The organism is Haloferax sulfurifontis ATCC BAA-897 (genome assembly GCF_000337835.1).
Lineage (GTDB): Archaea > Halobacteriota > Halobacteria > Halobacteriales > Haloferacaceae > Haloferax > Haloferax denitrificans.
Genome location: NZ_AOLM01000018.1, coordinates 1 through 109,356, shown reverse-complemented (window position 1 = coordinate 109,356; position 109,356 = coordinate 1). Strand labels below are relative to the sequence as shown.

Genomic DNA, 109,356 nt, shown 5'->3' with positions numbered 1-109,356 from the left:
GACCTCGCCGTCTTCGACCGGCGAATTGAGGTCGAGTCGGACGAGTACGCACTGCTCCGGGTCGAGGTCGTCGAGGGTCTTGAACATCGGGTGGAAGAACGTGGAGGGATTACTTAGTGGTGGGTAGCTCGCGCTGAAATCGCGGGCGATTCGCGGCGGCGGTGTCTACTGGTGAGTGACGAAGTGGGCGACGTCGAGCATCCGGTTGGAGAAGCCGAACTCGTTGTCGTACCACGTCAGAATCTTGTAGAGGCCGCCGTCGTTGACCTGGTTGGTCGTGTTGAGGTCGACGGTGCTGGAGAACGGCAGGCCGAGGATGTCACGCGAGGTGACCTCGTCGTCCGTGTAGCCGAGGACGCCCGCGAGCGGGCCGGAGTCGGCCGCGGCGCGGAAGGCGTCGTTGATCTCCTCGACGTCGGGCTTGTCTTCGAGGCGGACGACGAGCTCGGTGAGCGAGCCGTTCGGCACGGGGACGCGAATCGCCATGCCGTCGAGCTTGCCGTCGAGCTGGGGCAGAATCTCGGTGGCCGCCTGCGCCGCGCCGGTCGTCGTCGGGACGATGTTCTCGGCGGCGGCGCGCCCGCGGCGCTGTTTCGCGTGGGGGCTGTCGATGAGGTTCTGACTGCCCGTGTAGGCGTGGACGGTCGTCAGGAGACCGTTCTCGATGCCGAACTCCTCGTCGAGCACCTTCGCGACCGGCGTGACGGAGTTGGTCGTACAGGAGGCGTTCGAGACGACGTCCTCGCCGTCGTACTCGTCGTGGTTGACGCCGTAGACGATCTGCTTGACCGGCTCGTCGCCCTTCGGCGGCGCGGAGATGACGACCTTGTCCGCGCCCGCTTCGAGGTGTGCGGAGGCGTCTTCCTTCGTGCGGAAGATGCCCGTACATTCGAGCGCCACGTCCACGTCGAGTTCGCCCCACGGAAGCTCCGCGGGGGACTGAACGTTGTAGAGGCTCACCGAGGTGCCGCCGATGGACAGCGAGTCGCCGTCGCGCTCGACGCCGTCGAGTCGGCCCATGACGGAGTCGTACTTCGCGAGGTACGCCATGTCGTCGAAGTCCATGACGTCGTTGATGGCGACCAGTTCGACCTTCGGGTTGTCGAGGACGGCACGGAAGATGTTCCGGCCGATGCGGCCGAAGCCGTTGAGTGCCACCCGCACCACGTCCGATTCATCCACGTTCTCGCCCGCGCTGAGGTAGGATTTTTCACTCATGTTCGAGTAGTATCCGTATGGATATCCCGGGCGCAGGAGTATATCTGTTTCGGTAAATCCGGCTGAATCGAACGTTACCTTTCATTCACAATCATAATACCGACAGAAACGAACATAATCGGTCAGACACGGGCGGAGATTGACACGCCACTCGTGGGTCGGACGGTCGGGTCGTAGACGGGCGCTCGCGGCCGAATTCTGGCGATTCGTTGGCAGGAGACTGTCACAGGCAGAAACGTTTTATCCTCCGATTTCATAGCGGCCCTCATGGTCAGAGACGACCGCGACGACCCGTTCGACAACATCTTCGACGAAATCGAACGGATGATGAACGACATGACCGGAGGCGACGCCGGATTCGCCTCCGAGACCCACATCGACGTGTACGATGAGGGCTCTACACTCCGACTCGTCGCGGACCTCCCGGGCGTCGATAAAGACGCCATCGACCTCAAGTGCGACGGTGAGACGCTGACTATCAGCGCCGCCGGTGACCGCCGCGAGTACGACGAACGCATCCGCCTCCCGGCCCGCGTCGACGAGCACTCCGCGTCGGCCACCTTCAACAACGGCGTCCTGCAGGTCACGTTCGACCGCGCCGAGGACTCCGCCGCAATCGACGTCGAGTAGCGACTCGACCTCGCCGCGGCCCGCTCAGGACTTCTTTGCGACCCGCTCTATGAGCGCCGCCAGTCGGTCGAAAAAGCCGGCGTCGTACTTCGCGTCGTCGTCGATGGTCGGCCGGGCGTTCGTCTCGGAGACGACGACCCGTCCGTCGGACTCGAGCAGGTCGACCCCGAGATAGCGGATGCCCAACTCGTCGGCGACCGCCTCGGCGAGGTCGCGGTGTCGCTTCGGGAGGGTCACCCCGACCGCCTCCGCGCCGCGGTGGACGTTGTGCTTCCAGCGCCCGCCGTCGCGCGCGCCGTCGGACAGGCGGCGCTCGACCGCGCCGACGACCTCGCCGTCGAGCACCATCGCCCGGTAGTCCCGCGCGTCCGGGAGCCACTCCTGAATCAGAAACGACTTGTCGCCGGTCGCTCGGAAGTCGTGGACGAGGCTCAGCACGTCCGCGTGCCCCGAAAGCGAGTCCGGGTCGTGGGCCTTGGCGATGCCGACGCCGCGTGTCGTTGAGTTCGGCTTGACGACGACGGGGTAATCGAGACCCGCGGATTCAACGGCGTCGAGCAGGTCGGACTCGTCGGCCGGGTTCGAGACGCAGACGCTCCGCGGGACCGGCAGGCCGGCGCGTTCGAGCGCCGCGATGACGCCCGCCTTGTTCCGCGAGGTGAGCACGTCCTCGCGCGTGTTCACCCACGGGATGTCGTGTCTGGCGGTGACGACGCCGCCCTCCATCGGGCGGGACGGGTAGACGAAGCCGACGTCGAACGACTCGGCCGGCGGCGTCGAGAGGTCGAGCGCGAACCCCTCGGCGGGGAGGTGTCCCACGTCGATGCCGCGGTCGCCGAGCGGGCCGCGCATTCGCTCGAACGTCTCGCTGGAGGTGGTGACCGCCAACCGAAGCATACGCTACGAGGTGAGGTCCCGGGGGAAAAATGGTGGGTTCGAGGCGAGGCGCGTTCCGAGCACGCGCCGACGCGCCGACGCGAACTTACGCGACGAGCAGTTCTTCGCCGCGGTCGACGACGATGCGGCACGGCGGCGACATCTTGTTGTACGCGCGGCGGAAGGCGTCCTTCGCGGTCTCCGCGTCCTCGACGTCGCAGTAGATGGTGAACACCGTCTCGCCCTTGGGGATGCGAGCGGCGGTGCCGACGACCTTCCCGAACGACTGGCGCATCCCGTCGGAGACACGGTCGGCACCCGCGCCGGTCGCCTGCTTGTTCTCGCGGATGACGTGGTGCGGGAACTTGCGCAGGATCATCTTGTACTGCTTTTCGCCGGCGTGCTTGAGCATGAGGCGGTTGGCAGACAGACGCGCGGATTCGAGCGAACCGTGGCGAATCTGCACTTCCTCTTCGACCTTCAGGCTGATCTGGACGGGGTAGTCCTCGGGGTCGGCCTGCAGGTCGCCCATGTTGTGCTGTGCGATCTTCGAACCGGGGATACCCGTGATGTACTCGCGTCGGGTGTACGCCGGGTTCGTAATCTCCCGGTACATAGAGGCGGGCTTGTCTGACATGGTTACTTGTGAAACCGAAGGGTCAGGCGGGCTAAAAACGCTTCGAAGCTTCATTCGCCCGCCGCGGTCGTGTCAGGCGCTGGCACGCCGGTTCGTCGCGGCGGGCCGACCGTCCCGGCCGGGAGACAGTCTTATGCGCCGCCGCCGCCACGATTCGGACCATGTTGCTCGTCTGCGACTGTATGCCTGCGGACGGCCCCACGTACTTCACCGACGCGCTCGCCGACCTCGCGCTCGACGGCCGCGAGGGGACCGTTCACTCGCTTCCCGACGACGGCCTCCCGACGCTCTCGGACGTCGACGCCGTCGTCCTCACCGGGAGCACCGCGGGCGTCTACGAGACCGACGAGCGGCCGTGGCTCGACGACGCGCGCCTGCTCGCCCGCGACCTCGTCGCCCGCGAACTGCCCACGCTGGGCGTCTGCTTCGGCCACCAGCTCGTCAACGACGCCCTCGGCGGCACCGTCGAAGCCGGCGACCAGCGCCGCGGCATCGCCGACGTGGACCTCGGCGACGACCCCCTGTTCGAGGGCGTCTCCGAGCGCATCCCGATGGTCCACGGCGACTACGTCGTCGCCCCCGGCGACCGCATGGAGACCGTCGCCGCCGCGGACTACTACGACCACCTCGCGACCCGCCACGAGGACGCGCCCCTCTGGACGGTCCAGTACCACCCCGAGTTCACGGCCGCCCTCCTCGACCGCGTCGCCGACGACTTCGGCTGGCCCGGCGACGACGCCGACCGCGACTTCGGAGACGTGACGGCCGACCGAACCGTCGAGAACTTCGCCGCCGCCGCCGGGCTGGACTGATTAGGCGTCGTCGCCGTCGTCGCTGTCTCTGCTTTCTCCTTCGCCCCCGCTTTCACTCTCGTCCTCCTCGACCGGCGGTTCGCCCGTCTCGGGGTCGAGCGCGACGAACTCCAGCCCCTCGCGGTCGAGCATGTCGGCGGCTCGCTCCGTCACCGAGGGAGCGACGAGGACGCCGCGAATCGGCTCGTCGTCGCCGAATTCGCGGTGGAGCGCGTCCACGTACCGGCGGAGCTGACTCGCCGCCGAGGGACCGACGCGCCGGCGCTTCAACTCCACGACGACCGGGACGCCGTCGGCGTCCTCGCCGAAGATGTCGATAGCGCCCGCGTCGCTCTGCCGCTCGGTTTCGAGAGGCTCGAAGCCCGGTTCGAGGATTTCGGGATCCGCGAGGATGTGCTGACGCAGGTCCTCCTCGCTCCCGACGAGTTCGAGGTCGCTCCGGTCGTCGACGGCGTAGGCCGAACACTGCTCGACGCGCTCGAACCGCACGTCGAGTCGCTCGTCGGGGCTCGTGCGCGTGCTCCGGACCCGAAGCCGGCCGTCGCGGACGCTCGCGGAGTGAGTGCATCCCGGCGGTTGCCAGTTGACCGGCGTCCGCTTCTCGTCGGTGTGGACCAGAATCGAGCCGTCCGGCTTCAGGACGACGAGCCGGTCCCCGGGACCGAGTTCGCTCGTCGCGCGGCCGTCGTAATCGACCGTGCACCGACCGAATATCGTCACCATGTCGCCGCGCTCGAAGGCGGCTTCGAGGTGGACGAGGGCGTCTCGGTGCGTCGGCCGGTGGAGTGTGTTCACCGTCATCCGGGTGTCGTCCCGCGGTTCGTCGTCGTCGGGGATAAGCCCCGCGTCGCGGGCCGCCCGCGGTGCACGCCGCCGGCTCGGTTCGCTGGCAGGCTTATGTCATCTCCGTGCGTATACGTACCATGGCCCCTGACTTCGCCCAACACAACCGAATCGAGATGTCGGCCGAGGAGATAAACCGCCTGCTCCGCGAGGAGGGCGTCGGCGTTCTCTCGCTCGCGGACGACGGCGTCGCCTACGGGATTCCCCTCTCGTTCGGCTACGACGCCGACCGGGAGCGGCTCTACTTCGTCTTCCTCCGGCCCGGGGAGTCCTCGAAGAAGACCGAGTTCGCCGAGCGGACCGCCCGCGCGAGCTTCGCGGTCTGGAACGCCCCCTCGCGGGACGAGTGGGAGAGCGTCGTCGTCGACGGCGAACTCCGCCGGGTCGACGACGGCGACTGGGACCGCGTCCGCGACGTGCTCGGAGACAACGCGTGGTATCCGACCCTGTTCTCGGAGACGGAGCCGATGCAGGACATCCTCGGCTGGGAGCTTCGCATCGCGTCCCGGTCGGGGCTTCAACGCCGGCGCGCGTGAGCGCCGGGTCGCCGCGTGGCCCGTCGCGGCCACCAGTGCGGCCGACCCTCGCACGCCGGGGTCGACCCCCGCGCGCCGGTATCGTTATCGAAGCCGGGACCGTCTGAGCGTTCAGCCGATGCAACGGACGACGTTCGAGGAGGCCAGAAAGCTCGCGGCCGCGGTGCGGACGCCGAACCCGTCGCTCTCCGGCGTCGCCCGCGACGCGAGCGCGGAGGTTCTCGCCCTCGTCGACGCGCCGTTCCGAGACGTGGCCGACGCCCACGACCGCCTGTCGGCGCTCGAATCGCTCCTGTACGAGCGCGGCGACCGCCGCGCCGCGTTCCTGACTATCTACGCCCGCGTGACCGCCGAGGTCGACCGCGGCCTCGGCGGCGACGAGTTCGCCGACCCCGACTGGGTCGCCGACTACCTCGTCACCTTCGCGGACCACTACCGCCGGGCGTTCCGCGCCTTCGAGCGCGGCGACCACGACGACGTGCCCGACCCGTGGCGACTCTCCTTCGAGACGGCGCTCGCCGGGGAGTCGCTCGTCGTACAGGACGTGTTGCTCGGCGTCAACGCCCACGTGAACTACGACCTCGCGCTGGCGCTCCACGAGGTCGGCATCGACCCCGACCGCCCCGCGAAGTACGACGACCACCGCCGCATCAACCGGGTCCTCCGCCGCCTCGTCGACGAGGAACAGGACCTCATCGCCGAGCGGTACGCCGAGGGCGTCGCCGACATCGACGAGTCGTTGGGTCGGCTGGACGAGGCGCTGTCGTTTTTCACGCTCCGCGAGGGGCGGCGGAACGCGTGGCGCGGCGCGGTCGCCCTGACGGACGGCCGGTTCCGCCCGGTCCGGCGCGTCGTCTACTGGTACTTGCGGAGCCTCACGATGGGCGCGGGCCGCTTTATCCTCGCGCCGAGTTCGAACCCCGCGGTGCGCCGCAGACTGGCGCAACTCGAAGCCGGCGACGAGTCGAGTACTTAAACCTCCCCGGATAGCGCGGGGGGAGATACCTCCCGGTGTCCGTCGTCTATCGAAGTATGAACTCGCCTTCCGCAGTCGCCGCCCGAAGCGCATCGACGCTCGACCCGAACCGGACCCAGCAGGTCGCCGCGGAGCCGTCGGCGGTCCTCTCGGCGCTCAGCGACGGCGACAGCCGGCGAATCCTCGCCGCCTGCGATGGGGGCCCGCGGACCGCACAGGAGTGCGCCGAACTCTGTGACGTGCCGCTGTCGACGGTCTACCGGAAGCTCGACTCGCTCACCGAGGCGTCGCTCCTCGACGAGCGACTGCGGGTCCAGACGGCGACGCACCACCCGCGGGAGTTCGCGACCAACTTCGACACGCTCTCGTTTTCGTTCGACGACGCGGGCGTGTCGCTCGCGTTCCGGCAGGTCGCCACCGACGGCGGCGAAGACGGCTCGGAGGCCCGGTCGCGATGACCTCGATGAGCGCGTCGACGCGGTCGCCGTCGCCGCCCGCGACGCGGGGCGTCGAATCGACGCGACGGACGGAGCGAACCGAGACGGCGCTCGCCTCGCCGGAGGTGGACTGATGAGCGCGACACCGACGCCGGCGGACGACTACGAGTTCACCTGTCCGCAGTGCGGCGAGGGCTTCGCCGTCAACGGCGGGATGCGCGCGGCGGTCCTCGAACGCGGCTGTCCCATCTGCGGAAGCCCCGCCTCGACCGACGCCTTCGACCCATGTCCCGCGTGAGTCGCAGTTCCCCGTCGCGTCCGGCCGCGGCGCGCGGCCCGTCGCGCGCCCGGCGTTCGAGAAACAGTAGGCTACATATACGTGTGCCACGCGTACTACGAACCACATGAGCGACAGCGCGGACTACACGTTCGTCTGCCCGGAGTGTGCGGAGTCCATGCTGGTCAACGACTCCATGCGCGACGCCCTCCTCGAAAACGGCTGTGTCATCTGTAGCGCCGCGCTCACGACGGACGCCTTTTCGACCGCCTGAGCGCCCCCCTGTTCCCGACCCGCCCGCGACCCGCCAGCCGCCCGCGATTCGCCCGCGACCCGTCCCCGACCGAGTCCGCCGATTTCGCCCGACTGGACTCGCGCGGGCGTCGCCGAGAAGTAACAGTAATTACGTCGGCCGCGAGTCTGGTGGTACGAACCGATGTCTCTGGACCAACAGACCGAACTCTCGCCCGACGAGATACACGAGGTTCTCGCTCGTCACGAGACGGGCGTCCTCTCGCTCGCGAAGGCGGACGAACCATACGCGATTCCCATCTCCTACGGCTACGACGGCGAGAGCGGTCGGTTCTATCTCCGACTCGTCTCCACGCCCGAAAGCGAAAAGCGGCAGTTCCTCACGTCGTCGCCGCGGGCGCGACTCGTCGTCCACGAGTCGAACGACGGGAGCTATCGGAGCATCATCGCCGAGGGGACGCTCGAACGCGTCGACCCCGACGAGCTGACCGTCGAACGAATCGTCCAGTACGGCAAGGCAAAGCGCCCGCTGTTCGAAATCTGGGGCGAGACGAAGCGCGACCTCGACATCCAACTGTTCGAACTCGACCCCGAGACGCTCAGCGGCCGGGCCGTCGAACTGGACGACGCGGAGTCCGACCAGTAATGTCCGCGGTCGTCGCATCCGGGACGGCCCTCGTCGCGGCGGTCGCCCCGCCCTGCGACGAACCCCGACTCGCCCGCGCGTAACACGATGCCAGCCGGTATTCGCGCCACGGTCGAGTTCGCCTCGCCGTCGGTCTGCCCCGTCGCCTCGGTCGCCCACTCGACGGACTCCGTCGTCGATTCCGTCTCGACCAGCGTCGTCTCCACCCCCGGCGACGTCAGCGTCTCCGAGTTCGTCGTCGAGGCCGACGACCCGCCGGAGGCGGCCGCGCTCGAACCCATCTTCTCCTACGGTTCGAAGCACCTCTATCGCTACACGCACGATGGGAGCGTCGGCTGTCCCTGCGAGTGCCTCGGCGAGTTCGGCTGTCCGGTCGACCGCTACTTCGCCCAGCGCGGCAGTCTGACGCTCGTCTTCCACGCCGCCGACTACGAGCAGTTACAGACCGTCATCGGCGAGCTTCGCGACCGCTTCCCCGGGCTCGACATCAAGCGCCTCGTGCGCTCGCCGACCGGCGACGCCCCCGGCGACAGCGTCTTCGTCGACCGCGGGAAGCTCACCGCCCGCCAACTCGAAGTCCTCCAGACCGCCTACGACATGGGCTACTTCGAGCGCCCGCGCGGGGCCAACGCGACCGAGGTCGCGGCCGAACTCGACATCAACCAGTCGACGTTCTCGGAACACCTCGCCGCCGCCCTGACGAAACTGCTCGGCGACGTCCTCGAAGAGGGCTAGCGACCGCCGCGGGCTCCCCTCCCCACCGGGGTATATAAACGTCCCACGCTATCGGGGTTGTCAGTTGGTCCCCGTTCGCCGATTCTACAGAAGTATGAGTCAGGCTTCGCTCCCGTTCGATTTCCGCTCCGCAACCGCTTCCTCGGAACCCCGCGTCGTCGACGACCACGCCGAGGTCGACGCGCTGTTTTCCCTTCTCGAAGACGACGACTGCCGGTGCATCCTCGACGCGACCGACGGCGTCGCCCGCTCGGCGAGCGAGCTCTCGGAGGCGTGCGACCTCCCGCTTTCGACGACCTACCGCAAACTCGACCCGCTCGTGGACGCCGGCCTCCTCTCGAAGCGCCTCCGCATCTCCCGCTCCGGCACCCACACGGCCGAATACGAACGCACCGTCGACGACGTGACCGTCTCCGTCACCCCGTCGGGCGTCGAAGTCCGCGTCTCGCACCGCGACGTGGCGCAGTCGGCGTCGGTCACCGCCTGAGCGTCGCGCTCACCTTTTCTATTCGCCAGTTTCGCGCCGGTCGCACCGATTCGACCGCGATTTGCTGTGCCTACTTAAGATTCTACTCGTCGTACGGTTGTCGTGTATTCCAACCGCATTCCAGTCCTGATCGTCGCAGTTCTCGTGCTCCTCGCCGGCTGTGCCGGCGGCGCTGACGTCGCGCCGGCCGCCCAGACCGACGACACTGGCGAGTCGACCGGCGGCGGTGACAGCGCGGATACCGGCGAGTCGACCGACGGCGACGACTTCGAACTGAGCGACCCCGAGCGACTCCTCCGCGACGCCGGGAGCTTCACCGTCAGTTGGTCGTACACCGGCGTCGACGCGGACGGCGTCGAAACCGCGGTCACCCGCGAGTTCGCCGCCGACCTCGAAACCGAACGGTCGTACACCCGCACGACGTCGACGACCGACGGTCAGCCGGACGAGGGAGCCGTCGAGCAGTTCGTCACAGACGGCGTGACGTACGTCCGGGTCGGCGACGGCGACGAGGCCACCTACACCTCCTACGAGGGGTCGACGGAAGTCCTCGCCACCGCCATCGCGCTCTCGCAGGCCCGCGCGTACGGCGCTGACGACGACCTGACGTTCGCCGGCACCGAGACGTTCGACGGCGCGTCCGTCGAGCGCTACGAGCTGTCGGCCGCCAACGAGGCGCTGATTCTCGCCGGGTCGGCCGCGGCGCAGGGCGAGCCCGGAAGCCTGGAGGTCACGAGCTTCGAGTACGTCGTCCTCGTCGACGAAGACGGCCTCTCGCGCCACGAATCGTGGTCGTTCTCGGGGCGGATGGACGACGGGTCCGAGGTGAGCGGGTCGTGGGAGTACTCGCTCACGGGCGTCGGCTCGACGACCGTCGACGAACCCGCGTGGCTCGACGAAGCGCGGGCGTAGGCGGGGTTTCGGCTCTCACTCTCGGCCTTAAATTGGGGGTACCTCCCGTATTTGAACCTCACTCGCAAATCGGAGATCTGCTCGCTGGTTCGAAACTGCCCGAGCCCACGAACTCTGTGCGAGCGACAGCGAGCACGAATTCGTGAACCGAGGAAGAAATCGAACCTTGCGGCAACCGAGCGAAGCGAGGTTGACGGGGCGGTTCAGAATCCGGTCGGGTGGCATTTTCACTGCTCACGATTCGGTCGCTCCGCTCTCTCGGTAGTTCGCAGAAAAATGCCGCCTCCCGGATTTGAACCGGGGACAGCTCGATCTTCAGTCGAGTGCTCTCCCAGTCTGAGCTAAGGCGGCGCGATTCGACAGACGCACAGGAGCGAAAAAACCATTTCGAATTGCGACGCTACGACCCGCCGTACTCCGACTCCTCCCACCCCGTCACGTCGCTCGGGATGAGTTCGCCGTTGACGTGCCACTCGCGCGGGCGGAACGAGACGCCGAACAGCGTCGCGTAGAACCCCGCGACGAACGCGACGATGATGTTGCCGGGGATGCCGCCGATGCCGGCGCTCCCGACGAGCGTCGCACCGTCCGTGTACGCCGTCAACTGGATGACCCACGCGACGAGCATCACGACGAAAAGCGGCAGGTACACCCGCCGGAGCCGATGCGCCAGCGCCTCCTCGAAGGGTATCTTCATGTTCGGCGTGCGGTAGTCCTCGCCGAGTTTCTTCCGCCAGTCCTCGTCGAGGACGCCGCCGTCGGGATCGAGCGCGTACGCCCAGACGTTCTGCTGGAACATCCGAACCCGCGAGCGCCAGATGTCGTACGCGCGGAAGCGCCGCGCCTCGATACAGAGGAAGATGCTCAGCGTCACCACCCCGAGGAGGATGATGTAGTGCGGGTGCGTTTGTGCGGAAAACGACCACGTCAGAATCCCGGCCATCAGCGTAATCGCCCAGTTGCTGGTCCGGTCCAGCCGCTCCCGCCACGATTTCATCCGGTGTATCTCGCCCCGGTAGAGGTGTGCGAACGACGAACCCGGGCCCATCGTCTCGTCGAAGACGCCCGCGCCGATGTGGGAGTCGTCCATTCCCGCGGGAGGTTCAAGCTCCCCGTCGTCGGACATTGTTGTTCATTTGATGCACAACTACCGAGGGATAAGAGCCTTCTGGGTTGTGAGTTGGGGTGGCGACTGTCTGACGCGCGCCGTCCTGCGTCGGACAGCCTCGCGGCTCAGAGTGTGTAAAAAAACGCTCAGAAATCGATTCGTCTGGTACTGAATTCGGAAACCGAATTACAGGCGCGTGACGTTCGTCGCGCGCGGGCCCTTGGGGGCCTGCTCGATGTCGAACTCCACTTCCTGACCCTCTTCGAGGTCCGGACCGCCAACATCTTCCATGTGGAAGAACACGTCGTCGTCCGCGTCGTCAGTAGAGATGAAACCGTAGCCGCCAGTGTCGTTGAAGAAGTCGACCTTACCTTTCGCCATTGCAACCGTACAACGTGCCTGCGAACGGATAACCCTTCCGCATGGCGAGGGTATCGCTCGCCCGACTCGCGGTGCGCCGCCGAGCGCCGCCGCTCGCGGGCGTGAAAAACGGAAGAAAGTTCGTCAGTCTGTGAATGTACTGCGGTGAACGGAAACCTGCTTAGAGGCGGGTGACGTTCGTCGCGCGCGGGCCCTTGGGGGCCTGCTCGATGTCGAATTCGATCTCCTGACCCTCTTCGAGGTCCGGACCGCCAACATCTTCCATGTGGAAGAACACGTCGTCGTCCGCGTCGTCAGTAGAGATGAAACCGTAGCCGCCAGTGTCGTTGAAGAAGTCGACCTTACCTTTCGCCATTGCCTTTGAATCAAGCGACCTCACGCGGATAAGTCTTCTGAAGAACGCCTCTGGGTCCAGCGGTGCCGTGTGTTCGGTTCTCCGGGGTTGAAACGTCTGAATGCTGTCTTGTTCGATTGCGCCGCCCGGAATTCGATTGCCGCCGACCGAGGGTGACTCTCGGTCGCTCCGCTCCCTCGGTAGTTCGCAGAAAAATGCCGCCTCCCGGATTTGAACCTCGCTCGCAAATCTTCGATTTGCTCGCTGGTTCAGAATCCGGTCGGGTGGCAGTTACAGTACCTGCCACGCTCGCTTCGCTCGGTGGTCAGGTACAGAGAAATGCCGCCTCCCGGATTTGAACCGAAAGAAGACTCACTCCGTTCGACTTCTTGGGTTCAAATCAGTCCGGCGTCGTTTCTTCGATTCTTCGCCCCGCTCAGAATCTCAGAATATGCCGCCTCCCGGATTTGAACCGGGGACAGCTCGATCTTCAGTCGAGTGCTCTCCCAGTCTGAGCTAAGGCGGCTCGCACTCTTCCGAAGCCGGACCGAATCAAAAAGGCTTTCGAATCGCCCGTCGGCGTCCGGTCAGCGGTGCCGGCCGCCCGTCGGGCTCGCCCGCGCCCGCTCCGCCCGCGAACGAATCCCCTTGAGCATCTTCCGCTCCATGGCGAACTGGACCGGCTCGACGACCAATCGGTTCATCGCGCGCTCGCGGAGCGTCTCCGACCGCCCGCGGAACCTGACGACCAGCCGCGTCGCGCCGGGCGCAACCTCGTGCAACGCGAAGGTCCACGTCGCCGGGCTCTCTCCGGTCTCCCAGCCCGGCGCGCTCAACACGAGGCTCCGCTCGGGGTCCACGAAGGCGACCCGGAACGACGGCGCGCCCGACCCCGGCGGGCCGAGTCGTATCTCGTCGCCCACGTCGAGTCGCTGGTGTTGCGGGAGGATTCGGTCCGCGTTGTGAATCTGCAGGCCGAAGAGGTTCTCCAGTCGCTCGTAGCTGTAGAACCCGCCGCGACCCTGCCCCAACTGGACGAGCCACGGCCAGACCGCCCGCGCGGGGGCCGTAATCGTAATCGCCCGCGTCGAGGAGACGTCCGCCTCGGCGACGAAGTCGTCACCGGGGAGCCACCCCGTCGCCTCGTCGTCTGTCGTCCCCCAGCGCCTATGCCACGGTCGAACCGCGAGGAGGTACGTCCCGACGACGCCGATTCCCGCGAGACCGAGTGCCCGGATGAGTCGTCTCGTGCCCATTGCCTTCACCGTTCGTGCCCCCTTGGAGAGGGGGTGAGATAATCCTACCTCCGGGATTCCGAACCGCGGGCGACCACGACCCAGACGATTCCACCGAGGGCCGCCCCGACGAGGTTCGCCCCCGCGTCGGCGACGCCGAACGACCGATACGGGAGCGTCGCCTGCACGAGTTCGATACCCGCGCCGAACGCGCCGGCGGCGACGACGGCCGCCGCGACCTCCTCGCGCCCCCTCGCGCGAATCGCGGACGCGACGGCGAATCCGAGACCGGCGTACCCGACCGCGTGGACCCACTTGTCGAGGCCGACGAGTCCGAACGGACCCATCGGTGTGAGGCTTCCCGGCGGCGTCGGAACGACCGACACCACGAGGACGACGAACGCGTACCCGAGGGCGACGGCCGCCCGCCGCGGGTTCTCGCGGAGTCGAGCGATTGGGTTCACTACTCGGTGGAGGGTTCGTGGTGGGCTAAAAGGGTTCGCGTCCTCGTGGCTCCGACCGCGACCACATGAAATTAAATAGCAGGTTGTCGACACGTTTCGACAACCGTGTCGCTACTCCCCCGCTGGTTCACCTCCAAGAACTTCGCAGTACAGCTCATCATCCTCGCGTTGGTCTTCGACCCGCTCGGGTTCGTCGGCGGCTACCTCCTCGGTCCGTCGCTGGGTGTCGAACCGCTCGTCGGCGGCGCGTTCGGTCTCGTCGCCGCCAACGTCCCGATGTCGCTTTTGGTGATGCAACGAAGTGTGTGAGTGGAGTCGGGCGGATTCGAACCTCGGTCGCTCGTATCGCAGTCGGTGTTCGGGCGGATTCGAACCACTCCGTCAACCTCGCTCCGCTCGGTTGCCGTAAGGTTCTCCCGCCCTCGGTTCACTAATTCGCGTTCGCTGTCGCTCACACAGAATTAGTGGGCTCGGGCGGATTCGAACCACCGACCTCAGCCTTGTAAAGGCCGCGTCATAACCAACTAGACCACGAGCCCTGCACCTCAATCGAGCCGGTTCGCGCTCATAACGGTTTTCGTTTCGACCGGTCCCCGGAACCCTTAGACGCGCGGCGACCGTCACGTCCGGCAATGACCTCTCGCGCGCGAATCGCCCTGCTCGTCGTCGCCGTCGTCGTCGCCGTCGCGAGCGTCGCGTATCTCTCTAACCCGGCGGTCGTCCCCGGCTCGACCGACGACTACGAACGAACCACGCTTACCGTCGTCGACGACGAGACCGGCGAGACCCTGGCGACCGTCGACGCCCGCGTCGCCGACACCCGCGCCAAGCGCTTTACCGGCCTGAGCGACACCGAATCGCTCGCCGAAAACGAGGGGATGTGGTTCGTCCACGACTCGTCGGGCACCTACGCCTACGTGATGCGCGACATGGACTTCCCCCTCGACATCGTCTTCGTCGCCGAAAACGGCACCATCACGCGCATCCACCACGCCGAACTCGACCCCGAGGGGACGAGCGAATCCGACCTCACCCGCTACCGCGGAACCGGGAAGTACGTCCTCGAACTCCCCTACGGCTACACGAACGAGACCGGCATCGACGCGGGCGACCGGGTCGAAGCCGAGTAGAAGCGAAACGCCCGAAGGGCCGGCGACCGTTGACCCCACTATGACAGCACACGTCGCGGCGCTCTCCGAACTCGAAGGCTGGCGCGCCGAGGAGTTCGCGGCGCGGGTCCACTACCGCGGGGCGGACGACGCCTACAGCATCGAGTACTACGAACCGTCCGACTGCGTCCTCTACTGGAAGGTGAAAGGCGACGGCGAAGTCGCGGTCCCCGTCGGCCGCGACACGGTCCCCGACCCGCTCCGCGAGCGCGTCCGACAGGACCTCGTCGAGGCCGGAATCGACCCCGAGGTCGAAGACCGAGTCGTCTGAGCGCCGACGGCGCGACCGACTCGCACCCATCCGTCGGCGTTGCAGTACGTCACGAATTATGATACGTAGTTGGTAACAATCTCACAATATCTGTATTTGTGCCGACGTGTTGTAGTTGGATAAGTGCCATGTCGACACACATCACGAGGAGAGGGGCGCTTCGCGGACTGGGTCTCGCCGCGCTTCCGGCGCTCGCGCCGGGCGTGTTGCAACTGCGGACCGACGAGGTGGGGCTTTCGGGATGCGCGAGCGTCACCGAGTCGGGGCGGTACTACCTCGACGGAGACCTCGACTGTCTGGAGGTTCTCGCCGACGACGTCCGCGTCGACGGCCGGGGCTACGCCGTGAACGGCGAGACGACGATTTCGGGCAGTCGCGTCTCGATAACCGATATCGTGCTGACGAAGGGGGGCCGAATCACGGATGCGAGTCGGGTGACGATAGCGGACTCGCAAGTCGTCGGCCATCCGGGCGACCAGTACGACCCGGTCCCGCAGTTCGTCCTCGCGGACACAGCGCGCTGTGCGGTGACGAACACGAGCTTTTTCATCTTCGAATCGGAGAGCGTCGTTCTCAGACGCACCACGCGGACCCGGTTCGAGTCGTGTACGCTCGTCAGTCCGGTCGTGCTCACGCTCACGGACTCGCACCGAAACGAGTTCGTCGACTGTGAGTTCCTGACCGAGGACTTCCCGGTAAGACTCGTCAGAAGCAATCGGAACGTGTTCCAGCGGAACCTCGCCGACGGCGGTGGCCCCGGGTTCCAACTCCGCGACAGCCACCGGAATCGCTTCGTCGAAAACGAGGTCGATATCATCATCGCCGGGTTCGAACTCGTCGGAAGCGACCGAAACTCCCTCCACGAGAACGTCGTGACGACCGGTCTCTCGGCTCACGGCGTCACGCTGGAGGACTCCCACCGCAACCGACTCATCCGGAACGACCTCTGCGGCGTCAGCCAACAGCCGGTCGTCGAATCCGGGGGTTCGAGCAGGAACACGGTTCGGAACGCCTCCTGTTGAGCTACCGGCGGCCCGCTCCCCCACCCGAGCGCTTTACTGCGCGCGCCCCCTGAACCGTTGTCGTGTCCCCTGAAACCGACGACGACCCGTTCGAGGACCAGCGAGCGCGGGTCGACAACCCGATGCGGCGGCTGTTCGCCGAGTACGGGCGCGACAACACCTTCGAGTTCCTTGTGGGCGTCCTCGCGAGCGTCGCCGCCCGCGTGCTCGACCTCATGCCGCCGGTCGTCCTCGGCCTCGCCATCGACGCCATCATCCGGCAGGAGACGTCGTTCGCGGCCGGTTTCCCCGTCGTCCCCGAGGCGTGGATTGCCCCGTTCGTCCCCGCGACCCGAGACGGCCAGTTCTTCTTGGCGGTCGGCATCATCGTGTTCAGTTTCACCGCCGGCGCGCTGTTCCACTGGCTCCGCAACTGGGGCTGGAACGCCTTCGCCCAGCAGATTCAACACGACGTTCGGACCGACACCTACGACCGGATGCAACTGCTCAACATGGACTTCTTCGCCGACAAGCAGACCGGCGAGATGATGTCCATCCTCTCGAACGACGTGAACCGCCTCGAACGGTTCCTCAACGACGGGATGAACTCGTTTTTCCGCCTGTTCGTGATGGTCGTCGCCATCGCGGTGGTCCTCCTCTCGTACAACTGGCAACTCGCGCTCGTCGCGCTGTTGCCGGTGCCGCTCATCGCGCTGTTCACGTGGAAGTTCGTCGGCATCATCCAGCCGAAGTACGCCGACGTGCGCTCGTCGGTCGGCAAACTCAACTCCCGGCTGGAGAACAACCTCGGCGGCATTCAGGTCATCAAGACGTTCAACGCCGAACCCCACGAATCGGACCGCGTCGACGGCGTCTCGATGGACTACTTCGACGCCAACTGGGACGCCATCAACACCCGAATCAAGTTCTTCCCGGCGCTCCGCATCCTCGCGGGCATCGGCTTTTCGCTCACCTTCGTCGTCGGCGGCCTGTGGGTCATCAACGGACAGGGTCCCGGCCCCTTCACCGGCGACCTCGAAATCGGCGAGTTCGTCACGTTCATCCTGCTCACCCAGCAGTTCGTCTGGCCGCTGGCTCAGTTCGGGCAGATTATCAACATGTACCAGCGCGCCCGCGCGTCCAGCGCCCGCATCTTCGGCCTGATGGACGAGCCCGCGCGGCTGGCCGAACAGCCCGACGCGCCCGACCTCGCCGTCTCCGAGGGCCGCGTCGAGTACGACGACGTGACGTTCGGCTACGGCGACGGCGAGACCATCGTCGAGGACGTCTCCTTCGAGGTCGACGGCGGCGAGACGCTCGCGCTCGTCGGCCCCACGGGCGCGGGGAAATCGACGATTCTCAAGCTCCTGATGCGGATGTACGACCCCGACGAGGGGCGCGTCAGCGTCGACGGCCAGGACGTGCGCGGCGTGACCATCTCCAGCCTCCGCGAGTCAATCGCCTACGTCAGCCAAGAGACGTTCCTGTTCTACGGGACCGTCCGCGACAACATCACCTACGGGACGTTCGACGCCGACGACGAGGCGGTCGTCGCGGCCGCCAAGGCCGCCGAGGCCCACGAGTTCATCTCGAACCTCCCCGAGGGCTACGACACCAAGGTCGGCGAGCGCGGCGTGAAGCTCTCGGGCGGCCAGCGCCAGCGCGTCTCCATCGCCCGCGCCATCCTGAAAGACCCCGACATCCTCGTCCTCGACGAGGCGACCTCGGACGTGGACACCGAGACCGAGATGCTCATCCAGCGCTCGCTGGACGAACTCACGGCCGACCGGACGACGTTCAGCATCGCCCACCGCCTGTCGACCATCAAGGACGCAGAACAGATTCTCGTCCTCGAAGACGGCCGCATCGTCGAGCGCGGCACCCACGACGACCTCCTCGCGGAAGACGGCCTCTACGCCCACCTCTGGGGCGTGCAGGCCGGCGAAATCGACCAGCTCCCCGACGAGTTCGTCGAGCGCGCCGCCCGCCGGCAGGCCGAGGTCGACGCCGGCAACGACTGAGCGAAGCGCCCATCACTAAGGTCGGGGCCGTCCCTTCTGTCGCCATGCGACTCTCCGAGGCCACCTGGACCGAGGTCGCCGACCTCGACGCCGACCTCGCTCTCCTCCCGGTCGGAAGCACGGAACAGCACGGCCCGCACGCGCCGCTCGGAACCGACGCGCTCAACGCCGAATCGGTCGCCGAGGCCGGGGCCGAGGCGTTCGACGGCGAGGTCGTCGTCGGCCCGACCATCCCGGTCGGCGTCGCCGAGGAACACCGCGCGTTCGACGGCACGCTGTGGGTCTCCCCGGACACCTTCCGCGCGTACGTCCGCGAGACAATCGAATCGCTCGCCCACCACGGCTTCGACCGCGTCGTCGTCGTCAACGGCCACGGCGGCAACATCGACGCGCTGGCGGAACTCTGCCGGCGCGTCTCGCGGACGGGCGACGTTTACGCGGTCGCCTTCACGTGGTTCGACGCCGTCGGCGAGCACTCCTCGGACATGGGCCACGGCGGCCCGTTAGAAACCGCGCTCCTCCGCCACACGCACCCAGAACTGGTCCGCGAGGACCGAATCGACGAGGCCCGCGCGGGCGGTGCCGACCGCTGGGGCGAGTGGGTCTCGGGCGTCAACCTCGCCCACGACTCCGACGAGTTCACCGACAACGGCGTCGTCGGCGACCCCGCCGAGGGGGACGCCGACCGCGGCGCGGAACTGGAATCGCTCGCGGCCGACTCGCTCGCGTCGCTCCTCGACGCGGTCGAGAGTCGAGAACTCGACTGAACGGCCGCTGTCCGGCCCACCAGCCCACCGGCTCACCGATGGACTGGTCGGCCGGCGGGCGAGTTACTCCGCTTCTTCCTCGTCTTCGTCGTCGTCCGCGTCGGCGGCTTCCGCCGCCTCGGCCGCGTCGGTGAGCGCGCCGCGGAGTTGCGGCATCGTGTTGGTGAGGTCGCCGACGAGTTCGTAGGCCTCCTCCACCATCTCGATGAGTTCTTCCAGCTCTTCGATGGCCGCTTCGAGGTCCTCGGGGTCGTCGAACGCCTCGGCGCGCTGACCGATGACGTACCACTTCTTGGCCTGTCGGACGTGCTCGGCCGCGCCCTCGACGTTGAGCGAGGAGCGGAGGCCGTTGAGGACGCCGAGGACGTTGTCGGCCTCGGCCTCCCACACGTCGTCCGGGTCGGGGAGCGCCGACCGCGCCTCGCCGAGGTGCTCTTCGACGTCGGCGCGCATCTCCGCCGCCGCCTCTCCGAACAGGTCGTCGTCGCCGAGCGTGCTTTGACTCATGCTCACACGTTCGGCACGCGGGGGTTTAAAAACGACCCCGAAAGTGAAAGTGAAATCGAGCGACTCGGTCGCGGTCGCGGCCGATTTCCGACCTCACTCGACCGACACGAGTTTCATCAGCGGGTAGCCGTCTTCCATCTCCATTTCCGTCCGGACGCGGACGCCCTCGTAGTCGATTTCCATCTCGACTTCCATGAACCGCCCCGTGAGTTCGGTGTAGTCGGCGGTCGAGTCGGCGAGTTCGGTCTCCAGTGCGCCGTCGAGAATGTGCACCGAGACCGACTCGCAGTACGGTTGGTTCTCGATGGCCTCGGCCATGGCCCGTTCGAGGCTCCGGGCGCTGTCAGGGCTGACCGGCGTCCCGGCGAACTGGTGGTAGAGCGTCCCGAACTTGATGCCCGCCTCGAAGCAGGCCGTCTGCGGGTCTGTGACCATACCGGGAACTCCGCCGCCGCCGGGTAAAGTTCGCCGGTCGAGGTGGCGAGCGAGCGCGAATCGGTCCTTACTTAGCCTCCCTCGCCGGACGTAGAACCGAATGGACCAGCCGGTTTTGCTGACGGGGGCTGGCGGGCGCGTCGGCCAGGCGATACTAGGGCACATCGGCGACGCCTACGACTGGCGGCTTTTGGACCGCGAGCCACTCTCCGACGAGAAGATACCCGAATCGGTCGACCCCACGGAGGTGTACGTCGCCGACGTCACCGACGAGACCGCCGTGCGAAACGCCATGGACGGCGTCTACGCCGTCATCCACCTCGCGGGCGACCCGCGCCCCGAAGCGCCGTGGGACAGCGTCCTCCGGAACAACATCGACGGCACCCAACAGATGTTCGACGCCGCGGTCGACGCCGGCGTCGAGAAGTTCGCGTTCGCCTCCTCGAACCACGCCGTCGGGGCGTACGAGACCACGGACCGGACGCCCGACATGTACCGCCCGCACCACGAGTTCCGACTCGACGGGACGGAACTGCCGCGCCCGAGTAACCTCTACGGCGTGAGCAAGGCCGCCGGCGAGACGCTCGGTCGGTACTACCACGACCACCACGACATCTCGGTCGTGAACGTCCGCATCGGCAACCTCACTCAGCACCACCCGCCGAAGGAGTACGAGCGCGGACAGGCGATGTGGCTGTCGTACCGCGACTGCGCGCACCTCTTCGAGTGCTGTATCGAGGCCGACTACGACTACGAAATCGTCTACGGCATCTCCGACAACGACCGGAAGTACTACTCCATCGACCGCGCTCGGGCGGTGCTCGGCTACGACCCGCAGGACAACTCCGCCGAGTTCACCTTCGAGGGCGAACCGCTGGACGAGGCCTGACCGCGGCGTCGGAACCCCGGTTTCTCCTCACTCGAACAGGCCGCTCACGTCGTCTTCGCGCCGTCGCCGCCGGCGGACGTGCTCGCTCAATCGCTGAAACACCAGTCCTCGCTGGGCCTCGTTGCGCACGAAATCGAACACCATCGCCGTGAACTGCGTCTGTGCTCCCTCGGCGATTTCCCCGCGGGCGTATTCGACGGCGTCGGCGACGACCGACTCGTCGTAGCCGTCCAGTTCCTCCGCGAGCGTCTCGGCCGCGACGGCGACCGCGTCGAAATCGAGGTCGTCGTACGTGACGACTCGGCCATCGAGTCGGAGCGCCAGCGGGTCGGCGGCGGCGACTCCCGGGTCGGCTTCGAGGCGCGCGAGAAACGCCCGCACTTCGGCGAGGTCGACGCCGCGGTAGTCGTCGCCGAGGCCGTCGAGGTACTCCCGGGTGCTCCGGGCGAGGCCGACCGCGCCGGAGTCGTTGCCGTCGCGGGCGTGGTGGACCGCCGCGGTGAACTGGATGAGGCCGTGGAGGAACCGCTCGTCGTCAGTGTCGCGTTCGAGCGACAGCCACCGCGACTCCCACGCGCCGTGGGCCGCCCGGAACGCGCCCGCGTTGTAGATGGCGACGCCTGCGCGAAGCGAATCGTCCATGCGAACCGTTCGCCGTCCACGAGTAAAGATTCCGCGAAGGACGCGCTCTCGGGACGTAGGGCTGGCATACTTATCCCTCTCGGGAACATATGAGGTATGATAGCACATGAATGCCCTCGAAACCCTCGTCCGAGGTGTCGAACGATGACTCCGTCCCCGGTTTGTATCCGCTGTGGTGAGCAGTACCTGTTCACGCGGTCGTACAAAGGCAACTACTGTCGGGACTGCCACGGGTCGTGGGCCGCAAAGCCCCGCTCGGAGGAGACGCCTCGCCCCCGTCCACAGCGGTCGCGGACGACCTCGTCGGTCCGCCGCCGCGAGGACGACGAGCGGTCGCCCGGCCTCGAACCCCCCTACGACGAGGCGTAAGCGCGTTTTTCGCGGTCCGTGACTGCCGAGTGCGCTCGGCGTTCCGTGATTTCTCCGACCTCGCGATTCGCATTTGACGCCGGTAGGCTCCCGTTAGCGACGGTTAGGCGGTGGGTTTCCCCCCGTCGATTGACTCGGCCGGTGTCTCTATACGTCGTCCGGACGAGCGCTACCGAAATGTCGTCCGAGTCGATTACCGTTCATCTCGTCGGGGACTCCACGATGGCCGATAAGGAGGCGAACGAGCGCCCGGAAACCGGGTGGGGAATGCCCTTCGCCGACTGTTTCGACGACGCCGTCGCGGTGGCGAACCACGCCCGAAACGGCCGGAGCACCCGCACGTTTCTGGCGGAGGGTCGCTGGCGTCCCGTGGTCCGCCAGTTGACCGCGACCGACTACGTGTTCGTCCAGTTCGGCCACAACGACGAGGTGCCCTCGAAGGAACAGCACACGACCGAGGCGGCGTTCGTCGACAACCTCCGGACGTTCGTCGACGAGACGCGCGAACGCGGAGCGACGCCGGTGTTGCTCACGTCCATCGCGCGCCGCCACTTCGACGACGACGGCGTCCCGAAAGACACCCACCGCGAGTACGCCGACCTGACGAGAACCGTCGCACGCGACCGCGACGTTCCGTTCATCGACATGGACGAGCGAACGCGGGCGCTCCTGGCGGAACTCGGTCCCGCGGAGTCGACGGGCCTCTACAACCACCTCGAACCGGGCGAACACCCGAACTATCCGGAGGGTGTCGCCGACGACACGCACTTCAGCGAGCGCGGGGCGCGCCGCATGGCCGACGTGGTACTCGACGGGGTCGAAGAACTGGAGCTCGGGTTGGCCGCTCACGTCGAGTCCTGACGAGCGCTGAACCCGGTCGCGACGAAGTCGCTTGCCGTTCAGGTCTCCGTAGAGAATGTGAACCGACCCGAGAGAACAGAGGGCTCTCGAAGGTCGGGTCCAGAGAGAAACGTCCTGACGGAGATTTGAACTCACTCGCTCCCTTCGGTCGCTCCCTGTTCAAGTCTCCGAAACGGAGTTTCAACGAGGAGCGGACTCCTCGCTTCGCTCGTCGTGTAGTTCCTCGTAGAAACGTCCTGACGGAGATTTGAACTCCGGTCCCTGGCTCCGCAAGCCAGGAGGATAGTCCACTACCCTATCAGGACTGTCTTACTGCATTCTCCGGTACTCGACGGTTACTTAAGACGGTTACGATGTGAACTCTCAATGAACCGCGGGACCACGGCACGAGGCGGGCGTCGGTGTGCGTGTCGCACGCAAGGACTTTTTCGCCGGCGAGCTTAGTCCCGGACGTGAATCGACGCGCGCTCCTCCTCGGAACCGCCGGGCTGTGCGCCTCGCTCGCGGGGTGTTCGAGCGGCGGCGACGCGGCGGAGCAGTCACCGGCGGGCACCGGCACCGAGACCGGGACCGCGTCGCCGACGCCGGCGGAGACGCCCCGTCATCCGCGACTCGTCGGGCGGTCGTTCACGCCCGTCCGCGCCGACGCCTGCCCGGCCGAGGGGGCGCTCGCGTCCGAGACCGAAACCGGTGTCTCCGTCGTCGGGTGCGTCTCGGGGGCGACCGACTGCGCCGTCGCCCGACTCGCGCGGGCCGACTACGACGCGGAGTCGGACACGGCCACGGTCGTCGTCGAGACCGTCGGGCGAGCCGACGCGGAGAACTGCGCCGAATCGCCGGTCGCCCGCGGCTACGAGGCGACGCTCCGGTTCGAGAGCGGCCTCCCCGGTCGGGCGGTCGTCGTCCACGACGACGCGGACGGCCGCCGGGAGGTCGCTCGCATCGACGTGGACGCCTGACGGTCGGGTCCGAAGGTTCAAATCCGAGGCCGCGGCCACCCCCGCTATGTCGCTCGATTCGTGCCGTCGCTCGCGCGTTCCAATCCGGAGGAAAACAACGCTTAAGCGCCGCCCTTCCCTGTTCGACCATAGTATGAGTACGACGTTTGGTCTGCGGCGACGCGCGCGCTTCGTTCCGGGAGGTGACGCCTGATGGGCGTCATCCGGGAGGTCTATGACGACCTCGACACCGATGTCGAGTTCGAGGAGTTCGAGGCGGCGGTCAACGACAAGGTCGAACAGATGGGCGGCCTCGCCGACGAGGAGACGGCGGCGATGCTCATCGCCCACGAACTGCGCGACGAGGAGGTACACGGCATCGCCGACATCGAACCCGGGATGGAGGACGTGAAGTTCCTCGCCAAGGTCGTCAGCATCGGCGAGGTGCGGACGTTCGAGCGCGACGGCGAGGACGAAGACGGGCGGGTCGTCAACATCGAGGTCGCCGACGAGACCGGGCGCATCCGCGTCTCGCTGTGGGACGAGATGGCCGCCGGCGCGAAGGAGAACCTCGAAGTCGGCACCGTCCTCCGCATCGGCGGCCGCCCGAAAGACGGCTACAACGGCGTCGAAGTCAGCGCCAGCAAGGTCGAAGAGGACCTCGACGCCGAGGTCGACGTGCAGGTGCTCGACACCTACCGCGTCGAAGACCTCGCGCTCGGCCTCTCGGACGTGAACCTCGAAGGCAAGATTCTCGACACCGGAACCGTCCGAACGTTCGACCGCGACGACGGCACCGAGGGTCGCGTCTCGAACCTCTCGGTCGGCGACCCGACCGGCCGCGTCCGCGTCACGCTCTGGGACGAGCGGGCGGACCTCGCCGAGGAGCTCGAAACGGGCCAGTCGGTCGAGGTCGTCGACGGCTACGTCCGCGAGCGCGACGGCTCGCTCGAACTCCACGTCGGCTCCCGCGGCGCGGTCGAGGTCATCGACGAGGACATCGAGTACGTCCCCGAGACGACCGACATCGGCACGCTCGAACTCGGCCAGACGGTCGACATCGCCGGCGGCGTCATCGAGGCCGACGGCAAGCGCACCTTCGACCGCGACGACGGCTCTGAGGGGCAGGTGCGAAACATCCGCGTCAAGGACGGCACCGGCGACATCCGGGTCGCCCTCTGGGGCGAGAAGGCGGACGCCGACGTCGACCTCGCGGACTACGTCGTCATCACCGACGTGGAGATAAAAGAGGGCTGGCAGGAGGACCTCGAGGCCTCCGCCGGCTGGCGGTCGTCCGTCACCGTGATGGACGAGGCGCCCGAGGGCGCGGCCGGGACCGACGCCGGCGGGTCGGCCCCCAGCCCGCCGAGCGACCAGGGTCTCGGCGCGTTCTCCGGTGACGGGTCGTCCGAGTCGTCCGGGTCGTCCGACGGTGCGTCCGCCGCGAACGGCGGGTCCTCGTCGGACGCGTCCGCGGCCGAGGCCGCCGGCGAGTCGGTCGAGTTCACCGGGACGGTCGTGCAGGCCGGGACGCCGGTCATCCTCGACGACGGCACGCAGACCAAGACCGTCGACACCGACGCCGACCTCGGCCTCGGCGACGAGGTGACCGTCTCCGGGACGGAGACCGACGGCCGCATCAGCGCGGAGACGGTCGAAGTCCACACCGGCGCGCAGCGGTAGGGCGGGGAGACCACCGGTCGGCGGTCACCGGTCGGAGGTCGCTGGTCGCCCACCGCCCACCGCCGTCGGCGAGCCGTCGAATCTGACTCATTGTTCGTCCGGTTTCTCCGGGTTCTCACAGCGAAATCCCTCTCCTCGAGAGCGCTCCGTGCGATAAAATCCAGAAGGGGCCGCGACGGAAAGGATTATACGCCACACGGACCCGATATGTGGGTATGAGTGTCGAGCTACCGTTCGCCCCGGTAGACGCGATTATCCGGCAGAACGCAGGTGAGTTGCGAGTGAGCGCCGGCGCCGCCGAGGCGCTCGCCCGCCGGATTCAGGACCGCGGCGCGGAACTCGCGATAGACGCCGCCGACCGGGCGACGGCGGACGGTCGCAAGACGTTGATGGCCGAGGATTTCGGCGTTCAACAGGTCGTCGACCGCGACGAACTCTCCCTCCCTATCGCCCCCATCGACCGCATCGCTCGCCTCCGAATCGACGACCGCTACCGCGTCGCGATGGACGCTCGAATCGCCCTGGCCGATATCCTCGAAGACTACGCCGTCAACGTGGCGGGCGCCGCCGTCAAGCTCGCCCACCACGCCGACCGGCGGACGGTCCAATCCGAGGACATCGAGACCTACTTCTCCCTCTTCGAATAATGCAATTCGGCTACAGCGAAACGTGTCTCGACCACGACACCGGGCCGCGACACCCCGAGACGGCCGACCGACTGCGGGCCATCCGGCGCGGGCTGGCGAAGCGCCACGGCGTCGAGTACGTCGACGCCCCGCCCGCCGAGAAATCCACCGTCGCGGCCGTCCACGACGACAGCTACGTCGACGAGTTCCACGACTTCTGTTCCGACGGCGGCGGCAACTGGGACCCCGACACCGTCGCCGTGGAGGCGTCGTGGGACGCCGCGCTCACCGCCGCCGGCCTCGCGGAGTGGGCCGCCCGCGCCGCGCTCGACGGTGACGACGGCCGCGACACCCCGTTCTCGCTCGGCCGCCCGCCGGGCCATCACGCCGTCGAGGACGACGCCATGGGCTTTTGCTTCTTCAACAACGCCGCCGTCGCCGCGCAGGCGGTCATCGACGACGGCCTCGCCGAGCGCGTCGCCATCTTCGACTGGGACGTCCACCACGGCAACGGCACGCAGGATATCTTCTACGACCGCGGCGACGTGTTCTACACGTCCATCCACGAGGACGGCCTCTACCCCGGCACGGGCGAGGTCGAAGAGACCGGCGAGGGCGACGGCGAGGGGTCCACTCTCAACGTCCCGCTCCGCGCCGGCGCGGGCGACGCCGACTACGTCTACTCGTTCGACGAGGCCATCGCGCCCGCCGTCGAGCGGTTCGACCCCGACCTGTTCATCGTGAGCGCCGGCTTCGACGCCCACCGCCACGACCCCATCTCGCGGATGCGCGTCTCGACCGAGGGCTACGCGATGCTCACCGAGTGCGTGCAGGACCTCTGTGCGGCGACCGATGCCGCCATCGCGTTCGTCCTCGAAGGTGGCTACGGCCTCGACACGCTCTCCGAGGGCGTCGCGACCGTCCACGAGACGTTCGACGGCCGCATCGCGATGGAGCCCGACGAAGACCCCGACGAGAAGAACGTCGAGCTAGTCGACGACGTGCGCGCCGCTCACGGCCTCGGCGCGAAGTAGCGACCCAACTCGGGACCGAACGACTCGGCGAGCGCGGCCACGTCGTCGCCGACGAGAACGTCGTAGCCGTCTTCTTTGAGCGTCGATTCCACGTGTTTTCCGAGCGCCACGTCGAACAGCGCGTCGCTTTCGAGGAAGCCGGTCGCCGAGGTGAACTCCCGCTCGCGCTCGACCACGTAGCGGTCGCCGTCGAGAAACGGCCCGTAGTGGTCGTCGCCGCCCTCGTACGCGCCGTAGAACCCCTCGGCGTGCTGGCGGACGTGGACCGGCGGCCCCTCGTGGCGCTCGACTGTCGGGCGCTCGGCCACCGAGAGCTCCGCGAACAGGACGGCCTCGCCGTCGGCGTCGTCTTCGGTGTCGGCGAACGTCGCGCGTCGGAACACGTCGAAGCCGCGTCTGTCGAGGCCGTCGGCGACGCCGGTCAGCGACTTTCTGAGCTGGGGGTAGAGCTGGTCGTCCACGAGGTCCGGGCAGTCGAAGACGACGGCGACGGCCGTGGTGCCGCGGCGGTCGAGGTGGTCGCGAACGCCGTCGGCGTCGAGCGCCGGCGGGTCGGGCCGGAAGAACAGCGATTCCCGCGGGTCAGAAAGCAGGTCGCGGGCGTAGTGCTGGAGCCGCGCGACGTTCTCCGCCGAGCAGACCGCGGCGACGTTCCGCTCGGGGTCGGTCGGGTCGATGACGACGAGCGGGTCGGAGAAACGCCGCGTCCCGTGGTCCTCCGGGTCGAACTCGACCTGCGGGCTCCAATCGGCGGCCGCCCGGAGCAACGGTTCGAAGCCGCCGTGTTCGACCACGAGGAGTTCGGCGAGATAGCCCGAGAAGCCCTCGGTTCGGAGGTCGCTCCCGTAGGCACCGATGCCCTTCAGGAAGCGCTTGAAGACGCGCACGTCCGCCGCGAGGCCGTCGTCGAGGCGCTCGGTCAGGTAGGCGTTGTGGAACGGCGTCCGGTCGACCGCAGAGCGGATGTCCGAGGCGGACGGCACGTCGTAACAGGGGACGAGGTCCACGTCGAAGCCGCCGTAGTCGCCTTTCACGTAGGGGTGTTCGGCGTACTCCTCGTGGCCGTCGGGGAGGACGGAGTGGCCGACTTCGAGGCCGTACGCTTCGAGTTCCTCGCGGTCGAGGTCGGCCGGGAAGCGCACGAACAGGTCGATGTCGCGGTCGCCCGAGAGCCACGTGCCGCGGGCGGTACTGCCGACTTGGAGCGCGTCGGCGTCCACCGGCAGGTCCGCGAGGGCGTCGTGGACGCGGGATTCGAGCGCCGCCGCGGCGTCCGCGAGCGCCCGACGCTCCGCCTCGTCGGGGTCGATGCGCTCGCGGACCGCGGCGACGACCGCGTCGAGGTCCGAGTTCGTCATGCCCGCTGGTTCCCCGCGGGCGGGCGAAAGCGTGACGGTGCTCCTGCGACCGCGTCAGGCGGTGGCATCCGCCAGCCGTCGGTTAAAAACGAAAGCCCTATCAAGAAACATCGAATACGAGAGAGTGCAGACGAAAGCCGCCGTAGCTCAGTTGGTAGAGCACCTCGCTGTTAACGAGGTTGTCCCAGGTTCGAGTCCTGGCGGTGGCGCTTCTCCGTTTCTCACCCCGACGAGCGACTCGTCTCCGGTTCGTCGGCGACGGCTTCTGATAAGACATAAGAGGGACGACGGGAAAGAATCGACCGAGGGCCCCTAGCTCAGTCTGGTCAGAGCGCTCGGCTCATAACCGGGTGGTCATGGGTTCGAACCCCATGGGGCCCATAATACTTTTAGTCGGTTTGTTGCTGATGAAAAAGGCACTCTACGGACCCCTCACGCGCCTAAATTCGCCGTTTCCGCGAAATCTCAAAACGCCCAGAAATCCCAGTTCCATAAGCTCTGCTCACGGACCTGCCCGCGGTCGGGCGATAACTTTAGCCGGGGGTGTTCGGTAGATGTCGCGGGCTCGTCGAGAGACGGACCTGTGGCGGTACGTCGAGTACCGGTGTCGGAGCTGTCACGAGTGGTGCCTCGTCGATTACTCGGCGCGCGCGGCGAAGATGCGAGGTGCAAGTACTGCGCGCGCATCCCCTCCATCGAGGACGAGACGCGAACTGACGCGACTGCCGCTCTCACAGCGTTTATTTCGCTTCCCGTTCACGTCACGCGTCCAACTGCTCTGCGTTCGCCGTTGACGGCGACGTCGAGCCACACAGCGGGAAGTCGGCGATTGCGCTCGGACGAGATACCTGACGTTCGAGGGTTTCTTCCTCCGGAATTCTGGTAATTAGCCCCGTCTGAGAATTTTTACTATTATCCCGAGTAAATGAATATCAATCGTTAAGTACGATGGGTCCAATATTTTTCATGCATGTCACGCGATAGCCAGTCTGATAATAGTCGACTCAGTCGGCGCCAGTACGTCGCCGGCGCGGGAGCGCTCGCGACGATGGGGCTCGCCGGCTGTTCCGGCGGCGGCGGTTCCGATGACGGCGGCGACGGTGGTACTACTGAAGCGGGTGGCGACAGTACCACCGAAGACGGCGGCGACGGCGGTGACGGCGGTAGTAGCGCCCCGGTCGAGGTGCTCCACGGCTGGACCGGCGGCGACGGCGCCGCGGCGGCCGAAGCGCTCGAAGCGGCGTTCAACGAGGCCTATCCCGACGTCGGTCTCGACATGAACCCCATCGGCGGCGGCGGGAATCAGAACCTCGACGCGGTCATTGCGAACCGGCTCCAGAGCAACGACCCGCCGGGTTCGTTCGCCAACTGGCCGGGCCCGAACCTCCTCCGCTACGAGGGCGTCCTCGGAAGCGTCGACGACGTCTGGGAGGAGAACAACTTCGAAGAAGTGATGATCGACGAGGCGGTCGAACTCCACCAGCAGGGCGGTAGCTACCGGGCCGTCCCGCTGGGTTCCCACCGCCTGAACTGCCTGTTCTACAACGTCTCGGTCGTCGATGAGGCCGGCATCGACGTCGACTCGCTGAACAGCCCCTCGGCGCTCATCGACGCGTTCGAGACGGTGCAAAGCGAGACCGACGCGGTTCCGATGACCCACGCGATGTCCGGCACGTGGACGACGACACAGCTGTGGGGCGCCGTGATGCTCGGCGTGAACGGCTACCAGCCGTACATGGACTTCCTCAACGGTGAGGCCTCCGAGAGCGCGGTTCGCTCGGCCTTCGAGACGACCGCGGAGATGCTCGAAAACTACATCTCCGACGACGCGGCCTCGCTCAACCTCACCTCGTCGAACCAGAACATCATCAACGGCAACGCCGCCTTCATCCACCAGGGTAACTGGGCGGCCGGCGCGTTCCGGAACGCCGAGAACTTCGACTACGGCGAAGACTGGGGCTTCAAGACGTTCCCCGGCACGGAGGGGATGTACACGCTCCACATGGACTCGTTCCTCTACCCGGCCGACAACCCGACGCCGGAGGCGTCGAAGGCCTGGTCGGCGTTCGTCGGCAGTCCCGAGGCGCAGATCGCGTTTAACCAGTACAAGGGCTCGATTCCGACCCGGACCGACGTGAGCATGGAAGAGTTCGGACCGTACCTCCAGGAGACCGCCGAGGACTTCGCCAACGCGGAGTACCGTCCGCCGAACCTCCAGCACGGACTCGGTGTCTCCTCTTCGACGATGACGGCGCTCAACGAAGTCATCTCCTCGGAGTTCACCGGACCGTACAACGTCGACGCCGCGACGCAGGGGTTCCTGGACGCGGTCTCGAACTGAACCGTAAGAAATGTCAAATTTTTATCAACGAGTGCGCCGTGCGATCAACCTCAGTGCTAGCGACGACCAGCGGGTCGGCGACGGCGACGAAAGCGGGCGCGACGCGGTCCGTACCGACGGTGGCGTCGTAAGCGAGGACTCCCCGAATCCGGGGGCCGAATCGGGCGTCTTGGACCGCCTCGCCGCGGGGATAGACGATCGGCTCGGAAGCGACTTCCTCGAATCGTCGATCTTCTGGATTCCGCCGTTCCTGCTGATGGGGCTTTTCGTCTACGGCGCGGTCATCTGGAACTTCCTCATCTCGCTGACCGACTACCAGCGGTTCGCGAACGCGCCGGACTACTCGAACCTCGACTTCGAGATGTACACGCGGGCGCTCGCGGACTCGGGGTTCATCGACGCCGCGGTCAACACGTTCATCCTGCTCGTCGCGTTCACGGCAGGGACGCTCGCGGTCGGCCTCATACTGGCGATTCTTATCGACCGCGGAATCCGGTTCGAGAACTCGTTCCGGACGATCTATCTACTGCCGATGAGCCTCTCGTTCGTCGTGACGGCGCAGTTCTGGCTGTGGATTTACAACTTCAACAACGGGATTGCCAACCGCGTCATCGGCGTTTTCGGACTCGGCCCGATTAGCTGGCTCGGCGATCAGAACATCGTCCTCTGGGCGGTCATCTTCGCGTTGATGTGGCAGTTCTCCGGGTACGCGATGGTCGTGTACCTCGCCGGACTCCGCGCGATTCCGGACGAACACTACGAGGCGGCGAAAGTCGACGGCGCGTCGACGCTGAAGATGTACTGGCGGGTCATCATCCCGCAGTTGAAGGGCGCGACGATAAGCGCCGCCGTCGTGCTGATGGTGTTCGGCATGAAGGCGTTCGACTTCCTCTACTCGCTGGTCGGCGGCTACCGGCCGCCGAACGGAGCCGACATCTTGGCGACGAAGATGGTCCGCGAGGCGTATGCGAACCTCAACTGGGCGTACGGCGCGGCGATTGCAATCGTCCTCTTTGCGATGGCGCTCGGCGTCATCGGCCCGTACCTCGTCTACGAATACCGGAGGAACAACCTATGAAAGACGACACGCTTCGAACGGACGGCGGAACGGCGACGATCACGGACCGGCTACGCCGGAACGTCGAGCAGATGACGATAGAGGACGCCGGTCTGTACGTCGTCCTGCTGTTGGCGGCGGGGTTCTATCTCGTCCCGATCGAGTCCGGGTTGGTCACGTCGATCAAGACCGGGACCGCAATCGTCCAGACCGCGCCGTTCGCCCCGCCCGGACCGTCCGGGTTCACGCTGGCGAAGTGGCAGGCGGCGGTCGAGGCCCTCCTGCGAGGGATGGGCAACAGCATGCTGTACGCCGTGCCCGCGACGATTATCTCGGCGTTCGTCGGGAGCATCACGGCGTACGGGCTGACGATTCCCGACTGGAAGCAGTCGTACAAGGCGCTGGTGCTGGCGCTCATCATCGCGGGCATCTTCATCCCGTACCAGGCCGTGTTGGTGCCGCTGACGCAGTTCTGGTCGCAGTGGGCTCAGCTCACGGACCTGCTTTCGTTCGTCTGGGCGCTCGGTATCCCGGACGACTACGTCGGCATCGTCGAGCTCGTGGTGACGCACGTCGCCTACGGGATTCCGATTTGTACGCTCCTGTTCCGGACGTACTACAAGACGATGAGCGAAGAGATGATAGAGTCCGCGCGCCTCGACGGGGCGACGCTCCGTCGGGTGTACCGGCGCATCGTCTTCCCGCTTTCGGGGCCGATGTTCGCCGTGGTCCTCATCTACCAGTTCACCCAGATATGGAACGACCTCCTGTTCACGCTGGTGCTCGTCTCGACGGAGTCGAGTCCCGCGGCCCCCGTCGTGTTGATTCTCGCCGGGCTCGGCACCTCGATGGAGGGACAGGACTTCGCGCTCCGGATGGCCGGGGCGTTCTTCGCGGCGCTCCCGACGCTCGCGGTGTACATCTTCTTCGGCGACGAGTTCGCCGAGGGGGTGGCCGCGTGACGCGTCGTCACAGGGACGTGGCCGCCGTCGAGGCCGACTCGAACGGCGACCGCGGCCGCCGGAGGCGCTCGCCGCGGCGCGGAACCGACAGCTCACTAACGATACCTACTCAGAGATATGGCAACGCTTGAACTCGATTCGATAACGAAGACGTTCCAGGACGGCGACGACGAAATCGTCGCTGTCGACGACATCTCGATGTCGATCGACGACGGGGAGTTCCTCGTCGTCGTCGGCCCATCGGGCTGTGGGAAGTCGACGACGCTCCGGATGATCGCGGGCCTGGAGACGATTACGTCGGGCACGATTTCGCTCGGCGACCGCGTCATCAACGACGTCCCCTCTCAGGAACGGGACATCGCGATGGTGTTTCAGTCGTACGCGCTGTACCCGCACATGACCGTCCGCCAGAACATGTCGTTCGGCCTGGAGGAGTCGACGGACCTCCCGGACGACGAAATCAGCCGGATGGTCTCGGAGACGGCCGACCTCCTCGACATCCCGAGCCTGCTGGACCGGAAGCCGAGCGACCTCTCGGGCGGCCAGCAACAGCGCGTCGCGCTCGGCCGCGCCATCGTGCGCGACCCCGAGGTGTTCCTGATGGACGAGCCGCTTTCGAACCTCGACGCGAAGCTCCGCGCGCAGATGCGGACGGAGCTCCAGCGGCTCCAAGACGACCTCGGCGTCACGACCGTCTACGTCACCCACGACCAGACGGAGGCGATGACGATGGGCGACCGAATCGCCATCCTCGACGGCGGGGAGCTCCAGCAGATCGCGACGCCGCTCGAGTGTTACCACGAGCCCGCGAACCAGTTCGTCGCGAGCTTCCTCGGCGAGCCGTCGATGAACTTCTTCGACGTGACGCTCGAAGGCGACCGGCTGGTCGGTGACGCCTTCGAGTACCCGGTCGGCGCGGAGATACGCGACGACGTCGGCGACGCGACCGAGCTCGTCCTCGGAATCCGACCCGAGTCCGTCGAACTCGTCGAGACCGCGGGCGGCGACCACGACTTCGAGATGACGGTCGACGTCGTCGAACCGATGGGCGACGAGAACACGCTGTACCTGCAGTTCGACCCCGACGCGGACTCCGAGAGCGCGGCGACGCTGGTCGCGACCACGGACGGCCTCACCCCCGTCAGTTCGGGCGAGGCGGTGGTCGCGCGGATTCCCGAGGAGGCGATTCACCTCTTCGACCGCAACACGGGCGAGGCGCTCCACAACCGGTCGATGGAGGAAGCCGCACAGCAGATCGACCTCAGCTAACCGGACTGCGACTCCTTTTCCCGTCGTTCGACCGCGCGCCGCGTCTCACCAGTGGTGGGTTCGGTCGACGCCTTCGGCGACGAGCGCCGCGGCGGCGACGTGGGCGTACGCGCACCACCCGAGCGCCAGGAGGGCGGCGACGCTCCGCGAAATCGTCGCCGCGAGCGCGCTCCACGAGAGGACGACGAGGACGGCCGCGCCCACCCACGCGAGGAAGTACGTCGCCGAGACCGCCCCGCCAAGGGCGTCTCGTCGAAGCCCGGCGCGGAGTCCCTCGCGGACGCTCACGGCGGCCGCGACCGGCAAGAGATACGCGCAGACGACCGTGACGAGTAGCGCGACGGTCGCGAGCATCGCCGTCGTCACGCCGGTCAGTACGGCCGGAACCGTCCCGGTCGCGGTGACGTAGGCGACGGCGACGACGGTGACCGCGGCCGGCAGGAGGTAGACGGCGGCGACGCCGAGCAGTCGCCCGGCGAGCCTGAGCGTCTCGGCCGTCGCCAGTGAGGGGAAGCCGTCGCCGGCGAGCACGCCGCCGACGAGACCGAAGAAGGCGAAAAGCGGGACGACGCCGAGCGCCGCCGGCGCCAGAAACGTGAGGTCGGGCCAGAGCCGCGCCGCGAGGCGGAGGAGCGTCACGGCGACAAGGAGCGCGACGAGGCACGTCGCGGTGCCGTCCACTCGCGTGCGGTCCGCAAACGGATACCGGAGGGCGTCGGCGAACACCTTACGCTCCCCGCGTGCGGTCGGTGACGCCGCGCATCGGCGAGTCGTCGGCCGCGCTAGGCACTGGTCGGAACACGGCTATTCGCTGGACGGCACCGCGCAAAAGGGTGTTGGTCGAACGACCGAACCGTCGCGGACGCGGTGGAGCACACGGTGGTTCGCGGCCGGCTCAGACCCGAAAAATCGGGTCTCCGTTCGCACTGACCGAACCGCACGAAACGGCGACTGGCCGAGCGAAAAATAGCATAATAGATGTGATATATGGTGCGAACCGGACGCCCTCTTTCGGCCGAGCCGTTCGACCCCGTGCACCCAGTTCACACGCTTCATTCGCCGTTTTCGAAGCGATTGGCCAACTTCGACAAACGGGATTTTAGGCAACACGAAAAATTGTTCGTTCTCGGATAAGTATTAAGTGGTCCCAGCCCCAACTACCAGTCGAGATGAGCACACAGAAGTCAGTCCTCAAGGAAGCAGGCAGTGTCGGCGACAACCCGGTTCGACTCGACACCGAGAAGGCCGAACAGATAATCGAAGCGCTGAACACCGACCTCGCGGACGCGTACGTCCTCTACCACCAGCTCCACAAGCACCACTGGAACGTCGAGGGTGCCGAACACCTCCGCCTCCACGAGTTCCTTCAGGAGGCCTACGAGGAAGTCGAGGAGGCCGCGGACGAAGTCGCAGAGCGCCTCCAGTCCATCGGTGGCGTCCCCCACGCCAGCATGCCCGCGCTGAGCGAGGCCGCGACCGTCGAGCCCGAGGACGAGGACGTCTACGACATCCGCACGTCGCTGGAGAACGACCTCGAAATGTACGGCGACATCATCGAGAGCTACCGCGAGCACATCGAACTCGCCGCGGGTCTCGGCGACCACGCGACGGCCCACATGCTCCGCGAGCAACTCATCGAAATCGAAGAACACGCCCACGTCATCGACCACTACCTCGAAGACGACACGCTTGTTCAGTAAGCGTCGTCGCCGACGCGTCGGAGGACCCGGTCCCCGCTCCGACGACCGACCGTTTTCTCGCGGAACCCCGTTGGACGCGTAGCGACCGTACTCGCCGCGCTCGCGACCCGAGCACGCTCCTTCGAATGGGCCGGAACGGAACGGAACGGAACGGAACGGAACGGAACGGAACCGAGCGAGGTCTGGCGTTACCGAGTGACGTCGATAGTCACGTCGCTCGAAATCCAGCCGTCGCTGTTGCCCGACTCCATGAACACCGACTTCCCCGGTCCGCCCTTGCAGACGGATATCTCGGGGGAGTCGGGTCGGTCGGGCTCCGACGCGGATTCAGAGTTCGACTGCGTACCTGCGGCCATTGCGAGACTTTAGGGATACCTAAAACAAAAAGGGTACGGTTCTGACCCGGCGCATTCGTGACAATTAGTGATAGATAACACTTTCTGCGGTCCCGCTCGACTCGTTCACTCCGCGAGCGTGTCGGGCGACGACTGCGACCCCGTCTCGGTGCTCCCGTCCGCCTCGTCGTGGTCGGCCTCGTCGCGGAGCAGTGTCGCCGCGAGGCGTTCGGCGACTGTCCGGCTGACGTTTCCGACGAGTTGCATCGCCTCGTCCTCGTGGTCGTCGAGGCCGAGCACGTCCCGGCAGAACCGCGAGAGGGTCCGGTAGGTGTCGTAGAGGTCCGCGGCCGCGTCGCGGCCCTCCGCCGTGAGCGTCGCGCCCTCGTACGGCTCGTACTCCACGAGCCCCTTGGCGTCGAGGTTCTGGAGGCGCTCTGTCGCCGCGGGCGGCGAGCGGTCGAGCGCGTCGGCGACGTAGCCCGGCGAAATCGGCGTCTCCTCGTCGCCCTCCCGCTCGGCGATGTACAGCGTGAGGAGGTACTGCGGCGCGCCGATCATACGCGGCGGACGAGGTGGTCGCGGACGGCCCGCTGACAGTCCGCACAGACGCCGTCAACGCGGGTCGCGGCCGCCAAGACCGGGTAGTCGGTCGCGCGGTCCTCGTAGAGATACGCCGCGAGCAGTCGGTGGTCGACTTCGACCGCCGCGGTGTGGTGGGTCGCCCCGCCGAGACGCCGCTGTCGCTCGCGGACCAGTCGGTCGCACGCCTCGCGGCGGTCGGCGAGCGCCTCGTGACGCCGCCGGAGGGCGTCGAACCCCAGTCCCGAAAGCGGCGTCTCGTCCGCCCGCACCAGCCAGTCTTCGCACTCGTCGAGCACGGCGAGCGCCGCCCGGAGCGACCGCTCCTCGCCGTCGAGCGCCCGACGCATCCCGTCGAGGCCGCGTTTCCGGTCCACCGCCGCCGACACGACCGCTTCCTTGACCGCCGGCGTGAACCGGCCTCCCGTGTCAGAATCGAGCGCCGCCGCGACCTCCGGTCCGAACTCCTCGCGAATCGTCACCGAGAGCGGTTCGGACTCGTCCCCGTCGGCGACGCTGTGGGCGCGTATCGTCTCGGCGAACAGTTCGCGGACCCGTCGCCGTCCCCCGCCGGCGGCGTCTCGCCGGGTCGCCGCCGGCATCGACGCCGTCCCGCACGCGGTCGCTCGCGCGGACTGTGCGGCGAGCTTTCGCACGCGCCGCTCGAACCGCTCGACGGCCCGTCGCTTCGCCAGCACCTGCTCGCGCTCGCCCTCGACGCGGCCCAGCGCGTCTCGGACGTCCGCGGCCTCGTCACCAATCACGTCCGCGTCCCCGTCTGTCCGGTGCGCCCAACCGCGCCGGTGCGCCCGACCCGGTGGTCTCGACGCCGAGGCAATCGCGCATGTTCAACACGCACCCGCGGCGGTTCCGCCGCCGCACGCGAGCGCGCCGCGTCGGTTCGGTCCCGACGACCGGTGGGACTCCTTGTCGGCCATACCGTTTAGGCCAACCTAAAACAACATAGTGTCTTCGGTTTTTAGGCTATCCTAAAAAGTGGTCGCACAGTGGGAGGTGGGGGGACCCGCCGCGGCGCTCCGGTCGTCTCGCAGTGGCACAGTCGGGGCCGGATGCCGGCGGTCACTCCTCGGTCGCGTCCGGGTGGGTTCCCTTCGGGACGCCCCAGCCGAGTTCGGTGAACGACGCCACGCAGACCGCCGCGACGACGACGTGCATCACCATCAGCACGACCACGCCCGGCACCGTCGCGCCGGGGTCGACGTAGAGGAGTCCGATGTCGGGGATGAACGACGCCACGAGCACCGCGGCGGCGACCCTGACGAACGTCCGGTCCGCGTCGGCGACGCGGGCCGCGAAAAGCCCGTAGACGAGCGTCGCCGCGACCGCGCCGACGGCCGAAAAGAGCACGACCGGCGGGTACGAAAGCGGCGCGAACGGCTCGACGAGCCCCGTTTCGAGGACGAGCGCCAACAGGAACGCGTTCGCCACGGTTGCGACCGCGGCGGTCGCCAGCCCGCGACGCGTGAGGTCCGTCCACGTCGGGCGGGCCGCGGGTGTCACAGTTGCCATGGTATATAGTAGCACACATCCGGTGAAGAATCTACGCGTCTTCGCCGATTCGTGACGCTCCGTGAGTCCGACGCGTGGGTCGAACACGGTCGAGGCGTCGCTCCGAGTCGGTTCCTCGACTCGGTTTTCCGACTCGGCCCTTCGATTTCCCCCGATTCAGTTCTCGGTCAGGAGGCGACGGAGCACGTAGTGGAGGATGCCGCCGTTTTCGACGTACGTCACCGCGGCGGGGGTGCCGACCTGCGCGGTCACGTCGAACTCGATTTCGGTCCCGTCGTCCCTCGTGGCGACGACGGTCAGTTCGTCGTTGACTTCGAGGCCGTCGTCGAGGCCGCGGATGTCGAACTGCTCGGAGCCGTCGAGGCCGAGCGATTCCCACGAGTCGCCGTCTTCGAACTGGAGCGGGAGGACGCCCATGCCGACGAGGTTGTCGCGGTAGATGCGCTCGTAGCTCTCGGCGATGGTCGCGCGCACGCCGAGGAGGTCCGTCCCCTTCGCCGCCCAGTCGCGGCTGGAGCCGGTCCCGAACTCGACGCCCGAGAGGACGACGAGCGGGGTTCCCTCCTCGCGGTAGCGCTGGCTGGCCTCGAAGACGGTCGTCTCCTCGCCCGTCGGGTGGTGAATCGTGTAGCCGCCCTCCACGTCGTCGAGCATCTGGTTTTCGATGCGGACGTTGGCGAACGTCCCACGCATCATCACCTCGTGGTTGCCGCGGCGGGAGCCGTAGGTGTTAAAGTCCACGGGGTCGACGCCGTGGTCCACGAGCCACCGGCCGGCCGGGAGCTTCGACCCGAACGGCCCGGCGGGGCTGATGTGGTCGGTCGTCACCGTGTCGCCGAGCGTCAGGAGACAGCGGGCGCCCTCGATGTCGGAGACGCCGGGTTTCTCCAGCGGGAAGTCCGTGAAGAACGGCGGCTCGCGGATGTAGGTCGAGTCGTCGTCCCAGTCGTACACGTCGCCGGTCGGCGCTTCGAGCGCCTCCCAGCGCTCGTCGCCCTCGAACACCTCGGCGTACTTCTCGCGGAACATCGACGGGTCGACGCTGTCGTGGATGGTCTCTCGAATCTCGTCGGCGTCCGGCCAGATGTCCGCGAGGTAGACGGCGTTGCCCTCGTCGTCGGTGCCGAGCGGGTCGGTTTCGAGGTCGATGTCCATCCGCCCGGCGAGGCCGTAGGCGACGACCAGCGGCGGGCTGGCGAGGTAGTTCGCGCGAATCTTCGGGTGGATGCGCGCCTCGAAGTTGCGGTTGCCGCTGAGGACGCTCGTCGTCCACAGGCCGTGTTCGTCGATGGCGTTCTCGATGGGTTCCGGGAGCGGCCCGGCGTTGCCGATACAGGTGGTACAGCCGTAGCCGACCACGTCGTAGCCGAGCGCTTCGAGGTGCGGGAGCAGGTCGGCCTTCTTCAGGTACTCCGTGACGACGCGGCTCCCCGGCGCGAGGCTCGTCTTCACGTACTCCGGCACGTCGAGACCCTTCTCCAGCGCGTTGCGCGCGAGCAGGCCCGCGGCGACCATGACAGAGGGGTTCGAGGTGTTCGTACAGGACGTGATGGCGCTGACGACGACGCTCCCGTGGCCGATTTCGACCGTCTCGCCGCCGAGGTCGACCTCGACGCGCTTCGTCAGCTCGCCGAGGTCGGGTTCGTCGGGGGCCGCCTCGGGCGTCTCGGTCAGCGTCCCGCCGTCACCCGCGAGTTCGCCGTCGGGGTCGCCGCCCCCGCCCTCGCCGAGCCAGCGGGTGATTGCCTCCTCGTCCACGTCGGCGACGACCTCCTCGAACTCGCCGTAGAGGAGGTTCCGGAAGTGCGTCTTCATGTCGCCCATGGCGACGCGGTCCTGCGGGCGCTTCGGTCCGGCGAGGCTCGGTTCGACGGCGGAGAGGTCCACGTCGACCGTCTCCGTGTACTCGGGGTGTTGCTCGCCGAAGAGGCCCTGCGATTCGAGATACTCGCGGACGAGTTCGATGTGTTCGGGTTCGCGGCCCGTGAGTTCGAGGTAGTCCAGCGTCGCCTCGTCGACCGGGAAGACGCTGATGGTCGACCCCTGTTCGGGGGCCATGTTGGAGATGGTCGCCCGGTCGGGGACAGACAGGTTCCCCACGCCGGGGCCGAAGAACTCGACGAAGCGGTCGACGACGCCGACCTCGCGGAGCTGTTCGGTGACGTGCAACACGAGGTCGGTCGCGGTCGCGCCCTCCGGCAGTTCGCCGTCGAGTCTGACGCCGACGACCTCGGGGAGCTTCATCGTGATGGGCTGGCCGAGCATCGCCGCCTCGGCCTCGATGCCGCCGACGCCCCAGCCGACGACGCCGATGCCGCCTATCATGGGCGTGTGGCTGTCGGTGCCGACGAGCGTGTCGGGGAGGAGCCAGCGGTCGCCGCGCCACTCGCGGTCGTGGACGACGCGCCCGAGGTGTTCGAGGTTCACCTGGTGGACGATGCCCGTGCCCGGCGGGACGACGCTGAAGTTGTCGAAGGCGTTCTGCGCCCACTTGAGCGCCTTGTAGCGCTCGGCGTTGCGCTCGTACTCCAACTCGACGTTCTTCTCGTAGGCGTCGGGCGAGCCGAAGAAGTCGACCTGCACGCTGTGGTCGATGACGAGGTCACACGGCACCTCGGGTTCGACGAGCTTCGGGTCCTTGCCGGCGCGGTCGGCCGCCGACCGAAGCGCCGCGAGGTCGACGACCGCGGGCACGCCCGTCAGGTCCTGTAACACCACGCGAGACGGCGTGAACGGGACTTCGACGTTCGGCACGTCCGGCTCCCACGAGGCGGCGTTTCGCACGTCCTCCTCGGTGACGATGTCGCCGTCGACGTTCCGCAGTACGGACTCCAACAGGATGCGGATGCTCACCGGGAGTTTGTCGAGTTCGCAGAGGCCCTGTTCTTCCAGTACGGTCAGGTCCGCCATCTTGTACGTGGTTCCGTCGTGTTCGAACTCACGGACGGCGTCCAGCGTATCTCCATCACTCATAGTCGACCGTTAGGGTCTCCGGGGGCTTGAATACGGGACTCGTTCTCACGGCGTCGGAATCGAGGCGAACCCGGGTCGAGTCGGCGATATCTGGGACTCTGGAGAGGGTGCCGCCGGGGTTCACCGAGACCGCGGGCGGGACTTCCCCAGTTCGCCCGCGACGATGACGCCGCCGTGTTCGAGAAGCGAGTGCGAACAGTCCCAACAGCTGTACCGAAGGTCGTGGCCGCGGGCGACGACCACGTCGGCGCGCTCGCCGCACCGATAACAGGTCCGGTGGTCCGCCGGGTGGATGACGCGCATCGGCCTCGGGCTACTCCTCCGGGACGGCCGCGACCCCGACGAACTCGTTGACCTCGTCTTGGACGTACCGGCGGACGCGCTCGCAGTAGTCCCACAGGAGGTCGTTGAACTGCTCGCGCTCGGGTTCGGTCAGGCTCTCGCCGCCCCGCGACCACGACGCCGGAATCTCGGAGTGACGGGTGCAGACGACCGAAATCGGGTGGTTCTTCGGATGGCCCATGACGACGGCGTACTCGTCTGTGCCCCAGAGCCCGTCGTCGCCGTCGCCCGCGAGTTCCGCGTCCACCTCGTCGAGAAGCTGTCGCTCCTCGGCCGTGACGGCGGCGTCGTCGCCGGCGAACAGCTCGCGGTACGCCCGGTCGCGGGCCGTGTACGTCCATCCATCGAGCCGCTCCCGCGCCCCTCGGAGGAGTCGTCTGTCAGCTTCCATGCGTATCAGAAGGTGCGCCGAGGTGATAGTCGTACGCCCGCCTCGAAGCGCGCGACCCCGGCGTCGTTCGTCGCCGTCGGTGACGGCGCGGACGACGCCGCTCACTCCCGCGCGGCGGTCAACTTCTCCCTGAGTCGGTCGGCGTCGACGCGGAACTTGAACGCGGGCCGGCCGTCGACGTAGACGTACGGCACGCGCTCGCCGTACTTCTCGCGGAGTTCCTCGTCGGCGTCGACGTTCACGAGGTCGATATCGACCGGGACGTCCGCCTCCGCGGCGACCTCGCGGACGGTCGCTTCGGCCTCGTCGCAGAGGTGGCACTCCGTGCGCGTGTAGATGACGATGGGGACGGCGTCGCTCATCGCTCGATGTCGCCGCCGCGGCCTGTTGAGTCTTCTCGTCGGCGTCGTCTCCGGCGGCGTTTGTCCCGACCCGTCAGTCCTCGACGATGCCCGTGAACTCGTCGACCGGCATCACCGAGTAGTCGACGCTCAGGGTGTCGCGGGTCGCGCGAATCTTCCCGACGAACGTCGAGATGTCCGAGAGCTGTCCTTCGAGGACGAACAGCTCCATGCAGTAGTGGTTGCCGACGTGGTTGTGAAAGTTCGACTTCACGAGGCCCTCGTACTCGTGTCGCAGGCCCATCATCCGCTCTTCGACGGCGGTCGTCTCGTAGTCGAAGATGACGGTGACGACGGCCATCAGCTCGCGGTCTTCGAGCTTCTTGTCCTCGAACTCGCCGAGGAGGTTCCGGGCGGCCTCCCTGACGACCTCGCTTCGCCCCGTGTAGCCGTGCTCGCCGGCGAACGAGTCGATGCGTTCCAGAAGCTCCTCCGGCATGGAGACGCTGACGACGGTCATATATTAACTCCGGCAGGAATTCCTATTAAAGATTCGTATCGTCCCCCGAATCGGCTCCGCTCGCACCGCGACGGGGGAACGATGTTGCAAGTATCTGTTGGCCGGTTCTCGGCCGCCGTCGGTCGCCAATGCGCCCCGAAACCCCGGCTGACGGCGGTTCCGTCCGGGTGTTCCGTCGCCGTCGGCGTTTTCGATTCCGATACCGGAGGCGAACTGTTGATATAGGAGAAGCGACCAGTCACAAACCGATCGAATCCTCGTATGGCGACAACATCCGAACCCGGGCTCTCCGAGACGCGAATTCACGAGGTACTGAGTAACGACCGCCGGCGGATGGCCATCGAGTTCCTCCAGGACGGCGACCTGACCCTCCGCGAACTCTCGGAGCGCATCGCGGAAGCCGAGACCGGGGAGTCGCCGCCGCCGCGAAACATCCGACAGAGCGCCTACGTTTCGCTACAACAGACCCATATCCCGAAGCTCGTCGAACTGGACATCGTGCACTACGACGAGGAGTCGAAGGTCGTCTCGTTGGCCGAGGCGGGCGACGTGACGGTCTACATGGAGGTCGTCCCCGAGGGCGAACTCTCGTGGAGCGAGTACTACGCCGCCCTCGCCGCGCTCGGCATCGTCCTCATGATTGCCGTCGTCGTCGGCGTCCCCGTCATCTCGGCCGTCGGCGCGCCCGGTCTCGGCTCGCTCGTCTTCGCCGTTCTCGGCGGCTCCGCGGTCTACCAGCGCTGGTCCCAAGAGGACTGACGCGCTCCGTCGCCCCGCTTTCCTGTCGCGTCTCCAGTCCCCGGCGCTTCGCAACCGACCCGGTCCGCCACGACCGACCCGGCGCTCTCCCGACCAGCGACCGCTCGACGCACGGAGACGCCCCGGCGGCGACGCCCGGCGGCGTGACAGTTAGGTTGTCTCCGCCACGACTGGGCGTATGCACGACTCGGCCGACCCGGACGGGCCGCCGACGGTCTGCGGCGAGTGCGGCGCGAAACACTCGTTTCGGCGGCGGTACGTCACCGGCGGCGGCTGGCGAACCGTCTACCGGTGTTCCGAGTGCGGGTCCCGCGCGCCGAGCGACGCCGACGACGGTCCCGCGTGAGCCGCGGCGGTCGCCATCAGCCCGCGCGACTCGCGGGGCGCGTCAGCAGTAGGTGTCGCGCATCGTCCGCGCGAACAGCCCCTCGCGGTCGAGCGCGATGGCGACGAGGACGAACTCCTCGTCGAGGGGGCGCAGGACGAACACCTCGCGGGGCGCGTCCGGCGCGTCGGTCTCGTCGTCGAGACGGTCCAAAAGCGGGTCCAGCGGGACGACGCCGTCGCCGAACTCGTCGAACAGGTCGCGCGCGCCGGGCTGTTTCGCGAAGACGTAGAGCACGGCGTTCGGGTCGCCGTCGGTGCCGTAGGTGACGCGCGAGCCGATGGCCTCGCCGTCGCCGGTCGCCCGCCACGTCTCGCGGGCGGCCTCGAACAGCCCCGTCGCGGCCCCGACGAACCGGAAGCGGGTCCGGTCGCGGACCGTCACGGCCGCAAAGCGCGGGTCGCCGTCCTCCCAGCGCAGGGTGGCCTCGATTTCGTTTCCGGATTCGAGCGCCGAGACGCGCTCGGCGAGGTCGCCGCCGTAGCCGGTTTGCGGCACGTACGTCGGCGAGTAGGCGTCGTCGGCGTCGGTCTCGACGGCCGGGTCGGTCCAGTCGATGCGCTCGTCGGGGAGTTCGAGCAAGAGGAGTTCGTCTCCGTCGCGCGGACTGCGATAGACCCGGAACCGGCCGGTCGTCGTGACCTCCATGTCCGCGGCTACTGGGCGGACGGAAATACGCCTGCCGGTCGGCCGTCCGGTCGTCGGGACGCCCGTCGGCTCACCGCGAGATGCCGTCGCCCTCGTCGGCGACGACGCGCTCGACGTCTTCGGGGTTGACGACGGCGATGTCGCCTTCGACGGTCCGCTTGAACGACGCCGTCGCCGAGGCCCACTCCAGCGACTCGGCCACGCTTCCGCCGTCGAGGTGCTTCGCGAGGTAGCCGCCGACGAACGCGTCGCCGGTGCCGATGGCGTCGTAGGTCTCGGCCTCGTAGACGCCCTGTTCGAACACCGCGCCGTCGGACACCGCGAGCGACCCCGCCTCGCCGCGGGTGACGACGACGGTCTCGATACCGTAGTCCTCGGCGAGTCCGCGGGCGACGGACTCGGCGTCGCCGTCGCGCCCGAGGACGGTCGCCGCGTCGCGCTCGGCGGCGAAAAGCAGGTCGATGGAACCGAGCAGGTCGCGGTAGGCCTCGGCCGCCTCGTCGGGCGACCAGAGCTTCGCCCGGTAGTTCAGGTCGAAGGCGGTCATCGTCCCGGCGTCCTGCGCCGCGTCGAGCACGTCGGCCGTGGTCTCGCGGAGCGTCTCGGAGAGCGCGGGCGTGATGCCGGTCGTGTAGCACACCTCGGCGTCGCGGACGGCGTCGAGGTCGAACTCGCCAGCCTCCAGCGTCGTCACGGCCGCGTCGGCGCGGTCGTAGACGACGTTCGTCGGCCGCGGGGCCGCCCCGTGTTCGAGGTAGTAGACGCCCTGTCGGGAGTCGTCGGCCCAGACGACGCCGTCGGTGTCGACGCCGTGGCTCCGGAGTTCGCCGACGATTCGCCGGCCGAGCGGCGAGTCGGGGAGCTTCGAGAACCACGCGGCGTCCCGTCCGAGTCGGGCGGCGGCGACGGCGACGTTCGACTCCGCGCCGCCCGCCTGCACTTCGAGTTCGCGGGCGGTTTCGAGTCGCTCGCCACGCGGCGGCGACAGCCGAAGCATCGTCTCGCCGAAGGTCACGAGTGCTGTCATGGACGGCCGTTCGCGGGCGCGATATAAACCTCCGGCGTTGCCGACGAGGTTCGCGCCCGCGGCCGATTCGGTCGCCCCGCGCCCGCTCACGTGGCGGTCAGCCGCCGGACGAGGTAGATGAACGCGATGGGGATGCTCAGGAACGGGACCGCCACGAGGTAGTACACGGGCGAGGGAACCCAGTCGCTCTCGCGGGCGAGGTCGAGTCGGTCGGCGTAGAGCGCCAGCGGGCCGACGATTACGGCGGCCGCCGTCCCGTAGAGCCGAATCGCCTGCCCGACCGCGTCGGCCCACGGCGGCACGCTCGGCCCCGTCGCCGCGGTGAAGAGATACGAGACGACGAGCACCAGCGGCCCGAAGCAGACGCCCAGAACGACCAGCGGGTTCATCGCCTCCATTGTCTCGGTGCCCCGACTTGAATCCTCGCCGCGGCTATCGGTTCCGAGACTCGGGGCAGGGCGGCGAGACCAGCGCGACGAGACGGCCGCGCCCGCCCGACCTGCCCCAACTCGACCCGACCCGACCCGACCCGACCCGACCCGACCCGACCCGCTCGGGCTACTCCTCGCGCCGCCGCCCGCCGTGGCCGGGGTAGTCGCGCTCGAAGCGCGAGGCGATTTCGTCGCGGTCGAACTCGACGATGACCGGACGCCCGTGCGGGCAGGCGTAGGGGTTCTCGCAGTCGTCGAGCGCCGCGAGCAGGTCGAGCACGGAGCCCTCCCGAAGCGACGTGTTGCCAGTGATGGAGGGGTAACACGCGAGGTCAGACAGCAGTTCGTCGGCGACGGCGTCGACGGTCTTCCGGCCGCCGTCGACCTCCTCGCGGACGAACGCCGTCAGCGCGTCGCGGAGCAGGCCGGGGTCGAGCGCGGCGTCGAACACCGCCGGGACGGTCCGCACCGAGACGGTCCGCTCGCCGGTTCGCCCGGCGTGGAAGCCCACCTGCGCCAGCGCCTCGCGGTACTCCTCGAACAGCGCCGCCTCGCGCGCGGTGAGTTCGAGTTCGACCGATTCGGCCAGCGCCTGCGTCGGCGTGTCGCCTTCGACCTCGCCTTTCAGGCGCTCGTAGTTCACGCGCTCGTCGGCGGCGTGCTGGTCGACGAGCACCAGCCCCTCGTCGGTCTCGGCGACGATGTAGGTGTCCGCGAGTTGGCCGATGATTCGCATCGACGGGAGCGAGTCGAACGCCGGCGAGAGGTCCGCCTCCTCGCCCGAGAGGTCGCGCTGGGTCGTCGGCGCGGCGATTCGGGAGCGGCGGCTTCGGGGTTCTTTCTCGTCAGTACCCGGTTCGACCGACGAATTTGCGTCCTGCGCCGCCTCCGGTTCAGTCTCGTCGTCGGTCGAAAGCGACGACTGCTCGGTCGTCTCCGGCCCCGGCGCGAGGTCGTACTCGCGGGGCGGCGTCGGCGGCGTGGACGATGGCGGGTCGGTCGCTCCGGACGAGTCAGCAGGCGTCTCGGCGGTCGGACCGTGCGAGCCGTGGTCGCCAGCGGGACTGTCGGCGTCGACGCCCGCCTCCCGTTCAGTTGCAGTCGTGGTGTCCGGGTCGGCGTCGCGGGTCGCGGTCGCGTCCGAGTTCGCCCGAGGGCCCGACTCGTGGACCGCTCGGTCCTCCCGAGCCTCCCGCGCCGACTGCACGTCTCGCGCTGACGTGGGTTCCGCATCGCCTGATTCGCCGTCCGAATCCGACTCTCGGACCTCGTGTGGGTCCAACGAGGCCGCGTCGTCGCCCGACGAACCGGGTTCGATGGCCGCTTCGTCGGCTTTCGACCGCCCCCGCGGGGCCGACGACCGGACGAGACCGTGACTCAGGAGGGCGTCTTCGACCGCCTCGGTCACGTCGCGCCTGACGCCGGACTCGTCGTCCCAGCGGACCTCCATCTTCCGCGGGTGGACGTTCACGTCCACGGCGTCGGGCGCGACCTCGACGAACAGCACCGCGAAGGGGTAGCGGTCGGCGTCGAGTTGGCCGCCGTAGGCGTCGAGGACGGCCTCGCGGAGCACGCGGTCCGTGACGTAGCGGTCGTTGACGAACGTCGAGAGGTAGTCGCGGGTGCTCCGTGTCGTCTCGGGGTGGCTCACGAGCCCCGAGACGGCGACGCCGGGGGCGTCGTGGTCCACGGGCACCATCGACTCGGCGACTTCGCGGCCGTACACCGAGAGCACGGTCGATTGCAGGTCGCCGCGGCCCTCGGTGGCGAACACCTCGCGGTCGTCGTGTTCGAGCGAGACGGCCACGTCGGGGTTGGCGAGCGCGTAGTGGGTGACGACCGCGTTGACGTGGTCGAACTCGGTCGCCGTCGTCTTGAGGAACTTCCGGCGGGCGGGCGTGTTGTAAAACAGGTCGTCGACCTCGACGACGGTCCCCTCTGGACAGCCGGCGGGTCGAACCGACTCGACCTCGCCGCCCTCGTATTTCAGCTCCGTGCCCACGTCGCCGCCGCGGGGCTTCGACCGGATGGTCAACCGCGACACCGCGCCGATGGTGTGGAGCGCTTCGCCGCGGAAGCCGAGGGTGCCGACGCCGGCTTCGAGGTCCTCGATGTCGCCGATTTTGCTCGTCGTGTGCTCGCGGACGGCCAGTTCGAGGTCTTCTTCGCTCATGCCGACGCCGTCGTCGCGGATGCGGACGCCCTCCACGCCGCCGGCGTCGACGGCCACGGAGATGCGCGTCGCGTCCGCGTCGAGGCTGTTTTCGAACAGCTCTTTGACGACCGAGGCGGGCCGCTCGACCACCTCGCCGGCGGCGATGCGCTGGATGGTCTTCTCGTCGAGCTGTTTGATGTCGCTCATTCGCCGTCACCGCCGTCGAGTTTCGACTGCCACGCCTGCACCTTCGCCATCAGGTCCAGCGGCGACGTGGCGTTCACGTCGGTCGATTGCAGTTCGTCGAGGACGGCTTCGGTCTCCGGGTCCAGCGCGGCCTCGGACTCGGCCTCGGTCCCGGCGTCGCCCGCCTCGGACTTCGACTCGACGGCCGCGGCCGCGTCCACCGAGCCGTTGCCCGCCGCGTCGTTGCCAGTCGCGCCGTTCGCGGGCGCGCCGGAGCCGGCCGAATCGCCGCCAGTCCCACCGACTTCGGCGACGTTCATCTGCCCGCTTCCCACGTCGAAGACGGCCTGTACGGGTTCCGACGACCCGGAGCCTTTCGCCTCGATGGCCTTCTCCTCGCGGAGTCGGTCGAGCACGTCGCCGGCGCGGTCGACCACCGGGCGCGGGACGCCCGCGAGGTCGGCGACGTGAATCCCGTAGCTCCGGTCGGTCGGGCCGTCGACGACGGTCCTGAGGAACGTCACGTCGCCGTCGCGCTCGTCGGCCGCGACGTGGACGTTGGCGACGCGGTCGAGGTGGTCCGCGAGGCTCGTCAGTTCGTGGTAGTGCGTGGCGAACAGCGTCTTCGCGCGCACCTCGTTGTGGAGGTACTCGGTGGCCGCCCACGCGATGGAGATGCCGTCGTAGGTGGCGGTCCCGCGGCCCACCTCGTCTAAGATGACGAGCGAGTCCTCGGTCGCCGAGTGGAGGATGTTGCTCAGCTCCTGCATCTCGACCATGAACGTCGAGCGGCCCTGCGCGAGTTCGTCCAGCGCGCCGACGCGGGTGTAGATGCCGTCGACGACGCCGACGGTGGCGCTTCGGGCGGGGACGAAGCTCCCCACCTGCGCGAGGAGCGTGATGAGCGCCGCCTGCCGCATGTACGTCGATTTGCCGGACATGTTCGGCCCGGTGACGATGAGGAAGCCGCGGTCGTCGTCCATGCGGAGGTCGTTCGGGACGAAGTCGGTCGTCGTCTCCACGACCGGGTGGCGACCGGCCTCGATGTCGAGCGCCCCGGCGTCCGTGAGTTCGGGACGCGTCCACCCGTTGCCGGCGGCGTGGGTGGCGAGCGACGCCAGCGCGTCGATTTCGGCGATGGTCCGGCCCACGTCCTGTAAGAGTTCGGCGCGCCGGGCGACGCGCTCGCGGAGGTCTTCGAACAGTTCGTATTCGAGGTCGCCGCGGGCCTCTTCGAGCCGGAGAATCTCGCGTTCCTTCTCCTCTAACTCCTCGGTGACGAACCGCTTGGAGTTCTTGAGCGTCTTTATCTGCCGGTAGTGATCGGGCACTTGGTCCGCGACCGACTTGCCGACCTGGATGTAGTAGCCGTCGGTCTTGTTGCGGTCGACGGTGACGTGCGAGAGGCCGTGGGCCCGCTTCTCGCGGTCGGCGAGCGTGTCGAGCCACGACTTCGCCGACTCGTGGCGCTCGATGAGGTCGTCGAGGTCGTCGTCGTAGCCCTTCTGGAACAGGCCGCCTTGGGTGACCGTCTTCGGTGGGTCCTCGGCGAGCGCGTCGGCGAGTTCCGCCCTGAGGTCGGCCGCGGCGTCTCGGTCGGGCCGCGCGACGACCTCCGCGAGCGGGGAGTCCGCGAGTTCGGTCCCCTCGATGGCGTCGGCGAGGGCGGGGAGCACAGAGAGGGTGTCGCGGACCGAAAGCAGGTCGGACGCGCGGGCGCTCCCGGACGCCGACCGGGAGGCGAGTCGTTCGAGGTCGTACGCCCCGTCAAGTACCTCGCGGACGCGCTCGCGGGCGAGGGCGGCCGACGCGAGCGACTCCACGGCGTCGAGTCGTCGGGCGAGTTCGTCGCGGTCGCGTCGCGGGCGGGTCAGCCACTCGCGGAGGAGGCGGCCGCCGGGCGAGGTGACGGTGTGGTCTATCGTGTCGAAAAGCGACCCCGAGCGGTCGCCGTGCATCGTCTCGATGAGTTCGAGGTTGCGCTGGGTGGTCGCGTCGAGTTCGAGCAGGTCCGAGGGGTGGTAGACCTGCAGGCGCGTCATCGACCGGAGGACGCCCGCGCCCGTCTCCTCGACGTAGGCGAGGACGCCGCCGGCGGCGCGAGTCGCGAGGTCGGAGTCGAGGCCGACGCTATCGACCGTGGACGCGCCGAACTGCTCGCGGACGGCGTGGCGGGCGCGACCCGGCGCGAACGCCTCGGTGGAGAAAAGCGAGAAGGAGGCGTCGGTGGCCTCGCGCAGGCGCGAGAGCGTCTCGTCGTCGCTCCGCAGGTCCGGACCGGGGAGGACCTCGACGGGGGCAAAGCGGTAGAGTTCGGCCGCGGCGTCGTCGACGGTCGCGGCCTCGGTGACGAGGAACTGGCCGGTGGTGATGTCGGCGAACGCGAGGCCGACGCCGTCGCCGGCGGTCACGACGGCCGCGAGGAACTGCGCGTCGGCGCGCGACGTTTCGAGGAGCGTCCCCGGCGTGACGACGCGCTTGATTTCCCGGCGGAGGTCGCCGGACTCGGTCTCGTACTGGTCGGCGACGGCGACCCGGTAGCCGCGCTCGACGAGCGCCTTGAGGTAGGGCGTCAGGTCGTTCAGCGGCACGCCCGCCATCGGGTACGACGACCCGTGCGAGGACTTCTGGGAGACCGTGAGGTCGAGCTCGCGGCCGACCGTCTCGGCGTCGTCGGCGAAGAACTCGTAGAAGTCGCCGCACTGCATGGCGAGCAGGTCGGCGTCGGTCTCCTCTTTCAACGAGAGGAACTGTCCGACGATTCCCTGAGTAGTCATGTCCGCACGTGGGCGGGCCGGCGGATAAAACGCTACGATGCCCCGTCCGTCGGGAGTGCGCGCGTCCCGAAATCCGACCGCCCGACGCGCCGACCCGACGTCGTGTCGTATGGTAGCACATCCACGTTTCGTGTTCGATGTTGGACAATCGTCCCAAAAATACAGCGTATGATAATCGGCGGCCCAAAATTATATACGGGAGTTGTCTCGGGCAATCTGTGACAGTCAGGCACCATAGACGAACGTTTCTCCGCGCGGCCGCCGGCGCGGTGGGGCTCGGCTCGCTCGCCGGGTGCGTGGGGACGTTCGGAACGGAGTCCGGGGAGCCCGTTCGATTCGGGGCGATGTTGCCCGTCAGCGGGTCGCTGGAGCAGGTGGGAACGCACGGCAAGCGCGCCGCCGAGCAGGCGGTCGAGGACATCAACCGGGCCGGCGGCGTGCTCGGGCGGCCGGTCGAACTGACCACCGTGGACACGGAGGGGTCCGCGTCGGTCGCGACCGACGGCTACACCTCGCTGGCCGACGCGGGCGTCGTCGGCTTCGTCGGGGGCCTCGTCAGCGACGTGTCGCTCGCGCTCGCTCCGAAGGCGGCCGACGACGCCGTCATGGAGATGAGTCCGGCGAGCACGAACCCGCGGCTCTCGGACGCCGGGCGCGCCGACGGCCGGAAGTTCTTCGGCCGGACCGTCCCGAGCGACAGCCTGCAGGCGACCGCGATGGCGAAGATTCTCGACGCGACGCAGTACGCCGACGCCGACCGGGTCGCCCTCCTCACCGTCGACGGGGCGTTCGGCTCCGACCTCGGCACCGCGCTCGGCGACCAACTCGACGCGGAGGTCGTCACCGAGGTCAGCTACGACCCGAGCGCGGCGGAGTTCGGCGGCGCCGTCGACGAGGCGTTCGCCGACTCGCCCGACGCGGTCGGCTTCGTCAGCGTCCCCGGACAGGAACGGGGCGTCCTCGACGCCTACGGCGCGTCCGACCACGAGGCCCCGTGGGTCTTCTCGGCGGGCATGTTCGACGGCGAGATTCCGCCCTACTACGAGGGCTTCTACAGCGCCTCGCTCTCGTCGGTTCGGACGGACGGCTACTTCCACCTCACCCAGCGGCTCTCCGACATCGCGCCGCTCCAGCCCTACGCGGCGAACGCCTACGACGCCCTGTTCCTCATGGCGACGGCGGCGGAGTACGCCGGCGAGGCGTCGGGTCCGGCCATCGCCGACGCCCTACAGGCCGTCTCGGGCGGGACCGGCCACACGGTCTCCGTCGGCGAGTTCGACCGGGTTCGGACGCTCGTCGACGCCGGCCGCGAACTGAACTATCAGGGCGCGTCGAGCGGGGTCGACCTCACCGACGCGCTCGAACCGCTGAGTTCGTACCTCGTCGAGCGGGTCCGCAACGGCTCGGTCGAGCAGGTCGAACTCCTCCAGCGCCAGTTCTTCGAGTCCGGAGGTGGACAATGAACCCGTTTTCGCGGCTGACGAGCCTGCTCGAACGGGCGCTTCCGAACGTGATTCGCCGGCGCTACGCGGCGAAGTTCGGGGTCGTGCTCCTCCTCATCGCGGTCGTCATGGGCGGCGCGGGCGCGTACATCCACTTCGACACGAAGTCGGTGGTCGAGTCGCAGACCGAATCGCAGATTCGCGGCGCGGCGGCGACGGAGGCGAAGTCGGTCTCCGACTGGGTGACTTCGAAGGAGTCGACCGTCTCGTTCCTCGCCGAGTCGCTCGCCGACCAGCCGGCGGGAACCTCGGCGGCCGACCACCAGCGGTGGCTCGAAGGGAAGCTCATCCAGCTCTCCGGCGACGTTCGCTCGCTCCACTACGTCGACGCCGACACCGGCGCGGTCGTCGCCAGCACGACCGACAGCGCGACCGGCCAGTCGCTCGACTCGCTGTCCGCGCCGTGGGCCGACGACGCCGCGGCGCTGGCGTCGGGCCAGTCCGTGACCGTCTCCGCGCCCTACGAGTCCGGCGGCGAGCCGGTCGTCGCGTTCGCCGCGCCCGTCTCCGGAGCCAACGGCGCAGTCGTCCTGACGGCGTCGCTCGAAGCCGGCTCCCACCAGTTCGAATCGCCCTACGCGACCGGCGACACCAAGGTCGTCACCGAGTCCGGGACCATCCTGTTCGACAACCGCAAGGCGTCTATCCTCGACGAGTACGCGGCCGCCGACGGCTCGTCCGTCGAGGCCATCGACGCCGCGCTCTCCGGGCAGACCGGCTACGAGGTCGTCTCCGCCCGCACGGGCATGGAGCCCGGCGAGTACGCGATGGCGTACGCGCCCATCACCGGCACCGACTGGGTGCTCACCTACCACGTCCCGGCCGACCGGGCGTTCGCGCTCCAGTCGCAGGTGACGACGAACGTGATGTTCCTCGTCGCCTTCGCCGTCGGCGCGCTGTTCCTCGTCGGCGCGACCATCGGTCGCGGCACCGCGCGGTCCCTCTCGGTCGTCGCCCGCAACGCCGACGACATCGCCAACGGCGAGGTCGACGGCGACCTCCCGAACACCGCCCGCGTCGACGAGATGGGCCGGCTGTACGACTCCTTCGAGTCGATGCAGTCGTACCTGACGACGGTCGCCGGGCAGGCCGAAGCGCTCGCGGACAAGCGCTTCGATGATCCCGTCCTCGACGAGGACATCCCGGGGTCGTTCGGCGAGTCGATGGGCCAGACGCACACGGAACTGGAAGCCCTCATCACCGAACTCGAAGCGAAGGCCGCCGAGTTCAGCGAGACGATGGCCGACGCCGCCGACGGCGACCTCACGCGCCGGATGTCGGAGGACGCCGACAACGACGCGATGAACGAGATGGCGCGGTCGTTCAACGACATGGCCGACGAGCTCGAAGCGACCGTCGCGGAGGTCGTCGAGTTCTCCGAGACCGTCGCCGCGGCCAGTCAGGAGGTCACCGCGAGTTCCCAGGAGATAGAGCGCGCGAGCCGACAGGTCAGCGAATCCACGCAGGTCATGGCCGAGGGCGCGCACGAACAGCGCGAGAACCTCCGGCAGACGACCGGCGAGACGAGCAACCTCTCTGCGACTATCGAGGAGGTCGCCTCCTCGGCGAGCGAACTCGAACAGACGGCGCAACACACCCTCGAAGCGAGCGAGGGCGGCCACGAGGCGGCCGCCGACGCCATCGACACCATCGAGACCGTCGAGGCGCAGACCCGCCGGACGGTCGACCGCATCGAGGACCTCGAAGGCGACATGGCCGAAATCGGCGACATCGTCGAACTCATCACCGACATCGCGGAGCAGACGAACATCCTCGCGCTCAACGCGAACATCGAGGCCGCCCGCGCGGGCGAGGCCGGCGAGGGCTTCTCGGTCGTCGCCAACGAGGTCAAGGAACTCGCCGGCGAGACCAAGGCCTCCGCCGAGGAGATCGAGGCGACCATCGAGGAGGTCCAAGCGAAGTCCGCGGCGTCCGTCTCCGAGATGCGCGAGACCCGCGACGCCGTCGACTCCGGCGTCGACGCGGTCCAGACCGCCCGCGACTCGCTGGACACCATCGTCGAGAACGTCCGCGAGACGACCGACGGCGTCGACGAAATCAGCCGGACCACCGACGAGCAGGCCGCCTCGACCGAGGAGGTCGCGTCGATGATGGACCGCGTCTCGGATATCAGCGACGAGACCGCCGAGCGCGCCGAGTCGGTCGCGGCCGCGGCCGAACAACAGACCGCCTCGCTCAGCGAGGTCTCCGACGGCGCGGACCGCCTCGCCACCCAGTCCGAGCGGCTGATGTCGCTCGTCTCCGAGTTCACCGTCGACCACGACGCCGCGGACCGCGACGACGCGCTCGCCGACTCCGACGGCGCTTCGGTCGCCGACCTCGACGCGCCGGCGACTGACGGCGGCCTCGACGGTGACGCCCCCGACCGCACCGGCCGCACCGACGACGACACCGACCGAACCGACTGACGCCGCGACCGCTCCGCCAAAGCGCGGCCGCGCGGCCGTCTGAACCACTGTCCCCCGACTCGGCCCTTCCACCCTCGTTTCGACTCTCTCTGGTTTCCCGTTCGGCCCTTTCCGGTTCCGGTTCGACTCTCCCTGGTTTCCCGTTCGACTCTCCCGCGCGACGACCGCATTTCGGGACCGTCCGTTTTCCACGCCCGCCGCCGGAGTGTACCGGTTCTGTACCACCACAGAATCAGTGTTGATACTCAGGGACGTAGCGTTATACCGGCAATCGCCGTGGGGTAGACGTATGGACCTGCTTTCGCGACTCGCGGCGCTGGTCCCGGGGGCCGGGGCTCGGACGCGGACCGACGGTGGCGCACAGGCTGACGAACGAGGGACGGTCGCGGCGGCGGCCGAGCAGTTGCACACCGGTGCCCTGCTCGACGGCGTGGGGATGCCGGTGTTCGTCCTCGACGCCGACGGGCGGGTCATCGCGTGGAACGACCCGATTACGACGCTCACGGGCGTTCCCGCGGCGGAGGCGCTCGGGTCGGACCACGTGAGCGAACTGTTCTACCCGGACGGCCGGCGGGCGAAGACCCTCGCCGACAAGGTGCTTGAGGACCCGCAGGGTGCCGACGTGGTCCACGGCCTCGACGTGGTCGACGAGGCCCGGCGGCTCTACCGCGACACCAGCACGATGACGGACAGACACGGCGCGGAGCGCCACATCGCCTTCACCGCCCAGCCGCTGTTCGAGGGCGACGAACTGGTCGGCGTGGTCGAGGCCGTCCACGACCGGACCGACGCGGTGGAGAAACAGCGGGCCTCGGAGGCGCTCGTCGAGGAGGTCTCGACCACCATCGGGAGCCTCACCGCCGGCGACCTCTCTGCCCGGGCGTCGTTCACGGACGACCGCGGCGTCCTCGACGACGAGACGCTGGCGGTCGTCTCGGACCTCAACGAGATGGCGACCCGGTTCGACCGCCTCGCCAGCGAGGTCGATACCACGACCGCCGACCTCGGCGGGGCGATTCAGCGGGCCGCGACCGCCGCGACCGACATCGAGTCGCAGGTCACGGAGCAGGCGGACCTCCTGTCGACGGGCGCGGAGGAGATGCAGGAGCTGTCGGCCAGCATGGAGGAAATCGCGGCCACCTCCGACGAGGTGGCGTCGGCGGCGAACCAGGCCCGCGTGGCCGCCGAAAACGGCCACGAGGCCGGACAGAGCATCCGGACCGCGACCGACCAAGTCATCGACATATCCGACGAACTGCTCGACAGCGTGACCGAACTGCAACAGCGCATGGGCGTCATCGAGGAGGTCGTCGAGGTCATCGCCGAGGTCGCAGACCGGACGAACCTGCTCGCGCTCAACGCGAACATCGAGGCCGCCCGCGCGGGCGAGGCCGGCGAGGGCTTCTCGGTCGTCGCCGACGAGGTCAAACAGCTCGCGAACCAGACCCACGAGCACACCGAGGAAATCGCCGACAGCATCGCCGAGATTCAGGAACAGGCCGACGAGACGGTGCTGGCCTCCGAGCAGTCCCACGAGCAGATTCAGGTCGCCTCCGGCGAAATCGAGGACGTGCTCGCCTCGCTCTCCGAAATCGCCGACGCCGCGGACTCCGCGGCCAACGGCGTCACCGAGGTCGCCCGCGCGACCGACTCGCAGGCGACGAACATCGAGGAGGTCACGAGCACGATTCAGACGGCCCGAGAGCACGCGACCGCCGCCGAGTCGTCGACGACCGACATCACCGACGCGACGGCCGACCAGACGGTCGCGCTCGACGCGCTCGCCGACCGGGTCGACGCCCTCGTCGGCGGCGACGCCGCGGCGGTCGAGGAACTGGACGCGATGGACTTCGACGACGTGGCCGACGGCGGGGACGCCGACTCGGTTCGCGCGGCGACCGACGGCGGCTCGGACGACGAGCTCGGCGGGTTCCAGTTCGACCGGTAGCGCGTCTCCCGTGGCGGTGATTCTGTTGGTGTCCTCAGCGACTGATCGTTTGCTGAGGCCGTGCTGAATACAGCGCGCGAATCTACCGGTGATGCTTTCGAGAGAGCGGGTATCTCGTTGCCAGTCGTAGGTAGACGGGTTACTGGCATGGAAGACGTTACCGTCGGTACACGGGCCAGGTTGGGAGACCCAGACGAATCCACCGACGTTTCACGACGAGAGATATTCGAAACCGAGGATGCCATCGTGGTTCAGTCGCGGGTCGCCGGTGGAGTCACAACCGGATGGCATCACAACGGTGACCGCCACGTCTACGGGTACGTCGTGGTTGGTCACTCCGTTCTGGAGTACGGACCGGCCGGTCGGGAATCGGTCGAACTCGACGCAGGCGACTTCGTGTACGTCCCGCCGCACACGATTAGGCGAGTGGTGAACCCGCCTACTGGGGAGTGGATTATCGCCATCAGATTCGTCGGCTCTGGACCACCTGCCGTATCCGTTGATGGCCCCCAGTCGGGTGTCGAATCGCGGAGACGCTCTGCTGACTACGCGCCCTCCTCAGTCGAGGCTGATTGCACAGCTCTCGACGTAGTCGATGTCCTCGATGGAGTCGACGCCGCCCTCGCCGCAGACGGGGCACTCCGGGTTCTTCCGGTACGGCACCGTCTCGAACGTCATGTCCATCGCGTCGTAAAACAGGAGCCGGCCGTCGAGCACCTCGCCCTCGTCGAGGAGGAGCTTCATCGCTTCAGTCGCCTGAATACAGCCGACCGTGCCGGGGAGGACGCCGAGGACGCCGGTCGTCGCGCAGTCGGGGACGGTCCCCGGTTCGGGCGCTTCGGGGAACAGACACCGGTAACACGGCCCCTCGGGGACGAGCGTCGTCGCCTGTCCCTCGAACTTGTATATCGCGCCGTGGACCAGCGGGATTCCCTCGAATCGGCAGACGTCGTTGAGCAGGTAGCGCGTCGGGAAGTTGTCCGAGGCGTCGACCACCACGTCCGCGTCGGCGACGACCTCGTGGACGTTCGACTTGTCCACGCGGGCCTCGACCGGTTCGACCGACACGTCGGGGTTGAGCCCGCGGACGAACGCGGCGGCGCTCTCTGCCTTCGGCGTCCCCACGTCGTCGTCGCGGTGGATGACCTGCCGCTGGAGGTTGCTCCGCTCGACAACGTCGTCGTCGACGACGACGAGTTCGCCGACGCCGACCGCCGCGAGGTACTGGATGGCCGGCGCGCCCAACCCGCCCGCGCCGACGACGACGACCCGCGCGGAGAGCAGTCGCCCTTGGCCCCCGGGGCCGACCTCGTCCATGATGATGTGCCGCGAGTAGCGGTCCAACTGGGTGGCGTCGAGTGAGAGCGTCATATCCCGAGGTTGGCGTCGCCCCAGAATAAAGCCGCGGCACGGGCGCGCCCGCTTCTCGGACCCGAACCGTCGCCGCTGGCGACGACATCGCCGGAAGCGACGCGCCTTTGACGCTCCGCCCGCTCACGTCGGGTATGGTCGCCGAGACGACGCCCGACGAACTCCGCGAGAAACTGGCCGACGACGACGATGACCTCGCCGTCGTCGACATCCGAGACCCCTCGTCGTACGCGTCCGGTCACATCCCCGACTCGGAGAACCTCCCGGCGGCGACGCTCGGCCCCGAGGTGTTCGACCGCGAGTGGCCCGCCGAGGTCGTCGTCTCGTGTTACGTCGGCAAGAGTTCGAAGCAGGTCGCCTCGGTGCTGGACAGCAACGTCGACGCCGACGTGTCCAGCCTCCGCGGCGGCTTCGACGCGTGGGACGGCGCGGTCGAAGACGGCTCCGAAAGCGAGGGCGAGGCGGACCTCGGTCCCACGTCGCCGTTCTGAGTCGCCGACGAATTTCTCACCGACGGCCCTTTTCGACCCGCAGAGCGACGCCCGAACCTACTTCCCGGGAACCGCGACGGGCGACCCCCGCCGCCGGTTTCGATTCTGGAGGTAGAAGGCGAGGACGGCGAGGCCGCCGAGAACCGGCAGGAGGACGAACGCGACGAAAAACCCGACGGCCCACATGTCTGCCGTGTCCATCGCTCGGCGCTTCGCGTCGCGGTATAGCCACGCCGCGCCGAGGACCGCGGCGGCAACGAGTATCGGCCCGCTGAGTTCGATACTGACCATGGGGTCGATTCGATGGTCCGGCCCCGCCGCGATAAGCGTGGGTGCTTCGAGACGGAGCCGCGGCTCGACGGTCGATAAAGAGAGAAATCGGCGCGGTGCGCGGGGCGTTACTTGCCGCGGCCGTTGCCGGCGCGGATGGAGGGACGGTTGTGCTCCGTGCCCTTGCCGCGGTTCTGGAGACCGCGGTTCTTCTTGCCCGCGTTGGTGAGACCGCGGAAGGCGCGGCCCTCGTGGGTGTCGTCGCAGATCCAGTTGAGGTCGTCGTCGTTCTGGATGGCCGGGTGCTCGGGGTCGACGAGGATGACTTCCTGCCACTTCTGGGAGCCGTCCTGTCCGACGCCGTAGGAGTTCAGCACGCGCAGGTTGGGGTGCTTGCGCGAGGCGCGCTCCTCCGCGATGCGCGGGATGGACTTGCGGCGGCCGATGCGGTTGACGCCCTGGCGCTTCGTGCGGCGGCCGGCCTTGTGGCGCTGTTTGCGCGCGCCGCCCTTGCGGACGGAGACGCGGACCACGATGATGCCCTGCTTGGCCTTGTAGCCGAGCTCACGGGCCTTGTCGAGGCGGGTGGGGCGCTCGATGCGCTCGATAGCGCCCTGCTCGCGCCACTCCTGTTTTCGCTGCCACTGGAGTTCGGCCAGCTTGCCTTCCTTCGGGGTCTTCCACGCTTCCTTGATGTGGGAATAGAAGCTTCGTGCCATTGTGTATCACCGCGGGCGCTTGCGATTCAGTCCGTCGGGGAACTCCCCTGAGACCACATTTCGTCCCGTGCGTGACGGGTGCCCTCTGGCGTGCCCGCATTGCCAGCGAGTTGGCGGAACTACCAACAGGGGAGGGTTAAGGACTTCGGATTCTCGCGACGCGTGTGCCACCGACTGGCGCGGTGAACCGGCCGAAAAAGACGGTATCGAGGGTGCGCCCGCCGCGGCTCAGCCTTCCATCCCGCCGAGCGACGCCTTCACCATCAACGGCAGTTCTCCCGAAATCCACATTTCATATCGCGCTATCTGATTTATCACCGCGGAAACCGGCTACCGCCACGGCTCTGGAAACCTCACTAGTGACGGCAGAAAGCGGCGTTCCGGGTCGTTGGGGGGGGTTCAGACGGCGAACGCGCCGATGCGTTCGAACTCGTTTTCGGCGATAGCGTCGGACACCGCGTCGATGTCGACGTCGTCGGGCATCTCGCCGGGGTACTTGCGGCGGAAGTAGCCGACGATGTTCTTCGCGTCGCGCGCGAGGAGTTCGCGGGCGTTGTCGTGGTCGGTCGGGACGGCCTGCGGCCAGTCGAAGACCGTGACGCCGCGCTCGCCGACCGCGACGTTGTACTCGGACATGTCGGCGTGGACGTAGCCGGCCTCGTAGGCCTCGGCCATCTCGGAGAGAATCAGGTCGAGGACGCCCGTCACCTGCTCGGATTCGAGCTTCGCCTTGGCGAGTTCGACGCCGTCGAGTTTCGCCATGATGATCGCGTGGCGGTTGTGGTCGACGGGGCGCGGGACCGACACCTGCGGGAACAGGGTTTCGAGCGCCTCGTACTCGCGTTCGGCCGCCTTGCGGGCGGTGTAGAGCCACGAGACGTGGTGGTTCTCGGAGGTGTAGTCGCGCTCGCGGCGCACCTCGCGGAAGTTGGTGTACCCCTCGCGGTGGAACTTGAGCGCGAGCGGCTTGAACGACTGCACCTCGAACACGTCGCTTTCCTTACCGACGCCGAGGGGCGCGCCGAATCCCTGAATGGTGTCTCGTTGGGCGAACGTCCGGAGGGCGAGCGCGTCGTACCCCTCGACCGTGAGCTTGTACCCCTCGTACTGGATGGTCTTGCGCTCGATGAGCTCGCGGGTCATACAGCGGTCGATGCGGTAGTCGACCTCCTCGGCGGTCAGCCCCGAGTTCTTCGGGAGCTTCTCCCGGTTGACCCACTCGCTGAAGCGCATGCCCTGCTCGACGCCCGAGAGGAGGTAGAAGTCCTCGGGCTCGAGTTCGGCCATGACGCCGGCGACGTTCCGTACCATGCACGTCCGTCCGTCGGCGAGGCGTAAAAGGCCCGCGAGTCGGCGAATGTCGCCCGTGATAAATTGCATGTGACGATACGGAATCGGGCGTGACGACTCACGCAGTTTCGGAGGGTGGTGTGGGGGTCGGCGTCCCCGTCAGAACTGACCGAAAGAGTTGCTACGCACAGTGGCTACTACCGTTCTACCGTAGTCGCCCCGTGGAACTGCCGTTACAGAGACACCTGCTCACCGTCTTCGGGGACGAGGACGTTCTCGGTCTCCGCTCGCAGTTCCTCACGAGAGAGCAGACAGTGATTGATGGCTTCCATGTGGACAACTGCCACGGTCGCATCCGTGGCCTCCCGGACGGCCGCGATGTCTTCGACGCCCATCGTGATTGGTTCGCCCTGGTCGAACTGTGCTTCCCCACCGTTGAGGACGACCATCTCAGGTTCGAACCGGTCGAGCGTTTCCGCTACCGGGTCGTACCAGATGGTGTCCCCGGCGATGTACAGCGATTTCTCGCCCTCGAAGACGAACCCGGAGACAGGGCCCATCCCCTCGGCGAGTTCGCCGTGGCCGTGCTGTCCCGGCGTCCGGTGGATCGTCACCCCGTCGAACGACGTCTCGTCTTCGACGGGTCGCACGTCGGTGAAGCCCTCGTCGCTGAACGCGTCTGCGTCCTCGGGTTGGCAGAACAGCGGCACGTCCGCATCGAGTTTCTCTCTGGCCGCCTCGTCCCAGTGGTCGGGGTGGCGATGCGTGACGACCACGGCGTCGTAGTCGAGTTCGACGTCCGGGAGCGGCACTAACGGATTTCGCTTCTGGTTCGCCGTCGTGAGGAACTCGGGCACCGCCGGGTTGTCCGTCACCGTCGGCATCTCGCCCTGCGGCGTGAACATGGGGTCAACGAGGAACGTGGTGTCATCGACCGTCGCAAGCACCGTCGCGTTTCGCACGAGTCGTACGCGAATCTCGGAGTCGTTTGTCATACGTACCTCGCTTGGGGAGTTGACCGGTTACGATTTGTTCTGAAATATTCCAACCCCCCCGATTCGGGCGTGGTGGCAACTACTCGATGAACTCAACGTCCCCGAGGTCGAGGGACGTGTCGATATCGACGGTCATCGAGTCGGCGGCGAACTGTTCGGCAAGCCACGCCTCGGCTCGGTTGAGTCGGTACTGGAGCGTGGAACTCGGCACGTCGATCTCCTCGGCGATCTCGCTAACCGAGGCCTTCCGAGGTTCTTCGTAGTAGCCGCGAGTGAGCGCGGCTTCCAGTGCTGTCTTTTGCGCTGTCGTAAGGTCGTGCTGTGTCCGTCCATCTTCGAGCAGACAGGGGGGTTCGCCGAGTCGTTCGACCGTCAGCGAAAGTCCGTCGCGGAGATTCGCTCGAACGTCGTCGTGTAAGGTTCCGAGCGAGCCGTCGACGAGGAGGTGCCAGCGGAACTGGTCGCCGTGGCGTTCCGACCGCATTATCACACCCTCACCGAGGTGGTTCGCGGCGGCGATCGGGAGTGACCGCGGCCCGTCACCTTCCCGCTGGAGCGAGTAGATTTTCCGCGATTCCGGGTTCGACGAGAGCATCTCGTACCTGTACTCGGTGACCGGTGCGCCGCACATCCCGGCCAAACTCGACTCTTGGGCGACCCGTTCGAGGCGCTCGTCGTACTCGTCGAGGACGGACGGTGTGCCGACGAGCTTCTCGATGCCCCATACCGCCTCGCTGGTCGCTTGCACCTGCATCGACCGCGCGTACAAATCGGGAGACTCGATGAAGACGTCCATCAGTGGGTCGGCCCCTCGCTCGTACTCGATGGTAAACACGACCTCGCGCATTATGGGATAATTCCGTTCGGTGGGTATAACCGCTCGGCTCCTATCTCAGAAACGCGCTCCTGATTGGGTGTACGTCTCCGAGCGCCCGGTTCAATCGGCGAAACCGCGCGAAAATCACTATCTCCCCGCCTCCGAGGCTGTGGACTCAGGCCGCGTCGAGGTGGAACTCGACGACCGCACCCTCGCCCTCTTCGGTCGGCGGGAGTCGGAGTTCGCCGCCGTAGGCCTCCACGATCCACTTCGAGAGCCAGAGGCCCAGCCCGTTGCCGTGGGCGAGGTCGCTCTCTTCGACGTTCTGCTCGATGAGTTCGCGCTGGTGGTCGGGGATGCCCGGCCCGTCGTCGGTCACGCGCACGACGACCTCGCCCCCGACGCGCTCGAACGCGAGTTCGATTGTGGGGGCGGAACCGGCGTGTTCGAGCGCGTTGTCGACGACTTCACGGAACGCGATTTTCAGCTTCTTCCCGCCGACGACCGTTGCTGGACCGTCACCGCTGACGGTGATGGTCGCCTCGGGGTTGGCCGCCGAGCGGTCGTCGACGAGCGAGTCGAGGAGCGCGCGTAGGTCGACCGTCTCGCCCCCGTGGTCGCTGTCGACGAGTTGGGTGACGGTCTTGACCTGGTCGCTCATCGTGCCGAGGTCGTCTCCGGTCGCTTTCAGTCGCTCGCCGATGCGGACGGTCTCTTCGTCGCCGCCGTCGGTGGCGAGTCGGTCGCCCCAGCCGAGGAGCAACTGCGCGGTGTGTCGGAGGTTGTGGCGGACGAGTCGGTTGATGACCGCGGAGCGTTTGTACTGCTCGGACAGCTCGCGGGTCCGAATCCGGCGCACGTCGTTGATACCGATGAGGACGTGCGCGACGGCGCTCACGCCGACGACGACGGCGGCGCTGAAAAGCGGCTCGCTGACCCCTCCGCCCGCGGCCCGCTGGTAGCTCCCGATGAGCGCGAGCACGAACACGGTGACGACGACGCCGAGGAGGTTCCAGCCGGCGACGCGGGCGACGTGAGCGGTCTTGAGGTCGCTTCGGTAGACGACGGGGCCGACGGCGACGAAGAGCACCGAGATGACGAGGCCGAAGGCCGCGGCGACGAGTCCCGCGAGGTCGGATGCGACCGAGGCGACGCTGTTCGAGACGATGACGAACAGGGCCACCCCGGTGAGACTGAGCGACCCCGCGCTAACGAGACGAGAGACGTTCACGGTTCGTTGACTCTCCTAGTGCTAATAACGCTTCTTTGAAACGAGTTGTCACTCGGCGTTGACGCGGTAGGGAAGCCCCTCGGGGTCGAAAACGCCGTCCGCGTCGCACCGCGCCGACACCGGGCCGACGGTCGCCTCGCTGTCGGTCGGATACCACGCGCGGCCGACCGGCGAGACGACGAATCGGGCGTCCCGGTCGCCGACGAACACGAGGTCGCCGCCCTCGAACGACTCCAGCGGCTCGATGCCGAGCGCCTCGGTCAGAGACGCAACGAACGACTCCACGTCGGGGACGGCCATCCCGACCTCGGTCGCGCCGCGGAGGTCGGTCGCCGGGTCGAACTCGCCGGTCGCGTCGCCGTCGTAGCAGACGTACTCGATGACGTTGCCCTCGGGGTCCTCGAAGTAGACGGAGTCACAGCCGAGGAAGTCGAACCGGACGCTCGGTCCCTCGTCGGTGTCGAGCACGTCCACGCCCGCGCGGTCGTCCAACCACGCGACCACGGAGTCGACCGCGGCGGCGACGGTGAACGCGAGGTGGCCGGGGTCGGTGTCGCCGAGTTCGAACCACAGGGTCGTCTCCCCGGCGGTCGCCGAGCGCTGTGACCCGGGGACGGCCGCGAAGCCGAGCGTCTCGACGTAGAACTCACACAGCGAGATGGGGTCTGTCGCGGCGAGGGCGACGCGGGTGAACTTCATGGTTCCACGTCACCGCGGTGCGGTTTAACGGAATCGCTCGCGTCGGCCGAGCGTCGAAATCGCTTTCTCCCGGATGGACGAAGCCCACGTATGAACGACTCGCAGGGGTCGATTGCCGACCGCGAGTGGCGGGTGATTCCCGAGGAGGTCCGACCGGGACCGATGCAGATGGCGCTCGACGAGGTCGCCGGCGAGACGGCCGCCGCGGGCGGCCCCCGGACCGTCCGCGTCTACTCGTGGGAGCCGAGTTGCCTCTCGCTGGGCTACGGACAGGACCCGGAGACGGTCGACTGGGGCTACTGCGACCGCGAGGGAATCGACGTGACCCGCCGACAGACCGGCGGTGGCGGCATCTACCACGACCGCCACGGCGACGTGGCGTACTCCATCGCCGCGCCGAAATCGGAGCTACCGGGCGACCTCATGGACTGCTATCACCTGCTGTGCGAGCCGATTTTGGACGCGATTCGCGCGGTCGGCGTGGACGTGGACTTCGTCGACGACGACGTGCCCGTCATCTGGCATCCCGCCTGCTACCTGCGGGCGCTCCACCCCGCCCACGACATGGTCGCCGCGGGGCGGAAGGTCGCGGGCAACGCCCAGTACCGCCGCCGCGACGCCGTCGTCCAGCACGGCTCTCTCACCTACTCGGTGGACGCCGAGACGCACCTCGACGTGTTCGACGGCCACGACGTGACGCCCGAGGCGTTCCGCGAGCGCGTCGTCGGCATCGACGAACTCGCCGACGCCTCCCGCGGGGAGTTCGTCGCGGCGCTGACCGAGTCGCTCTCGGGGTTCGTCGACGCCGACGAGGGGTCGTGGACCGACGCGGAACTCGACCGCGCGCGCGAGAAAGTCGACGAGAAGTACCGCGCGGACGACTGGGTGCGCCGCCGCCCGGGGTCGCGGTCCGACTGAGCGGCCGCCGTCGTCGTTGTCGTCGTCGCCGCTCGCCGCGACCCCGCCACCGCTCTCTCGTCGTCCGACGTCGCCGCCGACTCCGAAGTCCCTTTGTTCGGGTACGCCGTCGGACTCCCCATGCAAGTCGGCGCACACGTCTCGATGTCCAGTTCGAAGGTCTCGTCCGACGACGAGACGCCACCGCACGGTAACGTCGCCAACGCCGTCTTCCGGCAGGTCGCCTTCGGCGGCAACTGCGGGCAGATTTTCACCACCTCGCCGCAGGTGTGGCGCGACCCCGACATCTCCGACGCGGAGGCCGAACTGTTCCGCGAGGAGACCGCCGACAACCTGGCCGGCCCGTGGGTCATCCACTCGTCGTATCTCGTCAACCTCTGTACGCCCAAAGACGGCCTCCGGCAGAAGTCGCTGGACTCGATGCAGACGGAGGTCGACATGGCCGACAAACTCGGCATCGAGTACGTGAACGTCCACCTCGGCGCTCACACCGGCGCGGGCGAACAGCAGGGCCTCGACAACGCCGTCTCCGTCCTCGACGACCTCGACATCCCCGACGGCGTCACCGTCCTCATCGAGTCCGACGCGGGCTCGGGCACCAAGATGGGCGACGACTTCGCCCACCTCGGCTACGTCCTCGAAGAGTCCGAACAGGACCTCGACGTCTGTCTCGACACCGCCCACGCGTTCGCCGCGGGCTACGACCTCTCGACGGCCGCGGGCGTCGACGAGACGTTCGAGGAACTCGACGCCGAGGTCGGACTGGAGCACCTCAAGTGCGTCCACCTCAACGACTCGAAACACGAGTGCGGGACGAACAAGGACGAACACGCGCTCATCGGCGAGGGCCTCATCGGCGAGGAGGGCATGCGCGCGTTCATCAACCACGAGGCCATCGTCGACGACGACGTGCCGCTCGTCTTGGAGACGCCCACCGAGGACGGCAAGGGCTTCGCGTGGAACATCGAGCGCGTCCGCGAACTCCGCGCCGACGCGGAGTAAGACGCCGGACCGCGGGCCGGGACTCCAGCGGCCGCCGCTGAGTCTCGCATCGACCGTTTCGACTGTTTTTTGGGTCGCCGCGCCCGACTCCGCGTGTGCGACGTTTCTCCGAATCGTACCTCCGGCGGACGCGAGAAGGCATGTGGGACGACTCCCGCGCCGCCCTCGCCGACCTCGACCTCGGCGGTCGGACCCGCATCCTCGACGTGGGCTGTGGGACCGGCGAGTTCACGCGCGTCCTCGCGGAGGCCTCTGACGCCCGCGTCGTCGGCGTCGACGCCGACACCGACCTGCTTTCGGTCGCGGCCGACCGCGCCGGCATCGAGGCGGTCGCTGGAGATGCGACTCAGCTCCCCTTCGCCGCCGACAGCTTCGATTTGGTCGTCTGTCAGGCGCTCCTCGTGAACCTCCCGGACCCGACGGCCGCGCTCAGCGAGTTCGCCCGCGTCTCGTCTGACCTCGTGGCGACGGTCGAACCCGACAACGCGGCCGTCGGCGTCGACTCGACCGTCGAGGCCGAGGCCGCGCTCGACCGCCGGGTCAGAGACGCCTTCCGCGAGGGCGTGGCGACCGACGTGGCGCTCGGCGACCGCGTCCGTGGACTGTTCGCCGACGCCGGCCTGTCGGTCGTCGGGACCCGCCGGTACCACCACCGCAAGCTGACCGAGCCGCCGTACGACGACCACGACGTGCGGAGCGCGGCGAAGAAGGCGACCGGCGAGGGGTTGGACCGTCACGAGGCCGACCTCCGCCGGGGACTCGACGGCGACTCCTACGAGTCCGTCCGCCGGGAGTGGCGCGAGATGGGCCGCGAGGTCGTCCAGCAGATTCGAGACGGGGAGTACCGCCGGGCCGAGGTCGTCCCGTTCGACGTGACGACGGGCCGGGTGTAGTCGAGGGCACTCGACGGACCGAACCGATGGCCGAGTCACCGGCCGAAAAACGAGTCTATCTGTTCAGTAGCCGACCGCGAGCTGTTCGTGGACGGCGTCGCCGCTCTCCAGTTCGTTCGCGAACGCGATTGCGAAGTCCTCCATGGAGATGCGGCTCTCGCCGTCTTCGTCGGAGACGAGTTCGCCGAGCGCGGTCCGGAACTCGCCGGTCCGCTCGCCGGGTTCGATGAGCGCCGCGGGCGCGACGTAGGTCCACCGCAGGTCGTCGGCGTCTTCGAGCAGGCCGTACGCCTCGATGGCGGCGCTGGCGACGGGCTTCCACTCCTCTGGGAACTCCGGGGAGTCGATGAGTCGCGTGTCGGGGCCGACGTTCAGGATGCCCGCGCCGCCGGTCCAGACGAGGCGGTCGACCGAGGCGCGGTCCATCCCGTCGATGACCGCGTCGAGCATCTCGACGAGGACCTCGGGCGACTCGTCGCTCGGGCCGAGCGCGGAGGCGACCGCGTCGTGGCCCGCGGCGAGTCGCGCGATTTGGTCGGCGTCGGTCGCGTCGCCGGCGACCGCCGAGAAGTCGGGGTCGTCGACGCCGTCGACCGCGCCGCTTCGGGAGACGCCGGTCACCGCGTGCCCGCGGTTCAGGAGTTCGTTGGCGATTCGCGTGCCGATTCGGCCGCTCGCACCGAGGAGGAGTACGTTCATGATGGGTGTGTTGTGGGGCGTGTTGTAGGTCGTGTCGTGAGTGTGCTCGCCGTTCGGTTCGCCGCGACGATGCAGTCACATCGTCATACTTGGTCAATGAGAGTGAGTTTAATATACCTAAGCGAACCTCGGTGTGAGTAGGTCACGCCGATGTCACCGCACCAGAACCTCGAGACGAAGTACGAACAGTGTCCGGTCATCAAGACGCTCGAAGAGATCGGGTCGCGGTGGCGGATGACGGTCATCCACGTCCTGCGCGAGGGCGACCTCCGGTTCAACGAACTCAAGCGCGCGACGGGTGCGAACTCCCAGACGCTCTCGCGCGTGCTGGACGACCTCCAAGAGTTGGGCTACGTCGACCGCGAGGTCGAAGACGGCAGTCCCATCGCGGTGTACTACTCGCTCACACAGAAGGGCGAGGAACTGCTCCCGGCGTTCGACGACATCTACGAGTGGGGCGAAAAATGGATGTCCGCGGACGGTGGCGCTGAGTCGTAAGCGGCGGTTCGCGGGCGCTCAGCCGAGGAACAGGTCGACGAAGTTCCCGTTCGACTTGCCGCGGTAGAGTTCCGAGTAGCCGCAGTTCGCACACGAGACGACGGTGAACTGGCGGTTCTGGATGTCGAACATCTTCGAGAGGCCGCTTCCCGTGGTTGCGATGGAGTCGATTTCGGTCTCGGAGTGACCGCATTTCGGACAGCCGTCTCGGTCGGCGCTTGGTGGAGGGCTCATGTTGAACCGTTGAACTACCCCCGTAAAAAATGTACCTCCGAAACCACTTCCTTTCTCGCGCCCGCTGGTGAGCGTATGCCCGCCGGTGGTCTCGTGTTCCTCCTCTTCGTCCTCCTCAGCATCGGTGCCGCAGTCGCCCTCTACGCCGCGATTCGAGACGAGACGCGGGACCCGCCGACGATGAGCCGCGACGAGGCGGAGCGTCGCGCACGCGACGAGGGGATGCGCTACAACGAGGCGCGCGGCCGCGAGACCGACCGCGCCGACGACCGCGACTGGTAGCCGGTCGCCCCCGACTCGGTCCGGCCTCGATTCGGCTCCGCCCTCAGACCACGTCGCCGCGGACCGACGTGCCGGTCTGGTCGGCCCGGTAGGCTCGCATCGCCTCGACGGCCGTCTCGGCCTCGTCTCCCTCCAGTCCGAGCATCTCCAGCGCGCCCGAGAGCGTCGGGAAGGCGAACTCGCCGTTTCGGAGTTTCGACATCGCGTCCGACGAGCGCTGGCCGTCGGCGTAGAGGCAGACGCCGCGGGGGTCGAGAATCTGCTCGTAGGCCTCGCGTTCGACCGCGCCCTTCAGCCGCTGGGTGACGTTGTCCTCGAAGGAGGCGTTGCACACTTCGAGGTGGACCGGTTCGTCGTCGTCCGGGAGCAGGTGTGCGGCGAGGCACTTCTCGGGGGCGGCGTAGCCGTTCGCGTTGGCTCGCAACAGGTCGGGATGCTCGCGCGCCCACTCGGCGCGGACGCTCTTGCCGACGCCCTTCACGCCGTGGGACCGCTCGAACGACTCGGCCGCGTCGGGGTCGCCGCGGAGGAGGATGTCTTTCGTCACGTACACGTCGAGTCGGTCGAGGGGGTCGAGGCCGAGCGCCACGTCGCCGTAGACCCACACCTCGCGGACCGGGACGGGGAGCGTCTCGGACTCGACGGCGTCGACGACGGCGGCAACGCGGTCGAGGGCGGCGTCTCTGTCCATCGACTGTCCGTGGGGGTCGGAGGGCCAAACCGGTTGCGACCGAGCGCGGTCGGGTCGCCGGTTGCCGGTCGCCGGTCGGGCGTCCGACGGCAGTCGCCCCGAGGCGAAACCCGTATCCCTCCTGCCGGGCAAGCGACCGGCAATGGAGTGCGACAAGTGCGGCCGCGACGCGGTGATGCACGCGGCCTACTCCGGGGCCCACCTCTGCGACGACCACCTCTGCGCCTCGGTCGAGAAACGCGTTCGCCGCCGCATCCGCGAGGACAACATGCTCCCCCGCGATGCCAGCCCCGAGAACCCCCAGACGTGGGTCATCGGGCTGTCCGGCGGCAAAGACAGCGTCGTTCTCACACACATCCTCGACGACACGTTCGGGCGCGACCCGCGCATCGAACTCGTCGCCCTCACCATCCACGAGGGCATCGAGGGCTACCGCGACAAGTCCGTCGACGCCTGCGTCGAACTCGCCGAGGACCTCGACATCCACCACGAACTGGTCTCCTACGAGGACGAGTTCGGCGTCCAGATGGACGACGTGGTCGAGAAGGACCCCGAGAACATGGCCGCCTGCGCCTACTGCGGGGTGTTCCGCCGCGACCTGCTCGAACGCTTCGCCGACGACCTCGGCGCGGACAAACTGCTCACGGGACACAACCTCGACGACGAGGCGCAGACGGCGCTCATGAACTTCTTCGAGGGCGACCTCAAGCAGGTCGCAAAGCATTTCGACGCCAGCATCGGCGACTTCGAGAAGCGCCGCGACGCCGGCGAGTTCATCCCGCGGGCCAAGCCGTTGCGCGACGTGCCCGAAAAGGAGGTCGCGCTCTACGCCCACCTGAAGGACCTCCCCGCGCACATCACCGAGTGCCCCCATTCCTCGGAGGCCTACCGCGCCGAGATTCAGCAGTTGCTGTTGAAACTCGAAGAGAACCACCCCGGCACCCGCCACTCGATTATGGCCGGCTACGAGGAGTTGGCCGAGTTGACCGCCCGCGAGTACCGCGGCGAGGGCCGCGTCGACCTCAACGACTGCGAGCGCTGTGGGTCGAAAACCGCCGGTGACGTCTGTCGGAAGTGCCGGCTCATCGAGTCGATAGAGGCGGTCTGAGCGGCTACGGAACCGCACGGAACTCGTTTTGGGACGCGTCTTACGGGTCAGACAGAACCGAGTGCGGTCGCGTCGACCGAATCGGCGGCGACGCTCGCGGGGCGGAAAACGTCGTTTGCGAAAAAGAACCCACGAAACCCGACGGGCGCGGCGGCGTCCGAGCGGGTCCGACAGGGCGTTAGCGGATGACGTCGAGACCGTTGTTCTTCTCGACTTCGTCGCGGCCGCCGTCGGACCACGTGCCGCTCTGGGCCGTCTGGGCTCGCTCCGAGCTATCGAACTCCGAACCCGAACCCGAGTGCTGTTGCTGTGACTCGCGCGACTGGATGCTCTGGCGCGACTTGTCGGCCTGCTTCTGCGTCGTCGGGCCGAGGACCTGCGCGGACTGGACGCCCGTCATGATGGCCATGACGCGGACTTTCCCCTTGTACTCGTCCTGAATGCGAGCGCCCCAGATGACGTTCGCGGCGGCTTCCAGCCGTTCGGTGATGTTGCTCGCGATTCCCTCGGCCTCCTTCAGGGTGAGGTCGGGGCCGCCCGTGATGTGGACGAGACCGCCGGACGCACCGCGGTAGTCCACGTCGAGAAGCGGGTGGTTCATCGCGTCGTTGACCACCTCTTGGGTCTTGTTCTTGTCTTGGGTCTCGCCGACGAGCATCACCGCGACGCCGCCCTGATTCATGATAGTCGACATGTCGGCGTAGTCGAGGTTGATGAGGGACGGCTGGGTGATGGTCTCCGAGATGCCCTTGACGGTCTCGGCGATGATCTGGTCCATGACCGAGAACGCCTTGCCGATAGGCAGGTTCGGGACGTAATCGAGGAGGCGGTTGTTGTCCAGCACGATGATGGAGTCGGCCTCGTTGCGGAGGTTTTCGAGCCCCTCCTCGGCCTTGACCGTGCGGGCGCGCTCGACGTTGAACGGGGTCGAGACCATGCCCACGACGATTGCGCCCTGCTCCTTTGCGATCTTCGCGACGACGGGGGCCGCACCGGTCCCGGTGCCGCCGCCCATCCCCGCGGTGACGAACACGAGGTCGGCGTCGCCGAGCACGTCCTTGATCGTGCCCTGTGCCATCTCGGTCGCGCGCTCACCCATCGACGGGTCACCACCGGCACCGAGACCCTGCGTCAGGGACTTCCCGACGAGGATTTTCGTGTCCGCTTCGATCATCTTCAGGTGTTGCTTGTCGGTGTTGATGGCGACCGTGTCGGCCCCTTCGACACCGATGTTGTACAGGCGGTTGATGGTGTTGTTGCCGGCGCCACCAGCGCCGACGATGACGATTCGCGGGTCACCGAACTGGTCGTCGCTGTCGTCGAGCGACGACTGCGTCTTGCGCTCGGCCTCGTCCCGTTCCATCGCCTCGCGAACGATATCCTGCATAGTTACACCTTTGCCCAGCCGCGCTTGCTGGTAGATTCGCGCTGTCGCTTGTCAGTCGTCTGTTCATTGAGCATCTCGCGAACGGCGGAACGGATGGCTTCGGATCGGTTCGGGAACTCTCCCGTCTCGACCATCCGCTCGACCTCCTCGATCTGCTGCTTCGGAATTCGTAGTGTCACACGCTCCATGTTTACATTCCCCCGGTAAGACGGCGCGCCGCACTCGTGTGCGTGTGTCTTACACCCGGAAACCGACGGACGACGCCGGGTTTCGGGCCGCCGTCGGGCGGCTGTAAGACAACCGTCTTACGCGATAATCACCACAGAGGGATAGAATATAAATGTAACGGCGGTTGTAAGACAGGGGCTGAATATCCTGTATAGGGGGCTTTAATCGCCGGTTATGCTTGTTCCAGAACGTCGGCCGCGGGTGTCCGACGCCCGCAATCGGGGCAGAACGCCCAGTCGGACCGGAGTTCGTCGCCGCACTCGCAGAACACGCGGTGGGACGTCTTCTCGCCGCAGTTCGGGCAGTACACGTGGTCCGGACCCACGGATTCGCCACATTGGCCACAGCTCATCTCGGAGTCGCCCGCGTCTGGGGACTCCAGTTCTTCCCGTGTCTTACGAACCGTATTCGCCCCCGATTCGCCCTCGACAGCCGCGTTTACGCGGGATTCGTCGCCCGAACCATCGACGTTGATGTTGACGTTCAACCCCGACGGCGTCGGACGCTCGGCCTCGCGGGCCGCCGCGGCTTCCTCCACGAGCGTCGGGAGGCGTTCGTCCAGTCGGTCGTCGACGAGCTCCTCGACCCGCGCCGAAAGCGCACCGTCCAGCCTGTCGTCTCCGGCGGCGGTGTCGGACGCGTCGTCCGGGGCGTCGTCACGTTCCAGTTCGTCGAGGTACTGACGGAGCGCCTCGCGCATCACCTCGCTTTTCGAGGTGTCGAGGCGGTCCAGGCGCTCGACGAGGGCGTCGTCGGCGCGGAACGTGATTTTACTCATTACTCCGGGATTATCTCGGCACCATATCAATGTTCGCACCTGTCTGACACACAGCACACGCGGCGGCGAGAATGATAATGGTTAAACGCGTCGACCGGATACGAATCGGTGACCGCTCTTAGCTCAGCCTGGCAGAGCAGCCGACTGTAGATCGGCTTGTCCCCCGTTCAAATCGGGGAGAGCGGACTGAACTTCAACACCCGCGAGCGTAGCGAGCGGTGTCGAATGTGAAGGACGTCTCGACCCGATTTGAACAGCGAGCAACGCGGAGCGTTGCGAGTGAGTTCAAATCGGGGAGGTGGACCGTCGTCGACTCTGACCTGTAGCGTCCTCTGTCCCGTTTACGTAGACCCTCACGAACAATCGGAGTATATCTCGCCGCGACCCCGTGATTTACCCCCGTCTGTTCGGAAGCGAACAGTATGGATTCTCGACCGCTCGGCACGACCGGATTCGACGTTTCTGAAATCGCGCTGGGGACGTGGCAACTCGGCGGCAGTTGGGGCTCGGTGACCGACGACGAGGCGTATGACGCCATCGAGGCCGCGCTCGACGCGGGCATTAACTTCCTCGACACCGCGGACGTGTACGGCGACGGCGACAGCGAGCGCCGCATCGGCGACGCGCTCGCCGACCGCGACGACGACGTGGTCGTCGCCACCAAGGCGGGGCGTCGGCTCGACCCGCACGAGGCCGACGGCTACAACCGCGAGAACCTCGAGCGGTTCGTGGACCGAAGCCGGGACAACCTTGGCGTCGACTCGCTCGACCTCGTCCAGCTTCACTGCCCGCCGCGGGACGTGTACTACCGACCCGAGGTGTTCGACGCGCTCTCCGAGCTCCGCGACGCCGGGAAGATAGACCACTACGGCGTGAGCGTCGAGAAGGTCGAAGACGGGCTCAAGGCCATCGAGTACGACGGCGTGGAGACGGTCCAGATTATCTTCAATCCGCTTCGACAGCGACCCGCGGAACTGTTCTTCCGGGAGGCGGAGCGCCGGAACGTCGGCGTCATCGTCCGCGTCCCGCTCGCGTCGGGACTGCTCACCGGTGCCCTCTCCGAAGACGCCGAGTTCGGCGAGGACGACCACCGGAACTTCAACCGACACGGCGAGGCGTTCGACGTGGGCGAGACGTTCGCCGGAATCCCGTTCGAAGACGGCCTCGCCGCCGCGGACGCGATACAGGAGGTCGTCCCCGAGGGGGTGTCTCTCGCGCAGTTCACGCTCCGCTGGATTCTCTCGTTCGACGCCGTGAGCACCGTCATCCCCGGGTCGAAGACGCCGGCACACATCCGCGACAACGTCGCCGCCGCGTCGCTCCCGCCGCTGTCGGCCGACCAGTTCCAGCGCGTCGAGGAGGTCTACGACTCGTACGCGCGCGAACACGTCCACCACCGGTGGTGATGTTCCACCGCTGGTGACGCGAGGCCGCGGGGATCCCCCGCTTCGCTATATTCAAGTACAGTTTCGCCAATGAAATTCTAGTGGCAGTCACGTTCGACCTCTTCGGCACGCTCGTCGACGCCGAGTACCCGTCAGACCCCGGCGCGGCGGTCGCAGACGCGCTCCGCGAGTACGGCGTCGCCGTCCCCGACGACTGGGACGACGCCTACCGCGAGGTCCACATCGACGCGCCCGAGGGCGCGGAAGTCCCGCTTCCGGCCCACGTCGCCGCGGCGCTCCGCTCCCGGGGCGTCGACTCGCCTGACAACGCCGCCCGACGCGCAGTCGTCACGGCGTTCGACCCCGAGGTGACCACTCGTCCCGGCGCGGTCGAGGCAGTCGCCGCGGCCCGCGAGGCCGGCGCGGTCGGCCTCCTCTCGAACTGTTCCGTTCCCGAACTCGTCGCTCGGACGCTCATCCGGTCGGACCTCGACCGGCGCGGCTTCGACGACGTCACGACGAGCGTCGCCTGCGGCTGGCGGAAACCCCACCGGCAGGCGTTCGCGGCGGCCGCCCGCGGTCTCGACGTCGACGCGGCCGAATTGGTCCACGTCGGCGACGACCCGGACGCTGACGGCGGCGTCGAGGCGGTCGGCGGCCGCTTCGTGAACCTCCGGGAGACGACGCTCGAATCGGTCGCGGCGAGGTTGCGCGCCGGGGAGGACCCGTGCCCGTGACCGCCGCGGCCGCCGTCGTCGCCGCCGCGGCGCTGGACAAGGGCTTCGCCGAACCCCCAGCACGTATCCACCCGGTCGCGCTGTTCGGCCGACTCGTCTCGCCCGTCGACCGCGAGTGGTCCCGTCCGACGCTGGTCGGCGGGGTCGCCGCGGTCGCGCTTCCGGCGCTCGCCGCGGGCGTCGCCGCGGGTGCGACGTGGGCCGCGACGCTCGCCTCGCCGTGGCTCGGCGCGGCCGTCGCCGCCCTCGCGCTGTTTTCGACCACCAGCCTTCGGATGCTCCTCGACGCCGCCGAGGCGGTCGTCTCGGCGACCGCCGATGAGTCAGACCTCGACGCGGCCCGGTACGAACTCCGGGCGCTGGCCGGGCGCGACCCGTCGTCGCTCTCGGCGGCCGACATCCGGAGCGCCGCCGTCGAGAGCGCCGCGGAGAACCTCGCCGACGGCCTCGTCGCGCCGTTGCTCGCGTTTGCGCTCCTCGCGCCCGTCTCGCTCGCGCTCGCGGTCGGCGCGGCCGCGTGGGTGAAGGGCGTCAACACGCTCGATTCGATGCTCGGTTACCGACACAAGCCGGTCGGCCGCGTTCCGGCCCGCCTCGACGACGCGGTGATGTGGGTCCCGGCGCGCGTCTCGGCGGTCTTACTGGCCGTCGTCGCGGGTGCGCCGGCCACGGTGACGCGAGTCGGCGAGTTGGCGCGCCGCCCGTCGTCGCCCAACTCGGGGTGGCCGATGGCGACGCTCGCGGTCCTCCTTGAGACGCGACTCGAAAAGCCCGGTCACTACCTGCTTGACGGGGGGCCGGAGGCACCCGACGCGGCGACCGCCGCGCGGGGCGTCCGACTCGTCTCGCGGGCCGGCCTCCTCGCGTTCGCCGTCGCGGGGGTGGCGGCGTGGTTCTGACCGCGCTCCGCGGCGCGCTCGGCTTTCTCACCCGCCTCCCGGTCGGCGGCGACGAGTCCAACTGGGACGCCTTCAGGCGCGCGCCCGTGGCGTTTCCGCTCGCCGGCTACGTCGTCGGCGCGCTGGCCGCGCTCCCGTTGTTGCTTCCCCTGCCCATACCGACCGCGGCCGCGCTGTACCTCGTGACGCTGTATCTCGTGACGGGCGTCACCCACGCCGACGGCCTCGCGGACCTCGGCGACGCCGCGGTTGTCCACGGCGACGCCGACCGCCGGCTGTCGGTCCTGAAAGACTCGCAGACGGGGGTCGGCGGCCTGCTCGCGTTCGGGCTGACGCTCGTCGTCCTCGCGCTCGGCGCGTTCGGCCTCGCGGGCGCGGGGGGTCGCGTCGGCCTCACGGCCGCCGTCGCAATCGCCCTCGCCGCCGAGGTCGGCGCGAAAGCCGGCATGGCGACGCTGGTCTGTCTCGGCGCGCCCGCCCACGAGGGACTCGGCTCGGCGCTCGTCGGCGAGAACAGCCCGTCGGGGCTCCTCGCGGTCGCCGTGGCCTGTCTCCCGGTCGTCGCGCTCGCGCCGGTCACCGGCGGCCCCGCCGTCGTCGCGGCGCTCTGCTGTGGGCCGGTCGTCGCGCTCCTCGTCCGCTCGTGGGGGCGCGCCCGACTCGGCGGCGTCTCGGGCGACCTGCTCGGCGCGACGAACGAACTGGCCCGCGCCGCGGCCGTCCACGTGGGGGTGGTGACGTGGACGCTCTCGTGATGTGCGGCGGCCGCGGCACCCGCCTCGACGCGCCGGTCGAAAAGCCGCTCGTGGAAATCTGCGGGCGGCCCATGCTCGACCGGGTCGCCGCGGCGCTCCGCGACTCGTCGGTCGAGACCGTCCGTGCGGTCACCTCGCCGCACACGCCGAACACCCGCGAGCGAGCCGCCGACCTCGGTCTCGACCCCATCGAGGCCCCCGGCGACGGCTACGTCTCCGACCTCGACTTCGCGCTGGACCGCGTCTCCCGGCCGGTCGTCACCGTCGTTTCCGACCTGCCGCTCGTCGCTCCCGAACACGTCGACGCGGTCGTTTCGGCCGCCGACGGCGGGGCCGCCACCGCGTGCGTCCCCGTCGAACTGAAGCGCGACCTCGGAGCCAGCATAGACGACGCGCTCGTCTTCGACCACGAGGGGACCGCCGTCTGCCCGACCGGACTGGGCGTCGTCGGCCCCGCGACCGCGGACTCGACAGCCGACACCGACGCCGAGACGACGGCCGGAACCGACAGCGACACGGACTCCGGCACAGACACTGACACCGACAGCGACACTGACACCGACAGCGACACTGACACTCACCCGACCATGTACCTCTCCACAGATACCCGACTCGCACTCAACGTGAACCGTCCGACAGACATCGCGCTCGCGGAGGACCGATGCGAGTAGTCCTCGTCGCCGGCACGACCGAGACGGCGAAGATTCCCGGCATCAGCGCCGCCGGCGCGGACCCGTCGCTCGTCGGCCATACCCCGAGCGCCGACGCCGAAATCATCGAGTACGGCGAGCCCGTCCGCTCGCCGGTGACGCCGGTCAGTCCGACGGGCTGTCCGACGCCCGCGGCCGTCACCCGCGCCGTCAAGCAACTCACCGGCTTCGACGTGCTCACCGTGGACGCCGGCCTCGCCAAGCCGAGCGCCGCGCCGACCATCGACGTGGGCGCGCGCCCCGGCCGCGACATCCGCGAGAGCGAGCCGGTCCCGACCGCCCCCGGCGCGTTCGAGGCGGCCCGGCGGATGGGCCTCGCGCTCCCCGAGGACGAACTCGTCATCGGCGAGACCGTCCCCGGCGGGACGACCACCGCGCTCGCCGTGTTCCGCGCGCTCGGCGAGGAGTTCCCCGTCTCGTCGTCGCTCCCAGACAACCCGACGAGCCTGAAAGAGGAGGTCGTCGCGGAGGCGTTCGAGGCCAGCGACGTCGAACCCGGCTTCGCGGCTCACAAGCCCCGGCGCGCCGCCCGCTACCTCGGCGACCCGGTGCTTCCGGTCGTCGCCGGCCTCACCGTCGGCGCGCTCGAAAACGGCATCGACGTGATACTCGGCGGCGGGACGCAACTGCTCGCGGCCGCCGCGCTCGCCCGACACGCCGGCGCGAACGGCGGCCTGACGCTCGCCACCACCTCGTACCTCGCCGAGGACGTGCCCGAGTTGGCCGACGCCGCCGAGGCGTTCGACCTCGAACTGACCGTCACCGACCCCGGCTTCGAGACGCACCCGCTGGACCGCTACGACGCGGGCGAGGCCAAGGAGGGCGCGGGCATGGGCGGCGCGCTCATGCTCGCCGACCGGATGGGCGTCCTCGACGACGTGGAGGCGGCCACGCTCGACGTGCTCTCGACGCTGGACCCCGAAGCGGTCGAGACCGGGACCGCGGCGGCCGACGCCGGCGGCGCTGACGCCGATATCGACGATGGACCCTGAGTCCGTCCGGGCGGGGAGCCGCGTCCCGCACGGCGGGACCACCGACCCGACCGTCCTCGACTTCAGCGCGAACACCAACCCCGAGCGCCCCGACGGCGTCGAAACCGTGTATCGGGAGGCGTTCGACGCCGCGACCCGCTACCCCGACGACGACTACGCCGACTTCCGGGCGGCCGCCGGCGACTACGTCAGCTGTGCCCCCGCGTCGGTCGTGCCGACCGCCGGCGGCCTCGAAGCCCTGCGACTCGCGTTCGAGGTGACGCTCGCGCCCGGTGACACCGCGCTCGTCCCCGAGCCGAGCTTCGGCGAGTACGACCGCGAGATTCGCCTGCAGGGCGCGGAGCCGGTGGCGGTCGCCCACGACGACCTCCTCGACGCCGACCCAGCGGGCCACGCGGTCGCGGTCGTCTGCACCCCGAACAACCCGACGGGCGAACTCGTACCTGCGTCCGACCTCCGGGCGTTCGCGGCGCGCTGTCGCGAGGCCGACACGGTCCTCGTCGTCGACGAGGCGTTCCTCGATTTCACCGACGAGCCGAGCCTCGCGGGGGACCCCGGCGTCGTCGTCGCCCGGTCGCTGACGAAGATGTTCGGTCTGCCGGGCATCCGCGCGGGCTTCGCGGCCGCGACGGGCGACCTCGGCGACCGACTCGCCGTGGCCCGGCGGGCGTGGTCGCTCTCGACGCCCGCGGCCGCCGTCGGCGCGCACTGCATGCGAGACGAGGGGTTCGTCTCGCGCACCCGAGCGCGCGTCACAGACGAGCGCGAGCGACTCCGGGAGACGCTGTCCGAGGCCTTCGACGTCTCCCCGTCGGACGCGCCGTTTCTCCTCGTGGACGTCGGCGACCGCGACGTCGACGCGGTGGTCGAGACCGCCCGCGACCACGGCGTCGCCGTCCGGGACGCGACGACGTTTCCGACGCTCGACTCGCACGTCCGCGTCGCGGTGAAACGCCCGGACGAGAACGACGAACTGCTCCGGGCGCTCGCCGCCGTCGCCACCGATGTTTGAGGCGACGCGCCGCGACGGCGTCTGTCGGCTCGTTCGACCGAACACGCGGTGGCTCTCGACGGGCTACGCCGGCGGCGAGTCGCCGGCCGACGCCGCGTTCAACGTCACCGTCCCCGAGGGCTGGCCCGAGACCGACCTTGACGCGTATATCGAGCGACGGCTCTCGGCGGCCGGCTTCGACGAGCGCGGACCGACGCTCCTGACGGGCGTGGGGCAGGAACACGCCCGGCGCGCCCGGTTCGGCCCGGTCGAAGTCGTCGCCACCGCGGGCGTGTCGAACCCCGCGGAACTCCCGATAGACGACGACCCGAGCGGCGGGGGCGACGCGTCGCCAGCCTCGGACGCGGCGGCCGGCGACGGCCGAGTGGAGCGAAAGGACCGAGACGACCCGGTCGGCACGGTCAACGTCTTCGTCGGGACGACGCGGGCGCTCGAACCGGGCGCGCTCCCGAACCTCGTCGCCGTGGCCGCCGAGGCGAAGGCGGCGACGCTCCTCGCGCACTGCGGCGCGCCGGGGACGACGACCGACGCGGTGGTGGCCGCGTGCGACCCCGCCGGCGACCCGGTGACGTTCTCGGGGAGCGCCACCGAGGTCGGCAACGCGGCGCGGGTCTGCGTCCGCGACGCGGTGCGCGCGAGCCTCGATTCGCGGTACGACGCCGAGCCGATTCCGCGGGGCGTCGGCGAGGCGCGCTACGGCGTCGTCGCCGACGACCGGGCGACCGTCTCTCCGATTTGAGAACTCCGGTGAAACGACTGCTCGGCCGAGAAATCCTCGGTGGTAGCTAAACGGTTCCCGCAGAAGCTTTGATTACGGTCGGTTGCTAGCACGGTGGTATGGACCCCGGTTCCGTTTCAGACGTCGACCACGTGACCCACGGCGGGACCGCCGACCACTCGCTCGTCGATTTCAGCACCGGCTCGAACCCGGAGCGACCGTCCGGTCTCGCCGGCGTCTACGAGTCGGCGCTCTCCACGGCGCGGCGGGACTCGCTGGACGACTGCTCGCGGTTCCGCGTCGCCGCCGCGGCGTTCGTCGGCTGTAACCCCGACGAGGTCGTTCCCGCCGCGGGCGTCATCCAAGCGCTCCGACTCGCGGTGGGCGTGACCGTCTCGCCGGGCGACAGCGTGGCGCTTCCGGCCCCCTGCTGTGGCGAGTACGCACGGGAAGTCCGGCTCCAAGGCGGTGAACCGGTGCACGTGCCGCACGACAGACTCCTGGAGCGCGTCGACCCCGCCGAGCACGCGACGGTGATTCTCAGCTACCCCGCGAACCCCCTCGGAACGGCGTATCCGAGAGCCGAACTTCGGGCGTTCATCGACGACTGCCGCCGGGCCGACACGCCCGTCATCGTCGACGAGACGTACCTCGGCTTCACGCGCCTCCCGAGCACGGCCGGCCTCGACGGCGTCATCGCGCTCCACTCGGTGACGAATGTCTTCGGCGTCCCCTCGCTCCGCGCGGGCTTCGCGGCCGCGACGGGCGACCTCGGCGACCGGCTCTCGAGGGCGCGCTGTTCGTGGGTGCTTTCGTCCCCGGCGGTGGAGGTGGCGACCTTCTGTCTCGAACAGGACGACTTCCTCGAAGCGACGCGCGACCGGGTCGAACGGGAGCGCCCGCGGATACTCGCGGAACTGGACCGGCTCGGCTACGACCCGCACCCCGCCGACGGCGCGCTCGTGTTGTTCCGCGCCGCCGACGTCGACCGCGTGCTCCGCGAGACTCGGCGGCGCGGCTTCGCCGTCCGCGACGCCCGCGACTACCGGCGGCTCGACTCGCACGTCAGAATCAACGTCCGCCGCCCGGACGAAAACGACCGCCTGCTCGACGCGCTCGCCGAGGCGGTCTGACCCGCCGGGGCCGCGGACCTCGTTCGCACGCCTCGTTTCGTGCCGACGTCACCGATTCAGGTACACGACGAACGCGATGGTGAGGAGGGTCGCGTACACCGCGAACGTCGAGTCCTCGACTACGAAAGCGAACGATTGGATAACGATTCGGAGCATCGGTGCCCGTCTCATACCATGATGTCCTAGATATTAATTTTTGTTACCGATTGGATCGATATTCGTCGGCGCGCGTCCACACCCGTTCCGAACACTTATGCGAAATCACCGGGGACGTGGTGGCATGGTCGAGGCGTTCGCCGTCGCCAGCGGGAAGGGCGGCACCGGGAAGACGACGAGTACGCTCGCGCTGGGGATGGCGCTCGCCGAGGACTACGACGTGACCGTCATCGACGCGGACACGGGCATGGCGAACCTGCTTTTCCACGCCGGATTGGACGACGCCGACGTGACGCTCCACGACTTACTCGTCGACGAGCGCGACGCCGCGGTGTCCGACGCGGTGTACGAGCGGTTCGGCATGTCGGTCGTTCCCTGCGGGACGAGCCTCGCGGCGTTCGAGGCCGCGGACCCCGGTCGCCTCCGCGACGTGGTCGCCGAGCTCGCCGCCGACACGGACGTGCTCCTCCTCGATTCGCCCGCCGCGCTCGGCTCGAAGAGCGCGGTGCTCCCCGTCGTCCTCGCGGACCGCATCGTCGTCGTCCTCCAACCCACCGTTCCGTCGCTGTCCGACGGGCTGAAAGTCCAGGAGTACGCCCACTCCTACGGCACCGACACGGCGGGCGTGGTGTTCAACCGCGTGCGCCCCGACGAGAACGTCGACAAAATCGCGGAGCAGGCCGGCCGCTACTTCGGCGGGCAGACGCTCGCGTCGGTCCCCGAGAGCGACGCGGTCCGCGCGGCCCGCCGCGAGGGCAAGCCCCTCCTCGAACACGCGCCCGACGGCCCGGCCGCGGACGCCTTCCGCGAGGCGGCCGCCCGCCTCGACGTGCGCGACGGCGACGGCCGCGAGGTCGCAGAGCGGTTCAAAAGCGCCGTCGTCCCCCGAGCGGATATGAGAATCCCACGGGGCGAGCTCCGCCGGTCGCGCGTCGTCGACGACGCGGCGGCGGTGCTTCGGACGGTGCTCGACGAGGAACTCACCGGCTACGTCGTCTTCGAGCCGCAGGACGCGCTCCTCCTCGGCGAGACCACCCGCGGCGTCGTCACCTTCGAAGACGGGGTTCCCGTCCTCGCCTACGACACGGAGCGCGAGGTCGGCGGCCGCGACGGGCTGGAGGGGTTCGCGGTCACCGGCCCGACCCGCGCCGCGGTCCACGCCGTCGACGCCGACGCCCTCGCGGACGCCCACGAGGTCGAGGCGTTCCGCGTCCCGCCGGGCGAGCCGGCCCGCGTCCTCGCCGGCGACGAGCGATTGGCGGCGAAGACCGTCGACGCCGCCCCCGACGCCCGCCGCGAGGAGGGCCGCGACCAGAGCGCGGTCGAATCGTTCCTCGCCGACGCCGACGCGATCGAGGAGATTCGGTCCGAGGCCCGCGAGGAGGCCCGCGCGAGGGCGTCGGAGTGGGGACTCGACGACGTGTTGGCAGACGACGCCGACGATACCGACTCCGCCGACGACGCTGACGCCGCCGCGATTGACGCCGGCCCGGACAGTCGTTGACACGCTTCTCAGCGGTTGAGAACCGCCTTCTGTGGCTATCGTTCCGCCGTGCGTCCCTCTAGGTATGTCCACCGAGAAATCCCAGAGCCAGACCCTGACCTTCGCCGTCGCCGCGGAGGCCGCATCGCCGACCGAAACCCGCGTCTCCGTCCGGGACTTCGAGTTCGTCGTCGACGAGCCCGAATCGCTGGGCGGGGCGAACGCCGGGCCGAACCCCGTCGAGTACGTCCTCGGCGCGCTCGCCGGCTGTCTGAACGTCACGGCCCACGTCGTCGCCCGCGAGATGGACCTCGACGTTCGGGACCTCGAAATCGCCATCGAGGGCGACCTGGACCCCGCGAAGTTCATGGGCAAGCGCGACGATGCCCGCGCCGGCTACGAGGAGATTCGCGTCGCGGTCACCGCCGACGTCGACGCCGACGCCGAGACAATCGGCGCGTGGCTCTCCGCGGTCGAAGCGCGCTGTCCGGTCAGCGACAACCTGAGCACCGCGACGCCGCTCGCGCTCTCGTTCGACCGGCGGGAGTGAGCGACCGCCGCCCGTCGCCGCCCGTCGCCGCCGCGGGAATCGACCGTCGACCCCGCCGCCTTTTTCGCCGTCTCGCCACGGGGATAGAGCCAAACCGCCGTCCCCTGTACTCTTCCTGTGACCGTCCTGCGCCTCCTTCGACTCCGCCGCCCCGCCGACTTCGCCGACTGGTACCGAATCGGTGCCGAGTACGTCCACGACGTGGCGGCGGGCATGGGGTTTCGCGTCGGCGACTTCGAGTCGCGGGTGGTCCGCGCGACGGACGCCATGCGGGCGGGACGGACCGACCTGCCCCCGGACCTCGCCCGCTCCGTCGCCGCCGACCTGCTGGCCGACGCGGTGTTCTGCGACCCGTTTTGCCAGTGGATGCCGCTGTGGTACGAACTCGGCCTCGCGGCCCCGTGTGCCTACGCCGAGTTCCGGCTCCGGCGGGTCGCCGAACGGTACGCCGACGACCTCCCGCACCTGTCGGTGCCGCGGTTTTCCCGCCCGGAAGACGTGTACGTCGACGGCCGGCCCGCGACGGCGTACGTCGACGGCTTCGCCGAGCGGTTCGTCCTCGCCGACGCCGTCCTCCACCTGGAGTGGTTCGCCTACGTCGCCCGCGAGTCGGGCATCTTCGTCCCCCCGCTTTTGGTCGAGCGAACCCGCGAGCAGACCGTCGCCTACTACGCCGGCCGGCGGACGGAACTCGACCCCGACGTGCGGACCTTCCAGCGACTGCTGTTTTCGGACGACGAGTGGGTCCGCCGCATCGCCGACGTGTACGACGTCGACAGCGCCCTGTTCGACTACTGGGCGCGAATCCTCGCGCGGGAGCGCCGCCGACTGTCGACGTTCGACGGCTGACCGACCGGTCGCCGAGGTGTGCGTTCAGTGCACACGCATCATATGACATTTGAAAAATGTTTTAACGGTGGAGGTAGTACGCGTCTACTGCAGGTAGATACCTGCACTTGGGTTGCGTATACCGGGGAGGTTTTTCCCCAGTGTCCGTGGAGTGCGGGCGGGTGCCCGGTCGTCCGCGCTCTTCCTTCTCATCCGTCGAGCCGTGCGTTCGTCGCGCAAACGGTATCGGCTTCGGCGTCGGTCACGCCTCGGGGAGTTCGACAGCGCCGAGTTGCGTGAGCATGCCGAGCATGTCCGGCTGGACCCACCGCTCGGCGATCACGCCGTCTTCGATGCGGGTGAACACCATGTTTCCCACCTCGATGGACTTCCCGGTCGGTTCGATGCCCATGAACGCGCCGTCGTGGGTCCCGCGGAGCGTGACGCGCATCGCGACCGTGTCGCCCGCCGAAACCGTGTCTTCGACCGTCGCCGAGAAGTCGCTGAACGACGCTTTGAGCCCCGAAATCTGGGCTTTGAGTTCGTCGCGTCCGCGGACCTCGCCGAGCGGACTGTGGTCGCGGACGTCCGCGGCGCAAATCTCGTCGACGAGGCCGATGTTCCCCTCACTCGCGACTTCCTCCGGGAAGCGTCGAGCGAGTCGCTCGTTCCCGGTCGGCGTCGGTGTCGGTGTGCTTGCTGATGCCATCTCTGTGTTTCCTTCTGTCGCACCCGTCCACAGACGGCAACCCTCTCACTTCCCGTCGGCGGCGGATACACCAGCGTATACGCCGTGCGAGATGTTAACTATTATTCGTTGTAAATAGAGTGTCGCGGAAGCGTCTGTGTTTTATTAATGCATGACTCACGGCGCTCACGAACACGACCGACGAACGCTCAGCGAGTGGAAAATGAATAATACGATAGAAAATCCCCCAAACAGACGTAAATAAACCAATTCTGGATTAATACGGCGGTATTTGCACGATGTTCGCACACACACCCGAGTCGGGAGTGTTGCCCTCGATAGTGCTTGTGTGTAAAGCGAGCACAACTCGATTCGCGCACGGTATCCGGGTGCGGTAATCTTTGTAGCGAACCTGAGTACATTTCCGGCCGACGCACGTACGGCGAACCCTCAGTGATGACTCTCTCACAGCAGACGGGCCGACGGTCGCGGTCGGCGGCCGACCCGTTCGAACGCAATACGTATATGGGTGTGCTCGCTCGATTTCCGACAATGAACGACACGGTAGTACGGTGTTGTGCGGATGAGTGAGGTCCGCAACGACGTTCAGGCGTACACGCTCCGACTCGAACTCGTCGACGAGCCCGGCGAACTCCTGCGCTCGTTGCAACCCATCGCCGAACACGGGGGGAACCTCCTCTCGATTTTCCACGAGCGCGGCAACGTCACCCCGCGCGGCTACATCCCGGTGGAAGTCGACATCGAGGCGACGCCCGACCGCTTCGACAACATCGTCGAGGGGCTGAGCGAGGCCGGCATCAACGTCATTCAGGCCGGGACCGAGCGCTACAGCGAGCGTCTGACCATCATCCTCTCGGGTCACCTCATCGAGACGGACCTCTCCGACACGCTGACGCAGATCGAGGCGACGCGGAACGCGACGGTCACCGACATCTCGCTGTCCGCGCCCGCGGGCTCTATCGACGTCTCCAGCGCCCGCCTGCAACTGGCCGCCGAATCGGGGTCCACCGAAGACGTCCTCTCGGCGATGCGCGACATCGCCGACGAGAAGGACCTCCAGCTCGTCGAGCCGCTGACGGTGGGGGGTCGCGCGTGAGACTCTGCGTCCTCGGTGCCGGCGCGGTCGGAAGCGCCGTCGTCGAACTGGCCGCCGAACACGGCCACGTCGTGACCGCGTTCGCGGACTCGGAAAGCGCCGTCGTCGACGCCGACGGCATCGACGCCGACGCGGTGCTGTCGAAGAAGCGAGAAGAAGGCGTGGTCGGCGACGCGGACCCCGAGTCGGTGTTCGACGCCGACTACGACGTGTTGGTGGAAGCGACGCCGACGACGCTCGGCGACGCCGAACCCGGCTTCTCGCACGTCGAGCGCGCGCTGGCCGACGACCGCCACGTCGTGCTCGCGAACAAGGGCCCGGTCGCGGAACGGTACGCCGACCTGCGCGCGCTCGAAGCCGAAAGCGAGGGGACCGTCCGCTTCGGCGCGACCGTCGGCGGCGCGCTTCCCATCCTCTCGACCATCGAGGACGTGGGCTCGTCGCGGGTGTCGGCTGTCTACGGCGTGCTGAACGGGACGGCGAACTTCGTCCTCTCGCGGATGGCCGCCGAGGGTCTCGACTACGAGCACGTGCTCGCGGAAGCCCAAGACCTCGGCGTCGCCGAGGCCGACCCGACCTTCGACGTGGACGGCACGGACACGGCGCTCAAGGGCGTCATCGTCGCCAACGTCCTCTCGGACGGCGAGACGGAGTACACGCTCGACGACGCCGACGTCGAGGGGATTCAGGAGCTTTCGGGCAGTATGCTCGACCTCGCCGCCGAGGACGGCCAGACGATTCGACTCATCGTCGAAGTCGCGGACGGCGCGGTTCGCGTCGGCCCGCGATTGGTGCCCGAAAACGGGGCGGTCGCCCCGTCGGGAACGGAAAACGCCGTCCAAATCGAAGCCGACTACTGCGGTCGACTCGGCATCACCGGCCAAGGGGCCGGCGGTCCCGAGACGGCGAGCGCGGTGCTGACGGACGTCAAGCGACTTGCCGACTGACGTCGGCGGCCGAGTCCGCGGCGAAAAGAGATGAAACGAGTCTGCTGACGGCGGGCGACCGGCGGGTCGCGTCGTCAGTCCGAGAGCGTCAGTTCCTTCGGCACCGACACCTCGCTCCGAATGGTGTCGATGACCTGCCCGTCGACGTGCTCGTTTTTGGTGAGTTCGATGAGCGAGGCGAGCTTTTCGAGCGGAATCTGCCCCGGCGCGTAGTCGTTGTCGTCCGCGAGGAGCGGCGCGTATCCGAGTTTCGACCCGTAGAGGTGGCCGATGACGCGCGTGTGGCTCCCGATTTCGCCCATGGAGATGCCGGCGACGTCGATGCCGCGGTTGGTCGCGTCGTTGACGGCCTCCAAGAGCGTGAGCGTGTCACGCTGGTTCTGGGGGAACACCGCCACCTTCGCGATGTCGCCGAACTCCGCGCACTGCTCGATAATCGCGTCGAGCACGTCTCGGTCGGGCGTCTCCTCGAAGTCGTGATGCGAGATGATGAGCTGGACGTCGTTCTCGCGGAACTCGTGGGCCAGCCACTCCTTGGCGCGAACGGTCTCGAGCTCGATGTCGACGAACTCCACGGCGTCGTACCGAGATGCGGAAAACAGGTCGTCCAGTCGTCCGGTGTCGCTCGCCTTCCCTCCGAACCAGCGAGCGCGATTGGTCGCGATTATCGGGAGTTCGCCGTCGTACGCGGCGAGTTGTTCGAGCGGGTCGTCCGCTTTGTCCATCCGGAATTCGATGAGGTCTGCCACCCCTCGTGCGTCTACCTCTCGTGTGAGGTCGTTTGTTGTCGCCGCCAGTGCAGACTCGTCGAGTTTCATGTGAACGCCTATCACCCCGTCGCCTATAAATGTTAGCTGTCGGCGCAAGAGTTCTCACCTCCTCGTAGGCGGTGAGAGACGCCGTTTTCGGCGGATTCTCCGGAACGTTCATCGACGATGTCGAGCCTGAGCCGAAGTTTACGAGGCGGTGACTTGAATGCCTCCGAGAAATCGTCGACGTTCGACCTACAGGGTCGGCTATCTGTTCCCCCGGCGGTGCGAACGAACCCGCAGTCGGTATCCGTTGGAACGGGTGGGGCTCGCGAGTGGACGCGCGGAGCAGTTGTTCGGTCCCCCGTCCGACCGATGCTCGGCCGACCAGCACCCGACCTGAACAGAACCTAACAACTCAGAATTACTCAAACATATCTGATAGTACAGTCGTAGACCCAGCCGCGACACCGCTGAATCGAGACGCGCCGCCGCGCCGACAACCGGGACGGTTCCGCGGACGCATCGGCCGCTTCGGCGCGAGCGACCACGTCGAAGCACGACGCGTGTTCCCCGGAATTCACCGCGCCGAAGAGACCCATTCGAGGAGGTTCGACAGCTTTCCGAGGTCGATGTCGTTCGGAGAGTGCTCGTCGCTAACGATGGGCGCATAGGCAATCGACGCACCGTAGAACACGCCGATAACGCGGGTGTGGCGGCCGATTTCCCCCAACGCGTAGCCGGTGACTCGCACGCCCCGCTCGGAGGCGGCGTTGAACGACTGTAACAGCGCGAGCGAGTCCGACTTCTCCTCGGCGGAGACGACGAGCTTCGCCACGTCGCCGTACTCACTGCATTCTGATATTATCTGTAACAGTTCTGATTTCTGAGGGGTACTCTGTCGGTCGTAGTGGGAGACGATGAGTTCGACGTCGTGCTCGCGCAGTTCGTCCCGAAGCCACTCGCACTCGCGAATCGTCCGCAGTTCCACGTCGACCGTCTCGACGGCGTCGAACGCGGCGGCGGCCGCGAGGGTCTCCAGTCGGTCGGACTCGCCGGCGGTGCCGCCGGCCCACTCCGGCCGGTTCGAGACGATGAGCGGGAGCGTCCCGTCGTACTCGTCGAGCGCGTCGAGCGGGTGGGTCGCCCCGTCCATCCGGAACTCGACGTAGTCGGCGATGCCCTCCGCGGCCGCCGCTTCGGTCAGCGTCTCGGTCACTCCGGCCAACGCGTATGCGTCCCCAGCCATGGAACTGGATACCGAGCACTCGTATAAAAATAGTTCCCCGCCGAGCGCGCTTCGGCGTTACCTGTCAGCCCCTCGAAACCCGACACACAGTCACGCACGCCGCCGTTTCGACAATATTGGAACCGTGCGAGAACACGGAATCTCGGTCAACGACGCGGTTTTACCGATAGACATTACAATGCTACTTCTGTAATTAACATGGTCTTACAGGCCGAATCTATTTCAACGATGTCGAAAATCGAGGGTCAGTGACGGCGCTGTTTCGACTGAGACGAACTTACCGCCGCCACCAAGATTTAAATTGGGGAGTTCCGTATCCCTCAGTAACGATGGTTACGCAGCAAGTGCTAGTCACGGGTCCGTTCGGTGAGGCGGGCGAAGCGATTCTCAACCACCTCGCGGAGCGCGACGAGTACGAGTTCACGTATCTCGACCGGACCGAGCATCCGGAGTACGAGACGTTCGTCGCCGACATCGCGGATTACGAGGCCATCCGCCCGGCGTTCGACGGGCAGGACGCCGTCATCCACCTCGCCGCGCAGTCCGACGCGGGCGCGGCCTTCGAGGACATCATCGAGCCGAACATCATGGGGACGTACAACGTCCTCAAGGCGATGGAGGACGCCGGCGTCGAGAAGCTCATCTACGCCTCCTCCCAGCGCGTGATGGGGCTGTACGAGGAGGACCTCGCGCCCGACCTCTACGAGGAGGACTATCCCAGCGAGTACGACCCGCTTCGACTCACCCACGAGACGCTCCCGAAGCCCGACGGCTACTACGGTGCCTCGAAGGTGTTCGGCGAGCACATCTGTCGGACGCACGCCCGCCGCGACGGCGCGCCGAACCAGGTCTACTCGATTCGCATCTCCAGCGTCCGGACCGAGCGGTACGACCACCCCTACGGCGACGCGGAGCGCGGCGTCGACCGCGGCGACGAGCACAAAGTCGAGGAGGGAGAGGTGTGGGACCAGTCGCAGACGGGGTCGTGGGAGCGCGGGAGTCCCGAGTACGAGGAGATGGTCAAGCGGCTCAAGGCGACGTGGACCTCCCAGCGGGACTTCGCGCACCTGCTCGAATGCTGTCTCGAAGACGAGTCGGTCACCTACGACACGTTCTACGCCGTGAGCGGCAACAAGGCCCGCTGGTTCGACACCGACCACGCGAAGGCGGTCCTCGATTACGAACCGGCCGACGACGGCTCCGAGTGGGACAGCCCGCCGGAGTGAGACGACGAGCGACCGCCGCCGAGCGCGGCGACCGCACCCGACAGCGCTGAGACCGCCCACTCAGTACTGCTTGATTTTCAGCTCGATGATGTTCTTCTTGTTCAGGAGCGCCGGCCCGAGTTCCTCTTCGATGCGGCCGTCCTCGATGCGGCTCATCGGGCCGCTGATGCTTATCGCACCGACGGCGTCGTCCGGTTCGGAGACGATGGCGGTCCCGACGGCGCAGACACCGGGGTAGTGTTCCCCGCGATTGATGGAGTAGCCTCGGTCGCGAATCGCTTCGAGTTCCTCGTGGAGCGCCTCGCGGTCGGTGATGGTGTCGTCGGTCAGGGCGGGGAGGCCGCGGCGGTCGACGATGCGGTCGACCTCGTCCCGCGAGCGCTCCGCGAGCATCGCCTTCCCCGTCGCCGTCGAGTGCAGGTAGAGGTGGTCGCCGAGCGGCGCGTCGTCGTCGATTGACTCCGGGCTCTGGGCCTTGTAGAGCTGGACGGCGAACCCGTTTTGCTCGACCGTCACGTTGGTGTGCTCGCCGGTCTGTTCTTTCAGTTCGTCGAGCTCCGGCTTGGCGACCCGGTACAGCGCCATCCCGTCGCGCATCGACCCGCCCATCTCCAGAAACCGGAGGCTACAGCGGTACTCGTTTCCGACCTTGACGACGTAGTCGGTGTCCACGAGCGTCGCCAGATGGATGTGCGCCGTGCTGACCGGCATCTCGATGTCCTCGGCGGTCTCCGACAGCGTCGCGCCGTCGGCCTCGCGAAGATATCTGATGATGTCGAACGCCTGTCCGACGCTCTGTATCCGCCGCGAGCCCGACCCGGTGGAGTTCGTCATGACTCGACGATGGGCCACCGCGTCCCTAATAGCACCGGTTCGTTTCAACGATGTTGGAGTTCGGGGAGAATCGTCACGACCGCCGGCGTCGCGGGACCGACGCGCCGCTCGCTATCGGTCGAGTGCTCGGGAAAAACCGCGGGTCGCGCGGATGGCATGACAGTCGAGGCGCGGCCTTCTCGGGGCAGTCGCGGTCGCCGCCTGCCGCGTCGCGTTTCGGTGCCGCTACTGAATCGAGTCTTCGGGACCGACGATGGTCAGGTTCTCGAACAGCTCGTCGTAGCCGTTGAGTTCGTAGAGGTACTCGCCCTCGAGGACTTCCTCGCGGACGGAGTCCTCGGCGCTGAGCTTCTCGTGGGCGCGTTCGAGGACTTCCTCGGCTCCCTCGCGGGGGATGACCGCCAGCCCGTCGTCGTCGCCGATGACGATGTCGCCGGGGTCGACGCTGACGCCGCCGACGGAGACGGTGACGTTGATGGAGCCGGGGTCCTGCTTGAGCGGTCCCTGCGGGTTGACGCCGCGGCCGTACACCGGGAACTCCATCTCGGCGATTTCCCGGCTGTCGCGGTACGCGCCGTCGATGACCAGTCCGGCGAGGCCGTTGGCCTGACACGAGGTGCACATCAGTTCGCCGACGTGGCCGGTGTCGGTGTAGCCGTCGCAGTCGATGATGAGCACGTCGCCGGGCTCGGTCAGCGTAATCGCCTTGTGGATGATGAGGTTGTCGCCGGGGGCGGCCTTCACCGTGACCGCGGTCCCGGCCATCTCGACGCCGTCGTAGGCGGGGCGAAGGCCGGCGTCCATGGTCAGTCCGATGTTGCCGGTCACGTCGGAGACGATGGTGCTCGGGATCTCCTCGAACGCCTCGACGAGTTCGCGGTCCGGTCGCTCTACGTCGGGCTCTATCGTGTGCATACCCGACCCGACGCGGACGATTCACGTTAAACTATCGGTCGGTCGAACGCTTGCACTCCGCGCCAGCGTCGCGGGCACGCCCCGGTCGGGAGTGCCGTCGCTCGCGGCGACGTGAGAGCCGACGAAAGGGAGAAGGGCGCAGGTACGTGTCGCGTGGTGAGTCGGTCGGTCGCGGGGCTCGGAATTCGACTGCGGCGTTACTGCTCTTCGATGCCGAGTTCGTCGACGAGGTTGCCGTAGAACTCGTACTGCTGGTCGAGGAAGTCCTGGAGCTCGTCGGGGCCGCGTTCGACGCGGATGAAGTTGTTGTTCTCCATGAACTCCACGAACGAGTCGTCCTCGTAGACGGCGCTGTACACGTCGGCGAGTTGCTGTTTCAGCTCGTCGTCGATGCCGGCGGGCGCGAAGTGCGCGAGCCACGAGCCGATGGAGATGTCGAGGCCCTGGTCCGCGAGCGTCGGCGTGTTCGGGAGCGCCTCGACCTGCTGGTCGAACGCCACGCCGAGGGCGGACAGCCCGCCGTCTTGGACCTGCGGGGCGACCTCGGCCGCGCCGACCGCGGTACAGTCGACCTCGCCGTTCACGACGGCCGTCATGGCCGGGGCGGCACCCTCGTAGGAGATGTGTTCGACGTTGACGCCGGCCTCGCTGGCGATACCCGCCGCGGCCATGTGCCACGACGAGCCGAAGCCGGAGTTCGCCATCTGCAGGGTGTTGTCCTGCCCGTAGGTAATCCACTCGTCGAGCGTGGAGAACTCGGCGTCCTCGCTGACGACGAGCGCCGCGGGGAACTCGGTGTACTGCATGATGGGCGTGATGTCGTCGGGGCTGAGGTCGGCGATTCCGAGGTGCTCGAACAGCGCGATTTCGGGGGCCGTACAGCCGATGGTGTGGCCGTCGGGCTCGGCGTTGGCCGCCGCGTTCATCCCGACCGAGCCGGAGCCGCCGGTCTGGTTGCTGACGTTCCACGAGACATCGGTGTGGTTCTCGGCCGCGTCGGCGACCGCGCGACTGGTCCGGTCGGCTCCGCCCCCGGCCGACCACGGGGAGATGACTTCGACCGGCCGAGAGGGCCACTCCTGCTCGCCGGAGAGACTGCCGAGACAGCCGGCAGAAAGCGCCACTCCGCCGACGCCGGCGGCCTTGATGAAGTTCCGTCTGTTCAGCGCGCTGGGTCCACTCCGATTGCTAATGGTGTCGTCTCCCATTGTACCCGAATGTTTGAACAATCCATACAATAAGCATTGTGGTCCCTCCGAATATGGCGCGGCGGTCGATACCGCGGTGCAGTTCGGACGGTCGGCGTCTCCGCGAGCGGCGGCCGAGCTGGGAGCTTCGCAGGGACTCGCGCGCGAGCGACATTATTGGATATCTCGGGTTGTGTCGACCGACCCCGCAAGCTTCTCCCCCAAGAGCGTAGATTTATACCCCGGCGGTTTTCAAGGAGATGTATGCGCGGGTTAGCCAAAACGAGCCGAGAGCCCGGAGCTATGGAACTCCTCGACGTCGAGACGCCCGAGCCGGCGTCGAACGAGGTCCTCATCGAAGTCGACTACGCCGGACTCTGCGGGAGCGACGCGGGAATCTACAAGTTCAAGTCCGCCTTCGAGCGGATGGATATGCCGACTATCATCGGCCACGAGTACACCGGCCGCGTGGTCGAGCGCGGCGACGAAGCCACCCGGTTTTCCGTCGGTGAGCGCGTGGTCGAGCGCCCGATTCGCGGCTGTGGCGAGTGTTTCCAGTGCCAGATCGGCGAGGAGAGCATCTGTCAGGACGCGACCCTGACCGGCATCGACCTCGACGGGGCGTACGCCGGCTACATCGCCGTCCCCGAGTCGGCGCTCCAGTCGGTCCCGTCGAACGTCGAACCGAAACACGCGGCGCTCGTCGAGCCGACGGCAATCTGTACGCGCGCGGTCATTCAGAACTCCCGTGTCAAGGCCGGCGACCGAGTGCTCGTCGCCGGGCCGGGACCCATCGGGTTGCTCTGCGCGCAGGTGGCCGCCTCGCAGGGCGCTGAAGTCGTCGTCGCGGGCGTCGGTCGGGACACGAACTACCGACTGCCGCTCGCGGAGGAGCTCGGCTACCCCGCGGTCAACATCGAAGAAGACGACCTGACCGCCACCCAGCGCGACCTGACCGGCGGCGTCGGCTTCGACGTGGTGTTCGACACGACCGGCCACCCGTCGGGACTGCCGATGGCGGTCGAGCAGGTCCGCAAGGGCGGCCAGATCGTCCTTGTCGGTCAGACCGGCGAGACCACGATGGAGTACACGCCGCTCGTCCGCGCGGAGGTCGATCTCCAGTGTACCTACGGCGCGACCTTCGAGGACTTCGAGCGGGCGTTCCGACTCATCGGCTCGGGCGACGTGGACCACGCCACGTTCCTCGACGACCGGTTCCGGCTCACCGAGTCCGAAGACGCCTTCGAGGCGTTCCTCTCCGGCGAGACCTGCAAGCCGGTGTTCGACGTTTCGGTCCTTCGGGACTGACGCGACCGCTTTCGTCTCGCTCGCAGTCGCCCTCAGCGACGGTTCGACTTTCTGCGACAGTTCGACTCTCAGCCACGGCTCGTTTCACAGCCGGAGCATCGCGGCCGCAGTTCCTCCACCGCTCGCCTGACTCTCCGCCGGTCCGGATTCAGCGCGGCCGCTCCGCGGTCGGTCGTCGGAAAAGCATGCCGTTGGTGGGCTATCGAGGTGGGTGACGCCGCCGGCGTCGCTCGGTTCGACGGGGCGTGGTCACTCCGGCCGGGGGTCCCACTCGCGCTCGACGAGGAAGTCGTCGAGTTTGCCCTTGGGGTCCTCGAAGACGTGCGAGCCGTGGAAGACGAGAAGCGTCTCGAAGTCGTACTGCAGGAGGTCGTAGAGGTTGATTTCGGCGGCCTCGTGGTCGTCGTTGAATAGCGCCGGCGGCGGGAGGAGATACCCCGCGGGGAGGCCCGCGCGGTCGGCCCCGTCGAGGGTGTCCCCGGAGATGAGGATGCCGCGGTCTTCGAGCAGGAGCGCCGACGTCGCCTTCGTGTGGCCCGGCACCTCGATGACGCGGATATTCCCGTCGAGCACGTCGCCGTCGGTGAACGCCACGTCCGGCTCGTAGTCGATGGCCTCGTGGAGCTTCGACTCGTTGGCCGACGCGACGAGTTCGGGGTCGAACGCCTCCATCACCGACGGGAGGCCGCCGTGGTGGCCGTGGTCGCCGTGGGTGATGACGACGCGGTCGACGCCGCCGTACTCCCGCTCCAGAATCTCGACTAACTCGTCGCCGTCCTCGTCGAAGCCGGTGTCGACGAGCGTCGTCTTCCCCGCCGGCGTGTCCTTCAACACGAGTACCCGGACGTGTTCGAACTGAATCTGGTCGATACCCTCGGTGACGTTGCTAACACTCATTCCGGTGGAAGGGTAGTTCGTAACGCTGGTTAATTCTATCGATAGACGCGAAACGCGGCGCCCTCGACGGCAGAGCTATCAGATTCACTACTGTATCGCTCGCCCGCCGAGACCCGCCTCGGTGTGTGCGAACGTCCACTCTCGATAGCGAGTTCCGACCGCGACTGGCCGATAGTCCCGACCGCACGTAGTCTTCGTGTCGAAATCGTGACTTTCAGCCCCGAGCGGCCGCGGAAAGACCAATATGTTTATTACATACGATTGCTTGGTATCATACCACGAGGCAGAACAAATAATGGTCATTCAGAAAGTCGGGGCCGTCCTTGATAGAATCGGCTTGGAGAGTGTTCGTTCAAGTCCGCTGTCAGTCTTCTTCATCCTGTTTTCGGCCGTCGTCATCTTCTTCGCGAGCCAGTTCCCGTCGGGTGACGGCGTCGGGCCGTCGTTCTTCCCGATAGCGGTGTCGGTCGGCATCATCTTCTTCGCGGGTATCGACGTGCTGACCGGTTCCGAGACGGAACTCGAAATCTCGGAGTTCGACTTCAGACCGGCGGCCGCCGTCGCGGCGTTCCTCGTCGGGTACGTCCTGTTGATGCCGGTTTTGGGGTTCCTCGTGTCGACTATGCTGTTCATGCCGGTCGTCCTCTACTACTCGGACATCCGGTCGAAACTGCTGGGTGTGGCGCTGTCGATTGGGTTCCCCATCGCGCTGTTCTACATCTTCGCCCGGATTTTCCTCGTGCGCCTGCCTGAAGGCGTCATCCCGGTGTCGCGGCTACTGCCGCAACTTCCGCTGGTGGTGACCTTCTGATGGTCGTCGAATATATCACTCAGGCGCTCGTCAACCTCGCCGACCCGTTCGTCCTCCTGCTCATGGTCAGCGGGATATTACTCGGTATCCTCATGGGTTCGATTCCGGGGATGACGGCGACGATGACCATCGCGGTCCTGCTGTCGTTCACCTTCACGATGGAGCCGAGTCAGGGGATGATTCTCCTGTTGGGTATCTACGGCGGTGCGGTCTACGCGGGGTCGATTCCGGCGATTCTCATCCGCACGCCGGGCACCCCGTCGGCGGCGGCGACCATCTTCGACGGCCACCCGCTCTCCCAGAAGGGCGAGGCCGGCCGCGCGATTCGCGTGAGCACCATCGCGTCGTTCGTCGGCGGCGTCATCAGCGTCATCGCGCTGATGTTCTTCTCGCCGGTCATCGCCGACATCGCCCTCCGGTTCCGGTCCCCGGAGTTCTTCGCGCTCGCCTTCTTCGGACTGACCATCATCGCCAGCGTGAGCGGCGACTCGCTCACCAAGGGGATGGTCTCGGGTCTGTTCGGGATGCTCGTCGCGACGGTCGGTATCGACCCCGTGACCGGCTTCCACCGCTTTACGTTCGACATTCCCGAACTGCTCACCGGCGTCGAGTTCATCGCGGTCATGATCGGCCTGTTCGGCATCGCCGAGGGGCTCCGCAAGTACTCGCAGGGCATCAACAGCGGGAACGACCGCGTCGACCAGGAGATAACCGGCGTGTTCCCCTCGCTTTCGGACCTGCGGTCCATCGCGCCGGTCAGCGTCGGGTCGGGCATCCTCGGGTCGTTCATCGGCGCGATTCCCGGCGCCGGCGGCGACATCGCGGCGTTCATCACGTACAACGAGGCCACCCGCTGGCTCAAAGACAGCGTCCCGTCGTTCGGCGAGGGGAACATCCGCGGCGTCGCGGCCGCCGAGTCCGGGAACAACGCGAGCACCGGCGGCGCGCTGATTCCGACGCTGACGCTCGGAATCCCCGGCGACTCCGTCTCCGCCATCCTCATCGGCGCGCTGTTGGTCCACGACGTGAACCCCGGCCCGGGCCTGTATCAGGAAGAGCCGGTCTTGCTGTACACTATCTTCGTCGGGTTCCTCCTCATCTACGTGTTCATCCTCATCTTCGGCATGCTCGGCGCGAACTACTGGGCGCGCCTCATCAATATCCCGAAGTCCCATATCTGGCCTGCCATCCTCGTGCTGTGTGTCATCGGGGCCATCGCCCTCCGCGGCAACGTGTTCGACGCGTGGATCATGCTCGGTGCGGGCGTGCTGGGGTACGCGATGCGGCTCCGGGGCTATCCGCTGGCCCCGATGGTGCTCGGGCTCATCCTCGCGCCCATCGCGGAGGAGAACCTCCGTCGGTCGCTCGTCCTCTCGGGCGGCTCGCCGACCATCTTCCTCACGAGCCCCATCGCCCTCGTCATCATCCTGCTCGGTCTGGGCGCGATTGCGCTCCCCACCGTGCGCTCGCTTCGCGCGTAACGGCGCCGCAGACCTCGTCGCCTTTCTCACACCGCGTTCGGTTCTCCGTCTGGTTCGCCCCGTAGCCTTCACTCGAACAGCGCACCGCTCGGCGTTCTCGACGCGTGCGGCGCTTCGACAGCCGGCGAGACGCGCCCGGAGCCGACACCGAGACTGGTCACGACGGCTGGCTGAACCTTGTTCTCTCCGTTTACCTGCTGTCCTCTTCGTTTCTCACCCGCCCTCCCCAGTTGCTTCTGTGTTCTCCTGTTTCCCACACCCCCACGCGACCGCGTCGATGTCGCGGGCGAACCGATTGAACTGACCGCCATTATTTCGATGATGTTGAAAGACAGGGGTAATTTTCTGTCTATTCACCTCGGAATTACAGACGTACCTGTGTCACGGATTTCGTCCGATTTCGAGTTGATTACGACATCGTTGAAAGCACGCCCGGTTCGACGGTCGAATTCACGAGTCGCGTCGGCTGTCGAAACCGCGAATCGAGACCGCGAGTCGCGTCGACGCGCCGGTCGGTGGTCGCTTCGAGTGGGATTCGGCGAAACGATATTATATCCCACCGTGGTACACGCAGGTATGGTCGTTGTTGCAGCGGTCGACCGTTCAGGTCGGTCATCACACGTTGTCGCGGAAGCCGCATCGCTGGCGGCGGCGTTCGACGAATCGGTCCACGTCGTCCACGCGCTGACCCGCTCGGAGTTCGTCGACCTCGGGCTGACGAGCGCGCAGGCCGAAGCGCCGAAGGACATGGAACAGATTCGGTCGGCGGCCGCCGAGATGGCCGCAGACTCCGTGTCGGGGCTGGACGTCCCGTACGAGACGGTGGGGCTCGTCGGTAACCCGGCCGACGAAGTCATCGAGTACGCCGAAGCGCAGGACGCGAGCTACATCGTGGTGAGCCCGCGACGCCGCTCGCGCACCGGGAAGATGCTGTTCGGGAGCGTCGCCCAGTCGATTCTCCTGAACGCGTCGTGTCCCGTCGTGTCGACCCTCGCCGACGCGGAGTAGCGTCGTTCGGGGTGGCGACTCTCGGCCACCCGCCGCTCGGTGCCGGCGGTCGGTTGCCGACGGTCGGTTGCCGACGGCCGGATACCCGTTACACGCGCGTGAGAACGCGCGTCCCCCTTTTTATCGCGGCTCGTCGTAGCGTCGACTGCACATGACAGTGACCGCAGTCGCAGACGGAGTGTACACGATACAGTTCGACCACGTCCGCGTGTTCGTCATAGAGGACCGACCGACCGGCGCGACCACGCTGGTCGACGCGGCGTTCCCTGACGACGGCGAGGAGTTAGTCGAGATTCTGGAGTCGGAGTTCGGCGGCGTCGACCGACTCGTCATCACCCACGGCGACGAGGGACACTTCGGCGGGACCCCCGCCGTGTTGGACGCGTTCGACCCCGAACTGCTCGTTCCCGGCGGCGCGAAGGGGTTCTACGACGCGCTCGCCGTCGAGGCCGACCGCCACTTCCGCCACGACGACGTGCTCGACGGCGGGATTCGAATCGTGCAGGTCCCGGGCCACACGGTCGCAAACAGCGGCCTGCTCTTGGAGGACGACGGCGTGTTCATCGCCGGCGACGTGGTCGAGGGGTCGGACCGCCGCGGCCTCCCGCCGGGGTTCCTCGTCCCGCCGGCGGCGCAGTTCAACGACCTGAGCCACGAGGAAGCCGAGCGGAACCTCGTCAAACTGTTCGAGTACGACATCGAGACGGTCCTCGTGAGCCACGGCACGCACGTCGAGGAGGACCCGCTCGGGAAGTTGGACGACTGGCTCATCGACCGTCAGTGGACGCTGTCGTACTGAGCCGTTTCGAGTCGGTCGGCGACGCACCCGACGGGCCGCCGCGGAGACGCACAGCTAGCGGCGATCCGAGAGCCGGCACTGTCTAGTTAAGTCAGTTTGAGGAACGAGCAGGTCGTTGAGCTAATTCGGGATGAAGTCCGCAGACCGGCTCAGCGAGCGCTTTGCGGCGGGTTATGAAGAAATTTGAGCGCGTGAGTGGACGGCGACGTCCCAGACTCGCAAAGCTCTCGTGCGCCCGTCAGAACGCGGAGCGTTCTGAGGACGCCGTTAGGGCGTTCGACGCCCAACTCCGGACGACTAACTTTACTTAAATAACAACAGAGATTCTCCGGCTGCTTGGCGTTCAACGCTCTCACCAAGGCGTCTGGACGTTCACATGTCGGCTGGCTGTTAGTCGTCACAACCCGCCTGAGACGAAACCGAAACGGATTGCGGTCGACGAGACCGCTGCCAAAATCGATGGCGGTTAGTCTTGTATATCTACTACAATAAACATAGAGACAAAACCGATTCTTGACGTCGAATCGTTCGGACGAAATAGTGCTGATCCGGCTGCAGCGTTTCTCCATCGGCTCTCTGAGAAACACGGGGTCTCAGGCGCTGTAATCCCCGTTGACGGCTCCGATTATCCGACTGCAATCTCTCGATTAGGATTGAGCGGTCGGCTTGACTACGTTGAGCGAAACCTCGCCGGAACGTGGTTTCAAACCCGTGAAATCCGAGTCGAACACTTCTGTGATCCCTCGGTGGTCAGTCACGCGGTCGTCTGCGATTATCTTGTCTTATTTATACAATACTACTTGCCCCAACGAACGCATCAATCGCTCGACGGAAGAACACCGGTCGAGGAGGTCACTAACTAGACAGTGCCAGCGGGGGAAACGCGTTAGGTTTCTCAATAATCACAGTAGGATTCCGACGAGCGCGCCGACGCTCGACCACGCCACCAGCGGCGCGAAATTGTGATCGTCGTTCGTCCGCCTTACATCGCTGGACGGAGACGCGCCAATAGATCGAGATCCCATTGCTGTGTCCGTTCCCAGAGCAACATCGCGGGCGGGAGTGCGATCACCGCCGCCAGGAACGAATAAGTGACGCTCAGGCCGATCAGGACGCCGAAGTTGCCGAGAATCGGGGTGATGGCGAGCGCGAGCGCGCCGGTCCCCAGCGCGGTCGTCAGCATACTGCCGAACAACGCGCCTCCCGTTCCGGTCAGCGTGATCATCATCGCTTCGTGCGCACCCGTCGTCGCGTCGTACTCGTCGATGAAGCGGTGAGTCGTGTGTACCGAATAGGCGATACCGACCCCGACCGAGATGGAGAGAATCGTCGCGGTCAATGCGTTCAGCGTGATGTCCAGATACCGCATCATCCCGAGCAGGAACGCGATGGCGATCAGTATCGGGAAGACGTTAACCACGCCGAGCATCGGTTTGCGTTCCAGGATTCCGTATATCGCCACGAGGAATGCGGCGGTCAGCACGACTGCGAGGACGAGTCCCTGAATCGCCGACTGGAAGATACGGTCCATCACCGCCGCGCGGACGACGATATCTCCCGTGGACGTCGCTTTAAACTGGAACGTGTCTGCCAACTCGTCCCCACCGGTTGTCACCTCTGTCTGTGAGGCATCGGAGTCGGTCTGATATTCGACCAGCGCGGACCGGTAGTCTTCAGTGAGGTACTGTTCGGCCCGCCCGCTCGCCGAGGATGCGAACAGTTCGTCGTAAATTCGTTCGAGGTTCTGGTCGGGTATCCCGTTATCGTTCTGGTCGTTCCGAGCGACTAAGGCGGCGAACTCTTCGTCTTGATCCGCGTGGGATTGAATGACGGTCACGATGCTCCGTGCCTGTGCTTGCCCACCGGGTCCAACTGCGAACGACTCCGGGGGGTTGTCGTTCGGAGCCACGAGGGTTTCGAGCGCGTGATCTTCCTTGAAGTTTCCCTCGGCGTATATTTTCACGGTACTCCCCTGACTGCTCCCGAACTTCTCATCGAGCAAGTTGATCGTTGACGTGATCGTATACTCGCCTGGCGCGAACGGTTCAGGTAAGCCCGTGACGTAGGCTGGGAGCTCCTCGGGCGGGAGGAAGTCCTCGTTTTCGAACGAGGTGCCGACGCCGGCCCCGTACGCGCCCATGGCGACACTTGACAGGACTAGTCCCAAGACGATTACCGTCGGTGCGTGCTGGCTCACTCGTGCGGGGAACGCTAACACCCGTCCGAGGGCTGAGTCCTCGGACGCTATCGGAGACGAGTTGAACTCCGGGACGCCGAGACGCGTGCGCACGTTATCGCACACCAACTTGGCTGCGGGTAGAAACAGCCCGAAGATGAAGAACGTGAACAGGATACCGACCGCTGACGCGATGCCCAAATTCCGAATCGGCGTCAGGTCGGAGATGACGTTTGCACCGAATCCGAACACCGCAGTCACGGTGACGATGACGAACGCGATCAGGAGCTGGGCGTTCGCTTCTCGCATCGCTTCGACCGCTTCGAACCCGCGTTCCGTCTCTTCTCGGTAGCGGTTGATGATGTGGATCCCGAAGTCGACGCCGACCGCAAGCAGTAACACCGGGACCGAAATCATCTGCTGGCTGAACGGAATCCCCGAATACCCGAGGAACCCGAACGTCCAGATGATCGTCATCACGAGCGCGACCAGTCCCAACAGGACGTCGATGGGGTCACGGTATGCGACCACCAAGAAGAATAGTAACAGGAGGATCACGACGGGCATCACAATCAGGAGCGAGTCCTGCACGGACTGCGAGATCTCTGTTTCGGTCGTCCCTGACCCGAACGCACGAACGTCGCCCGGCGTATCGTCAGCGACCGCTTGAAGGCCCGTCTGGACGGCAGTCAGGTCGTCATCACCGAAGCTCCCGGGGAAGTCGTGCGAAATCGTCGTAATCGATGCAGACGCGGAGACGCTGGTCGGATTGAAATCGTTTGACACTACTCCGGTAAGTCGGGACCCATCTCGGAGTTCTCGAACGGCCTGTCTGATTTCGGATGGAGTCGCACGTTCGAGCGTTCGCCGATGCTCTGCCGGCGTCGTCGCTGACGGGTTGAGATGCTGTGCAATGATCGGAGCCGGGCCACGAGCCGAGTCCATCCGGAACTCGTCGCGTTCGGCAACGCGTTCGAGCAGGCGAGCGTCACGGACGAGTGCCTCCTTAGTCAGGACGTTGCTGTTCGTCCGAATGAGTTGCGTCGTCGTCTGGGCATCTGTCTGGAACGGCTCCTCGAAGTTCTGTTCGACCTCTTCGAGGGTCGCCTGTTCGGGTAAGTCATCCGTGAACGCGTCAAGCCCGCCCGCGCTCATCTGTACAGACCCTAACCCGCCGATGAACACGCCCGTGAGCAACAAAAAGACGACGACAACTGCGCGTGGGCGGTCCACGATTGTCGTGTTGAGGCGTTCTGTCGCCGTTTCAATCCTCTCAGCCAGTGGCATTACTTCCGCCTCCAGTAGACGACTGCGACACCGCCTGCGACAACCACCCCCAATCCTAAGATGAGCGTGATGGGCGACACGCCGCTGTTCTGCGGTTTGACAGCGTCCAGCGGCTTTCTGAACGTGTCCGTGAGATGGGTTCTGCCGTCGCTGTCCGTATACCGGAAGTCGAACGAAATCGGATACGTGCTTCCCGCCGTCGCGGACGCCGCCGCCGTCACTTCGAACGCCAGCGTCGTGGACTCACCGGGCTCTAAGGACTCGATATAGCTCGTGTCCGAGGCCCCGGCGCTGAGGGGGTCGTCGGCGAACAGCCGCGCTTCGACGTCGGTGACCGTCTCGTTGAGGTTGTTCGTCACTTCGACGGTGACGACCCGCGATTTACCCACGGTGATCGTCCGGTCGGAAACCGCGAGTCCGAATTCGTCTCGGTCCGGACCGATAGTCGCCAGGAGGTCGAGTTTGTCGTAGGTCCGCCGATTTCCGTCGCCGTCACGGTACCAAACCTCGACATTGAGTAATTTGTCGCCGACCTCTGCCTCACTCGTAACTTCCATCGGGAGCCGGAAGGACTTGGACTCGCCCGGAGCGAGCGACCCGACGGCGGTGGAATCCTCGCTCGGGACGACGGATGCCGGATTGTCCACCGGGCGAATCGTCACGCTTCGTACCGTGTTGGGGCCGGTGTTCTCGACTGTGCCGACGATTTCCCCATCTTCGCCCACTCGGAGCGACGAGGACACGTCCGAGAAGGCGAACGACTGTGCGGGGAGCGACTCGACAGTGGTCGTGATCGGGCCGGACGTACGACTAATGCCGTCGGTGTCGTCGTAATTGACCACCAGATCAACCGCGTATGCGCGCACCGCCGAGTTGGACTCTAGTGCGGCACTGTACGTGATCGTCCGGTTTTCGCCCGGCTCCCAGTCGCCGACGGACGCCGTCGAGGACGCGTCGCCGGACTCGAACGTCAGGGAGCTACTCTTTGACTCTGCGTTCACACTCGCGGCTTTCGCAACTTCCGAGCCGGTGTTCCTAAGCGTGACCGAGATATCGTTATCGTCGCCGACTTGGGCCGTCGCGTTTGTCTCGATGACCTCGAACCGAGCGTCGTCCTTGATCTGAATCGTTATCGAGCCGGTCTGCGTTCGCGTGGAATCGGTTCCTTCGGTGGTTCCGCTGGGACCGTACCGAAGTTGGCGGGTGTACGAGTACTCGTAGGTGACGGGAATCTGATAGGTACCCGGCTCGGCGTCTTCCGGAACCGTGACCGAGACTGTCTTCTCCGTGCTTCCAGTCGGGAAGTTCCCGATAGAAACCTGTCCGGTTTGGACGTCGATTGGTGCGTCTTCGTCGTCTACTTCGAACGTCAATCCCCTCGCAGTCATCACCTCCTCTTCGTACTGCGACGGGCCGTGTTCGATAATCAGTCCGCGATTGACAACCGAGATTGTGAGCTCGTCAGTCGTGCCAGCTGAAAGCGTCCCGGACGACGTTGCAAACGTGATATCCGGGTTCCCAACGATGTCTCCGGACTGTGATGTCTGAGCGGTCGCAACAGCGGGGACCGCACCAGCGATGAACCCCACGACGAGAACGGCGGTGAGCGCGATGGCCAGCGGCCGCGAGCTACGAAGTGTATCCTGTATCATTCTGATCCTTATTGAGTACTCAGTCAAATCCGTGGCGGGGAGATTAATGTGTCGGTTCAGGTCAACAGCGTGCGCGACTCTGACGCGGAGACCACCGCGTGTAGATGGCAGATAGATAGTCTCCAGCGACCATCATTCGAAGAGGGTAACCGCTAATTAGGTGCAGGGGCAACTCGACAGCATGGACAAACGGGCCCCTCTTTTTGTCGACGAGCCTGATGATACCAAGACGGAGATATTGAAAGCGACGTTTGACGCCCTTGCCGAGCACGGATACGCCAATCTGACGATCGACCGAATCAGTCAGCACTTTTCCAAGTCTGAGGGGTTGGTCTTCTACCATTACGATGGAAAAGACGACGTTCTTTTGGACCTCCTCAACTACTTACTGTCTCGATTTAGAGAGGTCGGAATGCCCGTCTCTGACGATGGAGACCCGGAAACCAGACTTCGGAGCCTCTTTGACCAAGTTATCCCCGAGCCCGACGAGCAACAAATCCGAGATTACGAAACGGTACTGACGGAGTTGCGAATGCGGGCCGCACAAGACGAAGCGTTCCAAGAGTGCTTCAATCAGTCTCAAGACGTTTTCCGCGAAACGATACGGGAGATACTGCAGGACGGTATCGAATCTGGCGATTTCAGGGAGATGGATCCGGAGCTAGTCACGAACTTTCTGGTAACGCTCGTGAGCGGGCGGACGTTTGAACGGGTGACGACAGGTATCTCTCGCCCCATCCAGTCAGAGCTGGATAACTATATCAAATACAGGCTCTTGGCAGACGCGGAGGACAACGTCTGAGAACGTGGGAAGACAGCTCTCCCACTGTTCACCCCTTAGACGTTGCCCCGAGAACCCGATATATAATAATCGCAGATATACTGTGACATGGACATTTCTGTATCGTGGAATTGGCCCGATTAACGGTTCGAAAACGGAATATTCCCACTACACACGGTCGAAATGGCTAACTTCGCGTATTACTCGGTCGCACGTGTTCTCGTAGTTTGGTGATGACTCACCACTGCTAATATCTACACGAACCGCTGATTTAGGCATCCTATGGGGTGGTTCGCTCCTACAGTCTCTCTCCGCTGTACGAGTCGCTGGAACGTATCTTTCGAAGGTAATTCGTGGGTCTAGTCTGATCGTTGTCGTTAACGAGAGTCCCCGACGGACCGGCCGTTTCTCCGGCCGCGCGACGCCCGCCCCGTCGGCCCTCAGTTCGGACGCACGGCGACCGTCAGGTCCGTCCGCGACCGCGGCGTGGCGATTCGGACGTCCACGAGGACGGCGACGACGGCCGTCTCGCCCGCGCGCTCTTGCACGACGACGCCGCCGTCGGCGACGCAGGTCCCGAACTCCCGGTACGGACCGTTGGGGCAGTTCCTGAACGCCCAGGTCCCGGCCGCCGAGTCGTTCGTCGTCAGCGCGACGCCGCCGGGCCGCGCGCGTTCGACGTTCGCCAGCGCGGGGTCGAGCCGCGAGCGAAAGTCGGCGACTGCGGCGTCTCTCTCTGCCCAGTCGTACCGACCCGCGACGCCCGCGGTCGCAAGTTCGACCGCGTCCTCGGTCGTCTCGGTCACGCTGGCGTTGGTGACGAACGTCCTATGGGTCAAACGCGTCAAGAGTTGGGCGAAGCCGCCGAAGACGTGGACGTTGAGGCAACCTCTCTTTCGGCTGGAGTACACCCCTTGCACACGCCCGCAACAATATCTCCTCCCGCCAAGGTATCGACCCAACAAACCCAGCCATCGCAATACCCTACACAAAGTCGGCAGTCGCCGGCCACTAGTTCGAGTCGACCAACGCGTGAGAGAAGTGTGCTGGCGAGCGAACACGGGGAGAACGGACTTGTCGCGAGGTGATACACAAGGGGATGTCGCGACGAGTCAGTCGGGGTGAACGCGACGCAACAGGTCCGAATCACTACTCTCGAAAACAGGCGATACACCCCTCGTACGATGGATTGTATCCGAGATCAAGGAACTCTCCAATCGTGAACAGTGGCACCCAGACGAGTGTGAGCGCCAGCGAACGGAACTGGTATCCAATCCAAACACGTCCCAAGAGTGGTCGAAGATGAGGTATCCGAGCAAAACGGGTTGTCGGTGTGGGTGAATTGAGTGATTCGATGTCGGTTCGCTACACCCCTACGCTGGTTACAACCGAATACACCCTTACGGGAGCAGGCCGTCCATGTACATCCCTGGAAACTGCGGGTGTAGCGCGTGCATCCCGGTTTCTCCTCGCTATCACGGGTGTAGAATCGAACCTGAGTATCCCCCCTCGTGAGTGTGCAGCTCGCGAGGCGGCCGAAGCACGGACGCGTGCGTTAGCAGCAGACGAGAATCGTGGAGGGTGGTCGTTGTTCGGGTGGTTGCGGTTGTGATGGGTGGAGAAACGGGTCGCGAGGCTGTCCGCTGTGTTCGTGTGTGACTTCGAACGCCCCCGCGGCGACGACTCGAGGGCCTCCGTGCGCGCCTTGACGCTCGCGTTGCTCGCGTCTGTGGTGCTACAGTCGGCCGTCTTCGTTCTCGCCACGGCCCCGTTTAGTCCCACCCGGTGACTAGCCGGTGGCCGTCGCGTCTGTGGTCGACTCGTGGGGCGCACCGCGGTGTTTTATCGCGCACTTGCAGGGATGCAGGCGCGTGTTCTGGCCTGTGTTGATTTACGATGTGTGTATACTGCGAGACGGAGACGACTGTCGATAGCGCGACCGAACAACGGATGACATTCGAACTATACGCGTGGCTTCGGCTCTACGCAGACGAGGGCGTTGGCCCAACGCAGGCCGTCCAGTTGTTGTTGCAGACGGCTGTCGTCGTCGACGAACTCGATGGCGTGCCGCGGTCCCCACCGGGCCGGGATACGACGGCGTACAAGCGACTGCTGGCGCGGACGGCACAGGTGTGCGACCGGTTGGCAGTCAGTGACGTGAACAAGTAGGGCCGAAATCCTCTCGCGTCACTTCGAACTCGTTTTGCGGTCGACGACGACTCGCCGAGTCTGGTTAGCGTCGATCCCAAACAGGACCCCAGCGAGGAAGAGGAGTTCGTTCCCCTGGTAGTATTGTGTCGCGATATAATTGATGAGGCCGATTTCTGGCGCAGCCACGCCGAAGATGACTAACAGAAGCGCGACGATAGCCGCGAGTCCGGCAACCGTTCGAACCACCACCCCCGAGACGAATCCGACGAAGAACACGACAACTGCAGTGAGCAGACTCATCGCCTCTCTCAGAGGTGATGCAGAAGTAAAGTCGTCGTGGCCCAGCGTCACTGTGAGTCGAGGAACTCACTCACACAGATCTCCTCTCGAAACGCCGGAATCGAGAGGTAGAACTTGTGTTCCGACCAGAGTTCGTCGAAGGCGATTCGGTCAGTTCCCTGTGTTTCGGCGACCCGTTTGAACGCCGCTTGCATGTCGTCAACGGCGATTCGTGTTGATGGATTGCTCCCCGAAGTGGGGTTGAAAACTTTGCTGACCGCCGTTCGGTCTGTTCGACTGCCATCGCTCTCGTGGATACACTTCGTTTCGACGAGTGCGCTCGTGACGTGTATGTCAAGCGGGACACGCAGGTCTGCCACCCACGAGTCTCGGAATTCGAACGCGTGAACGACCTTTCGGAGATACTCGTTCGCAATCTTCCGACCAACGTCGTCGATCGAGGTGAGTAACTCGTATGCCTCGTCGTGTGTGTCTGCTGCACGGAACGCGTCAGTATCGAACTACTTCTGGGCGGCAGTCAATCGAGTCGTGCCAATGGATCCTGCTCGTTGCCGGACCGTAATCGCAAACACACGGTCGAGGTCGTCCTCAATCGTCTCGGGTGTAATTTCGTAGATGGTCTCGTACTTCTGGCGTGTGTAGTGGACGTGTCGGCCGACGCCACCGTTGTCGTCGGTCGGAAGCACTTCGAGGACGGCCCCCAAGCGTTCCTCATCAATCTCGAGGTCCATGTGAACTATTCGCACTGGAACTATGTGACGATATCACTGGCTGTCACGTCGGGTCTCTCCAAGCAGCTCATCGACGGCGTGACCGAGCAGTGGGTATCTCCCACGCGTCGCTCCCGGAGTAAACAGCGACGCGCGTCCGTACGCTT

Annotated in this window: 119 protein-coding genes, 7 tRNA genes and 3 pseudogenes (1 of these 129 only partly in view); 68 read left to right on the top strand and 61 right to left on the bottom strand. The window is 66.9% G+C overall.

The genetic code is table 11. From position 1 onward, the window contains the following. Both C441_RS09460 and gap read right to left on the bottom strand, forming a co-directional pair. Nucleotides 1-87 carry the 5' portion of a phosphoglycerate kinase gene (locus tag C441_RS09460; RefSeq protein ID WP_007274894.1) on the bottom strand. 1,119 nt of this gene lie to the left of the window's left edge, so only the first 87 of its 1,206 coding nucleotides appear in the window; its start codon is at nt 85-87; the stop codon falls past the left edge of the window. 78 nt (nt 88-165) lie between these two features. Continuing rightward, nucleotides 166-1,218: a type I glyceraldehyde-3-phosphate dehydrogenase gene (gene gap / locus C441_RS09455; protein WP_007274893.1), complete on the bottom strand. Its 1,053-nt coding sequence runs from the start codon at nt 1,216-1,218 to the stop codon at nt 166-168. Nucleotides 1,219-1,485: 267 nt separating this feature from the next. On the opposite strand from gap, the gene C441_RS09450 reads away from it, so the two are divergent. Beyond that, nucleotides 1,486-1,848, top strand: a complete 363-nt coding sequence (locus C441_RS09450; protein ID WP_004970480.1) for an Hsp20/alpha crystallin family protein — start codon at nt 1,486-1,488, stop codon at nt 1,846-1,848. Between the two features lie 24 nt (nt 1,849-1,872). Here the strand turns inward: C441_RS09450 and C441_RS09445 are convergent, their stop codons facing one another. Both C441_RS09445 and C441_RS09440 read right to left on the bottom strand, forming a co-directional pair. Then, on the bottom strand, nt 1,873-2,745 hold the full coding sequence (locus tag C441_RS09445; RefSeq protein WP_007274892.1) for an ATP-grasp domain-containing protein: 873 nt from the start codon (nt 2,743-2,745) through the stop codon (nt 1,873-1,875). A gap of 85 nt (nt 2,746-2,830) precedes the next feature. Further along, a complete protein-coding gene (locus tag C441_RS09440; RefSeq protein ID WP_004044437.1) occupies nt 2,831-3,361 on the bottom strand; it encodes a 50S ribosomal protein L16 in 531 nt (176 codons plus the stop codon). A 161-nt stretch (nt 3,362-3,522) separates the two neighbouring features. Here C441_RS09440 and C441_RS09435 point away from each other — a divergent pair, with 161 nt between their 5' ends. After that, nucleotides 3,523-4,173, top strand: coding sequence for a type 1 glutamine amidotransferase (locus C441_RS09435; RefSeq protein ID WP_049920526.1), 651 nt, complete (start codon nt 3,523-3,525; stop codon nt 4,171-4,173). Here the strand turns inward: C441_RS09435 and nucS are convergent, their stop codons facing one another. Continuing rightward, on the bottom strand, nt 4,174-4,974 hold the full coding sequence (gene nucS, locus C441_RS09430; RefSeq protein ID WP_007274890.1) for an endonuclease NucS: 801 nt from the start codon (nt 4,972-4,974) through the stop codon (nt 4,174-4,176). A 122-nt stretch (nt 4,975-5,096) separates the two neighbouring features. On the opposite strand from nucS, the gene C441_RS09425 reads away from it, so the two are divergent. From C441_RS09425 to C441_RS09390, 9 genes are all read left to right on the top strand, one after another. After that, complete coding sequence (locus C441_RS09425) at nt 5,097-5,552, top strand: pyridoxamine 5'-phosphate oxidase family protein (protein WP_007274889.1); 456 nt, start codon at nt 5,097-5,099, stop codon at nt 5,550-5,552. Nucleotides 5,553-5,670: 118 nt separating this feature from the next. Further along, on the top strand, nt 5,671-6,528 hold the full coding sequence (locus tag C441_RS09420) for a DUF5995 family protein (RefSeq protein ID WP_007274888.1): 858 nt from the start codon (nt 5,671-5,673) through the stop codon (nt 6,526-6,528). 56 nt (nt 6,529-6,584) lie between these two features. Next, nucleotides 6,585-6,986: a winged helix-turn-helix domain-containing protein gene (locus C441_RS09415; protein ID WP_007274887.1), complete on the top strand. Its 402-nt coding sequence runs from the start codon at nt 6,585-6,587 to the stop codon at nt 6,984-6,986. A 112-nt stretch (nt 6,987-7,098) separates the two neighbouring features. Next, nucleotides 7,099-7,263, top strand: a complete 165-nt coding sequence (locus C441_RS09410; protein ID WP_004970472.1) for a DUF7560 family zinc ribbon protein — start codon at nt 7,099-7,101, stop codon at nt 7,261-7,263. A gap of 106 nt (nt 7,264-7,369) precedes the next feature. Next, a complete protein-coding gene (locus C441_RS19905) occupies nt 7,370-7,516 on the top strand; it encodes a DUF7560 family zinc ribbon protein (protein ID WP_004970471.1) in 147 nt (48 codons plus the stop codon). A 162-nt stretch (nt 7,517-7,678) separates the two neighbouring features. Further along, nucleotides 7,679-8,140, top strand: coding sequence for a pyridoxamine 5'-phosphate oxidase family protein (locus C441_RS09405; protein WP_004970470.1), 462 nt, complete (start codon nt 7,679-7,681; stop codon nt 8,138-8,140). An 87-nt stretch (nt 8,141-8,227) separates the two neighbouring features. Next, entirely contained in the window at nt 8,228-8,875 is a 648-nt protein-coding gene (locus C441_RS09400; protein WP_007274886.1) for a DNA-binding protein, read from the top strand. 94 nt (nt 8,876-8,969) lie between these two features. Beyond that, on the top strand, nt 8,970-9,362 hold the full coding sequence (locus C441_RS09395; RefSeq protein WP_007274885.1) for a winged helix-turn-helix domain-containing protein: 393 nt from the start codon (nt 8,970-8,972) through the stop codon (nt 9,360-9,362). A 102-nt stretch (nt 9,363-9,464) separates the two neighbouring features. Continuing rightward, complete coding sequence (locus C441_RS09390; RefSeq protein ID WP_007274884.1) at nt 9,465-10,274, top strand: DUF7537 family lipoprotein; 810 nt, start codon at nt 9,465-9,467, stop codon at nt 10,272-10,274. 277 nt (nt 10,275-10,551) lie between these two features. Here the strand turns inward: C441_RS09390 and C441_RS09385 are convergent. From C441_RS09385 to C441_RS09355, 7 genes are all read right to left on the bottom strand, one after another. Next, nucleotides 10,552-10,625: transfer RNA gene (locus tag C441_RS09385), tRNA-Phe, on the bottom strand. A gap of 49 nt (nt 10,626-10,674) precedes the next feature. Further along, the gene (locus tag C441_RS09380; RefSeq protein WP_049920525.1) at nt 10,675-11,400 is read right to left on the bottom strand and encodes a DUF2270 domain-containing protein; all 726 of its coding nucleotides are present in this window, start codon (nt 11,398-11,400) and stop codon (nt 10,675-10,677) included. A 168-nt stretch (nt 11,401-11,568) separates the two neighbouring features. Continuing rightward, complete coding sequence (locus C441_RS09375; protein WP_004057909.1) at nt 11,569-11,763, bottom strand: cold-shock protein; 195 nt, start codon at nt 11,761-11,763, stop codon at nt 11,569-11,571. Nucleotides 11,764-11,923: 160 nt separating this feature from the next. Next, the gene (locus C441_RS09370; protein WP_004057907.1) at nt 11,924-12,118 is read right to left on the bottom strand and encodes a cold-shock protein; all 195 of its coding nucleotides are present in this window, start codon (nt 12,116-12,118) and stop codon (nt 11,924-11,926) included. 431 nt (nt 12,119-12,549) lie between these two features. Continuing rightward, nucleotides 12,550-12,623 (bottom strand) — tRNA-Phe (locus C441_RS09365). A 61-nt stretch (nt 12,624-12,684) separates the two neighbouring features. Then, complete coding sequence (locus C441_RS09360) at nt 12,685-13,353, bottom strand: hypothetical protein (protein ID WP_004970465.1); 669 nt, start codon at nt 13,351-13,353, stop codon at nt 12,685-12,687. Between the two features lie 44 nt (nt 13,354-13,397). Then, nucleotides 13,398-13,796, bottom strand: a complete 399-nt coding sequence (locus C441_RS09355; protein WP_007274882.1) for a VanZ family protein — start codon at nt 13,794-13,796, stop codon at nt 13,398-13,400. 105 nt (nt 13,797-13,901) lie between these two features. Here C441_RS09355 and C441_RS09350 point away from each other — a divergent pair, with 105 nt between their 5' ends. Then, the gene (locus C441_RS09350; protein ID WP_007274881.1) at nt 13,902-14,105 is read left to right on the top strand and encodes a hypothetical protein; all 204 of its coding nucleotides are present in this window, start codon (nt 13,902-13,904) and stop codon (nt 14,103-14,105) included. A 156-nt stretch (nt 14,106-14,261) separates the two neighbouring features. On the opposite strand, the gene C441_RS09345 is transcribed toward C441_RS09350, so the two are convergent. Next, nucleotides 14,262-14,335 (bottom strand) — tRNA-Val (locus tag C441_RS09345). A 93-nt stretch (nt 14,336-14,428) separates the two neighbouring features. On the opposite strand from C441_RS09345, the gene C441_RS09340 reads away from it, so the two are divergent. From C441_RS09340 to C441_RS09320, 5 genes are all read left to right on the top strand, one after another. Then, nucleotides 14,429-14,926: a DUF192 domain-containing protein gene (locus C441_RS09340; RefSeq protein WP_004970463.1), complete on the top strand. Its 498-nt coding sequence runs from the start codon at nt 14,429-14,431 to the stop codon at nt 14,924-14,926. A 40-nt stretch (nt 14,927-14,966) separates the two neighbouring features. Further along, entirely contained in the window at nt 14,967-15,236 is a 270-nt protein-coding gene (locus C441_RS09335) for a DUF7538 family protein (RefSeq protein WP_007274880.1), read from the top strand. A 128-nt stretch (nt 15,237-15,364) separates the two neighbouring features. After that, a complete protein-coding gene (locus C441_RS09330) occupies nt 15,365-16,258 on the top strand; it encodes a NosD domain-containing protein (protein ID WP_007274879.1) in 894 nt (297 codons plus the stop codon). 62 nt (nt 16,259-16,320) lie between these two features. Then, entirely contained in the window at nt 16,321-18,258 is a 1,938-nt protein-coding gene (locus C441_RS09325) for an ABC transporter ATP-binding protein (RefSeq protein WP_007274878.1), read from the top strand. A 44-nt stretch (nt 18,259-18,302) separates the two neighbouring features. Continuing rightward, nucleotides 18,303-19,025, top strand: a complete 723-nt coding sequence (locus C441_RS09320; protein WP_007274877.1) for a creatininase family protein — start codon at nt 18,303-18,305, stop codon at nt 19,023-19,025. Nucleotides 19,026-19,088: 63 nt separating this feature from the next. Here C441_RS09320 and C441_RS09315 read toward each other — a convergent pair whose 3' ends face one another. Both C441_RS09315 and C441_RS09310 read right to left on the bottom strand, forming a co-directional pair. Further along, nucleotides 19,089-19,532, bottom strand: coding sequence for a DUF5790 family protein (locus C441_RS09315; RefSeq protein ID WP_007274876.1), 444 nt, complete (start codon nt 19,530-19,532; stop codon nt 19,089-19,091). Nucleotides 19,533-19,625: 93 nt separating this feature from the next. Further along, entirely contained in the window at nt 19,626-19,967 is a 342-nt protein-coding gene (locus tag C441_RS09310) for a dihydroneopterin aldolase family protein (RefSeq protein ID WP_007274875.1), read from the bottom strand. 100 nt (nt 19,968-20,067) lie between these two features. On the opposite strand from C441_RS09310, the gene azf reads away from it, so the two are divergent. After that, nucleotides 20,068-20,856 (top strand): NAD-dependent glucose-6-phosphate dehydrogenase, encoded by a 789-nt coding sequence (azf, locus tag C441_RS09305; RefSeq protein WP_007274874.1) that lies wholly within the window; start codon nt 20,068-20,070, stop codon nt 20,854-20,856. 27 nt (nt 20,857-20,883) lie between these two features. Here the strand turns inward: azf and C441_RS09300 are convergent, their stop codons facing one another. Next, the gene (locus C441_RS09300; protein WP_007274873.1) at nt 20,884-21,498 is read right to left on the bottom strand and encodes a DUF309 domain-containing protein; all 615 of its coding nucleotides are present in this window, start codon (nt 21,496-21,498) and stop codon (nt 20,884-20,886) included. A gap of 144 nt (nt 21,499-21,642) precedes the next feature. On the opposite strand from C441_RS09300, the gene C441_RS19015 reads away from it, so the two are divergent. Together C441_RS19015 and C441_RS09295 are read left to right on the top strand one after the other, a co-directional pair. Then, the gene (locus C441_RS19015) at nt 21,643-21,867 is read left to right on the top strand and encodes a DUF7564 family protein (protein ID WP_083874908.1); all 225 of its coding nucleotides are present in this window, start codon (nt 21,643-21,645) and stop codon (nt 21,865-21,867) included. A gap of 177 nt (nt 21,868-22,044) precedes the next feature. Next, the gene (locus C441_RS09295; RefSeq protein WP_007274872.1) at nt 22,045-22,728 is read left to right on the top strand and encodes a rhamnogalacturonan acetylesterase; all 684 of its coding nucleotides are present in this window, start codon (nt 22,045-22,047) and stop codon (nt 22,726-22,728) included. Nucleotides 22,729-22,960: 232 nt separating this feature from the next. Here C441_RS09295 and C441_RS09290 read toward each other — a convergent pair. Then, nucleotides 22,961-23,033 (bottom strand) — tRNA-Arg (locus C441_RS09290). Nucleotides 23,034-23,180: 147 nt separating this feature from the next. On the opposite strand from C441_RS09290, the gene C441_RS09285 reads away from it, so the two are divergent. The 4 genes from C441_RS09285 to C441_RS09270 all read left to right on the top strand — a co-directional run bounded on the left by C441_RS09285 (nt 23,181) and on the right by C441_RS09270 (nt 27,009). Beyond that, on the top strand, nt 23,181-23,687 hold the full coding sequence (locus tag C441_RS09285) for a hypothetical protein (RefSeq protein WP_007274871.1): 507 nt from the start codon (nt 23,181-23,183) through the stop codon (nt 23,685-23,687). A gap of 192 nt (nt 23,688-23,879) precedes the next feature. Beyond that, nucleotides 23,880-25,349, top strand: a complete 1,470-nt coding sequence (locus C441_RS09280; protein ID WP_007274870.1) for a single-stranded DNA binding protein — start codon at nt 23,880-23,882, stop codon at nt 25,347-25,349. A 215-nt stretch (nt 25,350-25,564) separates the two neighbouring features. After that, a complete protein-coding gene (locus C441_RS09275) occupies nt 25,565-25,996 on the top strand; it encodes a histone (RefSeq protein ID WP_004970449.1) in 432 nt (143 codons plus the stop codon). Then, a complete protein-coding gene (locus C441_RS09270; protein WP_007274869.1) occupies nt 25,996-27,009 on the top strand; it encodes a histone deacetylase family protein in 1,014 nt (337 codons plus the stop codon). The genes C441_RS09275 and C441_RS09270 overlap by 1 nt, the downstream gene beginning before the upstream one ends. Here the strand turns inward: C441_RS09270 and cca are convergent. After that, a complete protein-coding gene (gene cca / locus C441_RS09265; protein ID WP_007274868.1) occupies nt 26,988-28,367 on the bottom strand; it encodes a CCA tRNA nucleotidyltransferase in 1,380 nt (459 codons plus the stop codon). The genes C441_RS09270 and cca overlap by 22 nt on opposite strands. Nucleotides 28,368-28,503: 136 nt before the next feature. On the opposite strand from cca, the gene C441_RS09260 reads away from it, so the two are divergent. From C441_RS09260 to C441_RS09235, 6 genes are all read left to right on the top strand, one after another. Then, nucleotides 28,504-28,576: transfer RNA gene (locus tag C441_RS09260), tRNA-Asn, on the top strand. Nucleotides 28,577-28,673: 97 nt separating this feature from the next. Beyond that, nucleotides 28,674-28,748, top strand: a tRNA-Ile gene (locus C441_RS09255). A gap of 802 nt (nt 28,749-29,550) precedes the next feature. Further along, nucleotides 29,551-30,708 carry an ABC transporter substrate-binding protein gene (locus tag C441_RS09250; protein WP_049920540.1) on the top strand — a complete coding sequence of 386 codons (1,158 nt, stop codon included), beginning with the start codon at nt 29,551-29,553 and terminating at the stop codon, nt 30,706-30,708. A 10-nt stretch (nt 30,709-30,718) separates the two neighbouring features. After that, the gene (locus C441_RS09245; protein WP_394295366.1) at nt 30,719-31,786 is read left to right on the top strand and encodes a carbohydrate ABC transporter permease; all 1,068 of its coding nucleotides are present in this window, start codon (nt 30,719-30,721) and stop codon (nt 31,784-31,786) included. Continuing rightward, nucleotides 31,783-32,727, top strand: a complete 945-nt coding sequence (locus C441_RS09240; protein WP_004970443.1) for a carbohydrate ABC transporter permease — start codon at nt 31,783-31,785, stop codon at nt 32,725-32,727. Before C441_RS09245 ends, C441_RS09240 begins: the two co-directional genes overlap by 4 nt. Nucleotides 32,728-32,844: 117 nt before the next feature. Further along, nucleotides 32,845-33,996 carry an ABC transporter ATP-binding protein gene (locus C441_RS09235; RefSeq protein ID WP_007274865.1) on the top strand — a complete coding sequence of 384 codons (1,152 nt, stop codon included), beginning with the start codon at nt 32,845-32,847 and terminating at the stop codon, nt 33,994-33,996. A gap of 45 nt (nt 33,997-34,041) precedes the next feature. On the opposite strand, the gene C441_RS09230 is transcribed toward C441_RS09235, so the two are convergent. Further along, the gene (locus C441_RS09230; protein WP_007274864.1) at nt 34,042-34,722 is read right to left on the bottom strand and encodes a hypothetical protein; all 681 of its coding nucleotides are present in this window, start codon (nt 34,720-34,722) and stop codon (nt 34,042-34,044) included. Nucleotides 34,723-35,165: 443 nt separating this feature from the next. Between C441_RS09230 and dpsA the strand changes: the two genes are divergently transcribed. Further along, nucleotides 35,166-35,696, top strand: a complete 531-nt coding sequence (gene dpsA, locus C441_RS09225) for a DNA starvation/stationary phase protection protein DpsA (protein ID WP_007274863.1) — start codon at nt 35,166-35,168, stop codon at nt 35,694-35,696. A gap of 188 nt (nt 35,697-35,884) precedes the next feature. Here dpsA and C441_RS19900 read toward each other — a convergent pair whose 3' ends face one another. From C441_RS19900 to C441_RS09185, 9 genes are all read right to left on the bottom strand, one after another. Next, nucleotides 35,885-36,052: a hypothetical protein gene (locus C441_RS19900; RefSeq protein ID WP_004970437.1), complete on the bottom strand. Its 168-nt coding sequence runs from the start codon at nt 36,050-36,052 to the stop codon at nt 35,885-35,887. A gap of 105 nt (nt 36,053-36,157) precedes the next feature. Then, on the bottom strand, nt 36,158-36,592 hold the full coding sequence (locus tag C441_RS09220; protein ID WP_007274862.1) for a metal-dependent transcriptional regulator: 435 nt from the start codon (nt 36,590-36,592) through the stop codon (nt 36,158-36,160). Next, nucleotides 36,589-37,377, bottom strand: a complete 789-nt coding sequence (locus C441_RS09215; protein ID WP_007274861.1) for a DUF7260 family protein — start codon at nt 37,375-37,377, stop codon at nt 36,589-36,591. The genes C441_RS09220 and C441_RS09215 overlap by 4 nt, the downstream gene beginning before the upstream one ends. Nucleotides 37,378-37,693: 316 nt before the next feature. Continuing rightward, complete coding sequence (locus tag C441_RS09210) at nt 37,694-38,143, bottom strand: DUF6069 family protein (RefSeq protein ID WP_049920524.1); 450 nt, start codon at nt 38,141-38,143, stop codon at nt 37,694-37,696. Nucleotides 38,144-38,299: 156 nt separating this feature from the next. Next, on the bottom strand, nt 38,300-41,116 hold the full coding sequence (locus C441_RS09205; protein ID WP_007274859.1) for an aconitate hydratase: 2,817 nt from the start codon (nt 41,114-41,116) through the stop codon (nt 38,300-38,302). A 120-nt stretch (nt 41,117-41,236) separates the two neighbouring features. Beyond that, nucleotides 41,237-41,419 (bottom strand): hypothetical protein, encoded by a 183-nt coding sequence (locus C441_RS09200; protein ID WP_004970428.1) that lies wholly within the window; start codon nt 41,417-41,419, stop codon nt 41,237-41,239. A gap of 10 nt (nt 41,420-41,429) precedes the next feature. Beyond that, nucleotides 41,430-41,849, bottom strand: a complete 420-nt coding sequence (locus C441_RS09195; RefSeq protein WP_049920539.1) for a DUF7539 family protein — start codon at nt 41,847-41,849, stop codon at nt 41,430-41,432. Nucleotides 41,850-41,950: 101 nt separating this feature from the next. Next, nucleotides 41,951-42,211: a glutaredoxin family protein gene (locus C441_RS09190; RefSeq protein WP_007274857.1), complete on the bottom strand. Its 261-nt coding sequence runs from the start codon at nt 42,209-42,211 to the stop codon at nt 41,951-41,953. A gap of 73 nt (nt 42,212-42,284) precedes the next feature. Then, a complete protein-coding gene (locus tag C441_RS09185; protein ID WP_004970423.1) occupies nt 42,285-42,710 on the bottom strand; it encodes a CopG family ribbon-helix-helix protein in 426 nt (141 codons plus the stop codon). Between the two features lie 261 nt (nt 42,711-42,971). Here C441_RS09185 and C441_RS09180 point away from each other — a divergent pair, with 261 nt between their 5' ends. Next, complete coding sequence (locus C441_RS09180; protein ID WP_004970421.1) at nt 42,972-43,469, top strand: DUF7344 domain-containing protein; 498 nt, start codon at nt 42,972-42,974, stop codon at nt 43,467-43,469. A 178-nt stretch (nt 43,470-43,647) separates the two neighbouring features. Continuing rightward, nucleotides 43,648-43,815, top strand: coding sequence for a hypothetical protein (locus C441_RS19895; RefSeq protein ID WP_007274856.1), 168 nt, complete (start codon nt 43,648-43,650; stop codon nt 43,813-43,815). Between the two features lie 42 nt (nt 43,816-43,857). Here C441_RS19895 and C441_RS09175 read toward each other — a convergent pair whose 3' ends face one another. The 5 genes from C441_RS09175 to mutS all read right to left on the bottom strand — a co-directional run bounded on the left by C441_RS09175 (nt 43,858) and on the right by mutS (nt 51,078). Further along, complete coding sequence (locus C441_RS09175) at nt 43,858-44,502, bottom strand: DUF6663 family protein (protein ID WP_007274855.1); 645 nt, start codon at nt 44,500-44,502, stop codon at nt 43,858-43,860. A 70-nt stretch (nt 44,503-44,572) separates the two neighbouring features. Further along, on the bottom strand, nt 44,573-45,529 hold the full coding sequence (gene kdgK1, locus C441_RS09170; protein WP_049920538.1) for a bifunctional 2-dehydro-3-deoxygluconokinase/2-dehydro-3-deoxygalactonokinase: 957 nt from the start codon (nt 45,527-45,529) through the stop codon (nt 44,573-44,575). An 86-nt stretch (nt 45,530-45,615) separates the two neighbouring features. Further along, a complete protein-coding gene (locus C441_RS09165) occupies nt 45,616-45,918 on the bottom strand; it encodes a hypothetical protein (RefSeq protein ID WP_049920537.1) in 303 nt (100 codons plus the stop codon). A 169-nt stretch (nt 45,919-46,087) separates the two neighbouring features. After that, nucleotides 46,088-48,322, bottom strand: a complete 2,235-nt coding sequence (gene mutL / locus C441_RS09160) for a DNA mismatch repair endonuclease MutL (RefSeq protein ID WP_007274852.1) — start codon at nt 48,320-48,322, stop codon at nt 46,088-46,090. Next, complete coding sequence (mutS, locus tag C441_RS09155) at nt 48,319-51,078, bottom strand: DNA mismatch repair protein MutS (RefSeq protein ID WP_007274851.1); 2,760 nt, start codon at nt 51,076-51,078, stop codon at nt 48,319-48,321. The genes mutL and mutS overlap by 4 nt, the downstream gene beginning before the upstream one ends. Nucleotides 51,079-51,374: 296 nt before the next feature. Here mutS and C441_RS09150 point away from each other — a divergent pair, with 296 nt between their 5' ends. From C441_RS09150 to C441_RS09140, 3 genes are all read left to right on the top strand, one after another. Beyond that, nucleotides 51,375-52,541, top strand: a complete 1,167-nt coding sequence (locus C441_RS09150; RefSeq protein WP_268237516.1) for an ABC transporter substrate-binding protein — start codon at nt 51,375-51,377, stop codon at nt 52,539-52,541. Beyond that, nucleotides 52,538-55,009 carry a methyl-accepting chemotaxis protein gene (locus tag C441_RS09145; protein ID WP_007274849.1) on the top strand — a complete coding sequence of 824 codons (2,472 nt, stop codon included), beginning with the start codon at nt 52,538-52,540 and terminating at the stop codon, nt 55,007-55,009. The genes C441_RS09150 and C441_RS09145 overlap by 4 nt, the downstream gene beginning before the upstream one ends. A 289-nt stretch (nt 55,010-55,298) precedes the next feature. Continuing rightward, nucleotides 55,299-56,957 (top strand): methyl-accepting chemotaxis protein, encoded by a 1,659-nt coding sequence (locus C441_RS09140; RefSeq protein ID WP_007274848.1) that lies wholly within the window; start codon nt 55,299-55,301, stop codon nt 56,955-56,957. 558 nt (nt 56,958-57,515) lie between these two features. Here C441_RS09140 and ubaA read toward each other — a convergent pair. Beyond that, nucleotides 57,516-58,328, bottom strand: a complete 813-nt coding sequence (ubaA, locus tag C441_RS09135; protein ID WP_007274847.1) for an SAMP-activating enzyme E1 — start codon at nt 58,326-58,328, stop codon at nt 57,516-57,518. A gap of 134 nt (nt 58,329-58,462) precedes the next feature. Between ubaA and C441_RS09130 the strand changes: the two genes are divergently transcribed. Continuing rightward, a complete protein-coding gene (locus C441_RS09130) occupies nt 58,463-58,819 on the top strand; it encodes a rhodanese-like domain-containing protein (protein ID WP_007274846.1) in 357 nt (118 codons plus the stop codon). A 57-nt stretch (nt 58,820-58,876) separates the two neighbouring features. Here C441_RS09130 and C441_RS09125 read toward each other — a convergent pair whose 3' ends face one another. The 7 genes from C441_RS09125 to C441_RS09095 all read right to left on the bottom strand — a co-directional run bounded on the left by C441_RS09125 (nt 58,877) and on the right by C441_RS09095 (nt 64,840). Further along, nucleotides 58,877-59,110, bottom strand: coding sequence for a hypothetical protein (locus tag C441_RS09125; RefSeq protein WP_007274845.1), 234 nt, complete (start codon nt 59,108-59,110; stop codon nt 58,877-58,879). A gap of 107 nt (nt 59,111-59,217) precedes the next feature. Beyond that, entirely contained in the window at nt 59,218-59,808 is a 591-nt protein-coding gene (locus C441_RS09120) for a 50S ribosomal protein L15e (RefSeq protein ID WP_004970404.1), read from the bottom strand. A 399-nt stretch (nt 59,809-60,207) separates the two neighbouring features. Beyond that, a complete protein-coding gene (locus C441_RS09115; RefSeq protein WP_007274844.1) occupies nt 60,208-61,119 on the bottom strand; it encodes a serine/threonine-protein kinase RIO2 in 912 nt (303 codons plus the stop codon). 212 nt (nt 61,120-61,331) lie between these two features. Next, nucleotides 61,332-62,093: an MBL fold metallo-hydrolase gene (locus tag C441_RS09110; protein ID WP_007274843.1), complete on the bottom strand. Its 762-nt coding sequence runs from the start codon at nt 62,091-62,093 to the stop codon at nt 61,332-61,334. Nucleotides 62,094-62,172: 79 nt separating this feature from the next. Beyond that, entirely contained in the window at nt 62,173-62,940 is a 768-nt protein-coding gene (locus C441_RS09105) for a helix-turn-helix domain-containing protein (RefSeq protein ID WP_007274842.1), read from the bottom strand. 145 nt (nt 62,941-63,085) lie between these two features. Next, nucleotides 63,086-64,141 (bottom strand): sensor histidine kinase, encoded by a 1,056-nt coding sequence (locus C441_RS09100; protein WP_049920523.1) that lies wholly within the window; start codon nt 64,139-64,141, stop codon nt 63,086-63,088. Between the two features lie 48 nt (nt 64,142-64,189). Continuing rightward, on the bottom strand, nt 64,190-64,840 hold the full coding sequence (locus C441_RS09095; protein WP_007274840.1) for a VOC family protein: 651 nt from the start codon (nt 64,838-64,840) through the stop codon (nt 64,190-64,192). 90 nt (nt 64,841-64,930) lie between these two features. Here C441_RS09095 and C441_RS09090 point away from each other — a divergent pair, with 90 nt between their 5' ends. From C441_RS09090 to C441_RS09080, 3 genes are all read left to right on the top strand, one after another. Then, nucleotides 64,931-65,758: a lipoate--protein ligase family protein gene (locus C441_RS09090; protein ID WP_007274839.1), complete on the top strand. Its 828-nt coding sequence runs from the start codon at nt 64,931-64,933 to the stop codon at nt 65,756-65,758. Between the two features lie 120 nt (nt 65,759-65,878). Continuing rightward, nucleotides 65,879-66,760 (top strand): deoxyribonuclease IV, encoded by an 882-nt coding sequence (locus tag C441_RS09085; RefSeq protein WP_007274838.1) that lies wholly within the window; start codon nt 65,879-65,881, stop codon nt 66,758-66,760. Between the two features lie 95 nt (nt 66,761-66,855). After that, on the top strand, nt 66,856-67,653 hold the full coding sequence (locus tag C441_RS09080; protein ID WP_338041845.1) for a class I SAM-dependent methyltransferase: 798 nt from the start codon (nt 66,856-66,858) through the stop codon (nt 67,651-67,653). 63 nt (nt 67,654-67,716) lie between these two features. On the opposite strand, the gene C441_RS09075 is transcribed toward C441_RS09080, so the two are convergent. Continuing rightward, nucleotides 67,717-68,352: an NAD(P)-dependent oxidoreductase gene (locus C441_RS09075; RefSeq protein ID WP_007274836.1), complete on the bottom strand. Its 636-nt coding sequence runs from the start codon at nt 68,350-68,352 to the stop codon at nt 67,717-67,719. 150 nt (nt 68,353-68,502) lie between these two features. Between C441_RS09075 and C441_RS09070 the strand changes: the two genes are divergently transcribed. After that, nucleotides 68,503-68,850, top strand: coding sequence for a winged helix-turn-helix transcriptional regulator (locus C441_RS09070; RefSeq protein WP_007274835.1), 348 nt, complete (start codon nt 68,503-68,505; stop codon nt 68,848-68,850). Nucleotides 68,851-68,868: 18 nt separating this feature from the next. Here the strand turns inward: C441_RS09070 and C441_RS09065 are convergent, their stop codons facing one another. Next, the gene (locus C441_RS09065; RefSeq protein ID WP_007274834.1) at nt 68,869-69,084 is read right to left on the bottom strand and encodes a zinc ribbon domain-containing protein; all 216 of its coding nucleotides are present in this window, start codon (nt 69,082-69,084) and stop codon (nt 68,869-68,871) included. 75 nt (nt 69,085-69,159) lie between these two features. Between C441_RS09065 and C441_RS09060 the strand changes: the two are divergent. Further along, nucleotides 69,160-69,345: pseudogene (locus tag C441_RS09060) on the top strand (hypothetical protein); the annotation flags it as partial. 64 nt (nt 69,346-69,409) lie between these two features. On the opposite strand, the gene C441_RS09055 reads toward C441_RS09060, so the two are convergent. Then, nucleotides 69,410-70,057, bottom strand: a complete 648-nt coding sequence (locus tag C441_RS09055; RefSeq protein WP_007274832.1) for a DUF7095 family protein — start codon at nt 70,055-70,057, stop codon at nt 69,410-69,412. Nucleotides 70,058-70,199: 142 nt separating this feature from the next. On the opposite strand from C441_RS09055, the gene ncsA reads away from it, so the two are divergent. Then, the gene (gene ncsA, locus C441_RS09050; RefSeq protein ID WP_007274831.1) at nt 70,200-71,165 is read left to right on the top strand and encodes a tRNA 2-thiolation protein NcsA; all 966 of its coding nucleotides are present in this window, start codon (nt 70,200-70,202) and stop codon (nt 71,163-71,165) included. A gap of 178 nt (nt 71,166-71,343) precedes the next feature. On the opposite strand, the gene ftsZ is transcribed toward ncsA, so the two are convergent. From ftsZ to C441_RS09035, 3 genes are all read right to left on the bottom strand, one after another. Then, a complete protein-coding gene (ftsZ, locus tag C441_RS09045; RefSeq protein WP_007274830.1) occupies nt 71,344-72,552 on the bottom strand; it encodes a cell division protein FtsZ in 1,209 nt (402 codons plus the stop codon). Between the two features lie 2 nt (nt 72,553-72,554). Further along, entirely contained in the window at nt 72,555-72,740 is a 186-nt protein-coding gene (locus C441_RS09040; protein WP_004970382.1) for a ribbon-helix-helix domain-containing protein, read from the bottom strand. 212 nt (nt 72,741-72,952) lie between these two features. Continuing rightward, nucleotides 72,953-73,558 (bottom strand): double zinc ribbon domain-containing protein, encoded by a 606-nt coding sequence (locus tag C441_RS09035; protein ID WP_007274829.1) that lies wholly within the window; start codon nt 73,556-73,558, stop codon nt 72,953-72,955. 112 nt (nt 73,559-73,670) lie between these two features. Here C441_RS09035 and C441_RS09030 point away from each other — a divergent pair. From C441_RS09030 to C441_RS08985, 10 genes are all read left to right on the top strand, one after another. After that, a tRNA-Tyr gene (locus C441_RS09030) sits at nt 73,671-73,744 on the top strand. A 236-nt stretch (nt 73,745-73,980) separates the two neighbouring features. Further along, nucleotides 73,981-74,964, top strand: coding sequence for an aldo/keto reductase (locus C441_RS09025; protein WP_007274828.1), 984 nt, complete (start codon nt 73,981-73,983; stop codon nt 74,962-74,964). A gap of 80 nt (nt 74,965-75,044) precedes the next feature. Continuing rightward, nucleotides 75,045-75,680 (top strand): HAD family hydrolase, encoded by a 636-nt coding sequence (locus C441_RS09020; RefSeq protein WP_007274827.1) that lies wholly within the window; start codon nt 75,045-75,047, stop codon nt 75,678-75,680. Further along, complete coding sequence (locus C441_RS09015) at nt 75,671-76,579, top strand: CobD/CbiB family cobalamin biosynthesis protein (RefSeq protein WP_007274826.1); 909 nt, start codon at nt 75,671-75,673, stop codon at nt 76,577-76,579. Before C441_RS09020 ends, C441_RS09015 begins: the two co-directional genes overlap by 10 nt. Next, nucleotides 76,570-77,334 carry an adenosylcobinamide-GDP ribazoletransferase gene (gene cobS / locus C441_RS09010; protein WP_007274825.1) on the top strand — a complete coding sequence of 255 codons (765 nt, stop codon included), beginning with the start codon at nt 76,570-76,572 and terminating at the stop codon, nt 77,332-77,334. Before C441_RS09015 ends, cobS begins: the two co-directional genes overlap by 10 nt. After that, a complete protein-coding gene (locus C441_RS09005; protein WP_007274824.1) occupies nt 77,334-78,005 on the top strand; it encodes a GTP--adenosylcobinamide-phosphate guanylyltransferase in 672 nt (223 codons plus the stop codon). The genes cobS and C441_RS09005 overlap by 1 nt, the downstream gene beginning before the upstream one ends. Further along, nucleotides 77,996-79,036 (top strand): nicotinate-nucleotide--dimethylbenzimidazole phosphoribosyltransferase, encoded by a 1,041-nt coding sequence (locus C441_RS09000; RefSeq protein WP_007274823.1) that lies wholly within the window; start codon nt 77,996-77,998, stop codon nt 79,034-79,036. Before C441_RS09005 ends, C441_RS09000 begins: the two co-directional genes overlap by 10 nt. Beyond that, on the top strand, nt 79,026-80,048 hold the full coding sequence (gene cobD, locus C441_RS08995) for a threonine-phosphate decarboxylase CobD (protein ID WP_007274822.1): 1,023 nt from the start codon (nt 79,026-79,028) through the stop codon (nt 80,046-80,048). The genes C441_RS09000 and cobD overlap by 11 nt, the downstream gene beginning before the upstream one ends. Continuing rightward, the gene (locus C441_RS08990) at nt 80,041-80,787 is read left to right on the top strand and encodes an adenosylcobinamide amidohydrolase (protein WP_007274821.1); all 747 of its coding nucleotides are present in this window, start codon (nt 80,041-80,043) and stop codon (nt 80,785-80,787) included. Before cobD ends, C441_RS08990 begins: the two co-directional genes overlap by 8 nt. 98 nt (nt 80,788-80,885) lie before the next feature. Continuing rightward, the gene (locus C441_RS08985; protein WP_007274820.1) at nt 80,886-81,899 is read left to right on the top strand and encodes a pyridoxal phosphate-dependent aminotransferase; all 1,014 of its coding nucleotides are present in this window, start codon (nt 80,886-80,888) and stop codon (nt 81,897-81,899) included. 48 nt (nt 81,900-81,947) lie between these two features. Here the strand turns inward: C441_RS08985 and C441_RS20515 are convergent, their stop codons facing one another. Further along, complete coding sequence (locus tag C441_RS20515; protein ID WP_275040267.1) at nt 81,948-82,070, bottom strand: hypothetical protein; 123 nt, start codon at nt 82,068-82,070, stop codon at nt 81,948-81,950. Nucleotides 82,071-82,179: 109 nt separating this feature from the next. Here C441_RS20515 and C441_RS20130 point away from each other — a divergent pair. From C441_RS20130 to C441_RS08965, 4 genes and pseudogenes are all read left to right on the top strand, one after another. Beyond that, nucleotides 82,180-82,941: pseudogene (locus C441_RS20130) on the top strand (nucleotide-binding protein); the annotation flags it as partial. A 9-nt stretch (nt 82,942-82,950) separates the two neighbouring features. Then, on the top strand, nt 82,951-83,559 hold the full coding sequence (locus C441_RS20125) for a hypothetical protein (protein WP_049920536.1): 609 nt from the start codon (nt 82,951-82,953) through the stop codon (nt 83,557-83,559). 64 nt (nt 83,560-83,623) lie between these two features. Beyond that, on the top strand, nt 83,624-84,088 hold the full coding sequence (locus tag C441_RS08970) for an OsmC family protein (protein WP_007274817.1): 465 nt from the start codon (nt 83,624-83,626) through the stop codon (nt 84,086-84,088). Nucleotides 84,089-84,205: 117 nt separating this feature from the next. Then, complete coding sequence (locus C441_RS08965) at nt 84,206-84,937, top strand: hypothetical protein (RefSeq protein WP_007274816.1); 732 nt, start codon at nt 84,206-84,208, stop codon at nt 84,935-84,937. A gap of 241 nt (nt 84,938-85,178) precedes the next feature. On the opposite strand, the gene C441_RS08960 is transcribed toward C441_RS08965, so the two are convergent. Continuing rightward, on the bottom strand, nt 85,179-85,625 hold the full coding sequence (locus C441_RS08960; RefSeq protein WP_007274815.1) for an ester cyclase: 447 nt from the start codon (nt 85,623-85,625) through the stop codon (nt 85,179-85,181). Between the two features lie 562 nt (nt 85,626-86,187). On the opposite strand from C441_RS08960, the gene C441_RS08955 reads away from it, so the two are divergent. Beyond that, nucleotides 86,188-86,721, top strand: a complete 534-nt coding sequence (locus C441_RS08955) for a hypothetical protein (RefSeq protein ID WP_004970351.1) — start codon at nt 86,188-86,190, stop codon at nt 86,719-86,721. Then, nucleotides 86,718-87,668, top strand: coding sequence for a homoserine dehydrogenase (locus tag C441_RS08950; RefSeq protein WP_007274814.1), 951 nt, complete (start codon nt 86,718-86,720; stop codon nt 87,666-87,668). Before C441_RS08955 ends, C441_RS08950 begins: the two co-directional genes overlap by 4 nt. 74 nt (nt 87,669-87,742) lie before the next feature. On the opposite strand, the gene C441_RS08945 is transcribed toward C441_RS08950, so the two are convergent. Continuing rightward, nucleotides 87,743-88,417, bottom strand: a complete 675-nt coding sequence (locus tag C441_RS08945; RefSeq protein ID WP_007274813.1) for a type I 3-dehydroquinate dehydratase — start codon at nt 88,415-88,417, stop codon at nt 87,743-87,745. A 580-nt stretch (nt 88,418-88,997) separates the two neighbouring features. Continuing rightward, nucleotides 88,998-89,666, bottom strand: coding sequence for a type I 3-dehydroquinate dehydratase (locus C441_RS08940; RefSeq protein ID WP_049920521.1), 669 nt, complete (start codon nt 89,664-89,666; stop codon nt 88,998-89,000). Between the two features lie 329 nt (nt 89,667-89,995). Between C441_RS08940 and C441_RS08935 the strand changes: the two genes are divergently transcribed. Beyond that, nucleotides 89,996-90,892, top strand: a complete 897-nt coding sequence (locus tag C441_RS08935; RefSeq protein WP_049920520.1) for an NAD-dependent epimerase/dehydratase family protein — start codon at nt 89,996-89,998, stop codon at nt 90,890-90,892. Nucleotides 90,893-90,952: 60 nt separating this feature from the next. On the opposite strand, the gene C441_RS08930 is transcribed toward C441_RS08935, so the two are convergent. From C441_RS08930 to C441_RS08920, 3 genes are all read right to left on the bottom strand, one after another. Continuing rightward, a complete protein-coding gene (locus C441_RS08930; protein ID WP_007274810.1) occupies nt 90,953-91,726 on the bottom strand; it encodes an IclR family transcriptional regulator in 774 nt (257 codons plus the stop codon). Nucleotides 91,727-91,951: 225 nt separating this feature from the next. Continuing rightward, nucleotides 91,952-92,641, bottom strand: a complete 690-nt coding sequence (locus C441_RS08925) for a 4-carboxy-4-hydroxy-2-oxoadipate aldolase/oxaloacetate decarboxylase (RefSeq protein ID WP_004065137.1) — start codon at nt 92,639-92,641, stop codon at nt 91,952-91,954. 197 nt (nt 92,642-92,838) lie between these two features. After that, nucleotides 92,839-93,849: a Bug family tripartite tricarboxylate transporter substrate binding protein gene (locus C441_RS08920; protein ID WP_049920519.1), complete on the bottom strand. Its 1,011-nt coding sequence runs from the start codon at nt 93,847-93,849 to the stop codon at nt 92,839-92,841. Between the two features lie 243 nt (nt 93,850-94,092). Between C441_RS08920 and C441_RS08915 the strand changes: the two genes are divergently transcribed. After that, complete coding sequence (locus tag C441_RS08915) at nt 94,093-95,136, top strand: zinc-dependent alcohol dehydrogenase (RefSeq protein ID WP_007274808.1); 1,044 nt, start codon at nt 94,093-94,095, stop codon at nt 95,134-95,136. Between the two features lie 249 nt (nt 95,137-95,385). Here C441_RS08915 and C441_RS08910 read toward each other — a convergent pair whose 3' ends face one another. Beyond that, on the bottom strand, nt 95,386-96,033 hold the full coding sequence (locus C441_RS08910; protein WP_007274807.1) for an MBL fold metallo-hydrolase: 648 nt from the start codon (nt 96,031-96,033) through the stop codon (nt 95,386-95,388). A 295-nt stretch (nt 96,034-96,328) separates the two neighbouring features. On the opposite strand from C441_RS08910, the gene C441_RS08905 reads away from it, so the two are divergent. The 5 genes and pseudogenes from C441_RS08905 (at nt 96,329) to C441_RS19005 (ending at nt 100,995) form a co-directional block, all read left to right on the top strand. After that, complete coding sequence (locus C441_RS08905; protein WP_007274806.1) at nt 96,329-96,844, top strand: tripartite tricarboxylate transporter TctB family protein; 516 nt, start codon at nt 96,329-96,331, stop codon at nt 96,842-96,844. Further along, entirely contained in the window at nt 96,844-98,325 is a 1,482-nt protein-coding gene (locus tag C441_RS08900) for a tripartite tricarboxylate transporter permease (protein ID WP_004970327.1), read from the top strand. Before C441_RS08905 ends, C441_RS08900 begins: the two co-directional genes overlap by 1 nt. A 576-nt stretch (nt 98,326-98,901) precedes the next feature. After that, complete coding sequence (locus C441_RS08895) at nt 98,902-99,333, top strand: universal stress protein (protein WP_007274805.1); 432 nt, start codon at nt 98,902-98,904, stop codon at nt 99,331-99,333. A 151-nt stretch (nt 99,334-99,484) separates the two neighbouring features. Further along, nucleotides 99,485-100,132, top strand: coding sequence for an MBL fold metallo-hydrolase (locus C441_RS08890; protein ID WP_007274804.1), 648 nt, complete (start codon nt 99,485-99,487; stop codon nt 100,130-100,132). 173 nt (nt 100,133-100,305) lie between these two features. Next, nucleotides 100,306-100,995 (top strand): annotated as a pseudogene (locus tag C441_RS19005) (IS6 family transposase). A 119-nt stretch (nt 100,996-101,114) separates the two neighbouring features. Here the strand turns inward: C441_RS19005 and C441_RS08885 are convergent. After that, nucleotides 101,115-103,595, bottom strand: coding sequence for an efflux RND transporter permease subunit (locus C441_RS08885; RefSeq protein WP_007274803.1), 2,481 nt, complete (start codon nt 103,593-103,595; stop codon nt 101,115-101,117). Then, the gene (locus C441_RS08880; protein WP_049920535.1) at nt 103,595-104,983 is read right to left on the bottom strand and encodes a CARDB domain-containing protein; all 1,389 of its coding nucleotides are present in this window, start codon (nt 104,981-104,983) and stop codon (nt 103,595-103,597) included. Before C441_RS08880 ends, C441_RS08885 begins: the two co-directional genes overlap by 1 nt. A 424-nt stretch (nt 104,984-105,407) precedes the next feature. Here C441_RS08880 and C441_RS08875 point away from each other — a divergent pair, with 424 nt between their 5' ends. Continuing rightward, on the top strand, nt 105,408-106,049 hold the full coding sequence (locus tag C441_RS08875) for a TetR/AcrR family transcriptional regulator (protein ID WP_007274801.1): 642 nt from the start codon (nt 105,408-105,410) through the stop codon (nt 106,047-106,049). 419 nt (nt 106,050-106,468) lie between these two features. Here the strand turns inward: C441_RS08875 and C441_RS08870 are convergent, their stop codons facing one another. Next, entirely contained in the window at nt 106,469-106,876 is a 408-nt protein-coding gene (locus tag C441_RS08870; protein ID WP_239640827.1) for a DUF7261 family protein, read from the bottom strand. A 1,102-nt stretch (nt 106,877-107,978) separates the two neighbouring features. Here C441_RS08870 and C441_RS08865 point away from each other — a divergent pair. Beyond that, nucleotides 107,979-108,197 carry a hypothetical protein gene (locus C441_RS08865; RefSeq protein WP_007274799.1) on the top strand — a complete coding sequence of 73 codons (219 nt, stop codon included), beginning with the start codon at nt 107,979-107,981 and terminating at the stop codon, nt 108,195-108,197. A gap of 18 nt (nt 108,198-108,215) precedes the next feature. Here the strand turns inward: C441_RS08865 and C441_RS08860 are convergent, their stop codons facing one another. The 3 genes from C441_RS08860 to C441_RS20275 all read right to left on the bottom strand — a co-directional run bounded on the left by C441_RS08860 (nt 108,216) and on the right by C441_RS20275 (nt 109,210). Continuing rightward, nucleotides 108,216-108,479 carry a hypothetical protein gene (locus C441_RS08860; protein ID WP_049920516.1) on the bottom strand — a complete coding sequence of 88 codons (264 nt, stop codon included), beginning with the start codon at nt 108,477-108,479 and terminating at the stop codon, nt 108,216-108,218. A gap of 47 nt (nt 108,480-108,526) precedes the next feature. After that, the gene (locus C441_RS20280) at nt 108,527-108,838 is read right to left on the bottom strand and encodes a hypothetical protein (RefSeq protein WP_239640823.1); all 312 of its coding nucleotides are present in this window, start codon (nt 108,836-108,838) and stop codon (nt 108,527-108,529) included. Nucleotides 108,839-108,979: 141 nt separating this feature from the next. Beyond that, on the bottom strand, nt 108,980-109,210 hold the full coding sequence (locus tag C441_RS20275) for a hypothetical protein (protein WP_007274797.1): 231 nt from the start codon (nt 109,208-109,210) through the stop codon (nt 108,980-108,982). Nucleotides 109,211-109,356: the final 146 nt, after the last annotated feature.

What these genes read in the sequence shown, in the direction of transcription:
- C441_RS09205 (WP_007274859.1), bottom strand. Translation starts at nt 41,116, where the DNA reads ATGAGTGATGGAGATACGCTGGACGCCGTCCGTGAGTTCGAACACGAC.
- C441_RS09280 (WP_007274870.1), top strand. Translation starts at nt 23,880, where the DNA reads ATGGGCGTCATCCGGGAGGTCTATGACGACCTCGACACCGATGTCGAG.
- cobD (WP_007274822.1), top strand. Translation starts at nt 79,026, where the DNA reads ATGGACCCTGAGTCCGTCCGGGCGGGGAGCCGCGTCCCGCACGGCGGG.
- C441_RS09140 (WP_007274848.1), top strand. Translation starts at nt 55,299, where the DNA reads ATGGACCTGCTTTCGCGACTCGCGGCGCTGGTCCCGGGGGCCGGGGCT.
- C441_RS19900 (WP_004970437.1), bottom strand. Translation starts at nt 36,052, where the DNA reads ATGGCCGCAGGTACGCAGTCGAACTCTGAATCCGCGTCGGAGCCCGAC.
- gap (WP_007274893.1), bottom strand. Translation starts at nt 1,218, where the DNA reads ATGAGTGAAAAATCCTACCTCAGCGCGGGCGAGAACGTGGATGAATCG.
- C441_RS19895 (WP_007274856.1), top strand. Translation starts at nt 43,648, where the DNA reads ATGCACGACTCGGCCGACCCGGACGGGCCGCCGACGGTCTGCGGCGAG.
- C441_RS20125 (WP_049920536.1), top strand. Translation starts at nt 82,951, where the DNA reads ATGAGAATCCCACGGGGCGAGCTCCGCCGGTCGCGCGTCGTCGACGAC.
- C441_RS08925 (WP_004065137.1), bottom strand. Translation starts at nt 92,641, where the DNA reads ATGCACACGATAGAGCCCGACGTAGAGCGACCGGACCGCGAACTCGTC.
- C441_RS09440 (WP_004044437.1), bottom strand. Translation starts at nt 3,361, where the DNA reads ATGTCAGACAAGCCCGCCTCTATGTACCGGGAGATTACGAACCCGGCG.
- C441_RS08885 (WP_007274803.1), bottom strand. Translation starts at nt 103,595, where the DNA reads ATGCCACTGGCTGAGAGGATTGAAACGGCGACAGAACGCCTCAACACG.
- dpsA (WP_007274863.1), top strand. Translation starts at nt 35,166, where the DNA reads ATGAGCACACAGAAGTCAGTCCTCAAGGAAGCAGGCAGTGTCGGCGAC.
- C441_RS08985 (WP_007274820.1), top strand. Translation starts at nt 80,886, where the DNA reads ATGGACCCCGGTTCCGTTTCAGACGTCGACCACGTGACCCACGGCGGG.
- C441_RS09270 (WP_007274869.1), top strand. Translation starts at nt 25,996, where the DNA reads ATGCAATTCGGCTACAGCGAAACGTGTCTCGACCACGACACCGGGCCG.
- ncsA (WP_007274831.1), top strand. Translation starts at nt 70,200, where the DNA reads ATGGAGTGCGACAAGTGCGGCCGCGACGCGGTGATGCACGCGGCCTAC.
- C441_RS09320 (WP_007274877.1), top strand. Translation starts at nt 18,303, where the DNA reads ATGCGACTCTCCGAGGCCACCTGGACCGAGGTCGCCGACCTCGACGCC.
- C441_RS09435 (WP_049920526.1), top strand. Translation starts at nt 3,523, where the DNA reads ATGTTGCTCGTCTGCGACTGTATGCCTGCGGACGGCCCCACGTACTTC.
- C441_RS09210 (WP_049920524.1), bottom strand. Translation starts at nt 38,143, where the DNA reads ATGGCAACTGTGACACCCGCGGCCCGCCCGACGTGGACGGACCTCACG.
- C441_RS09235 (WP_007274865.1), top strand. Translation starts at nt 32,845, where the DNA reads ATGGCAACGCTTGAACTCGATTCGATAACGAAGACGTTCCAGGACGGC.
- C441_RS09075 (WP_007274836.1), bottom strand. Translation starts at nt 68,352, where the DNA reads ATGAACGTACTCCTCCTCGGTGCGAGCGGCCGAATCGGCACGCGAATC.
- C441_RS08915 (WP_007274808.1), top strand. Translation starts at nt 94,093, where the DNA reads ATGCGCGGGTTAGCCAAAACGAGCCGAGAGCCCGGAGCTATGGAACTC.
- mutL (WP_007274852.1), bottom strand. Translation starts at nt 48,322, where the DNA reads ATGAGCGACATCAAACAGCTCGACGAGAAGACCATCCAGCGCATCGCC.
- C441_RS09200 (WP_004970428.1), bottom strand. Translation starts at nt 41,419, where the DNA reads ATGCGCGTCATCCACCCGGCGGACCACCGGACCTGTTATCGGTGCGGC.
- C441_RS09240 (WP_004970443.1), top strand. Translation starts at nt 31,783, where the DNA reads ATGAAAGACGACACGCTTCGAACGGACGGCGGAACGGCGACGATCACG.
- C441_RS09165 (WP_049920537.1), bottom strand. Translation starts at nt 45,918, where the DNA reads ATGAACCCGCTGGTCGTTCTGGGCGTCTGCTTCGGGCCGCTGGTGCTC.
- C441_RS09410 (WP_004970472.1), top strand. Translation starts at nt 7,099, where the DNA reads ATGAGCGCGACACCGACGCCGGCGGACGACTACGAGTTCACCTGTCCG.
- C441_RS08860 (WP_049920516.1), bottom strand. Translation starts at nt 108,479, where the DNA reads ATGAGTCTGCTCACTGCAGTTGTCGTGTTCTTCGTCGGATTCGTCTCG.
- C441_RS09195 (WP_049920539.1), bottom strand. Translation starts at nt 41,849, where the DNA reads ATGGAAGCTGACAGACGACTCCTCCGAGGGGCGCGGGAGCGGCTCGAT.
- C441_RS08895 (WP_007274805.1), top strand. Translation starts at nt 98,902, where the DNA reads ATGGTCGTTGTTGCAGCGGTCGACCGTTCAGGTCGGTCATCACACGTT.
- C441_RS09110 (WP_007274843.1), bottom strand. Translation starts at nt 62,093, where the DNA reads ATGACAAACGACTCCGAGATTCGCGTACGACTCGTGCGAAACGCGACG.
- C441_RS19015 (WP_083874908.1), top strand. Translation starts at nt 21,643, where the DNA reads ATGACTCCGTCCCCGGTTTGTATCCGCTGTGGTGAGCAGTACCTGTTC.
- C441_RS09090 (WP_007274839.1), top strand. Translation starts at nt 64,931, where the DNA reads ATGAACGACTCGCAGGGGTCGATTGCCGACCGCGAGTGGCGGGTGATT.
- C441_RS09450 (WP_004970480.1), top strand. Translation starts at nt 1,486, where the DNA reads ATGGTCAGAGACGACCGCGACGACCCGTTCGACAACATCTTCGACGAA.
- C441_RS08905 (WP_007274806.1), top strand. Translation starts at nt 96,329, where the DNA reads ATGGTCATTCAGAAAGTCGGGGCCGTCCTTGATAGAATCGGCTTGGAG.
- C441_RS09375 (WP_004057909.1), bottom strand. Translation starts at nt 11,763, where the DNA reads ATGGCGAAAGGTAAGGTCGACTTCTTCAACGACACTGGCGGCTACGGT.
- C441_RS09405 (WP_004970470.1), top strand. Translation starts at nt 7,679, where the DNA reads ATGTCTCTGGACCAACAGACCGAACTCTCGCCCGACGAGATACACGAG.
- C441_RS09065 (WP_007274834.1), bottom strand. Translation starts at nt 69,084, where the DNA reads ATGAGCCCTCCACCAAGCGCCGACCGAGACGGCTGTCCGAAATGCGGT.
- C441_RS08990 (WP_007274821.1), top strand. Translation starts at nt 80,041, where the DNA reads ATGTTTGAGGCGACGCGCCGCGACGGCGTCTGTCGGCTCGTTCGACCG.
- C441_RS09125 (WP_007274845.1), bottom strand. Translation starts at nt 59,110, where the DNA reads ATGGTCAGTATCGAACTCAGCGGGCCGATACTCGTTGCCGCCGCGGTC.
- C441_RS09275 (WP_004970449.1), top strand. Translation starts at nt 25,565, where the DNA reads ATGAGTGTCGAGCTACCGTTCGCCCCGGTAGACGCGATTATCCGGCAG.
- C441_RS08865 (WP_007274799.1), top strand. Translation starts at nt 107,979, where the DNA reads ATGACATTCGAACTATACGCGTGGCTTCGGCTCTACGCAGACGAGGGC.
- C441_RS09120 (WP_004970404.1), bottom strand. Translation starts at nt 59,808, where the DNA reads ATGGCACGAAGCTTCTATTCCCACATCAAGGAAGCGTGGAAGACCCCG.
- C441_RS09400 (WP_007274886.1), top strand. Translation starts at nt 8,228, where the DNA reads ATGCCAGCCGGTATTCGCGCCACGGTCGAGTTCGCCTCGCCGTCGGTC.
- C441_RS09130 (WP_007274846.1), top strand. Translation starts at nt 58,463, where the DNA reads ATGGTCGCCGAGACGACGCCCGACGAACTCCGCGAGAAACTGGCCGAC.
- C441_RS09245 (WP_394295366.1), top strand. Translation starts at nt 30,719, where the DNA reads ATGTCAAATTTTTATCAACGAGTGCGCCGTGCGATCAACCTCAGTGCT.
- C441_RS09175 (WP_007274855.1), bottom strand. Translation starts at nt 44,502, where the DNA reads ATGGAGGTCACGACGACCGGCCGGTTCCGGGTCTATCGCAGTCCGCGC.
- nucS (WP_007274890.1), bottom strand. Translation starts at nt 4,974, where the DNA reads ATGACGGTGAACACACTCCACCGGCCGACGCACCGAGACGCCCTCGTC.
- C441_RS09340 (WP_004970463.1), top strand. Translation starts at nt 14,429, where the DNA reads ATGACCTCTCGCGCGCGAATCGCCCTGCTCGTCGTCGCCGTCGTCGTC.
- C441_RS09220 (WP_007274862.1), bottom strand. Translation starts at nt 36,592, where the DNA reads ATGATCGGCGCGCCGCAGTACCTCCTCACGCTGTACATCGCCGAGCGG.
- azf (WP_007274874.1), top strand. Translation starts at nt 20,068, where the DNA reads ATGGACCAGCCGGTTTTGCTGACGGGGGCTGGCGGGCGCGTCGGCCAG.
- C441_RS09145 (WP_007274849.1), top strand. Translation starts at nt 52,538, where the DNA reads ATGAACCCGTTTTCGCGGCTGACGAGCCTGCTCGAACGGGCGCTTCCG.
- cca (WP_007274868.1), bottom strand. Translation starts at nt 28,367, where the DNA reads ATGACGAACTCGGACCTCGACGCGGTCGTCGCCGCGGTCCGCGAGCGC.
- C441_RS09415 (WP_007274887.1), top strand. Translation starts at nt 6,585, where the DNA reads ATGAACTCGCCTTCCGCAGTCGCCGCCCGAAGCGCATCGACGCTCGAC.
- C441_RS08900 (WP_004970327.1), top strand. Translation starts at nt 96,844, where the DNA reads ATGGTCGTCGAATATATCACTCAGGCGCTCGTCAACCTCGCCGACCCG.
- C441_RS09025 (WP_007274828.1), top strand. Translation starts at nt 73,981, where the DNA reads ATGGATTCTCGACCGCTCGGCACGACCGGATTCGACGTTTCTGAAATC.
- C441_RS09380 (WP_049920525.1), bottom strand. Translation starts at nt 11,400, where the DNA reads ATGTCCGACGACGGGGAGCTTGAACCTCCCGCGGGAATGGACGACTCC.
- C441_RS09005 (WP_007274824.1), top strand. Translation starts at nt 77,334, where the DNA reads ATGTGCGGCGGCCGCGGCACCCGCCTCGACGCGCCGGTCGAAAAGCCG.
- C441_RS09395 (WP_007274885.1), top strand. Translation starts at nt 8,970, where the DNA reads ATGAGTCAGGCTTCGCTCCCGTTCGATTTCCGCTCCGCAACCGCTTCC.
- C441_RS09445 (WP_007274892.1), bottom strand. Translation starts at nt 2,745, where the DNA reads ATGCTTCGGTTGGCGGTCACCACCTCCAGCGAGACGTTCGAGCGAATG.
- C441_RS08890 (WP_007274804.1), top strand. Translation starts at nt 99,485, where the DNA reads ATGACAGTGACCGCAGTCGCAGACGGAGTGTACACGATACAGTTCGAC.
- mutS (WP_007274851.1), bottom strand. Translation starts at nt 51,078, where the DNA reads ATGACTACTCAGGGAATCGTCGGACAGTTCCTCTCGTTGAAAGAGGAG.
- C441_RS19905 (WP_004970471.1), top strand. Translation starts at nt 7,370, where the DNA reads ATGAGCGACAGCGCGGACTACACGTTCGTCTGCCCGGAGTGTGCGGAG.
- C441_RS20275 (WP_007274797.1), bottom strand. Translation starts at nt 109,210, where the DNA reads ATGGACCTCGAGATTGATGAGGAACGCTTGGGGGCCGTCCTCGAAGTG.
- C441_RS08910 (WP_007274807.1), bottom strand. Translation starts at nt 96,033, where the DNA reads ATGAGTGTTAGCAACGTCACCGAGGGTATCGACCAGATTCAGTTCGAA.
- C441_RS08880 (WP_049920535.1), bottom strand. Translation starts at nt 104,983, where the DNA reads ATGACTGCGAGGGGATTGACGTTCGAAGTAGACGACGAAGACGCACCA.
- C441_RS08970 (WP_007274817.1), top strand. Translation starts at nt 83,624, where the DNA reads ATGTCCACCGAGAAATCCCAGAGCCAGACCCTGACCTTCGCCGTCGCC.
- C441_RS09070 (WP_007274835.1), top strand. Translation starts at nt 68,503, where the DNA reads ATGTCACCGCACCAGAACCTCGAGACGAAGTACGAACAGTGTCCGGTC.
- C441_RS09300 (WP_007274873.1), bottom strand. Translation starts at nt 21,498, where the DNA reads ATGGACGATTCGCTTCGCGCAGGCGTCGCCATCTACAACGCGGGCGCG.
- C441_RS08935 (WP_049920520.1), top strand. Translation starts at nt 89,996, where the DNA reads ATGGTTACGCAGCAAGTGCTAGTCACGGGTCCGTTCGGTGAGGCGGGC.
- C441_RS09190 (WP_007274857.1), bottom strand. Translation starts at nt 42,211, where the DNA reads ATGAGCGACGCCGTCCCCATCGTCATCTACACGCGCACGGAGTGCCAC.
- C441_RS08930 (WP_007274810.1), bottom strand. Translation starts at nt 91,726, where the DNA reads ATGACGAACTCCACCGGGTCGGGCTCGCGGCGGATACAGAGCGTCGGA.
- C441_RS08955 (WP_004970351.1), top strand. Translation starts at nt 86,188, where the DNA reads ATGAGTGAGGTCCGCAACGACGTTCAGGCGTACACGCTCCGACTCGAA.
- C441_RS09180 (WP_004970421.1), top strand. Translation starts at nt 42,972, where the DNA reads ATGGCGACAACATCCGAACCCGGGCTCTCCGAGACGCGAATTCACGAG.
- C441_RS09035 (WP_007274829.1), bottom strand. Translation starts at nt 73,558, where the DNA reads ATGAGTAAAATCACGTTCCGCGCCGACGACGCCCTCGTCGAGCGCCTG.
- C441_RS08920 (WP_049920519.1), bottom strand. Translation starts at nt 93,849, where the DNA reads ATGGGAGACGACACCATTAGCAATCGGAGTGGACCCAGCGCGCTGAAC.
- C441_RS09310 (WP_007274875.1), bottom strand. Translation starts at nt 19,967, where the DNA reads ATGGTCACAGACCCGCAGACGGCCTGCTTCGAGGCGGGCATCAAGTTC.
- C441_RS09335 (WP_007274880.1), top strand. Translation starts at nt 14,967, where the DNA reads ATGACAGCACACGTCGCGGCGCTCTCCGAACTCGAAGGCTGGCGCGCC.
- C441_RS09425 (WP_007274889.1), top strand. Translation starts at nt 5,097, where the DNA reads ATGGCCCCTGACTTCGCCCAACACAACCGAATCGAGATGTCGGCCGAG.
- C441_RS09295 (WP_007274872.1), top strand. Translation starts at nt 22,045, where the DNA reads ATGTCGTCCGAGTCGATTACCGTTCATCTCGTCGGGGACTCCACGATG.
- C441_RS09055 (WP_007274832.1), bottom strand. Translation starts at nt 70,057, where the DNA reads ATGGACAGAGACGCCGCCCTCGACCGCGTTGCCGCCGTCGTCGACGCC.
- C441_RS09000 (WP_007274823.1), top strand. Translation starts at nt 77,996, where the DNA reads ATGCGAGTAGTCCTCGTCGCCGGCACGACCGAGACGGCGAAGATTCCC.
- C441_RS09420 (WP_007274888.1), top strand. Translation starts at nt 5,671, where the DNA reads ATGCAACGGACGACGTTCGAGGAGGCCAGAAAGCTCGCGGCCGCGGTG.
- ubaA (WP_007274847.1), bottom strand. Translation starts at nt 58,328, where the DNA reads ATGACGCTCTCACTCGACGCCACCCAGTTGGACCGCTACTCGCGGCAC.
- C441_RS09185 (WP_004970423.1), bottom strand. Translation starts at nt 42,710, where the DNA reads ATGACCGTCGTCAGCGTCTCCATGCCGGAGGAGCTTCTGGAACGCATC.
- C441_RS09040 (WP_004970382.1), bottom strand. Translation starts at nt 72,740, where the DNA reads ATGGAGCGTGTGACACTACGAATTCCGAAGCAGCAGATCGAGGAGGTC.
- C441_RS08960 (WP_007274815.1), bottom strand. Translation starts at nt 85,625, where the DNA reads ATGGCATCAGCAAGCACACCGACACCGACGCCGACCGGGAACGAGCGA.
- C441_RS09105 (WP_007274842.1), bottom strand. Translation starts at nt 62,940, where the DNA reads ATGCGCGAGGTCGTGTTTACCATCGAGTACGAGCGAGGGGCCGACCCA.
- C441_RS09360 (WP_004970465.1), bottom strand. Translation starts at nt 13,353, where the DNA reads ATGGGCACGAGACGACTCATCCGGGCACTCGGTCTCGCGGGAATCGGC.
- C441_RS09330 (WP_007274879.1), top strand. Translation starts at nt 15,365, where the DNA reads ATGTCGACACACATCACGAGGAGAGGGGCGCTTCGCGGACTGGGTCTC.
- C441_RS09115 (WP_007274844.1), bottom strand. Translation starts at nt 61,119, where the DNA reads ATGGTACGGAACGTCGCCGGCGTCATGGCCGAACTCGAGCCCGAGGAC.
- C441_RS09085 (WP_007274838.1), top strand. Translation starts at nt 65,879, where the DNA reads ATGCAAGTCGGCGCACACGTCTCGATGTCCAGTTCGAAGGTCTCGTCC.
- C441_RS09370 (WP_004057907.1), bottom strand. Translation starts at nt 12,118, where the DNA reads ATGGCGAAAGGTAAGGTCGACTTCTTCAACGACACTGGCGGCTACGGT.
- C441_RS08940 (WP_049920521.1), bottom strand. Translation starts at nt 89,666, where the DNA reads ATGGCTGGGGACGCATACGCGTTGGCCGGAGTGACCGAGACGCTGACC.
- C441_RS09315 (WP_007274876.1), bottom strand. Translation starts at nt 19,532, where the DNA reads ATGAGTCAAAGCACGCTCGGCGACGACGACCTGTTCGGAGAGGCGGCG.
- ftsZ (WP_007274830.1), bottom strand. Translation starts at nt 72,552, where the DNA reads ATGCAGGATATCGTTCGCGAGGCGATGGAACGGGACGAGGCCGAGCGC.
- C441_RS09095 (WP_007274840.1), bottom strand. Translation starts at nt 64,840, where the DNA reads ATGAAGTTCACCCGCGTCGCCCTCGCCGCGACAGACCCCATCTCGCTG.
- kdgK1 (WP_049920538.1), bottom strand. Translation starts at nt 45,529, where the DNA reads ATGACAGCACTCGTGACCTTCGGCGAGACGATGCTTCGGCTGTCGCCG.
- C441_RS20515 (WP_275040267.1), bottom strand. Translation starts at nt 82,070, where the DNA reads ATGAGACGGGCACCGATGCTCCGAATCGTTATCCAATCGTTCGCTTTC.